Below are 115,343 nucleotides of genomic sequence, written 5' to 3'. Positions count from 1 at the left end.
AAAATAATTCTGTGCAAATGCTATTGGCTCCTTTCTTGGGTCCCCATTTTGAGCAATTAGATAACAAGCGTATCTTGTCAACATAATATCCTCAATCTCTCTTTCACTTCCTGAGCCAAGTTTGACCATTTTGTTGACGTCAACAAAATGGTCTGATATATTATTGTCCGTGGCTTCGCAAGAAGTTTTTGCTTTAACTATTACTTTTTGGAAATTACGCCATTCAGAATATCCCAATAAATGCTGAATGTCTCTTGCAAACCAAAACTCAATTCCGTTTTCAGTCGTCTGTGAATGGTCTTCAAAATTGTTTTATTGTGATTTTATTATGTCAGATTTCATGTCTTAAAATTACACTGTTTTACTGAATTTAATAATACCAATAACTTTTGCTCTAGTATTATTGGTGGATAAACATGTAATTTTCCAATAGCAATTAAAAACCAACCTGAAATAGAAAGGATTTGATTTGGAACAGTTTGAGTCGTATCCATTCCGTCCATTCGATATGTTACTTCTTCTACAAATCCTGGCATTAAAGAAATTACACAAGCAACTAACCCTAAAAATTCGATTAAAATTGGAACGTAGAAATGAATTCTCCACCAAGTATTTATTCGGTTGTTTAGTCTGATAGGAAGTCCGACAAGTCCGCATACAATTACTGTCAAAATTGAAAGCAGAATGGCTAAAATTGGTTGAAACAAGGTCAGTCCAACGAAATTTGCTAAGTGAACGAATCTTTCGGAAAGCCATGTCTTTCCTATGTTTTCTTAGCCATTGCTGGCAGTAGATTTATTGATTTAATCATTCTCCTTTGGATAAATTTCAATAACCGAGATTATTTTAGGTGTTGAATTCTCCAATTAAATATGGAACAAAATAGTTGACATCCATTCTTAAATTCTTCAGATATTTTAGTCTTCAAAAAAATCCTTGAAAGAAAAGTTCTCAGCTTTATTCTTTTTTGCTCCTATATTAAGTATACCAGTCTTTTTAGCTTCAGGGAACTTTTGTCGCATATGTTTAATCACATCGTGTGAGTTTGTAAAACTCTTAATAGCTCGATTGAATTCCGTAAGATAATTAATCATAAAGTTTAATGAACTTGGACTGTCTGGCTGATTTATGTCTTTATGTCCACTAACTACAACTTGAGGATTGAATGATTTTAGTTTCTCAAGTGAGTCAATCCATTGCTCACGCTCTTTATTATTAGTGTCTACTGTCCAAGGATGAATGTTGTTGAATACAACATCTCCAGCAATCATTGTTTGGACAGACGGAATAAAATATGCTGTGCTTGGAGCTATATCACCTGCTAGATTAGGAATGATTTGAATGTCATCTTCTTCTATACGAAAAGTCAAATCGTCATATGGCTCTGGAATAGGAATAGAATCTGGAATCAATTCTTGATATAGTTGCTTCATTCCGATAATTTGATGATCAGTTGTTTTTCTTGCATCAGCCACCACAGATGAATGTGCATAGATTTTTACATCTGGAAATGCTCTCAAAAAAGTTTCTAATCCAAAATAATGATCAGCATGTGCATGACTTATAAAAATTGTTTTTAATTGTCTATCTAAGTTCTTGATTATATCTACTACTTTTTGAGCTTCACTTTGTAGTAATTGAGCGTCAAATAGAATTGCATCTTTTTTACCATAGACAATTGTTGAATTAACAAAGAAGCCTAAATCAGAAGACGAAAAAACTTTAATATTGATATGAGACATGATATACTTTTTATCTGTTTGTGTAAAACTTAAAGTAATGTATACTATCAATTACTGCCAACAAATGTACTTGCGCCATTCATGGAGCATATTTTCTAAATATAAGACACTTTGTATCATGTTTTACCAGAATCAGGTATTTTACCCTATGTATTTGAGGGTTTTTACCTAACGTTTTGAGGTTTTCTGCTCATTGGTCTTTAGTTTTTTTCAATACTACTAAGAGTTAAAATAATAAAAATCATCTGTTTAGGTGCGGTGAGAGATGAGGTTCGCTTGCTATGCCTTATGGGTAGAATTGAGCCGGAATCTCTTTTTTATAATCCATTATATTGCGGGTCCCGCCAGCAGTAAGTCAGGCAAACCCGCAATGATAAATTATAATTGGGTGTCATTCCGTAACAAAGTGGAGGAATCTTAGCCTCACAGAAAGTTTATATACTATGTTACTGATAGGGATTTCTCTGCTATGCTACGAAATGACGATAAGGTAAATAGTATATTTTACTTCACCGGATACCTCAAAATAGTCTTCAAGTTCTCAGGAGCGGTTTTTCTCGGGTCTGAAATGTAAATTTCATGGTGCTTGCCATTTACTTCTAAACCTTGTTCAGCAGCAAAAGTGAAAAGCTTTTCCAATGTTGGGGCCTCTTCTTCATAACTGCCTATATGAAGTATTTGAATGGATTTACCTTCATTCAATGGCTTAAATTCTACTTCACTAATCTGCTTTGAACCTTTTTTTGCAATAGCATTTTGTACAGCTTCTTCCACATCTGCTTTTACCACGAATTCAGGCATAGGTATCACAATATTCCAATGCCACTCATTTCTTGGCGTTTGCTCGAAAGGCTGAGTGCCTTCCACCCACCATTGTGCTTCCATTTTAGGAACTACAAAATCTTTATTCTGCTCCTTCAGTGAAAACTTAACACCATATGCCACAGCATAAATGGCTTCTATCGCACTGTTAAAAATTGGATCTTCAGGTGCAGAAACGCCACTAATATTCAGGTAATTGTAGTTTTTAACATTCACTATTCGTGGTTCATTCTTAGCCAAATAGTACTCTTTGTCAGTTTTTGATAAGTCTAGTTTGTTCATCGTTTCGGAGTTAAATAGTTCAAAATGGTCCATAAATTTGATTTCTTCGAATGCTGCCATAAATGGAGCCAGCTCCATCATTTGCTCTACTTTTTGAGCTGCATCACGAGCCTCTTCCAATGAATTCCACTTTACTAAATCCATAAATAATAATTCGTCTTCCGAAGATTTGAATGTTTGATGCTCAATGATTCCTGGAAATTTCATGATATGTTCCCGTGCCTCATTGAGTACTTCATCGTAGGAGTCTTTGTATTCTGCTTTAATTCGATAAACTACCAATTCATAAGTGGTTGTCTCGGTTGCGGTTACTGCCAGTGTTGTCATAAGTGTTAAGATTAAAGTGATTAACTGTTTCATTTTTACTTGTTTTAAATTGATTTTAAGCAAGTAAACGGGGTGGGGTGACAACCCTATGTCAGCAGGAAAATAGAAAAATTAATTTTTTTTCAAATAATTTTTCAACCCTTCTTCTAAGAGCTCAATAACACGATTTTTGAGCTTTTCGGGTGAGTGAACAAATGCAGACTGCCCGAATGAGATTAACCAACGCGCAAATGATTCTAAATCTGAAGTCATAAACTTCATCTTCTCACTATTTTCAAGTTTTTCACTTTCTATATAGCCCATAAAGTAGCGTTGCTCAGAAATATATCTGGCGGCCTGGTTGTCAAAGCTTACTTCAACCTCTGTTAATGCAGCACCTTGAATGACACTTTCTACATAGCCTTTGTAGTCTTTATGCTTTTTAGGGTCAAAGGACGAATCCTTAATGAGAAGTTTCATTATTCTATCTGATCTGAAATCTCTAAGAGCATTTCTTAATCTGCAGAAACCTATTAAGTGCCAATGTCTTGAATAATAGCATAGGCTTAGTGGCTCTACATCCCGGTTGGTGAAAGTATCGTTGTAGCTGGAGTAGTAATCAAAATTGATAATACGCTTCTTTGAAAGCGCATTTTGTAAATCGGTAAGAAAGTGATCTGGAAATTTACTATTGTTTGTAGGAGTAGGCGAGTGCAGCACTTCGATATTGTTTTCAATACTTTCCAGATATTCTTTTTCCTCAATTTTTAGTGCTGCTCTGATTTTATACAAGGCGCTATTCAAATTGGATTTAATCGATCCGTCCGTTTGTTTATCCGCTAATTTAGAAGCCATGAGAATGGCACCCGCTTCTTCTTTATTGAATTTTACCGCAGGCAAGCTGTAGCCTTCCATAATGAAATAGCCCACACCGGCTTCTGCGCCTATGGGTACGCCCGCTTCTTCCAGCGCACGAATATCTCGGTAAACAGTTCGCAGGCTTATTCCGAATCTTTCAGATATTTCAGCAGCCTTTACAACGCGCTTACTCTGAAGCTGAATTAGAATAGCTGAAAGTCGGTCGATGCGGTTCATTGCTACTACTCAAAAAAGTGTTCCTCAAATGTGATCAAACTGGTATCTCCACTTTTTAGAATCAATTTATTGCTTTCAAGTTGATAGCTGCTGGTTTTATTTAGTGCTGCAAAAAACTCATTTTCAACAGAGTTCTGGCACATCATCTTAGTTGCCATAATTCCTGATATAGTTAATCTTCTGTTTACACCTAATTCAAATCTACCACTGTAGTTATTGCAGCCTCCATAACCTTGAACTTTATTAGCATCAGCATCAAATTTTATTGTTGGGATTTTTTCTGCAGAGATCTCAGCGCCACCGATCGATACTAATTCCCAGTTTCTATTGGTGATAGAATTATCTACTTTTTGGAGTCTATACTCCGATGCTAAATTTCCTGTAATGGGCTTGCCTTCCTTATCTAATTTAAACAAGGCATTCTCACCAACTTTGTACTGATCATCAACAACATCTAAGGTGATATTACTACCCGTCTGATCCCAAAAAACGGCACCATCATCTTCAATAATTTTGGAATCTTTGCCCAGATACTGTCTTTTTAAAATGTAAGTATTATCGATTTTAATGGTTAACTCTGTTTTTATACCGCTGCAATCGGCACAAGGTAAAATTCCCCTGTAGATTCCCGGCCAGTCTAAAGAAGTTCTACTATTATCAGCAAGTGGAACAACTTCCGAAGAAATTGATTTTTGCTGATAAACAGGCTTACAACAAAATAACAGAGTGCTAAAAAGCACCGGTGCCAAGTATAGTTTCATGTTAGTTGGTTTTGGTCTAAGTTACCTGATGTGCGCTTAATTATTTAAGATATGCGTCTCAAAACCATCTATGCTGGTCTGATTCTTTTCTTTCCAATATTCTGTTAGGCCGTCCTTTCCTCTTTTTATCACCCAGTCAGTAATAAGCGATCGATCTTCTTTGAATTCCATAATAGGTACTCCAAAACCGCAGGAATTCTGAACTAAATCAACATCCATAACTATGATTTGCCTCGATCCCGGTGTTTCATCGAACAAGGAAATATATTCTTCAAATTCTTTATCTCTTGGATGATATATTTTGGCCTGTCCGTAAAGTCGAAGAATGAGTGGTTTGCCTTCAAAAGCACAGAACATGATAGTCATCCGATTATTTAGAGAAAGGTGCGCTGCAGTTTCATTACCGCTGCCAGTGAGGTTCAGCCACACAACTTTATTGGAATCAATAACTCGAAAACTATCCACGCCTTTAGGTGATATATTCACTCGTCCACTTTCTGCGGCAGTACCGACAAAAAACATCTTTTGTTCAACTATGAATTTCTTATGCTCACTAGTTAGTTCGTTGAATTTCTTGCCCATAACTTTCTTGTTTAAACAGATTCTCCCGGTAGTGGAACGTACGTATTATCGTTAGGTACTTTTGGGAATTTCTTCTCACGCCATTGTTGCTTAGCTTTTTCTAATCGCTCTTTGGAGGATGAGACAAAATTCCAATAGATAAACCGTTCTTCTTCAAAGGGTTGGCCACCAAATAACAACAAATGAGTGCCTGCTTTCATTTTTACAGCGCACTGATTGTCAATTTTAGAAATTAACATATTACCGGCTTCCACGTGGTTATCGCAGGCTTGAATGCTACCTTCCACAATGCATATGCCTATTTCACCTTCCAGTTGGCCACTGATGTCAAGGTCATAATCTTCCTTGCAAATTACTTCTACCATGAACAAATCGGAGTGTACAGGTACAGGAGACTCTTTGCCATATCCCTTGCCGGCAACTAGTTTAAAATCTGCTCCTTTGTCGTTCCAATAAGGTAAGTCTTTTGCATCGAAGTGGTGAAACTGAGGATCCATTTCTTCCAGCTCTTTTGGCAGTGCCACCCAAATCTGATAGCCGTGTACTGTTCTTAAATCCGGTGTCCTGTTTTGTATTGGAGTCCGTTCTGTATGGGTTACGCCTCTGCCGGCCGTCATCCAATTTACTGAACCAGGCCTAATGAGTTGATCGCTTCCTATACTATCCTGATGCTGAATTTCACCCTCGAGCATATATGTAAGTGTAGAAAGCCCAATGTGAGGATGCTGATCCACATCCATATATTTACCATTACCTAACACAGCAGGCCCCATATGGTCGATAAAAATAAAAGGCCCTACCATGCGCTTTTTACGAAATGGTATCAATCGGCCAACCATAAAATCGCCTATATCTCGGCTGCGTTCTTCAATAATTAAATCAGTGTTTGACATAAAATTCGGTTGGGTTTAACATGGATGAAGTTAAACTTTGAATGGTGAAGAAGCAAAGGTTGAATGCGCATGCTTAGCCAAAATGACTTTGAAGTCATTGATTAGCGTATAAATTCTAAATTCGCGGTTATTCAACAGAGAATTTAATGAGCCTTTATCAGTTCGAGAATATCGTCTGAATCAGAGCTGAGATACTGATTAATTCTCATGATATTGTTCAGAAGAAGCTCAGAAATATTTTTGGTAGTGAGGTTGCCAGTATTAAGATATACAATTTTAGGAGGTGTTCCGTACATAGCATTAAGATCTACAAAGTCAGAATCAAAGGTAACGACAGCGTAGTTATTTTTCTTGGCAAATTGGAAAACTTCAATATCGGACGAGTTTTCAAGTCCAACAAACCGTACTTGTTCGCAATTTGAAAATTGTGGAGGTAGAATTTTTAATATTCTAGGTGATATGTTTTGATCGAATAAAAGGTTCACGAGAAAGTAATCAACCTTCGTTCTTTATCCGCTGCGTAGGCCAGACAAGCATCGATCATTTCATCGGTTAGTTCCTCAAAATCAGATTTTATATCATCACGGGTCATACCATTAGACAACCAGTTTAATACATCGTAAACTGAAATTCGGGTACCCTTAATACATGGTTTTCCAAATCGCTTATCAGCCCTGATTTCCAAAAATTTTCGATAATCCATGATTAAATATACGCAAAACTTATGATTAGAGATATGTTCATTAACAATCCACGAGTACGCACTCTTCATCTTCCATTTCAAATTCTAACGTAGCATGGTTAATATTAAATTTATGTAGATTATCATGAATTTCTTTTTTAATAGGAGAGAGGTCGTCCATGGAAGGTTTTCCCTCCATTACAACATGAGCAGTGAGCACATTGTAATCTCCATCCATGCTCCAAATGTGCAGGTCATGTACTTCCAAAACACCTTCTAGTGATAAGATGTATTTTTTGATTTCTTTGGTATTCGTGTCTTGTGGTACACCTTGCATGAGAATACCAAATACAGATTTCAGGCTCTTGAAAACATTAAACAATATGAAGAGTGAAATTCCTATCGACAGTAAAGGATCAATAATGGGCAACTCATAGAAATGCATGATAATAGCTCCTATTAAGACGGCTATCCAACCCAATACATCTTCGAGTAGGTGAAGGTAAACCACTTTTTCATTCATGGTATGGCCTTTTTTTAATCTAAAAACTGCTAGTCCATTTACGATAACACCTAAAATAGCAAGCCATATCATCCCTTCAGTATCAGGAGTTTGCGGATTGAATAGGCGAGGCACAGTTTCAGAAATTATAAAAACACTTCCTGTGAGGAGTATTAAAGCATTTACAATTGCTCCAATGAGTGAGAAACGTTTATAGCCGTAGGTATAGCTTTTATCACGTTTTTTATGAGAAAGATTATCGAAATACCATGCCGTACCCAATGAAACACTATCACCAAAATCGTGTAAGGCATCAGCTAAAATGGCCATACTATTAGTGAAGATACCACCAACAATTTCAATAATGGTGAACCCCAGGTTGAGAAAAAAAGCAAATTTTATATTACCGCTATGGTGATGGTGGTGATGGCTCATCTAACTCATAACGGAATTTGAATAATATCAGTTTCTACTACATTGCTAACATTCAAATCTCTATCTGCAATTGATATTCTTAATTTCAAATCTTTGCCTCCAAATAATGGTTTAAATCCGAAAGAAGTCATTCCATATTCAATAAAACCAGATGATCTTGATGTAATGACTATTTTAAATGAAAAATTATCGATTTGTATCGGGAATCGTTCTTTTTGATTAAATGAAGTTAAATTGGGAATACGGCCGTCAAAATTATGTCCACATTCAAAAGCTTCTCTCCAATCGAAAAACTCATATTCTCCACTATTATTTTTATACCAATAATCAACAAAAATATTATTATGGTACTTGTTAAATTGATAATACACTGTATCATTCAACTGAAAACCATCTGATAAAAATATTTCAGGGCTTAAATCCCAAAAGCAAGTGTTAAAGTCAGGATCGAATGGTGGGAGCGTATCAATCTCTTCAATATTTTTTATTGTAAGCAAATCATCAAGACTTTCATTTTCAAAATCAAAATACTGTCCAGTTTTATTGCTAAAGTAGTGTTTCTGATTATACGGATATATATATTCAATATCGTCTAAACCAACATTCATTTCTAAATCACTGAACTTGATACGTACGATAAGTGAGTCCGACATATCGACAGGGGTTTCTACAAACCTTATTTCTCTAAACTCAATCTTAGGTATTGATGTTACAGGTTCACTATTTGCAGTTTCATTCTCATCATCACAAGAGAATAAAAAAAGAGAGAAGTAGAAGAGTAAGGCAAAATGAAATTTCATTATGGATTAATTTATAACTGGCCGCAAAGGTGCCAATTACAATAAGTTTATCGTATAAGTAGTGCCATTTTTAACAATCTCAATATAATCCACTTGTATGCCAACATCATTTCTGCTGAAGAAATCTTTAAGAATAATATCCTTATCAGAGTCTGGGCTGCCTACATATAAAGTCCAATTCACATCAGAAATACCATCAAAATATGTGATTCTAACGATATAGGTTCCATTGCGGAAGAAGTTCTCAAGCCTCACTCGTTCAAAATCAGTGGTTTCTGAAAAAGCAACATCATCCGGTCCACTATACATGAATAAATCTAAATCTACATCAGCCGTAGACTGAACTGCCGAACCTCCAGTGCTCCATTCCAGATCTATATTGAGGCCAGTAGGGCTTTCAATCACATTATCCGGAATAGGTTCATTATCAACATCACATGAAATTGAGAAAGCTGAAATCGTTATTAAAACAAGTAAGTAGTTAAATCTGGCCATTGTCTTCTTATTTATTCGAATTTAAATCAATTGTAATGGAATTAACAATTACCATGCTAAAAACACTGCAGACCTATTTAGTCAACTTAATTGACTCAGAATTGATGCAGTAGCGCAAACCTGAGGGTTTCGGTCCGTCAGGGAATACGTGGCCAAGATGTCCATCGCATACATTGCACATCACTTCCACGCGAGTCATTCCAAAAGACCTATCCAATTCATATTTGATAGCATTTTCTTTAATCGGGTCGGTAAAACTAGGCCAGCCCGAGGAACTTTCGAACTTAATGCTGGAATCGAATAACGGTTCTCCACAGCAAATACATTCATATTTACCTTCGTCATACACATTGCATAACTCGCCCGTAAATGCCCTTTCCGTTCCTTTTAAGCGGGTAATTCGGTACTGCTCCGGGGTTAGCTGATCTTTCCATTCCTGCTCTGTTTTTTCTACTCTTCTATCCGGTGCCGGAGTGCCCTTTTGAGCATATTTCATTACATCATCCCAATTCATAATTTCTACAACTTTAATTTCAATCTCTCGCGCTAAACATAATGAAAGAATATCTTAAAATGGTAGTCATCCCGAGGAAACGAGGGATCTGACTAAGTTGAAAGTTTGTAATTAACATCTTAGTGAGATTCTTCCTTCGTCAGAATGACTTTATTATTACGCATCCTTTTTGAGACATTCTCAATTATACCATTACTAATCCATACCTTCTACCCAAGGGGCACCAGCCTTTTGAAGATCTTTTACAAGTGCGCTTAACTCAGCTTCTAACGATTTCAAATTACCTTCAACAGAATCGAGTTCTTCTGTGATAATGGACATCGTTTTTTTGTGAGTTTCTGTAGGCCCATAAGTCGAATTACTCAAGCCACGATAAAGTGCAAAGATGCGCTCACCCAAATTGGGTTTCGTTTTTTCACCAATCTGCAATTTAGCTTTGTTACCATTCACCTGAGTTTCTAAAGATTGTATTTTGGACCTTATTGTGTTATATCGTGTATCCAACACACCAGGTTTGGTATTAGAGTTTGCAATGGATTTTGCCACTGCATTGCTTCTGGAAGTCAGATTTTCCAAACGAATGTCTACTGCAGTTTTTCTACCATAAGCTGTTTCATAGTTGCGCATAAAGTCGGCAACCACTTCAGGGCTGGCACCTTTTAATGTACCTTCTCTCAATGGAACTACATCAAACTCAATAGGCTCTGCCAGTTGTGTTGTTTTTCCATCTACCACTTTTGAAAGCGAAACTTTGTACTTTCCGGGAGCTGCAAGCATTCCGGCAGGCTCATCTTCAGATGGATCTTGCCCTAATGCGATGGCCTCAGGTAGTGGGTGTCTTAAATCCCAGGCAATTCTGTGAAAACCTGAGGTTGTATTACCTTTTATTCTTCGGATTACTTTGCCACTACTATCTTCAACAGTTAACCAAATTTGAGGCTCCAGCTGATTTTCTTCGGCAAGCACATTTTCATATCCTGGGAAACTGATGTTGCTCTTAGTTTTCTCTGCTTGCTTTTCACTTTCCTGCCTTGCATCTTTTTTAGATTTTAGTTCTTCTTTTAAGTAGTAAGTAAATACTGCACCAAATTCCGGGTTTGGAGCTACATAATGTGCTGCTCCTAAAGAGCCTTTGGGCTCATCAAAGCTGATGTCTGATCTGGGAATATACCACCAGGCCTTTCTTGTTGAGTATAACGCAGCCTCTTGCTGTAATTTAGCCTCAGTTACATCGCGCAACACAGAATAATCGTCTAATACAAAGAAGCCTCTTCCAAAAGAAGCTCCAATTAAATCATTTTCTCTGCGTTGAATAGCAAGGTCTCTAAATGAAATGGTTGGTGCGCCTGCTACTTTTACCCAGTTCTTTCCACCATTAATGGTGAAATAGATACCATACTCTGTCCCTGCAAATAGCAACTGTGGATTCACATGGTCTTGAACCATTCTCCAAACCAATGTTTTGGAAGGTAAATTGCCAGTTATGGATGACCAGGTTCTTCCTTTGTCAGTACTTTTTAGCAGGTAAGGTTTGAAATCTCCATACTTGTGGTTATCGAGTGCTACGTACACAGTATTCTCATCAAACAAGTCGGCTTTAATGTCATTTACAAAAGCCGTTGAAGGAACACCTGGTAGGTTAGCCACTTCAATTTTGCGCCAGCTTTCGCCACCATTTTCCGTTACTTGAATTAGGCCATCATCTGTTCCGGCATAGATTACACCAGCTTTCTTAGGCGATTCAGCTAATGAAGTAATCGTGTTGTAATTTGACATTGCAAGGAAATCCCATGCATTATCCCAGCTTTGCTTTCTGCCCATGATAGGCAATTCGATTCTATTTTGGTTTTTAGTGAGATCACCTGAAATGGCGGTCCATTTATCACCCCTGTTTTCAGATTTCCAAACTCTGTAAGATGCAAAGTAGATAGTTGAAGGTGAATGCGGGCTCACGAGAATCGGTGCATCCCAATTGAAACGTTCGTGTGGTTCATCTTTATCTGGTTGAGGTTGGATATCAATTACTTCACCAGTTTTTAAATCAATACGAGATATATTTCCTTCCTGACGTTCGCCATACATGATGTTAGGGTTCCCTGGCTCTGTAGCCGGTTGATGGCCATCCCAATCCAAAACAATTTTCCAATCACCATTTTGTATACCTTGTACATTATCCGTTCTTGAAGGCCCGCCTTGGGTGCTATTATCTTGTGTCCCTCCATAAATATTATAGAATGGCTCGCTGTCGTCAACAGCTACTTTATAAAACTGAGTAACAGGAAGGTTCTTTATAAACCTCCAATTTTTGGTGTTATCAAATGATTCATAGATACCACCATCTGTACCTACCAATATATAGTTAGGGTCACTCTTCTTAAAAGCTATCGCGTGATTATCGCTGTGCTTGTGTTCATAGTTGATTAAGTGAAAATTCTTTCCACCATCTTCCGAAACCTGTAACCTAACATCCACTAAATACAACTTTTCAAACTCGTGTGGTGAGGCATACAGTTCCTGATAATAATGCGGTCCGGTAGCGCCTGAAACAGCATCTGATCGCTTCTCCCAGGTCATTCCTTTGTCTGAAGATCTGTAAACGCCTCCTGTTCTTCTGTCTAATTCTATAGCAGCATAAACGATATCTGGCTGCTGTGGTGATATGGCCAAACCTATTTTACCCATGTTTGAAGTAGGTAATCCATCAGTCAATTCTATCCATGTTTCTCCACCATCTGTACTTTTGTGAATGCCTGAGCCCGGGCCTCCACCCATGTATGCTGCAACTGTTCTATGTCTATCCCATGTAGCTGCATACAATACATCCGGGTTGCGCGGGTCAATCAAAATATCAGTTACACCAGTCCATTCGTTGTCACCTAATGTTTTCTTCCAGGTTTTGCCACCATCTGTTGTTTTGTAAAGACCTCTCTCGCCTCCGCTTTTCCATAGCGGGCCTTGAGCAGCCACCCATACAATGTTGGAGTTAGATGGGTGAACAATAATCTTAGAAATATGCTCAGAAGCCTTTAGTCCCATGTTTGACCAGTTTTCACCACCATCATCACTGCGATATACACCATCGCCAAACCCGACATGACGACCGCCAACATTTTCTCCTGTTCCAACCCAAATGGTATGTGGATTATTAGGATCAATGGTTACACAGCCAATAGAATAAGATGATTGATCATCAAAAATGGGTGTCCATGTGGTTCCGGCATTTTCAGTTTTCCAAACACCACCGGAGCCTACCGCCACGTACCAAACACTTTCGTTTTCCGGATGAATTGCTACATCAGCAATTCTGCCTGACATGAGTGCAGGTCCGATATTTCTTAGTTTAATTCCCGAGAAAACAGAATCTACCAATGCTGAAGCTGATGTGCTACTGGTATTGGAATTTCTCTTTCGTTGTGAAAAGCTTACTAATGTGGTTAACAGCAATGCTGTAATTAGTAAATAACTGATATTCTTTCTGATCATATTTTTCGATGTTTAAACAGGCATTGAAGATACTACTTGAAAAATGTAATAGAAAATAGTGTGGAATCTATTTTACAAACGGCAAAACAGATGCATTTTTTGGCAGTTAGTTTTTCTCGAACCAAAGGTGAATGTCCTCCCAAAGAGCGCTTTTATCCTTCTTAAAAAAGTTAAAGTGTCCAATCTCTTTCATGTTATATTCTTTTGGGTTGAGTAGCAGATATTCTTTTTCTGCGGAGCCATAAGAATGAAATAGTGTTTCTACGGCTTTTGGTGGCGCAAAGAGATGATCATCAGTCATGGCCGCAAATTTTGTTGGCGTGGTGATTTGGGCATAGCGCTCTTTACCATCTGGAATTGCACCAATAGCCCCATCAGGCGTTATTCCCCAAAGCCGCCAATCTTTGGCTACATTTTTTGGTAAAGATTTGTTGCCACCGTATGCGAAGCCCGGCAATGGGCCATTAATTTTTGTGAAAAAGGGGATAATGATGTGCCAAAATATACTCACTAAATATTTGTGATATCCCTCCCAGTTGCTATAGGATAAATTTTGTGAGGCAGCGAAATAAGCTCGTTTTACATGTGTATTATTTTTAGCTATTGGAAATACTTGCCCAGCAATACTGTGTCCAATAAGGTAGATATTACTGCTATAGTTATTTCTGACAAATTCAATCACAGTGTTTAAATCCAAATCTCCCCAATTATAAAGAGAGCAACTTTCAGGGTTCTTTATATTTCTTGAATCTCCAATGCCACGGTAATCGAAAGTAAGTAGTTGATAACCCAAGTTGGAAAAATAATGAGCAATGTGCTTGTAGTAACCTTGTGGTATTCCCACAGCCGGAGCAATGATGATTAGTTTATTTTCTGAACCAGAATAATATCTGGCGGCCAGTTCTTCTTGGTCGGGGGTGGTAATAGTTAAATGCTCAATGGTACTCATTGATTAAAAGTAGCAATACTATTTATTAATGAGTCGATAAAGCCTGTCTTTTGTGGTGATGCCGATAGGTCCTTCATAAATGCCACCATCGAGTCCGATGTCCTCTACCTGTACTTCAATTAGATTGGGTTCATTTTTATTCAAAATAGTGGATGGAAGATAGTAAATACGATATTCGCTGTATGATTTACTGTGTGGGAAATGACGATTATCTCTGGTTCTGCCGACAAGTTTTCCATTGACATATACTTCATCAAAATCATCGATCTTGCCGAGAATGAGTAAAAGCTGCTCGTTTTCCAAGTCTGGTGTAAAGTCAAAATACTTACGATACCAGGCATATCCATCGTATCTTCTAAAGCCTTCTTTTTCCCAGAAGCTGGGTACATTTATTTTATCCCAATGTGCATTATCTGCTGGTTTTGCCCCGCTTTCGCTAATGCTAAAGTCCCATATGCCCCGCAAGTCTAACAGAATTGGTGAACCAGCAGAAACCCGGTAGATGCCAATTTTTCCATCCATGATACCACCGCCTAATGTGGCATCGAAAACACGAACAGCTATCGTATTCTCTCCTGTATAATTTATCAGGTTTTGAGGGATAATGTACTTTCTTTCCGTATTATACGCGCTTTGATAGTTGGGCGGCATAGAGCCGGAAAAACCAATGAGCTGACCGTTAAGATATACTTCATCGGCATCATCAACATATCCCATATTGAGGAAAAGGTTTACGCCTTTAGGTAAACTGGATCCATCGAATTTTATCCGATACCATGCAAAGCCATCATAACCATGGAAACCCTGATTTTCCCAGGGTGAAGGTACGCGAATAGATTCCCATCCGGAGTCGTCAAAATCTTTGGAACTCCAGTTGCCTTGGTCGCCTAACGCAAACTTCCAACGACCGTTGAGATCTATCAACTGGCCATTGGATAGTTGCGGCAGCATAACCAAACAGCTTATGAAAATTGGCGCTAGCTTCTTCAATGGTTATAATTTCTTCCAAATTAACAATATTGTTAGTTCTCTGCTACTAGCTTGGACGAATCCGCGCTGTCATTTTTAGCTAATCGGGTGTTGTTATTGAGTTGATCGTTCCAATATTGGGTCCAAACAGGCAAGTTACCGTCTGTTGTAAAATTATAAGTTATTACAGTGCCATTGTTCTCAATCTCAAGGGTGTAATCTCCGTTTCTTAAATTTCTAATATCATATAACTTGATAAAGCCATTGTCTTTGTTGGAGGTATTTATCTTGTTTTTGGAGATGAGTGTATTTCCACTTTTGAATTTCACTACTACCGGTTCATTGTTATGATCGGTGATCAACAGTCTTACAAAGCCTTCTTCATTGTGAGGAAGTATGCGAGCTTTTGCAGTTGTGCTAGATTGAGCCATTACACTTACACTAGAGATTATGGCCAGGGCGATGGTTGCAAATTGAGTTTTCATAGTCGTTGTTGTTTTGTTATTGATGATTACACTACAAAAGACGCAATGTGGGCCATGCCAGATGTCACAGCTTGGTAAGAGAATGTAACAAAATGTAACAAGTTGGAAATAAGATGTAAAATGGGCGGTTTAGCGCAGCAGATCAGTCAAAAATTATAGGATTAACCGACTATAAAGCCAAACAGCCATAGATTAGTTCTAAAACTGATCAAAATGAAAAAATTTAATTTTCTAATTGTTGGGCTAATATTTATTACTTGCAGTCAATTAGTTGCACAGCCATTTTACAGCCAAGATGATGTTAAAAATCTACCTGAAGCCATTGATCAATATGGCAGGTTGGTAGGTGTATGGGATTGTAAAATGGAAAACCTTCAAAAAGATGTTTGGGTTAAAGATTCAGCCATGTGGGATTTCAGATATATCTTGGGCGGTGCAGCCATTCAAGATTTTTGGTACAACCCAAATGAAAAAACTGGTAAAAATTATTTAGGAACCAATATTAGAATCTATAATACCAAAACAGAAAAGTGGGAATGCGCATGGATTGAAAATCAGTCAACTTCCATTGCAGCCACCTGGGAATCGTATAAGAATGAAAGTGGTGATATGGTTTTACATGATGGGTCTGGCAAGTGGGAAATCCTCTTCTATAACATAAAAGAAAACTCATTCGATTGGAAATGGGATTTTAAACAGGAAGATGGCAGCATGAAAACCATGATGAAAATGAAGGCCTATAGAATGAAATAATCAAACGATCATTTTATAGCCTGATCCGTGTACGGTGAGGATCACTTCGGGGGAATTATGATCGACCTCTACTTTATGGCGTAACCGGGCAATGAAATTATCCACTGTGCGTGTGGTTGGCTGATCATCTTCATAGCCCCAAATGTTTTCCAGTAAATCGTACCGCGAAACCACTTTGCCCTTATTTTCGTGGAGGTATTTAAGTATTTCAAACTCTTTGTGCGAGAGCTTTACTTCTTCATTAGATTGGGTATATGCTTTGTAAGCATCAAACTGAATCTGCAAATTGCCAATTTTGATGGTATCTGAATTACTAGACTGAGATTTTGATGAGCGTCTTAAATTGGCTTTGATTCGTGCCAGCAGTTCCCTTACGCTAAAAGGCTTGGTCATGTAATCGTCCGCGCCTAACTCAAGTCCTAATACTTTATCAATTTCTTCGCCTCTCGCGGTTAGTAAAATAATGGGTGTATCATTTCCTTCCTTTCTTGCCTGCTTACAAACATCAAAACCTGAAAGACTCGGGAGCATGACATCTAAGACTACTAAATCATATTCGTTAGTTAGAATTTTATCGAGCCCGGTTTGCCCATCGCTGGCAACCTCTACTGAATAACCATCAAATTCAAGGTTATCCTTCAATCCTATTTGCATGGCGGGTTCGTCTTCAACAATTAGTATTCTAGCCATTGTTTACTTTTTCTAAAGGAAAAGATACGATAAAAGTAGAGCCTTTTCCAAGATCACTTTTTAATTCTATAGAAGCATTATGAGCATCAACAATTTGTTTTACCAGGGCTAACCCTAAGCCAGTGCCTTGTTTTTTAGCTAAGTCACCCGTAGACACCCTGAAAAACTTATCGAAAATATACTTCTGATCGGTTTTTGAAATACCTACACCGTAATCTTTAACGGCTAGCATTGCTTTGCCCTCCTTTTTGAGCAAGTTGATTTCAATACGTTTAGACTTATCAGAGTACTTGATGGCGTTGTCAATAAGGTTGATAAGGAGTTCGGTAAGTGCATCTTTATCTCCATTTATATTTGCCTCTGCTAGCTCTGTTTGAATTATAAACTGCTCTTTTTCTAAATGATATTCATACGTGGCGAGCACATTTTCTACTACTTGCTTTAAATTCACAGATTCAAATGATAATCGTTTCTTGCCCGCATCCATTTGGCTGAAGCTCAATATTTTATTTACAATGCCTGTGAGTCGCTGGGTTTCTTTATTGATGATGGAATAATATTCCTTTTTCTTTTCCTCAGTAGGCACCCTGCCAAGTTCTAGTGTTTCTGCGAACATGCTTATGAGCGCCAGAGGAGTACGTATTTCATGCGATACGTTGGAGATAAATTCTGATTTGTTTTGTGCTAGTTTCACCTCTTTTCTCACATTCCTGAAAACGAGCACAACACCTAAGATAAGGATCGCATCCAAGGCGAGAATCAAAACTAAATTTGTGTAGGTTCTTTCTTTAATAATTGACTGAATAGAGCCACCACGCGTAGAAATACCCAGTTTATAATCCGGCAACAACCATAAGTCTTTGCTTAATACAGGTTTGATAGACTCTACATTAGTGGAATCGAATGTTGAATAAATAGGGTAGGGTTCATTCACCTTAGTTGCCTGTAGTGCAAATCGGTTTTTGGCAATATATTGTAATCTTGGGCCCAGCACGTCTTCAATGAAAAGAACCGGGTCAATAACTATTCCATAGATTAATCCATCATCTGTATTAGTGCCCGGATGAAATAGAAAAACAATTAATTCTTTATTTATATTAAAACTGATAGGTTCAATTTTCTGGAAGCCACTCTTACTATATTTTATGAGCCTTTTGCCAATGTCTTTATTCTCAATTAATAATTTATTGATCTCACTCATGTACTGAACAACCGAAGTATCCCTAGGAATAATGGTAGCCGCTTCATCATCAATGTAATAAGTAATGAGCGAATTAATAGAAGGGTTTAGATCCATCAGTTTTTTCACCTCTTTAGAGGAGGTGTCAACTTCGGTAAGTTGCATTCCAACTTCAAGTTTAGCTATCCAGGTATTTAAAATGTCATCAGCGTACTGGTTGGCAGAAAAGAGGAAAGCCTCTAATTGTTGCTCGTAAATTTTGTTGATTTCTTCTTCGTCCTGGTTGAGTGACGCAATTTCATAAGCACTAAAAAATAATGCCGGCATCAAAAAGATGACGAATAGGATTATTGCTATTCTGTTGATGGGTTTCAAGCGAACTCACCTTTATGTTCTATGGCTTGCAATACATGCGCATAATGGTGTCTGCAATGCCATGAATACATGGCCACTGTAAAGTTCAGATCGAATGTTTTATTATGTTCAGGATGAATATACTGTCTACTAAAATCTTCTTCTGATAAGCGTTCTAACAAATACACCCATTTCTTGTGCAAGGCCGTCAGTAAATCTAAGGATACGTTGATGTCTTCCTCAATATCAGGCAACTGAGCCCATAAAGCTTCCTTATAAGGTTTGATTGTAGGCAATCCTTCAGTAAGAGCTAACTTAAAGCGTAATTGTGCATTGAGATGACTATCGGCACAATGATGTACCACTTGTCTTATTGTCCAACCTTCCGGTCGATAGTGCCATTGTAATTGCTCTTGGGTTAAGTCTTTCACAGCAGCCCGTAATTGATCAGGAAACTCAGCAATGTCTTGAATCCATCCATTTCTTTGATCGATAGTTGGTGAGCCGGCATAGCTTAACTTACCTATTGGGTAACGAAGTTTTTCTAAATCCATAGTTATTGAGCGAGTTTAATCAATGTTTCCAACGTATTTAAATTTCTGGCCGTTGCCCTAACTTTCAACTTATTTTCAAAGGCATTATTACTTAATTTGGCTTTGCCATAACCTTCTTTTGGATGATAGTAGACCACAGAATCAGTGATTGTAAATTCCTCATTGGGATATGAAAGTGCATTCATTTTTTTAATCTGTTCCTCTTCGGGTATAGAAAACAAAAAGACAAAATACTGCTTCTTAATATCTGAATCCGAATAAGGGTTGGCTGACTTTATAGCTTTTAATTCGTCTTGAGAGAGTGTTAAAACTGGCATATCAAATCCAAATGACTTCTTAATACATTGATGCACTTTTATACTTACTTCATTTTTATTCAATTCACTGTCCAAAATAATATTGCCACTTTGAATATAGGTTTGAATGTTGTTTAAATCTACTTCTGATTCCAGGGCTTCTCTTAGTTCAGCCATTTTAATTTTATTCGAGCCACTCACATTTACCCCTCTAAGCAAACAAACGTGCTTCATAAGTCGATCGTTCTTTTAATGAACATATTATTACTCATATACCCAGGTGCCCAAATAAAATCTTCAGGCAAAGGTGTGGTTAGCAAGGCGTTTGCAATAGACATTTTAGATTCGACCAGTGGTATTGTCATTGTTCCTGGCTTAGCTTTTATCTTTAATATACACCCACTTGATGGGGCGCCATAGTATTGTAATGTTCCAGCCATTTCGCCTTCTAATTCTCTTTCATTTATCTGAGTGAAATAGGCATCTTCAGGTAACGATATGTTAAAATAAGTAACTTCATGTCCGGGCATAATTTTAAGCGTTAGCTCTCGCATATCATTCACTATTGTATCGCTAACAATGGCAAAACGACCAGCCATGATATTCACGACAGGTGCTTCGTCCTTCCAGTACCAGGCTGAGGAGTTGGAATAAATTTCTTCAATGTGCCCTTGCTCATCTGATTTAATATAGTTTGAAATGAATTCATCTTTAAGCTTCTGTCTTGAAAACCAAATAGCTTCATTTGTATCCAAATTTAAACCATACGCTAAGGTGGTCTGCTGAGGGTAGTCATCAGAAGGTGAAGCCGTTAGTTGTCCGGCCAAAAGTCCATAAGCAATCATTAAAGCACCCAAACCGTATACTATATGATTGTTTATATTATTCCAATACTGCATAAGTGGCGCTAAGTAGGGCAGAAGAAGCAGTACAAAAATGGCTGATGCATAAGGCAGACTAAAACTGAATACTACGAACAGGAAGTATATAAATGGAAGCCACAATAGCACCGGTATTACTATTATTAAAAAAGGAGCAATCGAGTTTTCTATAGGCTGTTTTATCGATGCTATTATCATTAGTACTAAATTAATGATCATCGGAACATAAAGTATGAAAGCGCCTGTGGGTACGTAAATTTTAAGCACTAGAATCAAAATGGCTTGTATTATTAACGATCCCAGTAAGAAGTTGTATCCTGAAGATGACTTCACTAAATACTTAAGAATGACGCCAAGAACAACGGTACAGGCACCAATAAAACACCAGATGTAATAACCCGAATTATAGAAATCATTACCATAAAAGCTGCTAAAATGTGGATTTAACGAAAGTATAATTGAGTTGATAATCCATACCAAAGAAAAGCTGATAATCAGGAGCGCTAAGTACAGCCCAGCACCTTTAAAAACAGCCGGCATGTTTACCGATTGCTTACTTCTGAGAAAATAGATAGTAAAGCCAAGCAATACTATCGAAAGAACGATTAAAGGCCAATCTAAGCTGGCCGGATAAATAACTACCTGATTCAGGATTGAGAAAAAGATGGCATCTTCTGCTTTGGTTTCATTTAGATCAATAGTTCCGAAGTGGTTCACCATTTCCCACATTAAATCACCCTGATGTTGCAGTGTGCCCAGGTTCATGTTTCGCCACGTATCTTCCGGACTGTGGTAATAAGCATGCCCTTCAATAAATGCAGAATTAAGGCCGCTGATGTGGGTGTCTTTAAACTCAGTAAAATCGCTTCCATTAGGCATGAGTTTATAAATTTCATAAGCCAATGCATTGGCCAATGGTTGATCTACAGCCTTTGAAAACTCACGCATAATCCAGCCATTCTGAGAAGTTGTTTCGAACGTAAAATTCACGCCTGTATTTCCCCGAGCATCGAAGTTGAGAAGCATACCAATCTCATCAAGTTCCGGATAGGAATTGACAAAAGCCTCTGCACCAAGTAGACCCACTTCTTCCTGATCAGTCATTAAAAAGTAGATGTCATTCTTTAGTGGGCCTTGTTTTGCCAATAATTCCATTACTTCCAACATAGAGGCAATGGAAGAGCCATCGTCACCAGCTCCGGGAGTATTCGGCTGTGAATCGTAATGACCCATCACTAAAACGGCTTTGCTGTTATCAGTGCCTTCTAGCTTTGCTAAAATATTATAGGCTGTACCTGCTGTAACATTGGTACCACCTCGATACTGTATGCCTGTGTTGGTAAGAACTTTTATTTTGGCACCAAGCTTTTTACACTGATCATAAATGTAATTCCTTACTCGTTTGTGTGCTGGTGTACCTGTGCCGTGCGGTTCTTTAGCGACAATTTTTAAATGCTCAATAGCACGATAGGCTGAGTAACTATCCGGAGTATAACCGGGCAAGGCCGGCTCGGGTGGGGTGATTTGATTAAATGAAACAACGCATATGATAATCAGGAATACAAACGATACCCCTGGGAGGAGAAGTTTACTTTTCATGCTTTAATTTAATCATTCGGAAATAAAAAAGCCGTTCCAAATCTTAATTGGAACGGCTTTAGTTAAATATTTATTAAAATTTATTTCTCATTATAGATATGAACATCTCTCTGAGGGAATGGAATGCTGATTCCTTCTTTATCGAAAGTCAATTTCACTTTCTCCTGGAAATCCCAAAAAACGTTCCAGTAATCAGAAGTTTGAACCCAAGGGCGAACGTTGAAATTCACTGAACTATCGCCCAGACTGCTAACATCCACTCTGAATGCTGGTTCCTCAAGAACCCTTTCATCTTCCTGGCAAAGCCTCACTAAAATATCTTTGGCTTTTTTAATATCGTCACCATATCCAATACCAAATACCATGTCCACCCTTCTTTTATCTTCAGCACTGTAGTTCACAATTCCATCATTACTTAACTTACCATTAGGTATTACTATTTTTTTGTTATCTGGCGTTAGTAACAATGTCTGAAAAATTTGTATTGATTGTACAGTTCCCGAATACCCTGCACCGTCTATATAATCACCTACTTTAAAAGGTCTAAGTGTTAATAAAATAACTCCTCCTGCAAAATTTTGTAATGTACCCTGAAGGGAAAGTCCTATTGCTAAACCTGCCGCACCAATAATTGCTACAAATGAAGTCATCTGTACTCCTAATGTGCTTAATGCAGTGAGAATAAGCAGTATTAGTAATGAATTATAGAGTAAGCTAATTAAAAATGGACGAAGCGATTCATCGACATTACTCTTCGAGAGACTGTTTCTTACTCCTCTTCGAATGGCTTTTATAATCCAAATACCTATAACCAGAATGGCGATGGCCTTCAGTAAAGGGACGCCATATTCTATTGCATATTGTGACATGTAGTCAGTTCCTTTATCAAATATTTCCATAGTGTTCAAGATAATGGTTGATTCATAATTTTCCAACCAATGAACACACTTAAAATCTTATTGTTCAATTCGCTCGATCTGAGCACCTAATGCTTTCAATCGTGCATCAATGTTCTGATACCCTCTATCAATCTGCTCTACATTAGAAATAATGCTTTCACCTTCAGCTGATAATGCCGCAATTAGAAGTGAAACTCCGGCTCTGATATCAGGTGAACTCATTTTAATGCCTTTCAGAGGTTGCTTTCTGTCCATACCAATCACAGTAGCTCTGTGTGGATCGCAAAGAATAATCTGCGCACCCATGTCAATCAATTTATCAACAAAGAACAATCGACTTTCAAACATTTTCTGATGCACGAGCACTGTGCCTTTGGCCTGAATGGCTGTAACCAAAACGATACTCAATAGGTCAGGAGTGAAGCCGGGCCACGGAGCATCTGCAATGGTTAAAATGGAACCGTCTATAAAAGTATCTATTTCGTAACGCTCTTGGGCTGGCACATGAATATCATCACCTTTGATTTCGAGTTGAATGCCAAGCCTTCTAAAAATGTCAGGGATTAACCCTAAATGCTCAACACCTGCTCCTTTAATAGTTATTGCCGATTGGGTCATCGCAGCCATACCTATGAAACTGCCTACCTCAATCATATCAGGAAGCATAGTATGTTCAGTACCGCCTAACTTTTCTACTCCTTCAATTTGTAGCAGGTTTGATCCTATACCACTGATTTTAGCACCCATACGATTGAGCATCTTGCACAATTGCTGTATGTAAGGCTCACATGCTGCATTGTAAATGGTGGTAGTGCCTTTGGCTAATACTGAGGCCATTAATATATTGGCAGTTCCAGTCACAGAAGCCTCATCTAAATGCATGTAGCAACCTTGAAGGTTAGAGGCATCTATTTTATAAAAGGCATCTTTTTTTGAATAGTTGAACTTTGCGCCCAGTTTTTCAAAACCAATAAAGTGCGTATCTAGCCTTCTACGGCCTATTTTATCGCCACCCGGCCTAGGTATTTTAGCATAGCCATAACGAGCCAAAAGTGGCCCAAGAATCATTATTGATCCCCTTAAAGAGGCTGCTTTGGTCTTAAATTCATCTGTTTCAAGAAAGGCTACATCAAGGTCTTTGGCTGTAAAACGATAGCTCTCTTCACCCAGTTTTTCTACTTTGGCACCTAAATCACCAACAAGCTCGATAAGTTTGTTTACATCCCTGATATTTGGGATTTTATTTATTGTGATAGGTTCCGGGCTTAATAATACAGCCGCTATAATTTGTAGTGCTTCATTTTTGGCGCCTTGAGGAATAATCTCACCTTGGAGTTTGACGCCTCCTTGAATCTTGAGTGAACTCATTTAATTTCTTCTGCGTCTAGAACTACCACCTTTACGATTGTTTCTTCCTCTACCACCGCCACCACCACGGCTGTTACTTTCGCGCTCTCTGTCTTCGTACGACTTTCTCGTTTTAGCCTTATAAAGCTTTTCAAACAAATTATCCTCTCTCACTTTACTTAAGTCTATATCTAGTTTACCACCTGAAATAGTCTGAATGTTTTCAAGGATTACCGCATCATCAATTACTTCTTTGTTCCAGCTGCCATAGAAACTCTTCATGAGTTTACCGATGTAGATGATAGCCTCTTCTTTTTCCTGTGGATCTTCCTTCTTAATCGCCTCTTTAATCAATAACTCGATATTCTTACCGTAGTGCTTATAGCGGATATGATTTGTAGAATAACCCATTCTCTGTGGTTTCTTGTTAATCATCTCAGCCTCAGGCTTAGGGTAGGGGCCGTCAATTTCGATTTCCAGATCAGCCATGATGTACAAATCATCCCATAGTTTCTGGTTGGTTTCTGTTGTTTCTTTTACGGAAGGCGTTATCTGACGCATTAGATCAACCAATGCGTGAGCTTGCTCGGTTCTTTTTTCTTTGTCTTTTACCGTTTTTAAATACTCAACAAGCATTTGGACGTTTCTGCCGTATTCTTTAAGAACAATCGGCTCTAGGCTGGTATTATAATTCATGTGTATCGTTTATTTTTTATCTGTCACATGCAATTCGCAAGACTATTACTTCACTTACTAGAAAGGTATAATCTGCTTGTACTCATTTCATGAAGTAACCTTAATTGGTGTGAATTTTAAGTTTAGCAAAACTAAGTAATAATGTTTTTTCACCAAAGTCATCAAAATTTACTTTGGCTTTACGGTTTGCACCGCTTTCATCTATCTCAGAAACCATTCCATAGCCGAATTTCGGGTGTTCTACTTTCATTCCGCTTTGCAGATTGGAAGTATCACTCGGTTCAAAGTCGGGTGATGGTTTGTAATCTGATTTTCTTTTTATCGGTTGCGAGGCCGTTGTTTTTTTCATTCCTGAAATAAAACTTTTGGCATATCCTGCTCCGGTATTTACTGATTCTGTTGGGCGCGAGCGCTCATTCACTTTGATAAAGCTCGGGTCAATCTCATCTATAAATCGGCTTGGCTCGCAATTCTTTAAGCGCCCAAAACGATACCTGCTGAGTGCGTAAGAGAGAACCAGTTTGTGCTCGGCACGAGTTATAGCCACATAAAATAACCTTCTTTCTTCCTCTAAATCAGCTCGGCTGCTCAGCATCATTTGTGATGGAAATAAGTCTTCTTCCATACCTACGATGTACACATTTTTAAACTCCAACCCTTTGGCCATGTGAATGGTCATGAGAGTTACTTTGTCGTTGTCATCGTCCTTATCATTATCAACGCCAGTTAAAAGTGCTACCTCTTGCAAGAAGGCACCTAAGGATTTGTCTTCTTTTTCAGGATCATCAACAAATTCCTTTACGGCATTTAGTAATTCCTGTACGTTTTCGTAGCGATTTAGACCTTCAACAGTTTTATCTTCATATAAATCACGCAGTAAGCCCGAACGCTTGGCAATTTCAGTGGCTGCTTCAAAGGCATCTTTCTTGCCAATCTCTATCTGAAATCGCTTGATCATCGTTACAAAATCAGTAACAGCATTGGCCGCCCGGCCCGGCAGTATAGCGTTAATGTTCGTTAATACTTCCCATAACGGAATATTATTATCATTAGCAGCTACCACCATTTTATCTACAGAAGTATCTCCTATACCACGTTTTGGGTAATTGATAATTCTGCGAAACGACTGCTCATCATTGGTGTTGATGGCAAATCGCATGTAGGCCATAATATCTTTAATCTCTTTACGAGCGTAGAACGACAGACCACCTACAATTTTGTACTTAATATTCATTCTTCGCAAGGCCTCTTCCATGGCTCTCGACTGGCTATTGGTTCGGTAAAGAATAGCGATGTCACTGTTCTTTACCTGATGCTGCATTTTATCTTCAAATATGGCTGAAGCTACCAGCTTGCCTTCTTCGTTATCTGAATTGGCACGAAGTACCTCAATGAGTGAACCCTCGTCATTATCTGTCCAGACGTTCTTTTTTAGCTGGGCTTTATTTTTGAAGATTACAGAGTTAGCTGCGTTTACAATGGTTTTAGTAGAGCGGTAATTCTGTTCTAATTTGATTACTCGTAAATCAGGGTAGTCTTTTTCAAAATTCAAGATGTTTTGAATATCGGCTCCACGGAAAGCATAGATACTCTGCGCATCATCACCTACCACACAAATGTTTTGGCGTACCGCTGCCAGCCTTTTCGTTATCAGATACTGCGAAATATTGGTATCCTGAAACTCATCTACCATCACAAAATGAAAACGCTGTTGGTATTTGTTGAGCACATCCGTATGCTCTTTGAAAAGCACATTCGTGTTAAAAAGCAGATCATCAAAATCCATAGCGCCTGCTTTAAAACAACGCTCGGAATATATTTTATAGATCTTACCCAACTCAGGCTTCATGTTGCTTTCATCATCGGCCTGATAGATGGGGTTGCTCAAATATTCTCGCCATGAAATAAGGCGGTTTTTAGCTCCTGATATTCTATTGAAAACCACATTGGGTTTATAAACCTTGTCGTCCAGGTTAAGCTCTTTAACGATTGTTTTAACTAACGACTTAGAATCATCTGCATCATAAATAGTGAAGTTGCTCGGGTAGCCAAGCTTATCGGCTTCAGCTCTAAGTATTCTGGCAAAAACGGAGTGGAATGTACCCATCCACAGATTTCTGGCTTCAGTGCCAACTACACTTTCAATGCGATCACGCATTTCTTTGGCGGCCTTATTCGTAAAAGTAAGTGCCAAAATATTAAAGGGATCAACCCCTTTGTTTTGAATCAGATATGCGATTCTATACGTAAGAACTCTGGTCTTTCCTGACCCCGCACCCGCTATTAGCATGGTGGGCCCTTCTGTGTTAACTACTCCTTCTCGTTGTGGTTCGTTGAGGCTATCTAAATACTCCATTCGCGCGAACTATCCCCTGTAAAATTTGATGATGTGATAAGGAACAAATCTAAGGTATTTGATGTGTTTGTACTACGGAGACTTGAAGTTTTCTGTGATTAAAGTTACTGGTCACTAGTTACTGGTTGCTGGTTGCTGGTTGCTGGTTGCTGGTTATTGGTTGCTGGTTACTGGTTATTGGTCGCTGGTTACTGGTTATTGGTCTCTAGTTGCTAGTAACCAGACTCTAGCCACCAGCCACCAGCCACTAGCAGCTTGGAGTTAAATGCCGTAGCTTTGCTCATTGATCATTGCCCATTGTTAATTGAATTATGATAGAACACGGAAAAGTAATCCTGTCTGACGACATCAAAGAGAAGTTTTTTGTTTGCAACCTGGAGAAGTGTAAGGGGGCATGTTGTGTAGAGGGTGATTTGGGTGCGCCTTTGGAATTGGACGAACTTAAGAAACTGGAAGATGCGTATGAGGCAGTGAAACCATATTTAATGGAGGAGGGGATAGCAGCCATTGAAAAAGAAGGTAAATATGTGCTTGATGAAGATGGTGAATATTCAACGACCACTATTGGCGGAGCAGAATGCGCCTATGCCGTGTATGATGATAAAGGTATTTTAAAATGTGGTATTGAAGAAGCGTATAACGATGGCAAAACGGACTTTAAAAAACCAATAAGCTGCCACCTGTATCCAATACGCGCCAAAAAGTACGATGAATTTGAAGCCCTGAATTACGACCGTTGGCATATCTGCAACCCGGCCTGCGATTTCGGCAAGGAACTAGGCGTTGAAATCTACAAATTCTTAAAAGACCCGCTCATCCGCAAATATGGCGAGCAGTGGTACAATGAGTTGGTGGAGTTGATTGAGAAAGGCGAGGAGTGAGAAACTAATTTAAAAGGTCACCCTGAACTTCCTGCCCGACCGGTCAGGTGCGGACTCAGGGTCTCATTCAAAGGTTGAAAAATGAGATTGCTAATAGATTCCGCAATGATAACCTGAATAAATATAAACATAGTTGGAGCAAGTTTGTGACTTGTGACCTTTAATCGATCACAGACTTACTTTTTATTTCGTACATAAGTCTTAGACTTTCCCAAGAACACTATAATTAATTTAATCCTTCAACATATTTAAGAAATTCAATTCTACTTGTTGGACTAGGTATATTTTGATGGATCTTACCTTTTTTATCTATTAACAAGTAACTTGGAAAAGATCTTATATTATAAAATTCTTGTAGTTCATGGGATTGTCTAGCACTTAATAGATAGTGATCACCTAAGGGATTATATTTAATTAAAGTAGTATTCCAATTACGTTCACTCGAGTTGACACAAAGGTAAACAAACTTAATTTTTGATGCTTCCTCTTTCAATTGCCTCTGTGCTTCAAAATCAGTCAAGCAAGGTTTGCACCATGTTGCCCAAAAGTCAATAATAGTGACCAAACCTCTGTTATAATTGATTATGTGGCCAAACAGACTTTGGCCATCTCCATCAAATTTCATGGTCGAAAGCATTAAAGAATCAATTTGTTTTTTTTGGTTTTTTGTACTTTCATACCATTCCTTTATGTGTTCTATATAATCGGGATTTTCGATAATCGATGATGTTTTTTCGTAAGCCCATTCCATTCTCTCAAAGTCTTCCAACTCTATAATGTTTCGATAAAAAAATTGAGTTAAAAGTAAATCTCTAGTTTTAGAGTTTTTTGCTTCTAAAAAATGACTTAGAAAGCTCTCATAACTAGACTTATGCCGGTATTTTTGAAGATCATTAGCCAACTTATCTTCAATGCTCCACCATTTCTCTTTGTCTGATTGATTTAGGCTACTTATTACAATTCCATTATCTTTAAATCTTCTAAGGAAAGACTTTTCCTCTTCTGTTATTAATAATTCATTGGTTAAAATATATCTAATTTCTGATTGACGGTATTTTTTAAAATCTTCCTCGCTTCGATTTAAAAAGTGATTTGCCAAACCATTAATTAAAGCAAAATATGATGCAGATAATTCGTAAGCTTTAGAATTTTCGTTTATTGAATCAATAAATTGAATCTCAAACTCATTTCTTAAATCACCGGTTAATCGCTTGTCATTTCCAATACCGTAATTCATGCTCTCCCAGCTGAAATTAAGAAGTTTTGTGAAGTAGTTAATTTCAGTATTCGCAAAAAACCATTTTTTGAATAATTCTGAACAATTCGATTGATTACAATAGTCTTTTAGAAACTTTTCCTGTGTAGCCCTAAATGCTCTCCTAAAATCAACATATTGAATTGGTTCCAACTTTAGTGCCCTAGCTTGTTCTTTCGCAGATGGTATATAGGTTGATTGCATTTCATTCATATAGAAAATATCATAGTTTGCAGAAGAGTTGTTTCCAGCAAAATGAATATTTTCGATTTCCCCACTCATCGGCATATTTATGGTTAGTGTATCACCTGGCGATATTATTAATTGTCTTATATCATTAAAATACTCAGCGCCTAGATAAATATTCTGAGTTCCATTAATTTCAAGTACGATATGAAAATATCCGCTTGAATCTATATCTGTCGCATATTCATGTTGTGTCCCTAAGATAAAATCCATGGTGTAAAATGTTAAAGGTAACCCTGCTCTTGCGGAGTCAACTTGTTCAATATAACCTTGTATTACCGCAGTACCATTTTTGATAACTTGAGAAGATTTTTTTGGTAAGCGGCTATCTTTTTGAAAATTTTTTGTTAATAAAACACCATCAATGATTATTGAATTATTCGAATGAATGAATTCAATTACTCGCGTTGGAGTTTTGATTCTACAGGTTTGACTATACTTTTCAAACCTCAATATTGGTTCAATTTTATTCTTCCAAAAAATTAAATCCTCATCAATTTTTAATAGCCAATCCATCGTTGACTGTTCAAACCACAGACCTTTCATTTCTGAAGGAACGTCTATTCGCTCATAGTTTTTACACGAGCATAATATGACAGAGAGTAGGAATACTTGTATTAAGAATCTCAAATACTTCGAATACAGAAAATTGTTTTCTTTGAATGAATGTGGTGACATAATTAATACAATATAATACTTAGCTAGAATATTAAATAAAATATTTGAATTAATATAAATAGTACTTTTTGAAAATAATATTAATATAAAATTATTTTTTAGAGATGAAGTATTATACTAACGTGAAATTATAAATTGTCAATTTATCTAAATTGGATTGTTATACACTGATTATCTCTACGTCACGTTTATCTAAACTTGGGACAATCAGAATATGATATAGGTGAGGTTGATTGAAGTTGGCTAAGGATTAACCAACTAATTTGGAATGTCACCCTGAAATTGATTTTCGGTTACTTAGATGCTGAAACAAGCTAAGCATGCCAAATCGTTGAAAGGGTTACTTCCTAGTTCTTGGCCAACATTCACCCGCTGATGTTTCTGGCCGTCTTATATAGAGGAAAAGGAAGTGGCCTTGGTTAAATTTCGAAAAGAAATACTATTCAACAAACAATTTTTAAAGACTCTTATTGACAATTATTACAAGAATGAAAGATAATGAAAAAAAATTGCGAGAGTCTTCCTAATTCGCTTTTCTCAATTACGACAGAAAGGTTAGCTACCAACCTCCAAACAACGAAGTAAGAAAACCCCAACCTTTTTGCTTCTTTGGTATCACAACAGGGTAAGCTATTTTCTTCTTGCACATCTTAATCAAGTACTTCTTTGCCACAGTGAGTTCAGAATCTCTGATTTGCCGAAATAGCTTTTGAGCTTCGGTGAATCGCCCTAGACCGCGCAACACATCAGCTTTTTCAAATTTTAATAGATCAGAGCTGTCATCCAACATAGGAACAAACTGTTCTAAAATATTGAAATTATCCACTACCGGCCATTCGCACTTAGTAGAGTCTTCTTCATATTCATAAGTCACTCTGTAAGATGCACAGCACTCCAACCAGAATTCTTCTAAAAGAAGTTGAATTTTATTTCGATCGATATCATTATTTTGTATGACTTGTACATAATCAGGTGCATTTAACCATGTAGGGCGTTTGGTTGCGTTTAATGCCTGATAGGCTTCCTGTGAATTACCAAATACTTTCACCTCACTATTTTCATTGATTTCAGGCCAGATAAAGGCCGAGCAATTCGTGCACTTGGCAATAATAGGCAACAGGGCTTGCTCCTCTGTATTGGAATAGATTTCATAAGACCATTGCTCTATAGATTGGTCATCGGGGTCAATGCCCGTACCCTCATTGGTGTACTGATATTGCTCGTTGCATGAAGGGCAATTGATTCTTATAAACCGAAAATTCGCAACGTTGTAGCTAGTCATCTTGAATGGAATGAAATTCAAATATCGCCTTTAGCACCTCTTGTGGCGTTTCTATATGAGGATAGTGCCCTGAGTTTGGTATTCTTACCACATGAGCGTTTGGTATTACCTCTTCAAACCGACCTGCCATGTGAGCCCCTGAAATTGGGTCTTCCACACCATTAATCAATTGTATGGGTATGATTGCTTCTTGCAAAGGTTGAACCCAACGTTCCCGGTTTTTAACTCGTTCCGCCATATAGCGGATTAATCTTGGGATGGCCTTAATTCCATTTTGTTCTATAATCAGTTGCCAGGTACCTTCAATGAATTCATCACTCGGTGGATGCTCATTGCTAAAAACGGCAGTTATATTTTTTCGGAAAGCTTTTTTGGTAAACAGATTAGCAATAATTCCACCTATGGGCGAGATGAGCAGTTTTTGAATGAACAAAGGTTGGTGAGTTTCTGGAAAAATACCTCCATTCAAAAGAATACAAGAAAGCCAATTGATTTTTGTGCTCCCTTCCTTTTGTCTGGCTAGTAGCTCTTGCGCCACTGTATCGCCCAGATCGTGCGCCAAAATGTGCGCCTCAGTAAACTCTAGCTTTTCAAATAAACCCTCGATAATATCAGCCTGCAATGCAACCGTTAGTTTCATATTTGGTTTGGACGATCTGCCTAAACCAATGAGATCAAAAGAAAGTACATGAAAATGGTTAGTCAGTTCTTGCCAGATGGGGGCAAAGTCCCATGACGAAGAGGGGAAACCATGAATGCACAGTAAAGTAGGTCCTTCACCTTCCTGAATATGAAAGACACGCAGGTTATTGACATTGGAATAATTTCCTTTAGAATACCACTCTTCTAATCCTGCTATGTTGATAGAGTGGCTCATGACTAATCAGATTTTGCGGCTATTTGTAATGGGATTATCAGCGAAAATTTTGCCTGAAAAATATTGTCGTTGCCCGATGTTCCTAACTCTGAAATATTATCGAGGTAGTCGGTGGCTGTGTTTAACATACTCAGTGAAATCCCGAGCCCAACATTGCCCGATAGATAATAGATAGCTCCAACACTTGTTGGTAAAAAGGCTGATGTATTTCTGTAATCCTCACCATCATTCCGAGTGTTGGTGGCATTTACAAGGCTTTGACCGTTGGCATCTTTGGGCGTAAAACGAAGAAATCCTATGCCTTGAGATAGGTATATCCACCAGCGCTCATTTTTAATAAAGTGATAATTGAGTGCATAGTTCACTCCAAAGAAATTGGTTTTAAAATACTTATTAGGTGCAACAGTTCCGGCTTGAGTAGGTGGGGCTTGTTCCGGATCATCATCACTTACAGACCCTAATATCAGCTGAAAAGACCCATTTAGCTTGCGCTTTTTATTCAGTCGAATTCCCACATGAAAACCACCACCAGCCTGATCAAAAGAACCCATATCCCCTGAATAGCTAAACAACGATCCTCCGGTTTCAAGCAGCAATTTGTTTTGGCCGAAAGAAGGTACAGCAGAAATGGCTATGATTAATATAATAATGGATATCCTCAAGGCAGCTATTTGTAATTCACAACAATTGTTGAATTCTTATTCAAAGATAGGTTAAATAGAATAGCATTATCTGACATGCTGAAAACAGCTTCCTTACCATCAATCATAATATTGTCAGGCACTGGCACACCTATTAAACTGAACTTAATATTTCTATTTTCTGGAGAATTTACATACCCTGAGCCCTCTACATTTAAAGCAATAGATAATCCGGTTTGGTTTGGCTGAACATTAGTCTTAATCAAATGATATTCACCTTTTTTGTAGGCACCTTTTGTTTTACCATCATCAAAGTAAACGACATTTTCACTAGAATTTTCTGAGTAGTAATAAGTGAAATTGAGATTCTCAGAAGTAAACTCAGCAGTATTCTTCATGGCCGGTGCGGTAACAATTACACTACCACCTTTAACATATACAGGTATGTGATCGTTGGCCAACGTTTTTCCAACCCATTGATTACCCTTGCGTTGGCTGTTTAAGTGTAAATCGTACCAATCGCCTTCTGGTAAGTAGGTTTTATGAATAACTTCACCCGGCTGCAATACTGGACTTACCAATAAATTCTCACCCCACATATACTCACTAATTAACGTATCAGGGATAGATTCATATTCCATGAACATTGGTCTGGCCATTGGAATGCCCGAGGTCATGTTTTTCCAAGCGAGTGTGTAATTATAGGGCAACATTTTATAGCGTAATTCAATGGCTGGTTTTACATTCTCCTGCACTTCTTGAGGCCAGGTAACTGGTTCTGGAGGAACTACTTCATCGGCATGTGGCCTGAGTACAGGAGTGAATACAGCAAATTGCAACCATCTTGTATACAATTCAGGATCGGCTTTTTCTACAAAAGAAAAGCCACCGGCATCTGCGTGCATGTACCCGATACCACTCATTCCAATGCCCGTCATAATTGGGATTTGCGCACTTAACCCGGACCATGTTCGGCTCACATCCCCCGACCAAGGGATGAGAGAATATCGCTGTGTGCCCGCAAAGCCCGCTCTGCCCATATGAAAAAGTCGCTCATTTGGGTAATCCCTTGCATACCCTTCATAAAGCATTTTAGCCCATTCATGGCCATATGCTCCATGAACTTCTTTTCCCAACCCGTTAACATGTATTATATCGTCAGGGTGTACTTCAGGCTCACCCAAGTCTACCCACCAGCCGTCAATGCCGTATTCATCCATTCTTTTATACTGATTCCATATCCATTGTTGGGCATCATCATTGAAAATGTCTAATAAACCAGTTTTACCGAAGTAGAAATATGGTATTTGCATGGCATTTCCGGTACTGTCTTTTGCCAGCAATCCTTTTGACTCAAGTTCTTCAAATCTCCCTGACTTTAAAGTGAAAAACGGCTCTGAAACGGTGATGATTTTTACATTATTTTCTTCAAATTCAGCAATCATCTGTTTCGGATCAGGCCATTTTTCTGCATCCCAATCTAATTTGCCCATTTGTCCGTCTTGTAGCTCCGGGCCAAACCAGTAGATATCCAAAATCATGGCGTCTACAGGATAACCAGCTTCCAGCGATTTGTTCAGCATTGATGAGGCTTCCTTTTGATTTCGATAACCAAAACGAGACTGCAAATTTCCGAATGTCCAGACAGGGGGGAGCTGCTGGCGGCCTGTGAGTTCAGTATATTTGGTAATCATGTCATTGTAAGAACTTCCATTAATGAAGTAATAAGACATGTTGCCGCCTAACGTTGAGAAGTTTAATTCATCGTCAACGGTTTTACCAATATCCATCCAGCCTTTTGCAGGATTGTCAAACAGAAGCATATACTTTTCGGATGAAGTGATATGTGGAATGCAGTAGTTCAATAACTCACTTCCCATTTGATAGGCGTAATGCGCTTTGTTGAACATGTCAAGTTTATAACCTCTTCTATTTAAAGGTAAAGCCCTGGCGCCTGTTCCATAAATAGCTTCATTTTCTTTCAGTTTGAACTGAATGCTTGTGGTATCTCCATTTCTTCCATAAGGTGATATTAACTGTACTTTTTCTGTAGAGTTAGTATCGCGTATACTAATAGAGAATGGCTTGAGCTGAACAAAGAGCTCAACATTTTCAGTACTAAGGATTAAGTTTTCTTCTTGTTTTTCAACTTGTAAATTCACTGATGAAGTAAGAATAGGAGCATAGTCCCTGTCGCTATAAGTGAGGCTATCAGAATATCTGAAATTGATAATATCTTGCGTGATGGCGCTAATGGTTAACTGACCATTTTTATATGGAATTTCAACGCTACTGCCTTGAGCTATCTCATTTTCATAGTTTGAGCATGAAAATGTTAGGCTTAAGAGTAAAAAGATAATGTAAATGGAGTGCTGTAAACGTATTTCTTTTCTCATCTTCAATTAAAGTGAATAATGAAGATACATCAGTCCGAAATATTATGAAAGGGGACATTAGCAAAATAAAAAAGCCTCTCCATCAAGTGAAGAGGCTCCTACTTGTAGTTCAATTATTTATTGAATACCGCTCATATCAAAAGTATCCATAAAAGCAGTGGTGAAATCACCAGACTGGAACTTCTTATCGTCCATTAACTTTAAATGGAAAGGGATAGTTGTTTTAATTCCTTCAATAACGAATTCACTTAACGCTCTTTTCATTCTTGTAATTACTTCTTCTCTTGACTGGCCGCTTACAATAAGCTTAGCAATCATTGAGTCGTAATTTGGAGGAATAGTATATCCGGCATACACGTGGCTATCCACTCTTACACCGTGACCGCCTGGCAAATGCAGATTGGTAATCTTTCCTGGTGATGGTCTAAAACCATTAGCTGGATCTTCTGCATTAATTCTACATTCCATCGCAAAAAGGTTAGGAGTGTAGTTTTTGCCAGAAATAGTAATTCCTGCAGCTACTTTAATTTGCTCTTTAATCAAATCGTAATCAGTAACCTCTTCAGTAATAGGGTGTTCTACCTGAATACGGGTATTCATTTCCATGAAGTAGAAATCTCCGTTCTTGTCAACTAAAAACTCAACAGTTCCTGCACCTTCATATTTTATGGCCTCAGCAGCTTTAACGGCTGCGTCACCCATTTTATCTCTCAGCTTTTTGAATTTACTCATTACTGGAGATGGAGTTTCTTCTAATAATTTTTGGTGTCTTCTCTGAATAGAGCAATCTCTTTCAGATAAATGGCAAGCTTTACCTCTTTTATCACCTACAATTTGTATTTCTACGTGACGGGGCTCTTCGACAAATTTTTCTAGGTAAAGTCCATCGTTTCCAAAGGCTGCACCAGATTCTTGCTTTGCATCATTCCATGCTTTTTCAAAACCTGATTCATCTTTGACAATACGCATACCTCGGCCACCACCACCGGCAGTTGCTTTAAGTATTACAGGATACTTAATCTTCTGCGCAATTTTCTTACCCTCTTCTACAGATTTAAGCAAACCATCAGAACCAGGGATAGTTGGTACACCTGCTTTTTTCATCGTGGCTTTTGCCGTTGCCTTGTCACCCATTTTGTCAATCATGTCGGGTGAAGCTCCAATAAACTTGATGCCATATTCCTGACAAACAGCACTGAATTCAGCGTTTTCGGAAAGGAAACCATAACCAGGGTGTATGGCGTCTGCATTCGTAATTTCTGCGGCAGCAATCAGGTTAGGAATATTTAAATAGGAGTCTTTACTGGGTGCTTTTCCAATACATACGGCCTCATCTGCAAAGCGTACATGCAGGCTTTCTCTATCGGCAGTAGAATAAACGGCTACTGTTTTAATACCCATCTCTTTACACGTTCTTATCACGCGCAAAGCAATCTCTCCTCTGTTAGCTATTAATATTTTTTTAAACACAATCTTTCGAATTTAAGGTTATAAATAACTTATGATCCTCCGGAGATCGAAAAATTATGAAGGGTCTACTAAGAATAGTACCTGATCATATTCTACAGGAGAAGCGTTTTCTGCTACCACCTTTACGATAGTGCCAGAAACATCAGATTCAATTTCATTGAATAACTTCATCGCTTCTACAATACATAATGTCTGACCTTTTTCCACTTTGTCTCCAACATTTACGAATGCAGGCGAGTCAGGATTAGAAGATCTGTAGAATGTACCAATCATTGGTGATTTAACTTCTACATAATTGCCTTCTGATGATGCAGGGGCAGAGGCTGGCGCTGGTGCCGAAGCAGCAGCAGGTGCCGGAGCAGCACTAGGTGCTGGTGCAGCCGGAGCCGATGCTGAAACAACACTGCTTTCTACAACCTGTGTTTTAACATCAGGGTCTCTTTTGATAGATAATTTTAACTCCTCAGTTTCAATCTTCACCTCATTAAGACCAGACTGTGAAATGAAGTCAATTAGATCTCTTATTTCCTTTGTTTTCATTCTTAATCGTTTTATAGGCCTTAATTTTAATTAAGGCGATGGTTGAAATTTATGATTTTACTCTTTCGTAATATGAATTACTTGTTGTCTCTATTTTAATCTTATCGCCTTCGTTAATAAATAAAGGCACTTGTATTTCTGCACCAGTTTCTAAAGTTGCAGGTTTTGTTGCATTAGTAGCGGTATCACCTTTTAACCCCGGTTCAGTATATGTCACTTCTAGCTCCACAAATTGAGGAAGCTCGCATCCGATAACCTCTTCTTTTTCCGCATGATAAAGAACATCTACCTGCTGGCCTTCTTTCATTAGTTGCGCATTTTCTATGGCTCCTTCGCTAACAAAAGTCTGCTCAAAAGTTGAAGCATCCATTAGATGATATCCCATTTCGTCCTTATAAAGAAATTGATGCGGACGTCTTTCAATTCTCGCAGTTACTACTTTATGACCTGCTGAAAACGTATTTTCGATTACTTTACCAGATGTAAGGCTTTTGAGCTTTGTTCTAACAAAGGCTGGCCCTTTACCAGGCTTCACATGCTGGAACTCAACGATTGTATATAAGTCGTTGTTATATTCCAGACACAATCCATTTTTAAAATCGGCTGTAGTTGCCATTAGTTAAATTTTAAAAAATTAAAGTTACAAATCAGTTTTTTATAAGCAATGCATTAAGAATTATAAGCCCATTTTAAATAAATGGAGCCCCAGGTGAAACCTCCGCCAAAAGCAGCGAGTACAAGATTATCACCTTTCTTAAGCTTTTTCTCATAGTCCCAAAGTAACAATGGAATGGTTCCACTGGTAGTGTTACCATATTTTTCGATATTCATCATTACTTTATCATCAGTAACGCCCATTCTGTTAGCCGTAGCGTCAATGATTCTTTTATTGGCCTGGTGTGCCACTAACCAATCTACATCATCTGCACTTAGATTATTGCGCTCCATGATTTTGGCAGCATAATCGGCCATATTTGTTACTGCAAATTTAAAAACTGTAGCTCCGTCCTGACGAGCATAATGTTCTTTAGCCATTACGGTTTCAACTGTGGCCGGGTAGGCACTTCCACCAGCTTTCATCTTTAAAAATTCAGCTCCTTTGCCATCACTCTTGTGAATAGCATCGATAATACCGTTTTCATCTTCACTTGGCTCTAATAAAACGGCTCCGCCACCATCACCAAAAATGATGCAGGTTGTTCTGTCTTCATAGTCAATAATAGAAGACATTTTATCAGCACCAAGAACTAATACTTTTTTGTAGGTTCCGGCTTCAATAAATTGAGCACCTGTAGTCAAGGCATAGATAAACCCGGAGCATGCTGCACCCATGTCAAATCCAAACGCATTCACGGCACCAATTTCAGCGGCTACTAAATTAGCTGTTGCCGGGAAGACCATATCAGGTGTAATCGTGGCAAAAATAATCAGATCGATATCTTCCGGATTAGTATTAGTTTTCTCAAGCAAACCCTTGGCTGCTTCAGTGCCAATTACGGAAGTGCCTTTGCCTTCACCTTTAAGAATTCTACGTTCTTTAATTCCAGTTCTGGAGGTAATCCATTCGTCATTGGTGTCTACCATTGTCTCAAGCTCCTGATTTGTTAATACATAATCAGGAACGTACCCATGAACACCAGTTATAGCGGCTCGAATTTTAGCCATAGTTTAAATTTTATTCTCCAATCTTTTCTTTAATCTTCAAGTGAATATTAGCCTCTGCCATTTTTAATGATAGTAGCAACATATTCTTGATTGCTTCCGGGCTGGAAACACCGTGGCCTATCACCACATTTCCATTCACACCCAAAATAGGGCTTCCGCCTATTGCTTCGTAATTAAATCTATCGAAATAGGGGTCTTTTATATTTCGAGTCTGTAACATATCAAAGAAGGACTCAGCCATTTTTAAGATGACATTGCCCGTAAATCCATCGCAAACTATTACATCTGCTTTGTCATTGAATAAATCACGACCCTCAATATTACCAATAAAGTTTAGACTTTTGTCAAGTTTGAATAATTGATGAGCTGCTTGAGTAAGTAAGGTACCCTTTTGTTCTTCTTCACCCAGGTTCATCAATCCAACCTTAGGTTTTTCTATTTCAAAAACGTGTTTGGCATAAAGAGATGCTATTTGGCCAAACTGATGTAGTACGTCAGGTTTGCAATCTGCATTGGCACCTACATCCATGATCACACCAAAACCACCCGCTTCTTTCGGCATAAAGCCGGCTATCCCGGGCCTGATAATACCTTCAATGGTTTTGATGGTAAACATGGCACCTACATGCATAGCACCGGTATTACCAGCGCTGGCAAATGCATTTACCAAGCCTTTCTTTAATAGACCAAAGCCAACAGGAATGCTGGCTTCAGGTTTTTGTGAGAGCGCCTTTGTGGGGTGCTCTCCCATGTCAATAACATCTGAGGCATGAAATACCTCAATGTTGGATTCATTTATATTAAATTCTTCCAGCTTGCCATTGATAACATTTTCATCCCCGATAAGAACTAATGTTACTCCTTCGGGTAGTTCTTTGGCAGCCAGCCCTGCACCTTTGACAGTACTGTCCGGTGCAAAATCTCCGCCCATTGCATCTAATGCAATTTTCACGAGCAAAGAATTATGCTAGAACTTCTTTCTCCATGACAACTTTACCTTTGTAGTAAAGTTTGCCTTCTAACCAGAATGCTCTGTGTGGTAAATGAAACTCGCCAGTAGTTGGGCAAACAGCTAATTGTTTAGCTTCTGCTTTGTAATGCGTTCTTCTCTTGTCTCTTCTAGATTTCGAGATCTTTCTCTTAGGATGAGCCATCTTATTCTATTATTTAATTATTCAATTCTTACTTTAATTTCTTTAATGCTTCCCAACGCGGATCAGTTGTTTCACTGTCATCTTCATTATCCTTTACCTCGTCAGTATACACCATTTCATCTTCTTCACTTTCATTATCGAATCTAGGATGAAGTTTTTTCATTGGAATCTCTAATCCGATAAACTCGTAGATATATTGCGCTAAGTTTAAACGCTGAGTATCTCGGGTTATCATAACAATGTTGTCATCCAATTCTATTTCTTCTTCCCCGTATTTGAAGATAATTTCCTTATCTACATTTAGAGGAAAGTCAAAGAGATCTAAACTTCTATCACAGGTCAATTCAATTTTTCCAGTGATTTTAATCGTCATCTTTATGAACGATTCATTTTTCTCGAGCGTGATATGGATATTACCAGCACCTTTTTCTACAATGCTATTTTCAATCTCAGCAAAGAACTTATCATTGAATTCAAACTCATACGTGTGAGTTGAATTACTAAGTTTGAAAATATCAATATGGAATCTGTCTAGCGCATTCATACCACTCCCTTCCAAATTAAGGTTGCAAAGTTAATAAGATAATTCTTAATTATAAAAGATTCATTTATACCTTTTATCAGGTATATTCTTTCAAAAGCATCGATTTTAAAGAATCCTTAGGATGCTTATAGATTTCTTCCTTCAGGAAATCAACTACATCTTGCTTGAACCCAAGCTTTATTGCGATATCTCTGCAAAAAGTTATTTCACTGTCAAATATCTTTTGATCTACTAACATTAAATCTATGCAGGTATATAAGTACTCAAATTTTTGAGTTTCAGATAATGCGCCAAATGAGCCAATGGGCTCAGGATTAATAATTAAGTTCTTTACCTCAGATTCAGGGAAATTTCTCATTCTGGCAATCTCGTAAATTTTTTCTCTTTCTAAATTTGAGAAGTGCTTATCTGAGTTAGCCAGCTGTATAAGTATATTTAACTGTTTTCTGGTGATTATATCCATGATTTAGTTGGTCGCACTAGGCGCCTAAAGATAGTAGATTTGTAGAATATTAAACAACTATATTAATAACTAGTAGATTTTTACGATTTAGGCTGATGTTCCATTCTGTTTTTGTAGATATCATAGGCTGCAAAAATTGCTTCGCGCATCGAAGAAGCATCAGCCAGCCCTTTTCCGGCAATATCAAAAGCAGTGCCATGGTCGGGTGAGGTTCTAATAATCGGTAACCCTGCAGTGAAGTTTACACCTGTATTAAAAGCGAGAGTTTTAAATGGAATAAGTCCTTGGTCGTGATACATGGCCAGTATTCCATCGAACTTCGAATAATCACCTTTGCCAAAGAAACCATCAGCCGGAAAAGGCCCAAAAACTAGCTTGCCCCTGTTTTTGAATTCTGCTATTGCTGGTTGAATCACTTTTTCATCTTCATCGCCCAGTAACCCATTCTCACCTGCATGCGGATTAAGCCCCAATACAGCAATTCGTGGTTTACCCAACCCAAAATCTTTTCTTAGCGATTCTTCCATAACTGAAAGCTTGGACATAACTTTTTCCTTGGTAAGCTTTTGGCTCACTTCTTTAAGAGGAATATGACCAGTTACTACGCCAACTCTTAGTCCACCATTGGTTAAAAACATGAGGCTCTCTTTGGCATCAAAACTTGATGTGTAAAACTCTGTATGGCCGGGGAATTTGAACTCGTGTGATTGGATATTATTCTTACTTATTGGCGCAGTTACAACTGCATCAATATCTCCATTCTTAAGATATTCCACTGATTTTTTTAGGGCCTGAAGTGCAGCTGCTCCTGCTTCGGGTGTCTCCTGACCAGCATTTATCTCAATCATTTCTTCCCAGCAGTTAACCACGTTTACTTTGTTAGTGTGGTATTTGTCACCGCGATATTGTGAATAATTGAAGTCATTCACATCAAAGGCCTTTCTGTAATAAGACAACACCTTTGTAGAACCAAAAACAACGGGAATAAACTGATTTAAGATTCTGCTATCGTCTAATGCTTTAATAATCACCTCCGGCCCAATTCCATTAACATCGCCAATGGTTATTCCTATTCTCGGTTTGTTTTCTCCCTTGGGATTACTACTCATTATTTTAATATCTTTACTCGACTTGTAATTAGTGTGCAAGTTAAATTATTTTCTAATCATTGAAAATGAATGGTCAAAGCCAAAAAACATCTAGGACAACATTTTTTAAAAGATGAGAACATTGCTTCGCGCATAGTAGACTCCTTCTCAGATGTCTATGTTAAAGGAGATGTTTTAGAGATTGGTCCAGGCACCGGAGTACTTACAAAGTATCTTATCAAAAAATACCCAGAGCAGCTTCACCTTGTAGATCTTGACAAAGAATCGATAGATTATTTAGAATCAAACTTTCCTGATTTACATGGCCGTATTTATTTTGGCGATTTTCTAAAGCAAGGAATAGAATTTACATCCGCTTCTGATGTAAATATTATTGGTAATTTCCCTTACAATATCTCATCTCAAATTTTTTTTAAAATATTAGAGCATAAAGATAGAGTCAAATGCGTGGTAGGCATGCTTCAATATGAGGTAGCTAAAAGGTTGGCATCACCTCCCGGAAATAAGGATTATGGGATACTTAGCGTTTTGTTGCAGGCGTATTATAACATCAACTATTTATTCTCTGTAGAAGCTCATGTATTTGATCCACCTCCTAAAGTAAGGTCTGGTGTAATTAGTCTGGTAAGAAATAAAAATGAAAACTTAGACTGTGATGAAGTGTTATTTAAAAGTGTGGTAAAGCAGGGTTTTCAAAACAGACGTAAGACATTGCGCAACGCTTTAAAACCACTAAATTTACCACCGCAGGTTATTGAATTAGATATTCTAAACAGAAGGGCAGAAACACTGTCAGTGAACGAATTTGTAGATCTCACTAAACAAATAGAAAAGTGGAGCAGGTAATACAGTTTGAGCTATCGAATGAATACAGAGAGCGCTTTCAGGAGGCGGTTAATGGGAGGGATGTGGAGTTTATTCAACAGTCGCTTACAGGTATTAACCCGGCAGACATTTCCACTCTGCTATATGAGTTCAATGCAGAAGATTCAAAGTATGTTTTAGATCTACTGCCATCAGAAGTTAAGGCCGAGATTATTAATGATCTGGATGAAGATATAAGGGAGCGATTCTTAAAGTCATTCGAACCAGGTGAGATAACCGAAATTGTTAACCATCTTGATTCAGATGATGCCGTAGATATCCTGAATGAACTGTCGGTAAAGGAACGGGAAGAAGTAATTGCAGGAATTGACAATTCTGAAAAAGAGGCTAATATATTAGACCTTTTAAGATACGAAGAGGATGTGGCCGGTGGCTTGATGGCTAAGGAGCTTATTAAGGCTAACCTGAACTGGACAGTTGTTCAGTGTATTGAAGAGATTAGAAGGCAAGCCGAAAATGTTCAGAAAGTTTATTCTGTATATGTGGTTGATAATGAAGGGAAGTTGCTTGGTAGAGTGTCACTGAAAAGAATCATTCTTGCTGATGATAAAACCAAAATCTCCGATATCTATGAGTCAGATATTATTTCAGTAGAGACTTACATGTCTGAAGAAGAGGTAGCCCAGATAATGAGCAAATATGATTTGGATGCGGTACCTGTTGTAAATGTGCAAGGCAAGCTATTAGGGCGCATTACCATTGATGACGTGGTGGATGTAATTACAGAACTTGCAGAAGAAGAGCGTAATATCATGTCGGGTATTGCCGGAGATGTGGAGGAAGATGATAGCGTTTGGGATTTAACAAAAGCCAGGTTGCCTTGGCTTATTGTGGGTGTAATTGGAGGATTCATAAGTGCGAAATTCATAGGTGTTTTTGAGGAGGAATTAATGAGGATAACTGCTATCGCTTTTTTCATTCCTCTTATTCAGGCTACTGGTGGTAATGTGGGTATTCAATCCTCATCAATTGTTGTTCAAAGTTTGGCTAACCCATCTGTTTTTGGAGGTAGCATGTTTAAAAGGCTAGGCAAGGTGTTGTTAGTAGCCATAATAAATGGACTCGTTCTTTCATTGATGGTGTATGGCTTTAATTTGCTAACCGGTGGTGAAGGCAACCTATCAATTATAGTTTCAATGGCATTATTTTTTGTTGTTTTAATTGCTTCATTTTTGGGTACGGTAACGCCAATACTGTTAAACAAGGTCGGGTTTAATCCGGCACTTGCTTCAGGCCCTTTTATTACAACTACCAATGACCTGTTAGGTCTTGCTATTTATTTTTACATTGTTCATTTATTAATCTAGTAAACCAATGAAGTTTCTGATTATAGATGAAATGCATGATTCTATTGTACCCCTTCTGAAAAGCATTGGAATAGAGCCTCACTACGATCCAAAGATCACCAAAGAGGAGATTGTTCAAACGATAGGTAATTATCACGGATTGGTAGTTAGAAGTAAGCTATTCATAGACAAAGAGATACTAGAATCTGCTAATAACTTAAAATTTATATGCAGGGCGGGTGCCGGAATAGATAATTTGGATGTTAAGGAGATAGAAAAACGTGGAATAGAGATTATTAATGCACCTGAGGGTAACAGAAATGCCGTTGCAGAGCATTGTTTAGGGGCAGCATTCAGCCTGATCAATAATATTGTAAAATCAGATAACGAAGTTAGAAGTGGTAAATGGGATAGAGAAGGTAATCGAGGGCATGAGTTGAAAGATAAGAACCTGGGAATTATTGGTTATGGATATATGGGATCGGCCGTTGCTCATAAGTTCAAGCATCTTGTAAACAAGGTTTGCGTTTATGATAAGTATAAGACCGGATTCAGTCAAGAGAATATTGTTGAAGTAACATTAGATCAGCTCTTTGAGGAAACAGACATGTTAAGTATACACGTTCCTTTAACTGAAGAGACATCCTTTATGATTAATAAAGGCTTCATATCTAAGTTTAAGAAAGCTATTTGGTTACTGAATACTTCCAGAGGGGAAGTCCTTAAATTGAGTGATTTGATACAAGGGCTTCATTCAGGTAAGATACTGGGGGCTGCATTAGATGTGCTTGAGAATGAGAAAATTAACTTACTGAATAAAGATCAGCAGCAAGATTTTGATAAGCTCAGAGGGCTATCAAACGTGATACTTACACCGCATGTGGCGGGTTGGTCTTACGAGTCATACCGTCAAATTAATGAGGTTATTGTAAAGAAGCTAAAGGCTAAATTAGATGATCTTTAATTATCTGATATAGATTAAATTAGTTACCTTTTTATACAGTTGTGCTTTTAATTTGAAGATCATTTTAGTAATATAGACATTAGGTAAGTATTCCCACATTATATGATAGGTGAAAACCAACGGAAACGATTAGAAGAGTATGTAAATTCTATCATAGAAAAACCAATACTCACGTCCTCAATAGTACTTGTAATACTTGCGCTAGTTGTTATTGGTTTTAGTTTAAAATACTATTTCGCAGATTTCGACTCATTCTTTGCTCAGGTAATGGCAGAGGCTCATGGTATGCTTTTCGATATCGCGGTTATTGGTATTTTAATATTTTGGCTGAATAAGAATGGCGAGATGCGCCAGCGTATCCGTACTTACAAAGATGAAATTGACGATTTCCGTTTATGGGAATCTGAAGAAGCTGCATTCCGTACAGTTGGTAATATTAAAAGGTTGAATCGCCATAATATTCATGAGATAAACCTGGTAAACTGTCACCTATCAAGAACTAACTTAAACTACGTAAACCTGGCCAGTTCCAATCTCAATTCTGCAGATATGTCCAATGGGTTTTTAATTGAGACTAATCTTCAAAATACACGTTTGAATCAAACTAATCTGGAAAACTCCAATTTGAACCAGGCGGATTTAACGGGTGCTTATGCCAGTGGAGCCAATTTCAAAGATGCCTATTTGATTAAGGCCAAATTGAATAATGCTTTCCTAATCAAATCAAACTTCAAAAATGCTTTTCTGATGGAAGCCGATATGCGCGGCTGCTATCTAACAGGTGCAGATTTCGAAAATGCCAGTTTGTACAAGGCCGATCTTAGAGGGGCAAAGGGTTTAACCATCGAGCAATTAACAAAAGCGAAAACATTGTATTTAGCGCAATTTGATGAGGAAATTCTCAATCAGATAAAATCAAATGTTCCTGAGCTAGTTGGTAAATAAATCCTTTTGGATTCGTTAATAATACGTTAACTTTGTGTTTCTTAAATGTTTAACACAATAAAAACGGTTGCGCTGTGGCCGTTTATTTCTTTTTAATAGGTATTTATTTTTTATCACATGGGAAACGTTGCGTATTATACGAAAGAGGGTTTAGATAAATTAAAAAATGAACTAAACGAACTTAAGACTAAGGGCAGATCAGATATTGCCAAGCAAATAGCAGAGGCTAGAGATAAAGGAGATTTAAGTGAGAATGCGGAATATGATGCAGCGAAAGATGCTCAGGGACACTTGGAAGCTAAAATTGCTCAATTAGAAGAAGTAGTTGGTAATGCAAGAGTAATTGATGAAACCACCATCGATACTTCAAAAGTTTCGATTCTTTCTAAGGTGAAAATAAAAAATCCAAAAAACGGAGCAGTGTTTACTTATACACTTGTTTCTGAAGAAGAAGCTGATTTGAAAGCAAGCAAAATATCAGTACAATCGCCTATAGGTAAGGGGTTGTTAGGTAAGAAAGCTGGCCAAAAGGCTAAAATTCAGACTCCGGGTGGAGAAATAGATTTTGAAATACTTGAAATAGGCATTTGATGTCAACGATATTTTCTAAAATAATCAACAGAGAGATTCCTGGCCATATTGTGGCAGAGGACGATACTTACATTGCATTTCTTGATATTAATCCGCTTGTTCATGGGCATTGCCTTGTAATACCTAAAAGAGAGGTGGATTATATATTCGATTTGGAAGATGCCCAGCTTGAAGGCTTAATGATTTTTGCCAAAAAAGTAGCTAAAGCGGTTGAAAAGGCAATTCCTTGTAAGAGAGTAGGGGTAGCGGTTATTGGTTTGGAAGTACCGCATACTCACGTGCATCTTGTACCGCTTAATACTATGGATGATATTAACTTCACCAGACCTAAGCTGAATCCATCTAATGAGGAGCTAAGCAAAGTGGCTGAAAAAATAAGACAAGGGATTAAATAAAATCAATATCTACATTGTAAGGGTATCTCATGAGCATGTTTATAGCTCTTTCAACAGATAACCCTTCAAATAAAACTTCATGAAGGGCTTCCGTAATGGGAGCCCTAACTTTTTGGTGGTCTATTATTTTCTTTACAATCTTAATAGTATTCACACCTTCAGCCACCTCTTCCATCGACTGTAATATTTCATCTAAACTCATTCCCTGGGCAAGTTTATAACCCACGGTAAAGTTTCGACTGAGCGTACTATTGCATGTGGCTACTAAATCTCCGATTCCTGCCAGCCCTAGAAAAGCAGTAACATCACCTCCCATCGCTTTGCCCAGATAGATCATCTCAACCATACCTCGGCTAATTAATAGTCCTTTGGCATTTTCTCCATGTCCCATACCGCTTAACACTCCAGAGGCAATGGCAATAATATTTTTTAAAACACCTGCTAGTTCAATACCAATAAGGTCTTTATTGCTATACACCTGAAATAAGTCATTTCTGAGGAGTCGTTCACCTGCATCAATAACTTCATCAAAGTGGCTGGCAACGACAGTTGCTGCAGGCTGTCCTGCATATAATTCTTTGGCCAGATTGGGCCCTGCCAAACAACCAACACGAACTACAACACTTTCATCCATGATCACCTCACTCATAGTGCGAACATCTTCCCGGGCGAGGGATTTTACAGTATCAATCGTTTGACCTTTAGGGAGTGAAATGTCTAAGCCTTTGGTTCCATGAATTAATATATGATAGGGATGCAGGTAGGGAGATAATTGCTGCATCATTTCCCTGAATGCAGATGAAGGAACTATGGGAAACAAAACATTGCAGCTGCTAGCAATATAGCTTAAATCTCCAGTGGCAGTCACATTAGTATGCATTTTTTGCCCCCTGTGCTCCTTAGTGTTCGCAATTTTTTTAATTACTTCCGGGTCTCGTGCATAAAGTAGCACCTCAACATTTTGTGCTAATATATTGGCTATGGCAATACCAAAGCTACCTGCACCAATAACACCTACGGGTTTGTTAGATAACTTTTTCGAGGTCATAACCATGCATTCGATTGTGGTAGTAATACAGAGTAATCAGGTCTTTTGTAATTATTTGTTTCTTTTTGTTCATTAAAAGTGGCCTTCTATTGTGATACATCCCTACGTTATCAATGCCGCTTTTAATTAATACATCAGTAGTATTTTTCATGTGGCTGGCCACATTCAGTTTCTTTTTCTTTTTAAGCTTTAAAACAGCAGCTTTTGTTTTATTAAAGGCTTCTTCAAATTCTTCGTATTCAATAAACATATCTTCCTCTGGAAGCCTTAAAAAGTCATACAAATCAAGTTTTTCATATCTTTTGCGCCATATTCTGAAGGCTACGAATGCTACCAGATGGCTCGCAAATACCCTGTTGATTCTGTGAAATTCTTTAACAATTATCTCTGCAAGCCTTCGAGTATATTCCGATTCTCTTTGCTTGTCTTCAGTAATTACTCCATTGGTTGTAAAATAATCTCTGGTATCTATAAACCTTCCCTGCTTGTCAATGCTATTGCCCTTTTCATCTACATAGTTGCCTAATAAATCCATGCCTCTACCAATGGAAACTGAAATGTCGGAACCTTTAGTGAAGAACTTGAACATGAATTTGATCATATTGTAAGAAGAGGAATAAACATCACTTTCCACATAGAATTTTTCCTGGCCGGTGTGAGCCAGATAATCCTTGATCAAGCTAGGTGCTTCTAAAACGAAGTTGTAATTAATGGTTACGGGAACAATAAAAATCTTCTTGCCATCCCTATTTGGGTGATCAATAAATATGGAGCGCTGTGCTTCCATTGCCGTACCCAACAAACCCAATTTTAAGGATGATTCAATCTGACCTGATCTTGACCTTGTTCCTCCCGGGAAGAACAAGCTATGAGCTCCTTCCTTCAGGGCCATAGTAGAATAGGCCTTAAGCGTTTGAAGATAAATAGGGTTTTTCTTTCGCCTATCCACCTTATAAGCTCCTAGACTATTCATGAAATAAGCTAATATCTTGATATTAAAAAGGTTTAATCCTGCTCCGTAAATAAACGCAGGCAAACCCAATACATGAATAATCCATCCTATCAGAATAGAATCGAGGTTGCTAAAATGTGTAGGAACCATTACTACCGTACCAACTTTGGCCAATTTACGGAGCTGCTTGGCTTTCCCTACAATTTGAATTTTGTCATTCAAAGTATACTGGCTTCTGAAAAATGCTCCGAAACGTTTAACTCTTGTTGCATTTAATAATCGGGCAAACCCAAACTTTATAATTTCGCGAGCAAGCCTATAACGTGTTTTTTTGAAGTTACCGGCAATTTCATTCGCGTATCTTCTAATGATTGTTTTAAGAATCTCCTTCTCTTTTTCATTAGAATTGCTATCACCCGATAGCTCAACCAACTCGTTTTTTACGTTATTCCAAAAGGACTTATCATCGGCAGGATCAACCTTCCATGGGTTTTTTGTGATTCTAAGAAGCTCACGATGAAGGGTTGTCTGTAATTCTTCCCGAATTTCATTGTTTCCAGGGTTTGATTCAAGCATTCTTTCGAATGTCTCCTCAACCACACTTTCTATAAATTGCTTTCTATTATTGGCCAGCCTTACTACAGGCCACTCCTTTGTGCCTGAAAGTATCGGCTTGTAATTCTTCCTTTTCTTTTTACTCTTTGTATTCCCTTCGTTAAGCTTCATTTAGACACGGTTGAACGTCAAATATAATAGAAACAAATCAATCAGCCATTTCAATTTTCCGTAGTGATTCCATTTTTAATGTTCCAAAAATTACAGGACTTAATTGACCTCCATTATCTTTTTGATATCTGATCTCAAAAGTAGGCTCATCAAATAGTATCTGGAAAACAGCAGAATGACTTTTTCGTTTGGAAGTACTTAGCGGAAAGCCATTTTCTGGTAGTTGCAGCTCACTCTTCTCCTGTATTGTTTTCTCTTGCTCCTCAGTGAGTTCAATAAAATAGCTTGTTTCAATTCCTGATATTGTCGCAGTGATGTATGCCACAAAGGCTTTTAAATTATCTGAAACCTGCTTTAAAAAAAAGTCATACTCCTTAATAGGTGTAACAACTACAAGAGCAGTACCACCCTGAATTCCATAGTATACAACCAAAGTTGAAGCAAACAAGATGCTCAGCATAAGCCATGGGTTGAAATAGTATTGAAAAAGAGCTAATGCAGACAATGATGCTGATATTCCACCAAATACAATGGGAATTAAAAATATCTTTTCTTTAAAATAAACTTGCTTTACCCACTCAAGAGGGAAGGTGTTCTTTTTAGAATTCTTAATTACGGTTAGGCTTTCATTACTAATAAAACAGCTATTGTTTTCATCGCCCTCCTCACCCAAATAACATTTAGCACTTTTTAGGTTGCTCATAAAATATGTTCAGAATGTTTAGTAAACATTTTATTCATAGTTATGAATTGCTGTTGCAAATCCTTTAAAAATTCATCTGTTATTAATTTATCTAAATCATCTTCAGAAATAATATCGTATTCATCGATTTTATAGGTTTGCTCAATGTCGCCTTGCTCAAACTTTAATAAGTACTTACCGTTCCAACTAAAGATTGAAATCTTGATATCTGACTTAACCAATTCTTTAACAATTCTCATAGCGATTTAATCTTACTCAAAAATAGGTAAAGAATGAGCACGATATTTGCTATTATCAAAGTTTAATAGATGTTTGTAACTAATTCACTTAATTTAGTGTTCTCAAAACATCACACGAATCACATCAGACTAAAACATTTTACTATTAATACTAAAAAATTGATACGAAATATTTTTTTAAGCTTGGTGTTGTTGTTTGGCCTGTCACTATTTTCCAATGTTCATGCTACACACTTAAGAGCAGGAGAAATCATTGTAAAAAGAGTTGATTGTGAGGGTCGTACATTTGAAATAACCATAATAGTTTACACAGATAGTGGCCCTGTTGACCCTGTATTGTTTGGGATGGGTGAATTAAGATTCGGTGATGAGTCAGACCCTGACGATTATTTTTTATCTGAAAGAACACCTCCAGGTTTACCTGAAATACAAAATAATACCCACGTTTTTTGGAATGCAGATGGTAGTACAAGAGTAGAACCAATAAGTGAAGATTTAGGCGCTGATGTTAGTAAAGCTGCATTTACTATCAGGCATACATACGGTTCGAACGGTAAGTTTACAATCAGTTATGTCGAAGCCAATAGAAATGCAGGTGTTTTAAATATTGAAAACGGTAACTCAGTTAACACAAGATTTTACCTCGAAACAGAGATTAGGATTGATCCATTTTTTGGATGTAACAACACACCAGAGTTGCTAATACCGCCAATTGACAGAGCTTGTTCAGGTGTAGCTTTCTTTCACAATCCAGGTGCTTTCGATCCTGATGGCGATAGCATTTCCTTTGAATTAGTTACTCCTAAAAAAGATGTTGGAACAAACGTAGCTGCCTATGTTGATCCTGCTTCAAGTGTTTTTTATCAAAATTTTAATACCGGTAATGAGACTGGTGATGGTCCGCCTTTCTTTAGAATTGATCCTGTAACAGGTGAAATTGAGTGGAACGCGCCAGGGGCAATTGGTGAATATAATATTGCTTTTATTGTAAAAGAATACCGGTTCATTTCAGGGGCATGGCGTTTGTTGGGCTTTGTTACCAGAGACATGCAAATTATTGTTGAGGATTGTGATAATGAAAGACCAGAACTTACAATTCCTGAGGATATATGTGTGGAGGCTGGCGAATCTATTAATGAAATTATATTGGGGACAGACCCCGATGGGCATAATGTTAAGATTGAGGCATTCTCACAGGTTATTGAAGAACTGGGTGCAACGGTTTCTCCAGACCCATCAGTATTTGTGCCTTCAATACCTCCCGCTCAAATGCAATTTAATTGGGACACAGAATGTCTTGACATAAGAGACCAACCGTATTCTGTTGTATTTAAGATTACTGATAATCCACCTCAAGGTCCAAAACTGGTAAGCTTCGCTACTTGGAATATTACCGTTGTAGGGCCAAGTCCTGACTTGAATAATATTCAACAGGACGGACAAGGAATCAGACTCGATTGGTCACCTTATTTTTGTCAGAATGCTGAATTAATTCAGGTGTGGAGACGTGTAGATTCAAACCCATATGAACCTGATGAATGTGAGACAGGCATTAGAGAAAACGCGGGTTATTCTTTAATCGCGGAGACCAGTCCTACAACTACGACCTACAGAGATACTCAATTGGCTGCGGCAGCTAAATATTGTTACAGATTAGTGGCTAAATTTCCTGACGTGCCAGGTGGTGAAAGTATAGTATCTCAGGAATTATGCTTTGAATTTGTTCCTGCAGATACACCAATTATCACACACGTTACTGTAGAGGAAACTAGTGAAACCAATGGTGAGATTGTGCTTGCCTGGCGAGCTCCATTTGAATTGGGGACATTCCCGGCAGACCCTGTTTATAGAATTTACAGGGCGGAAGGCTTCGCTGGTGGTAATTATCAGCAAATAGCGGAAGTGAATGGTTTAGGATTAGATAGTTTAGGTTTTAGAGATACAAATCTGGATACAGATGGCAAGGTTTATAATTATCAGGTGGCTTTATTGGACCCTACTGCTTCAACAGGTACAGACGAAATTATGTCTGCCTCGGCTTCAGCTGTAAGGCTGGAAGTAACGCCTCAGTTTGGTAGAATACAACTCGATTGGGCTGCTGTGGTGCCATGGTCGAATACCATTATTTCACCTCCAGAAGATAGTGAGCATCTTATATTTAGAGGTTTAGAAGGGCAATCTCAGGATCAGTTTACTTTATTGGAAAACTTAGACGTTACGCAGTACGGATTTTCATTCACTGATTCAGTCAATTTATCAGACGAACAAGTTTACTGTTACCGAGTGCTCACAAAAGGTACGTATGGTAATCCTGCTATCAATAGCCCACAACTAAATTTCTCACAGATCATTTGTGCTCAGCCGAGTGACTCTATTGCGCCTTGCGCACCGGTGGTTTCGCTGGTAGGAAGAACTTGTGAAGACTTCATTGCAACGAGTAGTTGCGATTTTAATGATTTTGAAAATCAGATATCTTGGACAACGGAGTTTGTAGGTGAATGTGAAAATGATGTACGCGTTTATCAGGTGTATTATGCACCTACAACAGCTGCAAGCTTTGAGTTAATTGCTGAAGTAGCAGATACCACATATTTACACGAAAACCTACCTTCATTCAAGGGTTGTTATCAGGTAAGGGCAGTAGATCGATCGGGTAACCTGAGTGAATTCAGTAATACGTTCTGCGTGGATAATTGCCCGTATTACGAATTACCTAATGTTTTCACACCTGGCAATAATGATGGTTGTAACGATGTATTTAGCGCCTACAGCAGTGGTGGAGATATTATTGGTGAAGATGGCAGTGGAGGTTGCGGGGAAGTAGATGCTACTAAATGCGCCAGGTTTGTTCGAAGAGTTGAATTTTCGGTTTACAACCGTTGGGGTAATAATGTATACACCTACACCGGAACAGCTGGCACAGAGAATTCTATACTGATTAATTGGGACGGTAAATCGGATGATGGAACTGAACTTCCTTCTGGGGTTTATTACTATTCAGCGGACGTTACATTTGATTTAGTAGATCCAACAAAATCAACGAAGCAATATAAAGGATGGATACATCTCGTGAGGTAACCCTTCCAGACAAACCAATTATATTCTTTGATGGAGTTTGTAACTTATGCAATGGTGCTGTTGATTTTATCTTAAAACGGGATAAAGAAGCGTATTTTGTTTTCGAATCTTTGCAATCACCAAATGCCCAGAAATTGCTAGGTAAGGAGCATACTAAGTCTTTTGAGTACATCCTAGTACTCACCTCTGATCGTAAAATACTAAGTAAAAGCCAAGCAGTTTTTTATATTGCCAGAAGACTAAAAGGTTGGGTACGGTTCATTTCTTACTTTCGAGTGCTGCCACTTTTTTTTACTGATTTTGTTTATTCAGTGATAGCTAAGAACAGGTATAAACTATTCGGTAAACGAGATACATGCCGCATGCCAGATCCAAATCTAAAACTGAGATTTTTAGAAGGGTATCAAAATAATTAGTTTTGGCACCTAATTCAGACTAACCTTTAACTAATAAATATGAAAGCATATGTATTCCCGGGGCAGGGTGCCCAGTTTAGTGGAATGGGTAAAGAATTATACGAATCAAACCCGAAAGCCAAAGAACTATTTGACAAGGCTAACCAAATTCTTGGATTTAATATTACTGATATCATGTTTGAGGGCACAGCAGATGAACTCAAGCAAACTAAAGTAACTCAACCGGCTGTTTTTCTTCACTCAGTTATTCTGGCTCTTACAACAGAAGGCTTTAAGCCTGATATGGTTGCAGGGCATTCACTAGGTGAATTTTCAGCATTAGTATCTAACCAAACTCTAAATTTTGAAGACGGTTTGAAGCTGGTTTATCAGCGTGCCCTGGCTATGCAGAAAGCCTGTGAGATAAACCCATCAACGATGGCTGCTATTTTAGGATTGGATGATAAAGTTGTTGAGGATGTTTGTTCTTCTATTGATGAGGTAGTGGTGGCAGCTAATTATAATTGTCCGGGACAGCTAGTTATTTCAGGCTCTAACAAAGGAATCGAAATTGCTTGTGAGAAAATGAAGGAAGCTGGCGCGAAAAGAGCACTTCCACTTCCTGTAGGTGGTGCATTCCACTCTCCACTAATGGAGCCGGCCAGAACAGAGTTGGCTTCAGCCATTGAGAACACAGCTTTTAATAAGCCGATATGTCCTGTTTATCAGAATGTGAACGCGCAACCGTCTTCTGATGTCGATGAAATAAAGAAAAATCTGATTTCCCAATTGACTGCCCCTGTTAGATGGACACAATCTGTTCAGAATATGGTGAATGATGGTGCTACTGAATTTATTGAATCCGGACCAGGTAAAGTATTGCAAGGTCTTGTTAAAAAGATAGCTCCGGAAGTAGAAGTTAGAAGTATATAAATTCTCACTGCACGACCTTCTCAACTTTAGAAGTGTCGTGCAGTTTTTCTAACATTTCTTTGTTAGACAAACCTGTACTGGGGTTGATCAAATCAGCTGCCAACTCTACCAATGGCACTAATGTGAACTTTCTATCAGCTATTCCGGGATGTGGAATTTGTAACTCATCTTTATTAACTGTTAAGTCATCGTAGTATAAAATATCAATATCAATAACGCGCTCACCCCACTTTTCAAATCGTATTCTTCCAAGTTTTGTTTCTATTGCCAAAATTTGGCTGAGCAGTTCTTCGGCATTAAGGTTAGTTTCTATTTCTACTATTTGATTATAGAAAGAAGGCTGGTCAGTTTTACCCCATGCGGCCGTTTCGTATAATGCTGATTTTCGTTTTATAGTACATACTTTGGAAAGTGCTTGATGTGCATTATAAATATTCGCTTTTTTATCACCCAAATTTGTCCCTAACAACAGATATTTTCCGATCATCATTTAAATACTAAAAATATAATACTCAGTTATTAATAAAGCGTTACAGTAAGTAAATTTGAAGCTTAATTCTTATACATATGAACTTCTTAAAGAATATTTTATCTACTCTCATTGGCCTCTTTATATTTAGCTTCATAGCTATATTTTTAGTTGTAGGCATTGTATCTTCTCTTTCTGAGAGTGAAAAATACGTTTTGGAGGATAATTCAATCCTTCATCTAAAATTAAATAAACCTGTAACAGAACAGGAAATTGATAACCCATTGGAAGAAATTGGAGCGTTTGGTGAAAGCAGCTCTATGGGACTGAATAAGTTAAAAGAAGTTATTAAAAATGCTGCATCAGATAGTAAGATTAAGGGTATCTATCTTGAAGTAGAATATTTTATAGGTGGTATGGCTACTCTTTCGGAAGTTCGCCATGAACTCGTGGAATTTAAAAAGTCGGGTAAGTTTATATACTCTTATGCAGAATACTACACTGAAGGTGCCTATTACTTAGCTAGTGTGGCTGATAAAATTTATTTAAACCCTGCAGGACAATTGGAATTGAACGGGCTAAGTGCTAATGTAACTTTTTACAAGGGCATGTTTGATAAATTCGGGATTGAGCCTCAAGTTTTTAGAGTAGGGGAGTATAAGAGTGCCGTTGAACCTTTTATCAGAAAGGACTTAAGTCCAGAAAATGAGCTGCAACTTACAGAGTTGTTAGATGGACTAAATAATAAGATGCTGGCCGATATATCAGAGTCCAGGGGCATAGAGCTTCCACAGCTAAAGGAAATGTCCGCAAAGATGACAGTGCGGGAAGCTATCGATGCTGTTGAGCAAAAATTAATAGATGAAATCATTTATGAGGATGAACTCTTGGCTAATTTGAGTAGCGCAGCTGAAGTTGATGAACCAGAACTAGTTTCATACAAGAATTACAAAACCACATTTAGTAACTATAAAAACACCACGAATAAGATTGCAGTGATCGTAGCAGAGGGAGATATTGTAATGGGTAAAGGTGATGAGAATACTGTGGGGTCAGACAAATTTGCTAAGCTTATCCGTGAGGCAAGAAAGGATAAATCGGTAAAAGCCATTGTAATGCGAGTAAATTCACTTGGGGGTGCATTTTTAGCATCTGATGTTATGTGGCGTGAAATAGAACTGGCTAAGAAAGAAAAGCCTGTTATTGCTTCTATGGGAGATTATGCGACCTCAGGTGGTTATTATCTGGCGATGCCTTGTGACACCATTGTTGCGCAGCCCAATACTATTACGGGTTCGATAGGTATTTTTGGTATGCTTTTTAATTTTTCAGGATTGCTTGAAGATCGAATCGGCATCACGCATGATGAAGTAGCAACGGGTGAATACTCAGGGATTTTAACAGTGACGAGATCATTAACAGATGCAGAGAAGTCTATCTTTCAAAAAAGTTTGGAGCAAAATTATGATACTTTCGTTTCCAAGGCCGCGGAGGGAAGAGGCATGTCTGTAGAAGATATTAAAAAAGTTGCCTCAGGAAGGGTTTGGACAGGTGTACAAGCAAAAGAGAATGGTTTGATAGACTTGCTCGGAACGTATGACGATGCCATTCAAATTGCTGCTGAAAAGGCAGGTATTACAGATGATTATAAACTTAAATATTATCCGGAATCTAAGCCTTTCTTTGAAAAACTGATTCAAGATTTAGAAGGTCAGGCAAAAACCAGCATGGTAAAATCTGAAGTTGGAGAGCTGTATCCATACATTAAATCAATTGAAAAAATAAAGCATTTTGAAGGTGCTCAGGCAAGGTTTCCAATTGAGATGGAAATAAATTAAAACTTTCCTCCATCAATTGAATATAATCCTTTTATTTTGACCTTATGGAAATTAGAAACAACTGGACAAGAGAAGAAATTGAAGAGATATATAATTCTCCAATACTAGATTTAATATATAAAGCAGCAACTGTACACAGAGAAAATAATGATGCACAGGAAGTGCAGGTGTGTACCCTTTTATCAGTGAAAACTGGCGGCTGCCCAGAGGATTGCGCATATTGCCCACAGGCTGCAAGATATCATACCGATGTTAAGGTACATAAATTGCTACCTACCGAAGAGGTATTAGCTAAAGCGAAAGAAGCAAAGGATTCCGGCAGCACTCGTTTTTGTATGGGCGCAGCATGGAGAGAGGTGCGTGATAATAAAGACTTCGATAGAGTGTTGGATATGGTGAAAGGCGTTAACTCTATGGGTATGGAAGTTTGCTGTACTTTAGGAATGTTAACGGAGGAGCAGGCTTTAAAATTGAAAGATGCTGGGCTGTATGCTTATAATCATAATTTGGATACCAGCGAGGAGCACTATGAGGAAATAATATCTACTAGAACGTATGATGATCGTTTGGACACTTTGGAGAACGTTAGAAATGCAAAGATTTCTGTGTGTTCAGGCGGTATAATAGGTCTTGGAGAAAGTGAGGGCGATAGGATAGGAATGCTTCACACACTGGCAACATTACCGGAGCATCCAGAGTCAGTGCCTGTAAATGCTTTGGTGCCAGTAGAGGGCACGCCATTAGAAGAACAACCAAGAGTATCTGTTTGGGAGATGATCAGAATGATTGCCACGGCAAGAATTATTATGCCTAAGGCAATGGTTCGCTTGTCAGCGGGTAGAGTAAGAATGAATATGGAAGAACAGGCTTTATGCTTTATGGCAGGAGCCAATTCAATATTTGCGGGCGACAAGTTGCTTACGACACCAAATCCGGATACCGTTGTGGATAAGGAGATGTTCCAAACACTTAACTTGAAGCCAAGAAAGGCCTTTAAAGGAGAGGCTTCAGTGAAGTTTGAACAAATACCAGGTGTATAGTCCTTAATTAAGATATCATAAAAAAAAAGCCCCATTTGGGGCTTTTTTTATGCGTTAGCTTCTTTATTACTGTGTCTCTTTCGTTCGTTTTCGTCAAGATAAATCTTACGCATACGAATTGATTTTGGCGTTATTTCCAGGTATTCATCCTTCTGGATGTATTCCATAGCTTCTTCTAATGAGAATTTCTTTGCAGGGGCAATTTTAGCATTGTTATCAGACCCTGATGCTCTCATATTTGTTAGCTTCTTTCCTTTCTGAATATTTACAACCAGATCATTATCTCTAGAATGTTCTCCAATTACTTGTCCTGTGTATAAATCTTCTCCCGGATCAACAAAGAATACACCTCTGTCTTGAAGTTTGTCAATTGAGTATGCTGTGCCCGGTCCAGATTCCATAGAAATCAAGGATCCATTAATTCTACCAGGTATGTTGCCTTTATATGGTGCGTACTCTTTAAAACGGTGCGTCATAATTGCTTCGCCACCAGAAGCTGTTAATACGTTGTTTCTCAAACCAATCAATCCTCTTGCTGGAATGTCAAACTCCAAATGTTGTAAATCACCTTTAGGCTCCATGATAGTCATTTCGCCTTTTTTGGCACTCACTAACTCAATTACTTTACCGGCAAATTCTTCAGGAACATCAACAACAAGATGTTCTATGGGCTCATGACGAACACCATCAATTTCTTTGAATAATACTTGTGGCTGGCCAACTTGTAACTCATAGCCCTCTCTTCTCATTGTTTCGATTAAAACAGACAAGTGAAGAATTCCTCTACCAAATACATTGAATTTATCTTCAGAACCAGTCGTTTGTACTCTTAGAGCCAGGTTTTTCTCAGTCTCTTTGAACAACCTGTCTCTTAAGTGTCTTGAAGTTACAAACTTGCCTTCCTTACCAAAGAATGGTGAGTTGTTGATAGTAAAAAGCATACTCATAGTAGGCTCATCAATAGCAATTCTTGGCAATGGTTCAGGTTTTTCATAGTCAGTAACGGTATCTCCAAGCTCAAAGTCTTCAATTCCTACTAACGCACATATATCGCCTGATCCAACTTCAGTAACTCTCTTTTTACCTAAACCTTCAAAAACGTGTACTTCCTTAATTTTTATCTTTTTTACAGAACCATCTTTTTTACAGATACCAAGGTTAGCACCCTCTTTTATAGTTCCCTGAGCCACTCTACCAATAGCTATTCTACCAACGAAGGATGAAAAGTCGAGAGAAGTAATTCGCATTTGAGGAACACCTTCTTTAGAAGGAGCCGGAGGTATATGCTCTATAATACCATCCAATAGTTCAAAGATATTATCCGTTGGTTTTTTCCAGTCAGAGCTCATCCAACCATGTTTTGAAGAACCGTAGAAGGTTGGGAAGTCAAGCTGATCTTCTGTAGCATCCAGGTTAAACATCAAATCAAAAACCTGCTCATGTACTTCATCAGGTCTGCAGTTTTCTTTGTCAACTTTGTTAACAACTACTATTGGTTTTAAGCCTAGTGCTAGTGCTTTGCTCAGCACAAAACGTGTTTGTGGCATTGGTCCCTCAAATGCATCTACCAATAGTAATACACCATCGGCCATTTTAAGAACCCTTTCCACTTCACCACCAAAATCGGAGTGACCAGGGGTGTCAATAATATTTATTTTCACATCCTTATATCTTACAGATACGTTTTTGGATGTAATTGTAATACCTCTTTCTTTTTCAAGATCACCATCATCAAGAATCAAATCATCAGTTTCCTGATTTTCTCTAAGAATTTTAGAGGCGTGGATGATTTTGTCAACTAGTGTAGTTTTGCCATGATCTACGTGGGCAATTATAGCTACATTTCGAATATTTTGCATGCTTTGAAATTAAGCTGCAAAGCTAGATAAATTACATAAGACAAGAACTGGGTTCACGTAATATATTTTTAATCACGCAAACCCAGTTTGAATGTAAGGTTTTATCCGAAAAGTGCAATTTTTGTTGCACTTTTTTTATAATTGGAGCAAAAAGAACCTGTTCTGCATGTGCGGGGAACAACAGAAAAAAGTGGAGAAAGTAATATTTGCTTAGAAAGAAGCGTCTTCTTTCACAATTCCACTCAAAGGTTCATTGGTAGATTGAACACTTTGTTCTTTTTTCTCAAATTGAGTTTTTTCGATAGTGATAAAAGCAAACGATCCTAAGATTGCAACAATCACTGCGGTAATTAATATTTTAGATTTCATAGTGGTAAAATTTATATTTTAAAATGTGCCGTCATCTTTTGTTACACCTTCTGTTTTTTTGCTGTTAAGGTCATCGGAAGGGTTAATTTCCTCTTCTGAGCAAGAATAAAGGGTACCAGTCAACATTAACACGGCAAGTAATTTCAGTAATGATTTTTTCATGATTTTTAGTCTTTAATTTTAGTTGGTTTATAGTTCATTTTAGTTAATTGAGAATTTCACTCAATATGGATTTAATGAATACATTAATTATATTCACGTTCCCTCCACCTCAACAAGTGGGCCTTAGGAATAATAAATGATAATATGAATCATCACATCCTTGTAATAGTTGGTTAGTCAAATTTGGAATATTAAAAGATACAATGCTGGTTAATTATGGCTAGAAGCTTACAGGTGTTTGATATTATTTCTAAAAGATTATTCTTAGTTCTGTTATTATTTGTGCCTACATGCCTTTTTTCTAATAATAAAGCCGATTCATTATTAAATAAATTGAATACCGTACCGGTGAATGAGCAGCCGTCTATTTTGATGGACTTGTTTGTATCTAAGCTGGACAATTTAGATAGCGCACTATTAATAGCCAATAGAGCTAGTGATCTCGCCAAAAAATTAGGTGATAGTTTAAATTACGTAAGGGCAGAATATGCCATCGCATATGTAAATAAAAATGCCGGAAATTTTCAAGAGGCACTTATTCATTATCAAGCTGCCCTTAAATCTGCGCGGATAAATGGTATTAGGGATAGAGAAAAAGCTTCATTGAATGGTTTGGCACTAACTTATTATTCAATTTCTAAATTTGATTTAGCTCTGCGATATCATTTTGAATCTTTGAAACTACGTGAAGAGGAAGGAGATAAGGAAGCTATTGCGATCGCTTGTAATAATATAGGTCTGGTCTACTATCAGCTCAATGACTATAATAAGGCTTTGATTTATTTTGAAAGATCTAAACAAATAGAAGAAGAGGAGGAATTTAGTAGTGTGTATGGTACTTACACTAATATGGGTTTAACCTATATAGGCTTAGGTAGATACCAGGATGCACTTTCCTATTTCAATAGAACCATAGAGAATTGCAGCGAACAATGTTCGGAGTTGATTTTAGTGGAAGCCTACTTGGGAAAGGGTATTTGTCTACAGTATTTCAAAGACATCGAAAAAGCAAAGACTAGCTATCTAACGGCCCTTCAAATAGCAAGAAAAAATGACTTTAGAATAAAGAGGGCTTCTATATACAATAATTTAGCTACCATTTATATTGATATGGAAGAATTCTCAAAGGCTACCGACTACTTGGATTCAAGCCATAATATTGCTGTTGAGGCTAGAACACCCAGAATGGTTCAGAATAATTATAGAGAATACGCTAAAATATCTTTTGCGCAAAAAAAATATAAAGAAGCCTATCAATACCAAGTCCTGTATGATTCAGTAAGCAATGAAATTCTCAATGAAGTAATAGCTAAGAACCTTTTGCAAATTCAGGTGGATTTTGAAGAGCGTGAAAATCTTGAAATTATAGAGCTTCAAAATAAAGAGATCAACAGACGTACAACATTATTGTTTTTGGCAGTGGTTATTTCTGTTCTTACTGCCTTGGTTGTAATACTTCTTTACAGGAATAACAATGTACGTAAAAGGGTAAATAGAAGATTAAGAAAGGCTAATGACACTATCGAGGAGCAGAATAGAAAACTGGTTGACCTTAATTCTGAACTTGAAGAACGTGTAAAAGAACGAACGGAAGAATTGCGCGCATCAAATGCTGCCCTAATCAAGTCTAACCACGAGCTAGACAACTTCATATACAAAACATCGCATGACATTCGGGGACCATTAGCCACGCTACAAGGTATATGCAATATTGCCTTAATGGATATTAAGGATACCATGTCTGTTGACTATTTTCAGAAGCTGAGTAAAACGGCTTCAAAACTCAATAGAATATTGTCTAAATTATTGATTGTCAATCAGATAAATAACTCACTACCCACAAAGGAAGACTTTGATTTCAGTCAGTTAGTTATTGATATTGTAGATGAGAACAAGATTGGCTACATCAAGAAAGAAATAAATGTATTAATAAAGGGCGAAGAGCATTTACATGTTACCAGTGATCCTGAGTTACTGAAAATTATTGTTTCGAATATCATTAACAATGCATTTAAATTCCATGATCCTTCAGAAAAGGTGTCGAGTTTTATTGAAATATCATTCATAAAAAATGATAATCAATTGGTTTTTGAGGTGGTTGATAATGGTCTGGGAATTAACGATTCTATATCGGACCAGATTTTCGATATTTTTTCAAAAACATCTGAAATACAAGACTCAGCTGGCATGGGACTCTACCTAGTAAAGCTAGCTGTTGATAAACTGGAAGGTGAGATTGAAGTTACAAAAACCGAACAAAGTCATACAAAATTTAGAATGACCATTTCACTTATATAATTGAGGTTGGTATTATAAGGGTTTTTTGATATCTTTCTACAATATGTCAAGCTCTTTCAATGAGAAAATTAGGCTTATTTCTCTTCATTGTATTTACTTTTTCCATTCATTCTAATGGGCAAAACGAGCAGTTAAAACAAAAAATTGATTCACTAAATCAGCGTACAATTAACTTATGGCTTAATTACCCAGATAGTGCAATAAACTATGCCTACGAAGCTTATAGGTTATCTAAACTTACAGACGATCAAGAGTTAATATGTATTTCATTAAGACTTATTGGAGGTGCCTACTATTATTTAGGTGATTATGATTCTGTTATAGTTTATAATGACAAAGCACTCAAAATAGCTAAGGAAATTGAGAATCAGGAATTGGTGAATAATGCCTTAAACAACTTAGGGTTAGCCAATTATAGCTTGGGATCCTATCAGAATGCGTTAGAATATCTATTAAGGTCTTTGAGTTTGAAACGGGCTATTGGACAAGAATATGGCTTAGGTACTACTTTAAATAATATTGGCCTTGTCTACGAGCGGTTGAAGGATTACAAAAAGGCTCGTGCGTATTTTTTGGAAGCACTTGAGGTAGCGGAAAGTCAAAATGACAAAGATCTAATCTTGTATTCCCAAAACAACACTGCAAATACTTACCTGCGTGAAAATAATCTACCCAGAGCTGAGCACTATTTTCAATTGTCGCTGGCTGTTGATGTTGATAATAAGTACTGGAAATCCGTTACGTATGCCGGGCTGGGCCAGATATATCAGCGGAAATCAGATTATGAGAAGGCAAATGGCTATTTAAGTAAATCAGCTGAATTGCGTAGCACGATAGGTGACAAAAGAGGAATTTCAGAAATACTTTATTTACAGAGTAAACAGGCATTATATAAGCACAATTACGATAGTGCTATTGAGCTATTGAATCAAAGTCAGAGTATCGCTATTGAAATTGGAGCTAAAGACAGAATGTTCGATAATCTGGAACAGTATGTAGAAATCTATTCTGAGATCAATGATAAATCAAAGGCATTTGAATATCAGACTAAACTATTACAGTTGCGTGATACATTGTTTAATGAAAACTTGGCCAGGAATCTTGCTTCTATTCAATTAGAAATTCAAGATGAAGAAAATCAACAACTATTGGCAAAAAAGGACAAGCAATTAACCGCTAACAAACGGTTTGTTATGGTGCTCATAGCAGTTATTATTCTTATTGTTTTGCTGGTTGTTGTAGTCTATAATCAGCTTAGAATTAATAGAAAGAAAAATGCAACTCTGAAGATTAGAAACATAGAAATTTCAGTGCAGAATGAAGAAATTGAAGCCCAGAAAGAATCTCTTGAAGAAAAAAATAGTGCGTTGGAAAGGGCGCAGGCATTGATTAAAGCCCAGAATGAAAAATTGGAAGAATACAACAAACGGCTAAAGTCATCTGTGGAAGAAAAGTCAGATCTCTTGAAGGAAAAGAATGATCAGCTGATGCTGGCAAATATTGAGTTGGATAATTTTATTTATAAATCATCTCACGACATTAAGGGGCCTTTAGCCACGCTATTAGGAATGTGCCATGTGGCACTTCTCGACATAAAGGAGAAAAAGGCTTCTGAGTATTTTCAGAAATTGTACAGTTCGGCTTTAGACCTAAATGCAATACTAACCCGACTCAAAACGATTAGTGAAATATCTAACTTGGAATTGAATCTAGATGAGATACACATCAAGAAAATTATTTCAGAGTGCATTAAACAGAATAAAAAGATAGAAGGCGATGAAAGCATTAATGTGAAGCTGGATATTAAGCTGGATAAACCAATGGTGTCTGACAGTGCTTTGATGGATTTAATCTTTTTTAATCTCATTCAAAGCATTCTAAAAATGAGGGGTGATACTAACCTGGAGAAGGCCATTGATATATTAATTGATAGTGATGATAGTAATATCATCATTGACGTTGTTGATGAAGGCAGTGCTAGCGTTAAGAGTGAATTAGGTGATGTTTTTGAGCTTTTCAAAAAATCTGCGCTGCAACACAGAACACTTGGTTTAGGCTTATATATTGTAAAACAATCGATATTAAAACTGGGTGGTAATATTGCTCTCCTTGATGATAAAAACCATACCCATTTTAAAATAACCTTACCATTAACATAACCTGTTCAATTACCTTCAATCTTCTATCTTTGTGCCCTGAAAGATAGAGCTAAATGAAGAATAAAGATTTCAAAAGATATACTGTAACAGCGGCACTTCCATACGCTAATGGTCCCGTTCATATTGGTCACTTGGCGGGCGTTTATGTACCATCAGATATTTATGTCAGGTATCTACGAAGCAAGGGAGAAGATGTGGCATTTGTTTGTGGTTCGGATGAACACGGTGTAGCCATAACTTTAAGGGCTAAAAAAGATGGAATTACACCACAGCAAGTAGTTGACAAGTATCATCACATGATTAAAGAGTCTTTTGAAAAATTTGGTATTGACTTCGATATCTATTCAAGAACTTCATCTAAAACACATCATGAAACATCATCGGCTATCTTTAAAAAGATGTTCGACAATGGGGTATTCGAAGAGCAAACCTCCTCGCAATATTATGATGAAGAAAATCAACAGTTTTTAGCTGACAGATATATTATTGGTACTTGCCCTAATTGTAAAAATGAGAACGCTTATGGCGATCAGTGCGAGAAATGCGGATCTTCTTTAAGTCCATCAGAATTAATTAACCCGCGCTCTGCTTTAAGTGGGGCTGCACCTGTTAAGAAGGATACAAAGCATTGGTACTTGCCAATGAATAAATACGAAAGCTGGCTTAAAGAATGGATTCTCGAAGATCACAAAGAGTGGAAATCAAACGTATATGGTCAATGTAAATCTTGGTTAGACAATGGATTGATGCCAAGAGCTATGACGCGCGATTTGGATTGGGGCGTGAAGGTTCCTGTGGAAGGAGCAGAAGGTAAGGTCTTATATGTATGGTTTGATGCGCCAATAGGATATATATCAGCAACTAAAGAGTGGGCGAAAGCAAAAGGCAAAGATTGGGAGCCATACTGGAAGAGTAATGATACCAAATTGGTACACTTTATTGGTAAGGATAATATTGTATTTCACTGCATTATCTTCCCCACAATTTTGAAGGCTGATGGAGACTTTATTCTACCTGATAATGTTCCGGCCAATGAATTTTTGAATTTGGAGGGTAATAAAATAAGCACCTCAAAAAATTGGGCTGTTTGGCTGCACGAATATTTAGAAGAATTTCCGGGTAAAGAAGATGTGCTGCGCTATGCATTATGCTCAAATGCTCCTGAAACTAAGGATAATGACTTTACATGGAAGGATTTTCAGGCAAGAAATAATAATGAACTAGTTGCGATACTCGGTAACTTCATTAATAGGGCTCTGGTTCTTACTCATAAATACTATAACGGTAAAATTCCTGAATGTGGAAAGCTGTTTGATATAGATGAAAATGTATTACAAGTATTAAAAGAAGCTCCTCAAAAGATTGAAAAGTCGATTAAAAATTTCCGATTCAGAGAAGCTATGGCTGAATTTATTGATGTAGCCAGAACGGGCAATAAATATTTGGCTGATACTGAACCTTGGAAACTGATAAAAGAAGATGAAGAGCGGGTAAAAACAATTATGAATATTGCGCTTCAGGTTGTAGCCAACCTTACCATAATTGGAGAGCCTTTTCTACCAAAATCCATGTTGAAACTTGGCAATATGCTAAACTTGGAGACACTTAAGTGGAATGAGGCTGGGAAAGCTGATATTTTAAAAAATGGTCATGAAATAAATAAGGCAGAGTTATTATTTGAAAAGATTGAGGACCAAGTGGTAGAGCAGCAAATACAAAAATTAGAAAACACTAAAAAACAAAACGAGATGGAAAATGCTCCGGCAAATCCTGCTAAAGAAGAAATAGTATTCGATGATTTTATGAAAATGGATCTGCGAGTAGGTACAATACTTGAAGCGGAATCTGTACCAAAATCTAAGAAACTATTAAAACTCAAAGTAGATACGGGCTTGGATAAACGAACAGTATTGAGCGGTATAGCGCAGCATTTTAGTCCTGAAGAGGTGGTTGGCAAGCAAGTGACAATTCTAATTAACCTTGCGCCACGCAAGATCATGGGAGAGGAGTCTCAGGGAATGATTCTGATGGCAGAAGATAAAGATGGTAAATTACAGTTTATGGAGCCATCAGGAAAAGTTGCGCCCGGCTCTCAGATTAGTTAGTCGTTAAACTGTGTCATTGTGCGCGCTAAACCAGCTGTACTGAAAGAGAGAATCATATCATTAGCCTTGTCGATATATTGTGGCAAGGCTTTAAACTCTTCATTTTTAAAGTTGCTTAGCACATAATCCACCTGATGACCTTTATGGAAATTATTGCCGATGCCAAACTTCAGGCGGGCGTAATCTTGTCCACCAGTTAAATCTTCAATATTCTTTAAGCCGTTATGTCCTGCAGAGCTGCCTTTACCTCGCATTCTCAGACTGCCAAAAGGTAGTGCAATATCATCTACAATCACCAAAATATTTTCTTTCGAAATCTTTAGCTCATTCATCCAATAGTTAACGGCTTTGCCACTTAGGTTCATGTAGGTTGTTGGCTTAATCAAGTGCAGCTGCCGTCCTTTATGCTTTATTAAACACGTGCTGGCGTAGCGTTCTGTTTTAAACGATTCATCATGGTCATCAGCCAACTTATCGAGTACTAAAAAGCCAATATTATGCCTTGTTAGCTCATACTCTGCACCAATATTTCCCAGTCCGACAATTAAATATTTCATAGTAGTAAAATAAAAAAATCCTGCCTTGAATTATCAAGGCAGGATTCTAAATTTTCTAAAAAGTAAGGATTATGATTCGCTTCCCTCTTCTGCTGGAGCTTCTCCTCCTTCAGCTGCAGGAGCCTCAGCACCTTCTGCACCTTCTTCAACTCCTTCTTCTTCCTCTTCATCGTCAGTCTTACCTCTAAGAGCTCTAGGTATTTCAACCACAGCTACAGAGGCAATTTTTGAATCTAAGATTTCGAAGTTGTTTTCTTCGATCTCACCTACTTTAAGTGCTCTACCAAAATCAAGTTTAGATAGATCAACTGTAATAAATTCAGGTAAGTCTTTTGGAAGTGCTTTAACTGCCAAATGTCTTCTTTTCTTAATTAACGTACCACCTTTTGCTACTCCTGGAGAGTTACCTTCGAAGTGAACAGGGATGTTCATTTTGATAGTTTTTCCAGCAAACATTTGCAAGAAGTCAACGTGTAAAAGAATTTCACTTACTGGGTGAAATTGTGCGTCTTGAAGGATAGCTTCAAACTCTCTTCCTTCAATGTTCAAATGAACAAAGTGTGCTTGATCTGTGTAAATCAATTCTCTAAAAAGAATTGCAGGCGCATAAAAATGAACTTGCTCTTCTCCACCATAAATTACACATGGTACGTAGCCTTCAGCTCTAAGCCTCTTGGCTTCAGATTTGCCGAGATTTGCTCTGTTATACCCTATAATCTCAACTGTTTTCATAATAGTATATTTAGTTAATAATTACGCTTGAATAAATAATGAGCTGATTGATTCGTGATCATGAATCTTTCTTATTGCTTTTGCAAAAAGATCAGCTATAGTTAATACTTTAATTTTTGATGATTGACCTCTCAATGGAAGTGAATCCGTTATCACCAATTCTTCTAATACAGAATTTTCAATGTTTTCATACGCTTTTCCGGAAAGTACACCATGAGTAACAACGGCTCTCACGGAGGCAGCTCCTTTTTCTTTCAATAGCGCGGCAGCCTTACACATAGTACCACCTGTATCAATCAGGTCGTCTACCATAATAACATCTTTACCTTCAACATCTCCTATCAATCTCATAGATGCTACTTCGTTCGCTCTTTTTCTGTGCTTATCGCACACTACCATCTCCGCATCAAAGAACTTAGCAAATGCTCTGGTTCTTTTTACACCTCCTACGTCAGGAGAAGCAAACATGATATTATCAAGGTTCAGAGATCTTAGGTAAGGTATGAATATCGATGTTCCGTCAAGGTGATCTAGCGGAATATCAAAAAATCCTTGAATTTGGTCAGCATGAAGGTCGCATGTCATAATTCTGTCTGCACCTGCGGCTGTTAAAAGATTTGCCATCAACTTAGCAGCAATGGCAACCCTAGGCTTATCTTTTCTATCTTGTCTGGCATAACCAAAATATGGAACTACCACAGTTACATATTTGGCACTTGCTCTTTTGGCCCCATCAATTAATAGCAACAACTCCATGAAGTTGTCAGCAGGTGGGAAAGTAGATTGAATAATAAATACGTCACAGCCTCTTACAGACTCGGAAAAATAGGGGCACATCTCACCATCACTAAACGTTTGATGAGTCACTTCACCAAGTGGTTTACCGTAAGATTGTGCAATCTTTTCAGCTAAATACTTAGTTGCGTGGCCTGAAAATATTTTTACCGATGACATATCGTATTTTTTATTAAATAAAAAGCGATCCCGAGAACTTTCGGGATCGCCCTTTTAAGTTGCCCGACTAGGGCTCGAACCTAGACTCTTCTGGACCAAAACCAGACGTGTTGCCAGTTACACCATCGGGCATTCTTGCTTCCCCTTTAATTTGGGATTGCAAATGTATACTGAAAAAATTAAAAAGTAAATCCTTGTATAAATATTTTCATTACTAATTAACAATTTTTCTCTACCCATTTTCGGGCATTTACAAAGGCTTCAATCCAAGGCGATACTTCATCTTGTCTATCAGAAGGATAATCAGGCCAATTGTAAGGATATATTGATCTTTCTAAATGAGGCATAATAGCTAAATGTCTGCCATCTTTTGAACAAACTGCAGCGGCTGCGTAATCACTATCATTGGGGTTGCCTGGGTAGCTCTTATAAGAATATGTTGATACTATATTGTATGCATCTTCATTTTGAGGTAATATAAATCTGCCTTCACCATGAGCTAGCCAAACACCGAGTTTGCTATTTGAAAGTGTTTCGAGCATTACAGAGTTGTTTTTAGGAATATCTACATTTATAAAGGCAGACTCGAACTTGCCAGAGCCATTATGATGCATTTTCGGGTGATTGCTTAGTTCAGGGTAGAGTAGACCCAATTCCATCATTAACTGGCAGCCGTTGCACACTCCTAAACTTAATGTGTCTTTTCTGGCATAAAATTTCTCTAAGGCTATTTTAGCTTTTTCATTGTATAAAAAGGCACCGGCCCAACCTTTGGCAGAACCAAGAACATCTGAGTTGGAGAATCCTCCAACAAAAGCAATCATATTTACATCAGATAAATCTTCTCTACCTGAAATGAGATCAGTCATATGAATGTCTTTTACATCGAAACCAGCCAAATGCATTGCCCAGGCCATTTCTCTATCGCCATTTACTCCTTTTTCGCGGATGATGGCACCTTTTATTCCTGAATTTCCTTTTCTGTTGATATCAATACCAAAATTATTTAAAGTTCCTTTAAAGTTGTTTGGAAACTGGTACGAAAGCGGCTGCACCTTGTAATTTTCAAAGCGTTGATCTGCATGCTTCACACCACTTTGTTTTCTATCGAGCAGATGTGAGGTTTTGTACCATACATCGCGAAGTTCATTAATATCAAAATTCAATTGATCAGCATTTTTTGTAATCTCAAGCTGCCTATTTTCAGTAGTTGAGCCAATTAAATGATACTTAATTCCATCTTTTTTGAGTATATCAATAGCTGCTGATCCTTTTTCAATTTCGATAAGCAAACCTGGTTGTTCGCTAAATAAAATCTTAACTAAATCGCTTTCTTCAATTTCATTTAAATTGATATCTAGACCGCCTTTTACATTTGCAAAAGTCATTTCAAGTAATGCAGTCAGCATTCCTCCTGCAGAAATATCATGACCTGACAGAATCTGGCCTTGTGTAATTAATGTTTGAATCGATTGAAAACACTTAGAAAAATAGTCTGCACTTTCAATTCTCGGTGATTTTGAGCCTAACTTGTTTCTTGTTTGCGCGAAAGAACTTCCACCTAATTCAAATGAGCTCCCAGAAAGATCAATATAAAGCAATTCTGATCCCGCTGTTTTTTTAAGGTTGGGGCTGATGGTTTTGGTTATATCACTTACCTCTGCTACTGTGCTGATAATAACCGTGCCTGGTGAATATATAGTTTTACCATCAGGGTATTTTTGCGTCATTGAAAGTGAATCCTTACCTGTAGGAATATTAATTCCTAATGCTATCGCAAATTCACTAACACTTTTCACGGCTTCATAAAGTCGTGCATTTTCACCTTCATTTTTTGCTGGCCACATCCAGTTGGCGCTTAGCGAGACACCTTTTAACCCATGAGATAGGGGAGCCCAAACCAGGTTGGTTAAAGACTCAGCGATAGAAAGCTGTGAGCCCGCTTTTGGGTCTACCAAAGCAGAAATTGGTGCGTGCCCCATGGAGGTGGCTACACCTTTTCTTCCTTTGTAATCAATGGCCATTACAGCCACATTATTTAGTGGCAATTGAATGGCACCCGTAGTTTGTTGCGTGGCTACTTTTCCTGTTACAGAGCGGTCTACTTTGTTAGTTAACCAATCTTTACATGCCACAGCTTCAAGCTGAAGTACTTCTTTAATGTATGTTGGAATGTCACTTATGCTGTATTCAACGTCACTAAATCCTGAATTCTGAGATTTATCTTCAAGAATAGTTTTAGGTGAAGAGCCAAACATATGCGACAACTCCCAATCAATGGCATTTTTGCCGGTTTCTTTATTTTCAAACTTAAAGTGATGATCGCCAGTAACTTCACCTACATCATACATGGGTGAGCGTTCTCTGTCGGCCACTTCTCTTAAAGTGGCTATATCTTTTTTCTTCATCACAAGGCCCATACGCTCTTGTGATTCATTACCTGCAATTTCCTTGTCGGATAAAGTAGGATCACCTACTGGTAATTTTTTAATGTCTATCGAACCACCTGTTTCTTCAACAAGCTCAGAAAGGCAATTTAAGTGGCCACCTGCACCATGATCGTGGATGGAAACAATCGGATTCACATCACTTTCCTGCATAGCCCTAATTGCGTTCATGGCTCTTTTTTGCATTTCAGGATTAGATCTCTGGATGGCATTTAACTCGATACTATTGCCAAACTCGCCAGTTGCCACTGATGACACAGCACCACCGCCCATTCCAATGCGATAATTATCTCCACCAAGTATTACTATTCTATCGCCTTTTTCAGGGGTATCTTTTTTAGCATCTTTTTCTTTTCCAAAGCCTATACCACCAGCCTGCATAATTACCTTATCATAGCCATACTCTTTGCCATTCTCAGAATGCTCAAACGTTAATACACTACCACAGATTAATGGCTGACCGAATTTATTTCCAAAATCAGAAGCTCCATCAGAAGCTTTGATAAGAATATCCATCGGAGTTTGATACAACCACTTTCTTTCTGGCATACCTTTCTCCCAATTTCTTCCTTCTTCTAATCTGGAATACGAAGTCATATAAACTGCAGTGCCTGCTAAAGGCAAACTACCCTTGCCACCCGCTAGTCTATCTCTTATTTCCCCACCCGACCCAGTGGCAGCACCATTAAATGGCTCAACAGTAGTAGGGAAGTTATGTGTTTCAGCTTTTAAGCTGATGACAGTGTCAATTTCTTTGGTTTCGAAAAAATCGGCTTTGTTTTGAGTTTTAGGAGCGAATTGCTCAGCTTTTGGTCCTTTTACAAAAGCAACATTATCCTTATAGGCCGATACTATATAATTCGGATGTGTTTCGGACGTTTTCTTGATCCATTTAAATAGAGATAAAGGTTGTTCCTTACCATCAATAATAAATGTGCCGTTGAATATTTTATGTCTGCAATGCTCGGAATTTACCTGAGAGAATCCGAATACTTCAGAGTCTGTTAATTTTCTGCCTAATTGTTCAGCTACTCCATTCAGGTATGTAATCTCCTCTTCGCTCAGTGCCAAACCTTCTTTAAGATTGAATGCAGCTATGTCGTCAATTTCTAAAACAGGTTCTGGTGCTTTGTCTATTGTGAAAATGTTCTGATCCAACTGCTTGTATAATACTTGTAGCATAGGATCGAACTCATCTTCTGAATTGTAAGGGATAAACTCTTCAATTCGTTGGATACCTGAAATACCCATATTCTGGGTAATCTCAACAGCATTAGTACTCCAGGGAGTAACCATCTCCTTTCGGGGACCTACGAACTGGTTATTTAGTGTAGTCTCTTTTAGTGGCTCTGCTTCACCAAAAAGCCAAACTAGCTTACTTAAATCTTCTGCTGAAAAGTCGTTTTTGATTCCTACCGCGTAAACTGTGTGATTGCGATTGCGGAAAAATTTAATCATGAAATTGCGGGTTTCGATAGCTGAATTTTTACACCCGCAAAAGTAGTTTTTTTCTAGCTAAAAATACTTCTTATAATTTTCTTCATTTTGCCAAAATTCATGACACTTGGCAATTTGTTCATCCCTGAAGTCTTCATCCTTTTTTAAATCTTTCCATTCTCCCATCTCAAGGCGCTCGCAAAGTTTAAAAAATCTATCGCCCTGGCCATTTCTTTTGTCCTGAACCATCGCACTTAATAGGGGGCGACCCGCTTCGTGCTCATCTTCAGATATTTCATCTAAAATCTCTCCGAGAAGCTGTTTTTCATGTTTAATATCCATGTTCAGCCCAAGCTCAGTTTGGTTTATTAGTCTTCTGTAAGGTATTGGTGAATCACCTTTTTTTGCTAAAAAAATTAAATGATTTCTTACTCTGCTATTCACGTTTAAAAAGTGTTAATGGATTAAGGTGGAAAACTAACGATTTTGATCTAAAAATGCAGCCGTATGGTCAATAAGGTTATTATGGCCGCAATCTAACACTTTTGTTTCCTGTGTTTTTAGTTTGGAGGTTAATTTCTTCATACCCTCTTTTGTTATGATCTTATCATACGCGCCTAAGTACATGGTAAAACCAATATTATTTTCATTTATGAGTTGAGCGATCTTTTTGAGATCGAATGTTAAATCCTTAAACACTACCCAGGAGTAATATACTCTGCGCCTTTTTTTTATCGAATTCATTTGGCTGGCGGCAAATTTGGATATTCCTTTATCTAACAAACCCATTTTTTTTATTAAATCGAGAATGTTAAAAAACCGATTTGGTTTTACAATCATACTCTTGAAATAGGTTTGGAAGGCAACAGGGTAGGTAGCCAAATTATACCAAATCTGTGTTTGAATGCCATCAGGAGCCAGCATCATCATTTCATTTACTCGTTTAGGAAACTGTTCAAGTGTGGCAAGAGCAAATTTACCACCAAGGCTAAAAGCAAGTATTGAGAAGTTATCAATATCTAACTCTTTTAAAAAAGTAGCTAAAAGTTTATTCCAATACTTCTTGGTAAGCTTTCTATCAGGTGTGCCCCAATGGCTTTTGCCGTGGTAAAAAAGGTCAAAGCTAATTATTGTGTATTCTTTTTTTAAAACCTCACAAATTGGCTTGAAGCATTCACCCGTTAAGCCAAAACCATGAAATGCCAACATATATTTAGCGCCATTGCCATAACGGTAATAATGTAAAACATGATTGTCAATCTTAAATATATGCCCAGCCATAGTATGCTAATATAGCTTTAATGAACTGTGAAATAAATTTTTTTAGAATATCAGTAACCTTCAAAAATTTTATTCGTAGAAACTCAGGAAACTTTGGGGATAATTATAGTTTCCATAGTTTTGCAGGCGTGAGGAGAAAACAATGAATATAGAAGAAAAAATTATTGCAGGGGCAGCAGAGTTATTCCATAAATATGGAATTAGGAGTGTATCAATGGATGACATTGCCAGACACTTATCAATTTCAAAGAAAACGATCTATCAATATTATAAAGATAAGAATGAGATTGTATCACTTTCTTTGAAACTGCATATGGATATGAATAAGCAGGAGTATGACGAGGTTTTTAAGGAAAGTGAAAATGCTCTGGAGGAATTATCAAAAGTTTCTAAGTGCATGCGAAAGGACTTTAAAGATATGAATCCTTCCCTGCTGTTTGATTTACAGAAGTATCATCCAAAGGCATGGGAGATGTGGACAAAATTTAAAAATGAGTACATAAAAAATCAGGTTCAGACTAATTTGGAGCGCGGTGTAAAGGAAGGGTATTACAGAAAAGAGATTAATCCAGAGGCACTGGCCAGATTGAGAGTTGAGGAAGTCCAATTAGCTTTTGATGAGACCGTTTACCCAAAAGATCAGTTCAACTTCAAAGAATTACAGTTACTATTTTTTGATCACTTTGTTCATGGAATTGTAACGCCCAAGGGAAAAGAACTCTACGATAAATATTTACAACAAGCACTAAAAGCAGAAAATTAATAATGAGACAGTTACTATTAATAGTATTTCTTTTTGTTTCTGTAGCTCAAGGACGGGCTCAGGATAATGGGTATACCTTGCAGGAATGCATTGATTATGCTCTAACGAATAATCAAAATGCCAAGAACGCAGAGTTTGAGAAGGATATAGCCGATGCGCAAGTTAGAGAAACTGTGGCGCGTGGTTTACCACAAGTGAATATTAACTCTGGATTGAATTATAACTACGAATTACAGAAGTCATTATTACCGGCAACAATATTTGACCCTAATGCTAATGAGGGCGATGAGGTTCAGTTTGCCTTTGGTCAGGCTTATGATGGTAATATTGCTTTAAGCGCACGCCAATTACTTTTTGATGGTTCATTTTTCGTGGGTCTGCAGGCTGCTAAAACTTATAAAGAGCTTTCAACAAAGGATCATATAAAGACCCAAATAGATGTTATTGAAGCTGTATCAAAAGCCTACTATAATGTGCTTGTGAATGAGGAGCGCTATGAATTACTTGAAGTTAACCTTGGAAGACTTGATACACTATTAACAGAAACACAAGCCATGTACGAAAGTGGCTTTGCTGAAAAGATTGATGTGAGCAGAATAAAAGTTCAGCATAACAACCTTAAAGTACAGATTGACAATACAAAACAACTTCTTGATCTAAGCAGAGATTTATTGAAGTTTCAGATGGGTATGAAATTGACTGAACAAATAACCTTGTCTGATAAGCTTGAAGAGGTTGAATTCACAGTGATTGATAAAACTGAATTTGATTATAATAATCGAATTGAATACTCACAATTACAAACCAATTTAGCCCTGGTTAACCTGGATATGAAGAATAACCGTGTTCAATATCTACCAGCACTTTACGCAAATTTCTCTTATGGCTATAATACGCAAACAGGTGAGTCAAACGAATTATTTGATGGCGACAGGTGGCTTAATTTTGGAACACTGGGTGTGACTTTAAGTATGCCAATATTTGATGGGTTTTTGAAAAGTAATAGAATCCAAAAAAATAGAATTCAGGCCAAACAAATTGAACAGTCATTTGATATGCTGGAAAACTCGATTGATCTGGAGATTCGTCAGGCTAAAATCAAACTTGAAACAGCCATTGATAACATGGTTGCTCAGAAAGAAAATACTGAATTAGCAGAAGAGATTTATGATGTAGCTAAAATAAAGTATCAGGAAGGTGTAGGTTCTAATATAGAAGTTACCAATGCTGATGCGGACTATAAAGAAGCTCAAACCAATTATTACGATGCCTTGTATTCTGCTTTGGTAGCCAAAGTGGAATTAGAAAAGGCTTACGGACAACTTAACAAATGAAAAACTACCCTAGACATACAACAACTATGAAATTTCAATTACCAATTTTAATATTATTTGCTGCGCTATTTGCTGCATGTGGTGGTGGCGATGAATCTGTTCAGGCTATTGTAGCATCAGGAAATATAGAAGATGTAAGAGCTAAAAAGAAGGCTCTTTCTGAACAACAAAAAGAGATAGAAAAGCAAATTGCTGAATTAGATGCTTTTATTGTAGCTAACGATACCAATAAAAAGCTGCCTTTAGTAACTACATTCGAAACTAAACTTGAAGACTTTAATCACTTTATTCAATTACAGGGTGATGTAACTACCAAGCAGAATGTTTTGATATATCCTGAAATGGCAGGAACACTTTTGGCTGTTTATGTTACAGAAGGTGATAAAGTGTCTAAAGGTCAATTATTAGCCAGAATAGATGATGGTGGAATGAGCAGCCAATTGGCACAATTAAAAACTCAACTTTCTTTGGCCAAAACAACCTTTGAAAGGCAAAAAAGACTGTGGGAGCAGAAAATAGGTACGGAGATACAATACCTTCAGGCCAAAGCAAATTACGAGGCACAGCAAAACACTGTTAATCAATTTGAAAGCCAATTGAGCAAGTTTAACATTAGAGCTCCATTTAATGGTGTGATAGACAATGTTATTAAAGATCAGGGTACTGTTGTTGCTCCTGGGCCAGGTTCTGAGATTTTTAGAATTGTAAATCTATCTGATATGTATGTGGAAATATCTGTTCCAGAAACATACATCTCTAGTATTGTTCCCGGTAAAAAGGCCAAAGTTCATTTTCCCGTATTAGGTAAAACCATTGAATCTAAAGTAAGGCAAACCAGTAATTACATAAATCCAAATAACAGATCATTTGTTATCGAGGTACCTGTGCCAGCTATGAACGGATTGGTTAAACCTAACTTAACTGCCAAAGTAGAAATTAACGACTATAATAATCCAAAAGCGATTTTAATACCACAAAGTGTAATATCTGAAAATTCAGATGGAGAGCAATATGCCTATGTTGCTTCGAAACTTAATGGTGAAAGTATCGCCACGGCAAATAAGGTAATTATTCAAACTGGTAAAACTCAGGGAGATATGGTAGAAGTTACTACCGGACTCAATTCAGGAGATAATATCATTAAAGAAGGAGCGAGAAGCGTGAAGGACGGACAGGAGGTTAAAGTAATTAGAAAGTAATTTCATGGAAGACAAAAAAGTAAATAAGGAATTCAAATTATCGTCATGGGCAATTGATAATGCCTCTGTGATATATGTGATGATTGCCATCTTCCTTTTTGTGGGTGTATCGTCCTATTTTGATATGCCAAGGGAAGATTTTCCTGAAGTAAAGGAAACTAAAATTTACATTAGCACGCCATTTCCGGGTAACACTGCTGAAGATATAGAACGTCTAATCACTGATCCTTTAGAGGATAAAGTGAAAAACATCAGTAACGTGGTCGAAATTCTTTCAACATCGCAGGAAGACTATTCTATCATTACTGTGGAGTTCGATGAGGAGATTACTGTTGAAGAGGCCAAACAGAAAGTGAAAGATGAAGTAGACAGTGAGAAGGCTAGTGAAGATTGGCCGCTTTTCAATGGCGCAAAAGTAGAACCCAATGTTTTTGACTTAAGGCTTTCGGAAGAAATGCCTATTATGAACATCAATATTTCTGGTGATTATCCTGTTCAGAAGCTCAAGGAATTTGCGGAATATCTTCAGGAAGAAATAGAGGACTTACCTCAAATTAAAGCTGCAGATATTCGTGGAGCTCAGGAAAAGGAAATAGAAGTAGCGGTTGATATCTATAAAATGATGGCAGCCCAAGTAAGTTTCGATAATATCCTACAAGCAATTAATAATGGTAATATGACCATGTCTGCAGGCAATATTAAGAGTAGCGGACAAAGAAGAACCATTCGAGTTTTAGGTGAAATTGAATCGCCTGAGGAACTTGAGAATTTTGTGGTCAAGCACCAAAATAATAGCCCCGTTTACATCAAAGATATTGCGGATGTTTCATTTACAGAGGAGGACAAAACCACGTTTGCCAGAGAGTACGGTGAGAGTGTTGTGATGCTGGATGTGAAGAAAAGATCTGGTAAGAACATGATTATTGCTGCGGATGCTATTCGTGAAATAATTAAAGATGCTCAGGCAGATGTTTTTCCTCAGGATCTTACAATTACCATTTCTAATGACTCTTCGTCTAAAACATTGAACCAGGTACAGGATCTGGTAAATAATATCATATTCGGTATTATCCTGGTGGTAACTGTTTTAATGTTTTTCTTAGGATTTAGAAATGCCTTGTTCGTTGGGTTTGCCATTCCTATGTCTATGTTCATGTCGTTCACCATTTTATCAGCTTTAGGGTACACGTTAAATACCATGATACTTTTCGGTCTGATTATGGGGCTTGGAATGCTAGTAGATAACGGTATTGTGGTAGTGGAGAATGTATACCGATTAATGGAAGAAGAGGGGCTATCGAGGGTTCAGGCTGCAAAGAAAGGAATTGGTGAAATTGCTTTTCCAATTATCATATCTACTGCTACAACGGTTGCTGCGTTTGTTCCATTAGGAATGTGGCCAGGTATGATGGGAGAGTTTATGATTTTCTTCCCGATTACACTATCAGTAGTACTGGGTTCATCTTTATTCGTAGCAATTTTCATGAACTCAATGTTGGTATCTCAATTTATGGAAGTAGGTAAAAAGGTACTAAGTAAAAAGCAGTTGTGGCGATTGACAGCCATTCTAGGAAGTATCGGTACTCTTATTTTAATATTCGGAGGAGATATGAAGGGACTGGGCACATTAATGCTCTTCAATGTTTTCCTTTTCTGGGTTTATAAATATGTGATCAAAAAATCCGCAGATAGATTCCAACGTAAAACGTTAGTGAAATTTGAAAACTGGTATGAAAGACGCCTTGCCCATGCTGTAAGAGGAAATAATGTGTATTGGTATTCCAGCTTAACGTTCTTATTACTAATTGTGGTATTCATGTTGTTTGGAGCATCGTTAGCAAGCCAAAGAACCAAGGTGGAGTTTTTCCCAGATAATACTCCGAAGCAGATTATTGTTTACATCGAATACCCTCAAGGTACAGCCATCGAAAAAACAAATGAAATAACAAAAGCCATTGAGGATAGAGTGTATTCCATTATCGATGATCCTGAATACAAAGACGATGGCTATAATTTCTTAGTGGAATCTTCAGTTTCTCAGGTGGGTGAAGGTGCTGGTAATCCAATGACTGATGGAGGTTCATCTGCGGAAATGCCACATAGAGCTAAGATCACTACCTCGATGAGAGAATTTAAATTCAGGAGAGGAAAGGATTCTGAAAAGCTCAGACAGAAAATTCAGGAAGGGTTAAAAGGAATTTACCCGGGAGTTTCTATATCAGTAGAGAAAGATCCTGTTGGTCCGCCAGCTGGCTATCCAATTAACATTGAATTAGAGGGTGATGATTATGATGAACTCATCAATACCGCAGAGCGAATGAGAAACTTTATTAACGCAAAGAACATAGCGGGAATAGAAGAACTTAAGATAGATGTGAACAAAGGCAAACCATCGATGCAAGTGGTAGTAGATAGAAAGAAAGCAGGTGAGTTAGGAGTTGCTGTAGGACAAGTGGGGAGCCAATTAAGAAGATCACTTTTTGGTGAGAAGGCAGGTATCTATAAGTTAGATGGTGAAGATTATGATATTAACGTTCGCTTCAACGAAGAAAACAGGTACGATAAAAGCGCCTTGTTTGATCAAAAGATCATTTTCAGAGATCAGGCTAATGGTCAGATCATGGAGGTTCCTGTATCGGCAGTAGCTGAACAAAAGAATACCTCTGCCTTTAGCGCCATCAAACACAGAGATACAAAAAGAGTGGTAACTGTGTATTCAGGTCTTCAACCAGGTTACACCGATGCCGGTGCTATTGTTTCTGATATCCAGAAAGAGATGGAAAGCTTCAAAGATTTGCCAAAAGGAGTAAAGATTGATTATACAGGACAGATCGAAGAGCAGAACAAACAAATGGCCTTTTTAATGGGCGCCTTCTTTAGCGGTTTAGGTTTAATAATGCTCATTCTTGTATTCCAATTTGGTGGTATCTCTAAGCCAATCATCATTATGCTGGCTATATTCTTAAGCTTTATAGGTGTGTTTGGTGGTTTAATGATTACCGGTTGGTCATTCGTTATTATGATGACCATGATGGGAATTATCTCATTGGCAGGTATTGTGGTAAACAATGGGGTGGTATTGCTAGACTACACACAATTACTCATTGATAGAAAAAAGCATGATTTGAAAATTGACGAAGATGAAATGCTTGAAAAAGATACAGTGAAAGAAATTGTAATTAGAGGTGGTAAGGCAAGGCTTAGACCTGTAATACTTACAGCCATCACCACTGTCCTTGGTTTAATACCATTGGCCATTGGTTTAAATATCGACTTCTTCTCGCTTTTCAGTGAGTTTGATCCGCAGATTTACTTTGGTGGAGATAACGTGATATTCTGGGGACCTTTAGCCTGGACAGTAATCTTTGGTTTGATTGTAGCCACTTTCTTAACCCTAATTATTGTTCCTGTTCTCTTTACCATTGTATACAGATTGAAATTCTGGATATATCAAAGAGCGAAGGACAGAGCAGCCAAGAAGTTAAGTGCTACTGTATAAATAACAATTTACAGAAGGTGAGGTTAATAGCTTCACCTTCTTACGATACCCAATTTTGAATAAACTCATCGTTATATCGATTTTACTGGCAATACTCTTTGCTATAGACTACTACGTCTATCAAGGAGCAATGCTAGCTGCCAGAAATTTAAGCCAGCCCATTAGAAATGGCATTAAATACACATTTTGGGGATTAACTGGATTAACTTTTTTTGTTATCCTATTTTACAATTTCGGAAACCCGTATTTCCTGAAAGGTCAGACTCGCAGTCTGATTTTTACAGGTATTTTCATTAACTATTTTTCTAAGCTGTTCGCTGCTCTATTTTTATTGAGTGGAGATATTGTTCGTTTGGGTAAATGGATAGCTACGCAATTTCAAAACCCTAGTCCTTCTGGTGAAGGAAATAGTATTCCAAGGTCGGAGTTTTTGGCTAAGACTGCGATGGTTGCAGGTACGCTTCCTTTAGTTGCCATGAGCTGGGGTATTATCTCAGGAGCACATGATTACAGAATACGGAGAAAAACAATTTACCTTCCTAATTTGCCAAAACCATTTGATGGGATAACCATCGGACAAGTATCAGATATCCACTCGGGTAGTTTTTTTAATAAAACAGCTGTTAAAGGAGGGGTGGAAATGATGATGCGTGAAAAGCCTGATCTGATGTTTTTTACTGGTGATTTAGTGAATAACGAATCAGATGAAGTAAAGGACTATATTAATATTTTTGATAAACTCAAGGCACCATTAGGGGTTTATTCGGTTACCGGTAATCATGATTATGGTGACTATACCAACTGGGATTCGGCAAAGGCAAAGGCTCAGAATTTCGAAGACTTAAAAGAAGCCCACCGATTGATGAACTATGATTTGTTGATGAATGAAAACAGAATCATTGAACTAGGTGGGGAGAAAATTGCAATTCTGGGTAATGAAAATTGGGGTGCCGGGCGTTTTGCCAAATATGGCGATTTAGATAAAGCCTATGCTGGCTCTGAAGAGGCAGCGGTTAAATTATTGCTTTCTCATGATCCGAGCCATTGGGATGCCCAGGTGAGACAAAAATACCCTGATATAGATGTGATGTTTGCCGGCCATACCCATGGCTTTCAGTTTGGCGTTGAAATAGGCGACTTTAAATGGAGTCCTTCCCAATATGCCTACAAACAATGGGCAGATTTATACACAGAAGGCAATCAACACCTTTATGTGAACAGAGGTTTTGGCTATATTGGCTACCCGGGTAGAGTAGGCATGCCACCTGAATTGACGGTGATTACTTTGAAGCGTAAAGCTTAATTAAAAGTTATTGTACCTTCATTTTTATGTACAAGCTCATATCCGTTAATTACTAAATGCACATCATAAACACCAGATTCTGGTACAGTAACTCCCTTGAACAAAAGGCCCTGTAGATTATTAATCGTTCTAGTGCCAGTCCTTTCTAATTCAATAATTTCAAGGGTTTCTTGATTTTTTAAATAGAATTCTTCACTTCTGTATTGTAAATAATCGTGTTCTAAAGCGAAAACTAACTCGGGTATGTAAGTGCCGCTATTAACTACTTTAGGAGAGTGATCATAAACACCCTCGTTGATAAGGATTGTACTATATTCTTGACTGAATGGTTGGTCTTCAAAGTTGTCATTTGAAATGAGATTAATTGTGTAATTTCGAAATGGCAATAAATTTGGAGGTAAATGAAAATGATATTCATTACCCCAATTAGCGTATGAATTAACTTCATAGTCACCTACTTTCAGCCTAGGAGCTTGAGTTGATGCGCCACCAAATTTACCAACAATTATTCTTCCACCTGGAGTAAATGGCAAACCATAATGATTATGAAATTTAAAATAAGCCAACAAGACAACATCTTCTGCTACAGAATAGCTTGCTAAGCTGCTGGTGAGGGCTATTGTAGAATTTTCATAATATCTATTTGTGAGATTTGGAACAGCTGTTATAGAGTCAGAGGTAATACTTAAAATATTAAAGGCCCCTACAATTTTTCCATTGGACTGGAAGTTTAAATTATACTTTTCTGAATTTAAATTTAAATAATTACCATATAGTGTAACTGTGTCTTTTGGAGTTAGATGTGAAGGTATATTTGATGATAGATATTTGAAATCAAAAACTGTGAATGTTCTTGAGTATTCCAATTCCAAAGTATCTGTTTTAACTTTTATTGAACTTTGTTTCCCATCGTTAAAAATTGGAACCTCTATTTTAATTATACTATCTCTGACAGAAATTATATTGGTGATTTTATCATCTATTAATACACTTTCGATTTTAGAACCATTATAGTTCTCTAAATGAACTTCAATTGTGTCTCCATTAAATCCATAGTCTGGAATAACAGTAGCTATCGAAGGTAAAACTTCTTTTTCAATTGGAGGGATAACTTCACTTTCATCGTCACTACAGGATATCAGTAAAAGTGATACAAATATGGTGATTATACAGGGTATTAGTGATCTTGTATACATTTATAGCATTTTTTAAAATAGCGGCAATACTATAAATAATGATTGTTATATCAATAGTAAATTTTCAATATATTTCAATAAGCCCTATCAATCTCACCGCTACCATACACCTTTTTAGTAACTGACTTGGTAGAACCTTTGTGTTTGATACTTCCACTACCGTAGACTTTGGCTTCTAGTTCTTCAGTCACTGTTATTTCGCATATACCAGATCCACTTTGTTCCACTTCTGCATATTGTAAATCGCACTCAAAGGCATGAATAGAGCCACTACCGCTCATGGTAATGTTATTGGAGGTGGCATAGCCCTTCAGTTTAATATCTCCACTACCTGATAACTGGGTGGTAATTTCTTTACCTTTCACATCCAGATTCATGCTGCCTGAGCCCGCAATGGCTAAATCTAAAGTGTTTGATGCAAGCGAATTTTCAGAAATTACCTTTCCGCTACCATTTACTCTTATTGTGCTAATATCCCTCACACTGATATACACATTCATGGTAGGAGCTATTTTAATATCATCAATTTTTGCCCAAATACTTGCATCAGGGTCTTTTGGTTTTCTTTCTATGTTAATGTGGAGAATGCCATTTTCTACCTCAAACTTGGTCAAGTCAAAAATCTCAGAAAGGGCTTCTACTCTCACTTCTTGTTTATTGGATTGCTTTAAATAAACAGTATATCCTGAATTGACATAAATAGCCGAAAATTCAGCTAATTCAATTGTTTCATGAGTTACATCAGGCCCAAAGCCGAATGAGAAGTGGCTTATTGTTAATAATAAAGCAGTATATATTATTGATTTCATAATTGAATAATTAATGATTTCAATAAATATAATTGCCTACACGACTAAGTGAAAGTTCAATTCTATGAAGAGCAAATAAGGTAGATTAATTCTTTGTCCAATCGTCTGATGACGAAACGCCTAACTGGCCAGATTTATATTCCATGATGAAATCAAGCAACACTTCTTTCTGACAGCCTTGAAATTTAGTTTCACCGGTACTTTTAAATAAGATAGGGTAGGACATTCCATATTCTCTGGTAAACTGGACTACTTTATCATTTTCATCAATCAGAAAACCCCATTCTATTTGAATTGGTTGCTTTTTACATGAAGCAGGAGCAAAGCCAAAAACATCGTAGTGATAAATACCGGTTCCATCTTGTTTTAGCTCTAAATAACCGGACTTTCTTCCTTTGTAGGTACCGTAAAACTTTGAATCAACGTCAAAGGTAGTTCTCACTTCAGAACCATTGTATTCCATGATTCTAAAATCATTAGCAGCAATGAAAAGAAGCGCAACTATAAAAAAGGCCTTCATTGATTAAAAAGGTAAGTCATCTTCGTTCTCAGAAATCCATCCTGGCTCTTCTAAAGATGGTTCTGCTGAAGGTGGAGGCGTTGCACCAGTGCCACCAGATGAAGCACCTTCTATTTTCCAAGCTTGTAATGAGTTAAAGTATTTAACACCGCCTTTTGGATCATTCCACTTTCTGCCTTTCAAATTAAAGTAAACATCCACTTCATCGCCCACTTTATAAGAGTCAAGCAAGTTGCACTTATCCTGTATGGCCTCAAATTTCACAAATTCAGGGTATTGAGGATTTTCAGCATATTCAACAACGAATTCACGTTTTTGAAATGTGTTAGTTACTTGTTGGGTGTCTGAGATTTCAAGAAGTTTTCCTTTAATGTTCATGGGTGATCTGTAAAATTTTGAATTAAAAGCAAAGGTAGTATTCGATTTATATAATCGTAACCATTCACTTGTTTTTTCTAAAAATAGCCTTGAATACAAGTATGAAAATGATGCCACCTATGGCTATAGCTAATAGTGTTTGTGAGTCGATAAGATCTACTGCATGCATGGTTAAAAGTTTATTCGTGCTTGAATTCGTATATCTGTTTTAATATTACCATCTATCTGTTTGTTACCCGAACTTATAACATCCCGATCGCGATAATGAGTTCGGGCATATTTGGCCCAAAAGGTAAGCTTTCTTGTTGGTTTGTACTGCACAACTACATATTGTCTGGTGCCAATACCATTATATGCCGGTACTGAAAATGCATACAATACATCTCGTTCATAAGCATACTGAGCATTGTTGAAGTCATCAGTTTCAAAAAGAGCGATTCGGCCACTTATTTTAAACTTTCCAAAATCCAGATTGGCATCTTGCCAAATAGCGAAACCTTCAGTTTGTCTGGAATTAAAATCATAAGAGCTCCATTGTACTCTACTCTTAAATGAGAGAATGTCATTGGCTGGGAAATCAACACTCACAAGGTAGTTTCTTTTAACTGCTTCTAATGGGAATCGAATTAACTCATCACTTTCTGTGCTGGGTAAGTTGTTAGCTTTTGATTCTTCACGGAATTGGCCAGTTAGAATAATGGAACGTGTTGGTTTGTAGGTAATTCTTGAGAGATATTCATATCCGCTCGATGGTGCGTTGATATTGGAACGAAGCCATGGGAAACTAAAAGAATCAAAATAGGCTGTGGCAATTAACTTCCGGCTGAACGTATATTTTAGCCCCCAATACCAGCCACTTTCATTGATATTTCTGGTTGACTCACCAAAGGCATTACCATAGAAGGTATGAAAGTCTTTTTCATAATTTCTTATTACAACAGATGTTTCAAGTTTTGATGTGATACTACCAATCATACCCGCAACTAATCCAAATCCACCACTTTTTGATGTTGCTACCTCACCAAAAACATTAAAGTTTTGCCAGCTATAATCACCAAAAATACTTCCTGTGTAATTAGATGTGCCCTTAAATTCAAAGGCATTATAAAGTCTATCTGCTCGCTGAAGATTTTGGCTTAATTCGGTGACTAAAATATTGGCTCCTAAGCTGTATTTAGCTGCTCTATCTGAATAAAGTAATGCGCCACCATAATTTACTTCCTCAACTGTATTTCTGTTACGAATTTCTGATTCCGTTCTATGAAAGCCAGATTGTTGTATGGAGGTGATAAAATCTTCTCGCTCTACAGTATCCGCTTGTATGTTAGCATCCTGATTTAAGGAAGAGAAAAAACCAGTTACTTCCAGTTTATCGGTAATGGCATAAGTTGCTGCACCTCCTCGAAAGAAGTTAGTTTCAATTACCGAGGTGTAAGGACGAATACCCAGATTAGATCTTCTTACCGTTGTGATTGTCTCTGCGCCTTTACCTACATTAAATCCAGAGCCAAAAACTAAACTCTGACCAAACTGCATCTGATAGTCACCAAGAATAATATTCTTGAACTTACCCTGGTTCATTAACTGTATATGGCCACTATAAAAGTCAGCACCGTATTGTTTATTGGAGGGGTCCCAGGCTAATTCTTCCCCTGCATCTTTCTCGGCTGTAAAGCCAATACTAAAGTCATTAATATGGCTTGTGCGGAAACGAGTATATATTTTACCAGGTCCACCTACGTAGTTGGAGTTGCCCAAACTATCTGTAGGTTTAAAACCTCGCTTTTCCTCTAACGTTGTCTCATAGCGAATGAGAAGGTAGTTATTATCCTCTTCAGCAATTCTTCTCCACAAGCTGCGGCTATCAGCATTAAGGCCAGATTCTCTGACAATAACAAAAGGCAGTAATTTATTTATTGTGATGAGATCAAAGTCAGGTATAGCCTGGAGTTCGTAAATGCTTAAGAGCTTACCATTTTTAGCAGTATAGTTAAAAAATGATTGAATCTGACTTTCATTCAGAATAAATAAGGACCTTAATTCCTCTTCACTTGTATTATTTAGGTTAATAGGATCGGAATAAAATAATAGCAAAGTTTCAAATAATTCTTCTGAAGAAACATCTCCATTTTGCACTGCGAATATTTCTTCGATAAAGCGTTCGAGGTCGATATCTGGTCGGTTAAATTCTTGTGCAGAGATTATGTTACACAGAAGAAAAACCAATGCTAGTGTGACCCAACCTCTCATTCTTTAATGGTATATGAAAGTGCCGCCTGATGGCTGAAGCCCAATGTGTTGTCCCAGGTTAACGCATAGTCAATGGCTAACTTTTGACTTATAAATCCAAGACCAAAATAGTTGGTGAATTCATTCGTGCTAACTCCGGTTCTTGCAAAAAACTTTTCTAGAAATTTATACTCTAATCCGGCTTTAAAGCGAGCGTCAAAGTCAATATCTTTCTCAACTTCGGTTGTCAGGTTTAATCTTTCATTGGCCTGATAGCCTAGGCCTGCATACAATATGGTTGGGGCTCGCTCATCGTTGATAGTTGATATTTGAGCTTGGTTAATGTTTCTTATATAAGCACCAAATCTAATTTGTTCTGTAAGGGTGGCGGTACCTCCAAAGTCTAAAGTAACAATACCTTGCGTGCCTAAACCCTCAATATTATATTGTAAATAGTTAGCGCGAAAACCCAGAGAGGCAATTCCAAAGCTATTGGCATAAGCAAGGCTGGCTATTTGTTCGCTGTACAAATCATCCCCAAACTTAAATGCAGAAATGCCTAATGTGCCGATGGGTAAGTTGGTAATGAATCCTGCTCCTAAACTATTCAATCCACTTATTCCATACCTGTTAGTAAAGGCACTAAAAGCAACTGTTTTTTTATTTCTACCTAAACCGCCAGGGTTATAAAATAATCCCCATTGATCGTTAATGGTGCTGTAGGCATTGCCCATGGCTACAGGCCGTGCCCCTAATTCATTGATACCATTTTGTCCGTAAGTAAGTAGTGGTAGACAAGCGAGAAAAAAAATAATAGGGAGTAATTTCACACAGACATATTTTAGAGTGTAAAATTGAAATATTCTACTTCTAAATCAATAACTCAATACTAAAATTCTTTTTTAAAGTGCAGAAAAAATCCGGACTCTTGTTCGCGGTTAAATGAATATTCTAACCTAATCACTGAATCATAGTAAGATACAAAGTCGATACCAAATCCTGTACCAAATAAGTACCTATCAGAAAGGGTAGTATTGAGTTCATAGTTTTCAAAATTCTCTACATAGCCCATATCGTAATATGTTTTAATGTAGATGTCCAAAGGCATTTTTCTGAATTGCTCAATGGGCAGTGGCCTCAGGTTAAATACTTTTGAAAAAATACGTTTTTTGAAAGTAGATCGGTTCAAACCAAAGCTCTTTCCCTCAATCAGATAGAGTTCATAGCCACGTACAAAATCTCTTCTTCTACCCAGGCCTTCATAAATATTATAAGGTTGATTATCCAGGAAACTGGCAAATGCCGATGTGTAGTTTGAGAAGTAAAAATTGTTGCCTAAATCCACATACTTAAAGTAGCCGGCTTGGATAGTAAATCTGTTCACATCATCAAAGAACCCAAGGCCTTCCTTAATCACTTGCAGCTCCATCTTTGTGCCTTTTAAAGGATAAGAAGCGAAGTCACGTTTATCATAGGTGAAGAAATAAGATAATTCAGCATATTTCTGGGTTGTGGCGTCCTGAGCGTAGTACTCCGGGTTAATTATTGAAACAGTATCTGTTACTTCATTTTCGTAGTAAGTAAAATTCAGATTATGAACGCTATAGAATGATCTGCGATACATGTAACCAGCAGTATATTCCTTGGTAATCCGCAATGTTTCATCTGAGTCCAGAAACAGTTGTTTGTGATTTTCGGTGCGCACTGCAATGTTTTTATTCTCTGCATAATCATAATTTAAAAACATTCCATGGCGTTTGTTTTTATCCAGATAGGGTACTTTGTATGTTAAGCCAAATTTTTGTGTGTAACCCAGCTGCAATAACAATCTGAGGGTTTCATTTCTACCTCGAAAGTTGTTCTTGTAGATATTAACTCCATAATTGGTTCTGCTTAAATCCCGGTCTTGGTTTTGCCACCAGTCATTAAAATTTCGGTCAACCAGGTCGAAAATTGGTACGGGGAATGTATACCACCGCTCCGTTACGGTTACCACAATGTCAACTGTGAAATCATCAAGGTATAGGATAGATAGGTTAACAGTATTAAATAGGCGTGTATTAAGTAGTTTGCTTTTATCAAGCTCAAGAACAGCCTCTAAATCACTTTTGTAGATGGTTTGACCTTTCTCTACATTGAGTTCCCGAAAGATAATTTCTTCTTTCGTTTTTTTATTACCGATGATGAAAACAGCATCAATATAAAGGGGAATGTCTTTTTCCTGAATGGTCGTATCTTGGCTATTCTGCACAGAATCTTGCAGTGGATTTAATATGCCTAAAAAGAGTGATAATAATAATGCCGACATCTACAGCCTTCTCCAACCATTGTTAAAACGCAGGATAATATAAAAATTATAATTATCCAGTCTGCGAATTTAAAGAAAAGCCAACTAAATGTATAATGCCGAAGTTTATTCAATAGTTTCAGGGCCATTTTTTAAGGCTCTGACCAGAATAAAAATGCCAGCTAAAATAAGTGGTATACTTAGTATCTGACCCATATTTAAGGCCATTCCATCCTCAAAAGCTACCTGATTTTCTTTAAATAATTCGTGAACAAATCGTAAACCAAATAGGATGATTAAGAATAGTCCAAGTAAAAGACCGGCCGGGGTTTTGGCTTTGTATCTTGTCCAGATAAAAAAGAGCAGGAAGCAGAGCATCAATGTTGTGAAGGATTCATAAAACTGTGTTGGGTGCCTGACTATGCCTAGTGCGGCAACATCAGCACTGAATGTACCATCAGGGTTTTGATTCAATTGATATTCAATTGTATCCTCATCGCCCAAAGTGATATGCTCATTCACATAACTATAATTGGTAACAATTTCTGTGAATCGGCCATCAATATATCTTTTTAAGCTTTCTTCATTTAGTATTTCGGGCTGATCTTTAAACTCAAGGTGTACAGTTACAGGCGCATAACCTTCTTCGCTTAATGGCTCATCCGCCTTTTTAGTAATACTTAATTCTTCAATGGGACTGGAATCGGAAATAAATACCTGTTCTACATTTTTGGCAAAAAGTACCCCAAAGTTTGACTTAGTTGGTAATCCATAAATTTCAGAATTCATGAAATTACCCATTCTTATCAGGCAACCGGTTAATGCAACGACTATTACTATTCGATCAACAACCTGAAGGTAGCTTTGTCCTGGGCGTGTTACTTTCTTAGCACTTATAGAAGTTGGTATTCCTATTAATCCTTTGATGATCCAGAAGAACTTAATCTTAATGTCGTATTTAGTATAAAGCCAGAGAGCAAATAAAATCCCAAAAGCTGCCCCATGGCTTGCTAAGCCACCTTCCCATACTTTCAATATGTCAATTGGGTTAGCCAGGTATTTATCCGGCTCATAAAAAAGCACATGACCTAATCTTGCACCAATAACAGTGGCAATGATCATATAGATAGTCAATGTTTCTACATCTTTTTCAGGCTTACCCTCTTTACGATACAGGTAAAACATAATTTGCTGACTTACTAAAAAGCCTAGTGCAAACAGTAATCCGTACCATCTTACGGGCCTATCAATAATTGGAATGGTGAAAAATTCTGGATCTACATTCCAGATTAGGTAGCTTAAAATTGACATGGCGCAAATGTAGTGAGTTCTAAGTTTTATGCTTCATTTGAAGCGATTAAATGCTCGTTAAATTTAATTAGCTGACTTTATTCAGCTCTTCCAACTCCTCTTCAAAGCCTTTAGATAGAATAGGAAAGCGGCACCAGGTACGTGGGTCAACATTAAAATCATCCAGATGGAAGGATGGCGCAATTCGCTCACGTTTCCATTGATTTCTGCTCCACAATCTGTAAAATTTCGCAATATGAGCCTTTAGTAAATCTGCTGACTCTAATTCTTTCGCTTTTAATTTAGTATAGACTTCAATAGGTGAATTATGTTCTCTAATGGCTAATCGCTCAATTTCCACAATAATATGGTAAGGCATGAGGTCAGCCTCATCGGTTTGAGTTTGTTCTAACGGTCGAAGTTCGGCTGAGGGAGCCAATGAATTTACGTGCCTCAGTGAAGAATAACCCAATTCTTTTTCTGCCCACTTTAGCCAGTGGATGATAAAGTATTTATCAACAGCGGCAATAGGAGAGATGCTGCCGCTGGTATCACCATCCATTGTTGCATAGCCTACATCCCCTTCGCTTCTGTTAGATGTAGTAAGAAGTAAATTATTTTTGATATTGGCCATCATCCAAATGATAGGTGAGCGTGATCTGGCCTGTATATTTTGTAAAGCGATATCATCGGTTTCCCAACTTAATTTTCTGCCAAGGGCCTTTTCAATTTTTGATGTATATGAACCTACTTCTTCGTCAATTGTCCAATGGTAGAACTTTGCTCCAATTTCATCTGCCAATTCTTTGGCCGAATTAAGTGTGTCGGTACTCGAATTTTTTGTACCCTGATAGGCGCAACTTAACAGTTGACTACATATTTCTTTAGAACTAGTGTCTATCGATTTGCTCGAGGTCTGTAATTCTAATCCGGACTTCTTTTTAAATTCTTCTAACCCCAACTCTTGAATTCCGCGCCTCACCATTTCAGAAACTAGAATAGCAATTGTGGAGGAATCTGCACCGCCACTCAAAGAAAGGGTAAAGCCTTTACTTCTACTTTTCCTCAAATAATCGAAAAGAGCGAGTGATGCGGCTTGAGCAAACTCTTCATTTTTATTTGATTTAGCGATATCATTTCTCGTATGTAAGATCTTGTCTGGTTCAACATCAGCATACAGAAAATTGGTATTTTTAAATGATAGTAATGAATTACGCTGAATATGTCTCCCGTTTTGTGCGATCATCATTTCGCCATCATAGATCATTCTGCCAGCCTCATTCCCTAATAAATTGGAGTATACATAAGTGCATTTAAAGTCTATAGAGCTGTTTATTATAAGCTTTTGACGATCTTCAGTTTTGCCAAAAGCAAAATGGCTGGCACTCGGGTTTAATATCAGGTTTACTCCTCGCTCTACTAATCTACACGCAGGCCGGTCCTGTCGCCAGGCATCTTCGCAGATTTCAAAGCCTATTTTCCAATTCTTGTAGTCGTAAGTGATATCACCAATTTCATAGTCAGAACCATTAATTTTGAGTTGAGATATTCTGCCTGATTGCCATGGAATAAACCACCTGGGTTCGTAGTGCACACCGTCTAACGCCATATTTTGCTTGGCATAGAAGCCTACAATTTCTGCATTGTTTATGAGGCATGCACAGTTATAGTTTTGTTTTTGAAACTTAATTGGTAACCCAATAGCCACCAATAAACCCTTACACTCTGGGATTATTTTTAACAGCTCTTCAAGTGCTCTTTCGTATAACCAGTTGCTGAGAAATAAATCTTCGCAGCCATAGCCTGTAATACATAGTTCAGGCAGGCAGAGTAACTCAACGTTGTTCTGTTTGGCCTCTCTAATGGCCTCAATTATATTGTGGGTGTTCCCCTTCCAATCAAGCGGGGTTTGATTTACTGTTGCGGTGCCTATTCTCATTCCTTCTCTATTAAACCCAGAAGCTGCAGTGTCTTTTTTGCTGCATCTTGCTCTGCTTTCTTTTTGCTAAAACCATAACCCTGTCCCTTCTTTTCTTCACTCACAGTTACTTCAGCTGTAAATTCCTTATGTCTTCCTTCGGTTTTAATATGTATAATCTCAAATTCTATTGAATGGTTTTCTTTTTGTGCCCATTCAATCAATTTACTTTTAAAATTAACATCCGATTCTACAATATTCTGTATGTCGAAATACGGAATTATCAGTTTCTCAATGATGAACGATTTGCAAAAACTGAAGCCACGATCTAAATATACAGCACCCACCAGGGCCTCTAATGTATCACCATAAAGCGATTTATGAGAAAGTTTACTCGAATGGTTTTTATCATATTGGATTATGCTATCTAATCCAATTCTTTTGCCTAGTGTGTTGAGAGATTCTCTATTTACAATTCGGGACCTAATTTCAGTAAGAAAGCCTTCATCCTTAAATGGATACTTTTTAAATAGATAATCAGCAATTGCAGCACCTAAAATGGCATCTCCCAAGTATTCCAGTCTTTCATTAGACTCTTTATAACCACGATTGTCAACGTTGGCTACAGAAGAGTGAAGTGTAGCTAAACGATAGAGATATAAATTTAAAGGCTTACTACCTACAATTGTTTCAATTGCGGTAATAAGCCTTTTATCTGTATTAGATTTTCTTTTAAATGTGTTTAAAAAGCGCTTCGCAGCACGATACACTAGTCTTCCAGTTTACGGAAAATAATAGATGTGTTATGTCCACCGAAACCAAATGTGTTACTTAATGCCACCTTAATCTCTCTTTCTTGAGCTTTATTGAAGGTCAAGTTTAATTTATTATCAAGGTTTTCATCATCAGTAAAATGATTGATTGTTGGAGGGACTAAACTGTTTTCCATGGCTTTGATACAAGCTACAGCCTCAATGGCACCGGCAGCACCTAATAGGTGACCTGTCATAGATTTAGTAGAGCTTATATTCAAATTATATGCGTGATCACCAAAGATTTTTTTGATAGCCAACGTTTCGCTTACATCTCCTAATGGAGTTGAAGTACCATGAACATTAATGTAATCAACTTCTTCTGGTTTGATGTTAGCATCAGCCAGAGCGTTTTTCATTACGTTAGTTGCACCTAACCCTTCTGGATGTGGCGCTGTAATATGATAAGCATCAGCTGACATTCCACCACCGATAAGTTCTGCATAGATTTTAGCTCCTCTTGCTTTGGCGTGTTCATACTCTTCTAAAATAAGAGCTGCAGCGCCTTCTCCTAATACGAAGCCGTCTCTATCTTTATCGAATGGTCTGGAAGCTGTTTCCGGAGAATCATTTCTTTCAGAAAGAGCTTTCATTGCATTGAAACCACCTATACCTGCTTCAGTTACTGCAGCTTCACTACCACCAGATATCGCTATATCCATATGTCCTAAGCGGATATAATTCATAGCATCAATCAATGCATTGGTAGCGGAAGCACACGCAGAAACAGTGACAAAGTTAGGTCCTCTAAATGCGTATTTGATAGAAATATAACCGGCACTTATATCGGCAATCATCTTTGGTATAAAGAATGGATTAAACCTTGGAGTGTTATCGTTATTCGCATAACTCTTAACTTCCTCCTGGAATGTCATTAACCCTCCGATACCTGATCCCCAGATTACACCAGCTCTATCATTATCTATAGATTCTAAATCTAGCTTAGAATCTTGCATAGCCTCTTCTGCAACCACAAGAGCATATTGAGTGAAAGGATCCATTTTACGGGCTTCCTTTCTGTCGAAGTGGTCTTCAGCGTTGAAGTTTTTTACCTCGCAGGCAAACTTCGTTCTAAATTTTTCGGCATCAAATCTCGTGATAGGAGCAGCACCACTTACCCCATTTTTTAAACCATTCCAATAATCATTGGCATTGCTTCCAATGGGCGTAAGTGCACCAATTCCTGTAACTACTACTCTTCTCATAGAATAAGTTGAGTGAGGCTTATAAATTAAATTATTTTACGTTTTCTTCTAAGTAAGAGATTGCTTGTCCTACAGTGGCAATATTCTCAGCCTGATCATCAGGGATAGAAATGTTAAATTCCTTTTCAAACTCCATGATAAGTTCTACTGTATCTAATGAATCAGCTCCTAAGTCGTTTGTGAAGCTTGCTTCTGGAGTAACCTCAGATTCTTCTACTCCTAACTTATCGATGATGATTGATTTAACTTTTTGTGCTATTTCAGACATGTGTTTAATGATTTAGTTAAAATATCTGCAAAGAAATACATTAATGGTTTAATGTCAAACAATTTTTTGAAAGTTATTGCCTGCTATTATTTAGCCAAGAATAGTTAAAAAAACTTAAAACTTCACTCTAATTTTGGGATAATTGAAAGTATGAAGAAGACGAAGCTAATTGTAGATTTTGAATATGACTTTGAGTTGTTGGGAATTACATCGTCAGCCAAGTTTCATAAGCTGTGTTGGTCTATTAACCAGGGCTTGCATACACACCTCAAAAAAATTGAGGATCATGTAGCTCATGATAAGACAGGGAGAGACATGCTAATAATGAATGCCAAACACGAAGATGAGAGTTGTGAAATTTACCTTTATAAGAATAAATCTCCGGACAATGAGAGTCAGTTGATATTACCGGAATTACCTCACTTTGATTATGTACTGAAAATTATTGGCCGTTTTCAAACGTTTGCGTCAGAAGAAGTACTAAAACAATTACGCGAAGTGAAATACATTGAATATATTGCCGAGATTTCAATAGATAAACTTAAATCTAAAGACAACTTTTTGCATTAATTATGAGAGAGGAAATACTTTTCAACAAGACAAAAGTTATAGCAACAGTAGGGCCGGCATCCAATACGAAAGATAAGTTGCGCAAGTTGATTGAAGCCGGGGTGGATATATTCAGACTTAATTTTTCCCACGGAACTCATGAAGATCATGCAAAAGTGATAAAATATGTTCGTGAGCTGAATGAAGAATTAGATACATGTATTTGTTTACTTCAAGATTTACAAGGGCCCAAAATTAGAGTAGGAGAGGTTGAAAAAGGAACGAAAATTAAAAAGGGACAAAAGCTTACCATCACGAATAAAGAAATGGTAGGCAATGCCTCCAAGGTTAGCACAGTTTATCAGAATTTGGTTAGTGATGTGAGCATAGGCGATATGATCCTGATTGATGACGGTAAAATAGAGTTAAAAGTTGTAGAAAAGTCAGGTGAAGATGTTGTAACTGAGGTTGTATTTGGGGGTAAATTAAAGTCAAGAAAAGGCATTAACTTACCTTTTACAAAGGTGTCTGCTCCTTCATTAACAGAAAAAGACCTAAAAGATTTAGAGTTTGGTATTGCTAATGACCTTGATTGGATTGCCCTCTCTTTTGTACGTTCAGAAAAAGACATTATAGACCTTAGGAAACGCATTAAAAAGGCTGGTAAAAACTGTAGAATCATTGCCAAAATTGAGAAGCCTGAGGCCATTAAAAATATTGAGTCAATTATAGAGGCTACGGATGGAATTATGGTGGCTCGTGGCGATTTAGGTGTTGAGATTTACATGGAAGAGGTACCCATGGCGCAAAAGCGTATAGTTCAAATGTGTAATCGTGCTGCCAAACCTGTGATTATCGCTACCCAGATGATGGAAAGTATGATCGAAAACCCTCGACCTACAAGAGCAGAAACCAATGACGTGGCCAATGCAGTGATGGATGGTGCTGACGCACTAATGCTTTCAGCTGAAACAGCTGCAGGTTTATATCCAGTGGAGGTAATTAAAAGTATGGTTAAAACCATTACAAGCGTTGAGGCTCAGGCTGATCTTTATTTCAAGCACGAGTTACCTGATAGGGATGACGAGCTTTTCTTAAATAACACATTAGTATTAGCATCTGCTCGATTGGCAAAAGCTTCTCGTGCAAAAGCAATAGTAGGTATGACTGCTTCAGGTTATACTGCCTTTAAATTAGCTTCTCATAGACCAAAGGCAAATATTTTTATTTTCACTAGCAATCGACCATTATTAAATACCATGAATTTAATTTGGGGTGTTAGGGGCTACTATTACGATAAGGAAGTATCTACTGATGATACATTCGCTGATATTGAAGAGATACTTAAGGAGAAGGGCCATATTGCTAAAGGCGATGTGTTCATTACCACTGCCAGTATGCCTATTCATGCAAGAGGGAGAACTAACACGGTTAAATTGAATGTGGTAGAATAACTACCACTTCATGGGTTCAACCAAAAGGACTTCTAATTCTTTATCGACAACAACTGCTCCGGGAGGATCACCTTTTCGTTTTCGTACGAATTTTCGGGGAGTAACGATTACAGGGCAAAGCGTATCGGTTTTTCGTTTAGAAAAATAGCCTGCAAGCTGTGCAGCCTTCTCTTTAACTTCCGAAGGGATTACTTTGCCAGCTTGATGCTTGATTAATACGTGAGAACCAGAGACATCCTTCGCATGAAGCCACAGATCATCTTTAAAGCCCAACTGAATTAGTTTATCGTTCGACTGTGCATTCTTTCCAACCCAAATTTTAAATCCATTCCAATCAAACTCATTATAGGGTAAATTCAAACTAGGTTCTTTAACAGGTTTATTAGTTGAGATGAAATTCTTCAAATCTTTGAAATCAGTAGTTGCTTCTATTTCTCTAATTTCATTTTCTAAAACGAGAACCTGTTTTTCCTTTAGCGCGATATTTTTTTGTAGTGTTTTAATTTCTACATCTTGGTTCTTGGCCTTTCGGTAATATAATTCAGCGTTTTTTTGGGGTGATAGTGTTCTTTTTAACTTGATCTTAACAGGCTGATTTGTATAAAAATCAGTTAACTCAACTTCAGTCATTCCTTCTTTAAGAGTATGTAAGTTGGCCATTAGTAAATCACCAAAAACTCTGTAGCTGGCGTTATTTTGTATTTCTTTTAGCTTACCCTCTGTTTTTTTTATATAGGACCGTGACTTTTTTAATAACGTCTGGCGTTTAGCTATTTCTGCACTCTTAGATTTATTGAAATGATGCGATGATATGTATGTATTAAAGAAATAATTTAGCGCATCAACTGGGCTATTGAATACTTTTCCGTTCTCGATCGGAACCATTGAAAGCTCTAAATGGGTTACATAGAATGTAGGCTCTTCCAGTTCATTTAAAAGTTCTTGAAGTTTAACCCACCGATCTTCTATTTCAGAAAGACCATTGATCGATTTCTCATAGTAAAGTTGAAGAGTCTTGTTAAACGTTGGGAAGAGCAATTTATAATTGCCGTTTAATTCAATAAATCGCTCAAAGCTTTGATCAATTTCTCTGTGAAGTTCATCGGGTATAATATTGAAGTCGTTCTCTAACCTGTTAATGAAGAGTTTTTCAACGTTGTTATTCTTTGCCAAAAGAATGTTCGACCTGTTACCATGTAGTTTGAAAATGAGGGAATAACCAGAAGCTAATGTTAGATTAAAGGCCCTTTCATTTTTATACAACTCAACCTTAGTTATTGTATCGTTTTCAATTTCACTAAATAGATTAACACTGTTTTTACGCGCCCTATGGAATTCAATAGGAAATGATAAGCAACAAAATGATGGTGAGAAATGAGCTTTAATATAAAGCGGATTGTTGCCTTTTACTACCTCAATTATTAATTCATCTTTATTCTGAGAAAACAGCTCTTTAATTACACCACCAACCAGTTTATTGGCAAGCTCATTGGTTAGATGTTTTAGAAAGTAATAATTGTTTTGCACTAAATGTTGATAGTTAATCCATCATGTGCAATGATAACATTTTCAGGGAGTTCATTTTCAACTTCGCCATGTAGTCCTAGCTTATGACTTATATGCGTGAAATACGTTGTTTCAGCTCCGAGCTCCTCAGCAATTTGAATGGCTTCTTCTAGGTTAAAATGTGAAATGTGTTTGTCTTTTTGGAGTGCATTTATCACCACCACTTTAGATCCTATTATTTTAAGCCGTTCTTCGTCAGAAATATAATTCGCATCAGTTATATAGGTAAAATCCTTAACTCTGAAGCCCAGTACTGGCAACTTGTAATGCATTACTTCTATTGGAATAAATTCTACTCCTTCAATAATAAAATTCTTTTCTTTAGAAATTGAGTTTGTTCCTATCTGAGGCACGCCAGGGTATTTTTTATTATTAAATACATAGCTAAACTCCATTTTTAGCTGGTCCAACACTCTTTCATGAGCGTAAATAGGCATTTCTTTATTTTGAAGAAAATTAAATGACCTAACATCATCCATGCCTGCGGTATGATCTTTATGCTCGTGTGTGAAAATGACTGCATCTAACCTTTTCACTTTTTCTCTCAACATCTGCTGGCGGAAGTCAGGCCCGGTATCAATTACGAAACTCTTTTCATCAACTTCTATGTGAACTGATGTTCTAAGTCTCTTATTCCTAAAATCCAGCGACTGGCATACCTCACACTCACAGCCAATGACAGGAACCCCCTGAGAAGTGCCGGTGCCGAGAAATGTTACTTTCAAAGCTCTAATTTGGTTTGAGCGAGTTCATAATACAGTTTTTGGTTCTTCTCGCTAAGAGAAGACTTATCAATATCAATGGTTTTGAGGATATCTAAAAGACAATTGATTTTTCCGTCTGTGGCAAAAAACTTATTAACGATAATTATTTTGGTGTCTTTCAGAATGCACCATCCTGAATTGAAATTTCCTCTTTCATAACGTAAGATGTAATCTGTTTCTGCGAGGAGATCTTCAAGTTTATTTAGAAAATGCTTAGAGTATTTTACACTCATTTATGCATATTTTTTTACCGCCTTTACCAAAGCATCGTAGTCCAGAGGTTTAATCAGATAATCATTGATACCCACCTCGTCAAAATCAGTTTTAGAATAGTTTTTATAATTACCTGAAATGGCAATAATAGGAGTAGAGGCCTTTTTCTTATCAGAAAGTTGTCTGATCTTTTTTGCTAAATCCATACCGCTTACTTCTGGTAAAATGATGTCCAGAACAATAACGTCAAAATCGTTATTTTCTATTTCACCCATAACTTTAGCACCGGTTTTTACACCCACTAAATCGTAGCCCTGTCCGTTAAAAATTTTCTTTGATAAAGTTTGAATTACCGGACTATCATCTGCTAATAAAATCTTCTTTGCCATTACAAAATAATAATTAGAACTGTTTGATTGCGATTTTAAATTCGGAATATAGATTTTGCAATTCCTCTAAGTTACTTTCAAAAATATGATAATTTTTCTTTTTAACTTCTTCCTCCATGTATTCCGCCCAAAAGGCTATTTTTTGCACTCCTAGCGTTCCTGCATTGCCTTTTAATGTATGCAATATAACCAAAATATCTTCAAAATTGTTGCGCGAAAATTCCTCCTTTAAACTAGCTACTTGCGATTTGCATTCGTTATTAAATTCATTCAGTGTCTCTACAACCATTTCTTTGCCACCGAATTTCATTAAATTCTCTAGTGTGTTAAAATCCAAGGTGTTCAGTGATGACTTTAAATGCTTCTTTTTCGATTTTTTTGCAGTTGGATGTTCATCATCTGTCCACTTTTTAACGGTGTACACTAAAGACTCTGGCAGTATGGGTTTGGAAATGTAATCGTCCATTCCGGAAGAAAGGTACTTTTCACGGTCGCCAGCCATGGAGTAGGCTGTCATGGCAATAATTGGAGTGTTTTTATTTAGGTCAATTTTTCTAATTCTTTTAGACGTTTCAACGCCATCTAAATCTGGCATTTGTATGTCCATAAAAATTAGATCGAACTTTTCTTTGCTTGCTGATTTCACAGCTTTTTTACCGTTATTGATGGATGTAACTCTGCAACCGGATTTTCTAAGAATTTCGGAGGCGATTTGCAGATTAACACTGTTATCATCCACCACTAGCACATTCGATTGGGTAGACAATGAAACTTCTTCATTTAACTCGCTAACATCGGCAGAGGCCGATATTTCTATTGAATCGAATGTGAACCAAAATTTAGAGCCTTTGGGGTTATTGTTCTCAACTTCTATGTCACCACCCATCAGTTCAACAAGCTTTTTGGAAATATAAAGGCCAAGCCCGGTACCTTTGTATGATTTACTTGTGGAACTATCCAGTTGAGAAAAGCTTTTGAAAAGGTGCTTCCGGCTTGATTCTTCAATTCCAATACCTGTATCAAGCACCTGACCTTTTAACTTCAATCCGCCTTTCTTTTTCTCTTTTTCTACAGTTAAACTAACTCTAATTGACCCCTCTTCAGCAGTGAATTTGATGGCATTAGAAATTAGGTTTGAAAACACTTGCATTAACTTGATTTCATCTGCCAATATATTTTCTGGGATCTTATTGCCAATTTCAAAGCTCAGACTAATGTTATTTCGCTCAGCTTCGTATTGATAGAGCGTTTTTAATTTTTCGAAAAACTTTTGTGTGTTTACAACGGAGTTTTTTAACTCCATTTTACCCGCCTCAATTTTAGATAAATCCAAAAGATCATTGAGTACACCCATTAGGATGTCAGCCGAGCTTTTTAAGGATATGAATCGTTCCAGATTTTCTCGGTTCAGGTCTTTCTCATCAATGAGGTTGATCATTCCTATTATTCCATTCAAAGGGGTTTTAATTTCATGACTCATGTTGGCCAGAAATCGTTCTTTTACTTTTAACGATTTTTCGGCTACCTCCTTGGAGAACTGAAGCTCTTCATTCGTCTTTTTTAATTCTGTAATATCCCTGGCAACACCTTCAATATATTGAGGTTTACCTTTGTGTGAAATAATTCTAATGTTACATATACAAGGTATCACCTTGCCTGATTTATGGATGATGCCTGTTTCAAAGTTCCTTACGCTACCATTAGATATAAGGTCTCTTAATAATGATTTTATTTTAATATTGTAGATGTAATAATTGGTGGCATTTTTGCCAATCATCTTCTTTTCATCATAGCCTAAAATATCTTTCACAGATGGGCTGAGCATCGTAATATTCCCTTTGAAATTCGTTCTGAAGTATAGGTCTTGAAAAGATTCAAATATGTTTCTGAATTTCTCCTCGCTACTTTTTAGCTTTTTTCTGGATTCAGTTTTTTCAGTGATATCGTATGCAACACCAGATATTGCAATAATCTCAATGTCGTTATCATAAACAGGGTTCAGAAATACTTCTTTCCATTCATTTCCACTCTCAGTTTTTATTTGAACTTCGAGATTAACACGTTCTCCTTTTAAAATTTTTCTGTACTTATTTTGCCAGAAAGTCTCAGCTTTAGATGATCTTAATTTGCCATCTTTTTCGTAGTAAATTTTGCTGGACGTACTGGTTGGAAGGAAATAGTGGAAGTAATTTTGATTAAAAGAAACTAGTTGGCCATCAATATCCACAGTCCATACAATTAAGTTACCACTTTCAAGTATGGCAGTAGAATAAGCGGTGCGCTGTTTTTCATCCTTCAAAGCTTCTTCAAGCTTTCTTATCTCTTGTTTTAGTTCCTCTTCAGTATGATTCATCCAACTAATATCTTCTCAAATCTAAATTATGCCTTTGACATTATCGAAATTTAAATTCTTATTTGCTCATGCCCACTGATTTAAGGTATTTAATTTGTGTTTTTGGCCCCACGGCCATCGGAAAGACAGCACTGTCCATAGATCTGGCAAAGTGGTTGAATACAGAAATAATTTCCTGTGACTCCAGACAATTTTTTAAAGAAATGTCGATTGGAACAGCCAAACCTGCAAAAGAAGAACTTGCAGAAGTAAAACATCATTTTATTAATAGTCACTCAATTGAAGAAGAGTTTTCGGCAGGAGACTTTGAAAAAAGTATTTTAGACCTTACTGAGAGATTATTTCAAAACAGCCAATGTATAATCATGACTGGTGGGTCGGGATTATACCTCAGAGCCGTAACCGATGGTTTACCCGATATGCCTGAAATAAATTCAGGAATAAGGGAAGAATTAAAAGATAAGCTTAATCATGAGGGTTTAGAATCACTTTTAAGTGAGCTGAAGAGTGTTGATCCTGAATATTTTGAGGAGGTTGATAAAGACAATCCGCAAAGAGTGGTTAGGGGGTTAGAAGTTTATCGTGCAACGGGAAAACCATTTACTACCTTCAGGAGACAAAGCGTGGAAGAAAGACCATTTGAAATTCTGAAAATTGGTTTAGATATGGATAGGGATAAATTGTATGAGCGCATCAATATACGTGTTGATAAAATGATAGAAGATGGACTGCTCGATGAAGTGAAAAATCTTCAGCCTTATCGCAACAAACAGGCATTACAAACTGTGGGGTATAAGGAGGTTTTTTCATATTTGGATGGTGAGCATGACTTAGAAACAGCTATTGAACTTATAAAACGTAATACAAGAAGATATGCTAAACGCCAACTTACATGGTTTAGAAAGGAGGAGGATGTTCAATGGTTTCATCCAGGAGATTTAGCTGGTATTAAAGAGTTTATTGAATCCAGAATAAACAACTAAGAAATTATTTTTTCGTCTTATTGGTTATAGGTTAGTTATCTTTGAATAATCATGAATAAGAAATTATTAGTAGGCGCACTTGTTTTTGTAGGGTTGAGCTTAACATCGTTTAAAGCGGATGAAACTGTGGATGTTAATTGGCTCACCTTTGAAGAAGCTGTTGAGAAACTAAAAACTGAGAAGAAAAAAGTTTTTATCGATGTATATACTGACTGGTGTGGTTGGTGTAAAGTAATGGATAAGAATACCTTCAGTCAGCCTATCATAGCTCAATACTTGAACGAAAATTTCTATCCGGTAAAACTAGACGCTGAGCAAAAAGAAGATATCACCTTTAATGGAGTGACATATAAATTTGTTCCTAGTGGCAGAAATGGTTACCACCAACTGGCAGCGGCTTTATTGCAGAACAAATTAAGCTATCCGCAATTCGTGATTTTGAACGAAAAAATGGAGATCATTAACATTACTGCTGGGTATCAAAAGCCTGAGCCTTTTCACAAGATAATTTCTTTTTATAACGAAGATAGCTACGTTTCAAAAGAAGAGGCTGCCAAGTTTGAAAAAGAATATAAATCACCATTTTCGGAATAATCAGCGAATTTTAGGTATTGATAGATTGTACTTAATCGCAATCACTCTTATAGAGAATATCAAAGAAGTGGTGAGGATGTAGTTTAAATCAGTATTTAATCCCATTTTAGAAAGAACAAAGAAAAATAAAGCTCCGATGAGGCAAGCGGTAGCATAAATTTCCTTTCTAAAAATGAGTGGAATTTCATTGCATAGAATATCTCTAATAACTCCACCAATAACAGCAGAAACTACACCCATAGAAATAGCCATGGAAGGACTCAGCCCATAGCTGAATGCTTTTTCCATACCACTAATGGTAAATAGAGCTATTCCAATACTATCAAAAATGAATATGGTACGCTTTAACTCCACAATGTATTTTCTGAAGATGATTGTTACAGGTACTGCAAGAATAATTGCCACTCCATAATGCACATTCGTAATCCAAGCCACTGGTGTGGCGCCTATGAGCAGGTCTCTTACCGTACCCCCTCCAACGGCAGTTACACATGCTATAACTGAAGCTCCGAAGAGGTCCATTTCTTTTTTAGCTGCCAACCGCAGCCCGCTAATGGCAAAAACAAAGGTTCCTATTAAATCTAATGCGTATAATAAATTCACTCAGCTAATTAATGCTGAATTCGGAGAATAAAAAATAAAAGAACATGATATTTCTCCATTCTTCATCTTGCTGGAACTCGAACCGCTTATCGTCATGCGCCTTTTCAATGCTTATTCTTTTATTGTTGATATACTCCAAAATGGTCATACCATCGTGCGGGTCTTTAAATTCTAAATATAGTGACAGGCGATTGTTTGGCCCTACAATGTTTGCAAATTCCCGAAAGTTACTTTGCACCACCTGGCGCAGAATACCCCCCTTTTCGAACTTTTCTGTTTGGCTGCAGTAACATTGTTCTGCATACTTTTTGTGCCACTCTAATGACTTAGCCGCTTGATCTTCTGCTTGAAACTCTGTGCCTGCGGCTTGAATAATTAAAAGCTCAAGTTTAGATGGTGCCAATTGATCTGACGGTGGTGGGTTTCGTGCTGCATCGCAGAGTGAAGCCACAAATTGATCGGTTAAGTTGTTTTCGGGTGTGTATATAGTTACTTCTTGCGCATAAGTTGCTGAAACAACAATGCTAAAGAGTAATATGATTAGCAGCTTCTGAATCATTACCAAATAATAATAACAAGAGGAAGATGATAATAATTACAATGTATACGAGTTTCTTTTTCTCATAAACAAACATGTAGCGTATTCCGGAAGTGCTATAGTACTTTCTATAGTTATCCATTAAGCTATTAAAATCTCTGTAGCTGTGTATTACATCTAATGATGGAATATCGGGGTCTATTTTTACTTTAATACGTGACATTATTGTTCGTATTTAATGTTTTCTGACAATTTCTTTAATTTCTTTAAAATGCGGTACGTTTTTACTTTAGCATTCACCTCACTAGTACTTAACAGGTATCCTATTTCTTTAAAAGAACGATTCTCAAAGAATCTTAATTCTATAAACTGAATTTCATCTTCATTCAATTGTTCGAGTAAAACGGGTATTAGAACATGTGGGTCTATTAATGGTTCTGAATAATCTATTTCACTCACTAGCTGATCTAAATGACCGCTTTGGATACTTACTGATCGGGTAAATCTTGCTTCGTTTCTAAAAAATAAATTCACCTCGTTGATAGTAATTTTGTATAACCAGGCTGAAAATGGAACACCCATGAATTTGAATTTCCCAATATTTTTTAAGCACTTCAGAAATATGCGTGAAGTCAGTTCTGCGGTTACATCAAGATTATCAACACGCTTATTTACGAACAAGAAAATCTGATCATAGTACTTGATATATATTTTAGCGAAGTGCTCAGGGTTTTTCTGACATTTTTTTATGACTTCCAGCTCTTCAGTAATTTCTTCTTTTGTTAAGTGATAATCAGAATTTATTAAAGACTCGGCAAATAATACAGATTTAGCAAGATAAGTATTTGCAACAGAATACAAATGGCAGACATAGCAGTAAAGTATGTAGGCCTTTGAGTATGTGTATTTGCTACTAACTATCATTTAATCTAATTTAAAAATATCCGGCCAACGGCTGTCCATTTCCGAGGCCGGATATCACCGCCTTTACAATGTCTCACGAACATTGTTTAGAAATGAAGTACCCTTATAATGCAGGAGTTAGAAAAAGGTACACATTTTATAGCTAATTTTTTTTTGGGTCATTAATGGCTACCTTTGCAGCCCTTGAAAAACAAGGGATTATAATAGAACAAAAAGTAAAAAATTATGTCTGAAGCAAAAAAAGGGGACAAAGTTAAAGTACATTACACAGGTAAATTAAACGATGGATCAGTATTTGATTCTTCTGTTGAAAGAGAGCCCCTTGAATTTGAATTAGGAGCAGGAATGATGATAGCAGGGTTTGATAAAGCTGTGCATGGAATGAAAATTGGCGATAAAAAAACAGCGGAAATACCTTCTAAAGAAGCATATGGTGAGAGAAATGATGATATGATTGTTTCGGTACCTAAAGCACAATTACCGCCTGATTTAAGCCCATCGGTGGGTCAGCAGCTAAGTATGCAACAGCCGTCAGGACAAGCGATTCCTGTTGTTGTTACATCAATTGACGAAGAAAACATTGAAATAGACGCAAATCATCCACTAGCTGGAAAAGATTTGACATTTGAAATTGAGCTAGTTGAAATAGTTTAATTAAAATTAAGCCCATAAAAAAAGCCTCTGCATTGTAGAGGCTTTTTTGTTGCTTGTGATTTATAGTTACGCTAATTGTGCATCAAGTTTTTGAGCTAACACTCCTTTAGGAACTGCTCCAACTTGTTTGTCAACAATTTCACCGCCTTTGAAAACCAATAGGGTAGGGATGCTTCTGATTCCAAATTTTACAGGAATATTTGGGTTTTCATCCACATTCATTTTACCAATAACGGCTTTTCCGTCATATTCACCAGCTAACTCTTCAACAACGGGTCCGATCATTTTACATGGTCCGCACCATTCAGCCCAAAAATCAACTAGTACTGGTTTATCGCTATTGACGATTTCGTCAAAATTTGAATCTGTAATTTCAATTGCTTTGCTCATTATATTTTATTTATAAATTGAAAATCCTTTTTGCAGTCAAAACGCAAATGTATACAATTTTGGTTCTCTCATACCAGTAGATTATACATAATTAATATCAATTGTCTCATAGAGGATAGTTATGCTTATCAGTTAGTTAGCTATTTAAGCATTTTAGTTGACTGATGTCTTGCTCGTTATTTTGTAAACTGATTCAGACGATTTTGTAGATGGAAAAGATTATTTTATCTACAAAATTGAATTTAATGAAACCTTATTATCTACATTTACGAATAATATGTAAATCTAAGTTTAAATGAAAGGAACAAATTTAGGAGAGTTTGAAGAGTTGGTAATGCTGGCGATAGGAGTGCTTCATCCAAAGGCTTATGGAGTATCCATTAAAGATGAGATAACAGATAGGTCCGGTAGGAGTGTAACACTTAGTGCTGTACATGCTTCACTACACAGGTTAGAAGAAAAGGGTTTTTTAGAAAGTGAATTTGGCGAGGCATCGAATAAAAGAGGTGGGAAAAGGAAAAAGTATTTCTTCATCACTGCGTATGGTGCTAAGGCTCTGGAAGAAGTGAAAGAACTAAGAGAGCAACTTTGGGCAGACATGAATAAAGTGGCATTAAACAATAGCTAATGTCTGGTCTGAAACATATTAACCCACCCTCATTGCCGCAGCGCTTTCTGCAATGGTTCTGCAAACCAGAGCTCTTGGAAATGATTGAAGGTGACCTGGAAGAGGAGTTTTACAATAAAGCCGAACAGAGCTCTATAAAAGCAAAATGGTATTATACAATTGAAGTTATTCGCTTCTTCAAGCCATTTGCAATCAAGAAAATTTTCAAAAATAAATCAGGAATTATGGGAATGAATGCAAACTACCTGAAGGTAGCTATTAGAGGATTTAAAAATGACAAAACCAATATGGTTTTGAGTTTGGTGGGTTTGATTGTGGCGCTTACATGCGCAATGGTTATTTATACTATTGTTAATTACCAACTCAGCTACGATGGATTTCACGAAAAGTCAGATCGCATTTTTCGCATAAACTATGATGAAACTAAAAACCCAAGAAGCGATAGAATTCTACCTACTGTTGGCCCACCGCTAGGCCCGGCCATTAAAGAGTTTTTCCCTGAAGTTGAGGCTTCAGTAAGGTTCAGATATACACCAAATCAAATAGTTACTTATCGTGATAATCAGTTTTATGAAGAAAAGATATTTTATGTTGACCCTTCGGTATTAACAGTATTTTCTTATCCATTAGCAAAGGGAAATCCGGAAAACGCACTGGATAAAAAGAATAGCATTATTCTCACAGCGCCAATGGCTAAAAAATATTTTGGTAATGATAACCCAATCGGAAAAATATTGGACGTTGGAGAAATTCCTTTAGAAGTTACCGGTGTGTTTGAAGAAATACCATCGAATACTCACTTTCCTTTTGATTTTATCCGGCCATTCGATGCGTTTGAAGTTCCGTACGGCTACCCGGTAACATTAGACGATTGGGGTTGGATATCATTTCATACCTATGTTTTGCTGAAAGAAGGGGCGGATTATAAGGCATTAGAAGCCAAACTTCCTGAGTTTGCTAAAACACATTTTGAAGAAGAGCGGCTGAACGCTTTTGATTACAAGCTACAGCCTTTAAATGAGATTTACTTTAGTGGTATTCACACTGAAGTTCATAAAGTTGGTAATTACTCTTATGTCTATGTGCTTTCTTGTGTAGGTATTTTATTGCTGGTTTTAGCTGCATTTAACTTTACCAACATTTCTACTGCCAAATCATTAACCAGAGCATTAGAAACAGGTGTTCGTAAGGCAATGGGATCATCAAAGAATGCTTTATGGTGGAGATATTTATTGGAACCGCTAGTTCTTACTCTATTATCTGTTGTAGTTGGCTTATTACTATTACCATTCTTACTGGAACAAGCACAAGCCAGTTTAGGTGTGGAATATTTACTCACCAATGAATTGTACATAGAAGTGGCCTTACTTTTCGTTCCTCTGGCATTATTTATTGGGTTTGTGTCTGGTATATACCCAGCGTTTATAATGTCTTCTTTCAATCCATCTACTGTTTTAAAAGGATCGATGAAAACAGGGCAAAAGGGTTCTGTTCTAAGAACCACTTTAGTAACTGTTCAATTTGCCATTACATCCGCCTTGCTGATTGGTAGTTTTATAATTTCAAGCCAGATTAACTTTATGCTAAATAAAGATCTGGGATTTGATAAAGAAGAACTGGCAGTATTACAGATGCCCGGTGAAGTTTTACAAAGGTATTTTGAGCCTCTGAAAACAAAACTGATGCAAAACCCGAATGTGTCAGGAGTAACGATGGCGGGCGGACGACTTGATGGTGACACTGGGAGTGGCCCAATTGCTATGGAAGGTGTAGATGAACCGGTTCCTATGGCAATTAATGCTATTGGCGATGATTTTTTTAAGATTATTGGAGTTAAGGTATTGGCAGGAAAAGAGTTCTCCAACACCAATGAATACGACAGTGCTCATGGAGTAATAATAAATGAAAGCGTTGCTAAAGTTTTTAACCTTACTCCTGAAGAAGCCATTGGAAAGCAAATTAGAGTAAGTGGTCAGCGAGAAGGCACAGTCATGGGAGTGGTCGAGAATTTTCATTTCACATCACTACACGACCAGATTCAGCCTTTAGTCCTAATTTATCCGCACACCAGACTCAGAAATATATACATGCGGGTGGAGGCTGGAAACCTACACGATGTAATTGTATCCATTGAAAATGATTGGAAGGAAGTTGTGCCGGAAGTACCTTTTGATTTAGTCATGCTAAATGATCATTTGCAATCACTTTACAAAAACGATATGCAGTTTGCAGGTATGGTTAAATTCTTCTCATGGGTAACCATCATTATAGCTATTGTTGGCTTATATGGTTTGATTACACTCATCTGCAAATACCGAATGAAAGAGGTGGGCATTAGAAAAGTGTTGGGTGCTTCAGTCGGATCTTTGATAGTTACTCTTTCCAAATCATTCACACTGTTTATACTGATAGCCAATATTATTACATGGCCCATTGTGTACTATTTTGCTGACAACTGGATTGATTCATTCGCTTATAAAATATCATTGAGTCCATTGTATTTTGTTTTAGGCTTAGTTATAACACTTTTCATTGCGGGCGTAACCTTGGTAATTCAGTCAGGTAAAGCTGCATTAGTAAATCCTGTAAAAACGCTACGTCAGGAATAATTGGTTTTCTGGCGCATGTATTTAACTGTTTAGTCATCAGATTACATGATTAATGTTTAAACATCTAGTTTTACACTTAATCGAACATTATCCGACTTAAATAGTTAAACTAACATATGAGGAAATCGATCATCCTGGCAATAGTATATTTTTTATGTTTCAATGCAGCAGCCCAGTCTTCAACTACATACGAGCTTTCTGGTAGAGTAATTGATGGCACTACAAATAGTGGACTCGAGTTCTCTACAGTGAGTTTATTAAACATATCCGATAGTTCACTCATTGATGGGGTTATTACTGATTCTGAAGGTAGATTTCAATTAAAAACCAAGAAAGGAAATTACATACTTAAAGTTCAGTTTATCTCTTACAACAGTCAATTTTTATCGGTGACAATTGGCGATGCGGATCGTCAAGTTAATCTGGGAAATATAGTTTTGAATCCTGATACGGAAACCCTTGATGAAGTGGTGGTCACTGGTGCCAAAGATCAGATGCAATTGGAGCTTGATAAAAGGGTTTTTAATGTAGCCGAGAATATTGCCAATATAGGAGCAAATGCTTCAGAAATTTTGGATCAAATACCTTCTGTTGCAGTAGATGTTGAAGGTAATGTGAGCCTGCGCGGGAGTAACAATGTGCGGATTCTCGTCAATGGAAAACCCTCAGGATTAGTGGGTATCAATAATCAAGATGGGTTGCGGCAGTTACAAGGCGGGTTGATAGAAAGAATTGAAGTTGTTACCAATCCATCGGCCAGATATGATGCTGAAGGTTCTGCTGGTATCATTAATATTATCTTAAAAAAGGAAAAACAAGGAGGCTTTAACGGAGCGTTTACTGCCAATATAGGCTACCCTTACAACTATGGATTTTCTGGTAATGCCAATTACAGAACAGGTAAATTCAATTTATTCGCGAGCTATGGAATCAATTACCGCGAAAATCCTGGTGGGGGTTATACAGATAGGACATCCTTCGGGACGGACACCTTGTTCACCTACATTAATAATGATAGAGTAAGGAGCGGACTTGCGCACAACGTTAGAATAGGTACAGATTTTTATTTTAATGAGAAAAATATTCTAACCGCTTCAGGATTAGTGAGAATATCGGACGAAGAAAATATCTCAGAACTTAGCTATCTAGATAGAAACTCACAACGCCAATTAATTGGAAATACTCTTAGAAAAGATACCGAAATTGAAGATGATAATAATTTCGAATATCAATTAAATTATCAACGACAATTTGAGGGTAAAGGGCACGAGTTAAACACGCAAGTTCAATATCGTAATAATGATGAAACTGAAGATTCTTCTATAGGCCAGGCTGATCTGCAAATGGGCGAGTCTTTAGCGGAATATCAGAGATCATTGAATGTTCAAGGCGACAAGAGCATCTTAATGCAGGTGGATTATGTTTACCCATTTTCAGACGGTAAAAAGTTTGAAACCGGGTATCGAGGAACAATCAGGGAGATAACCAGTGATTATGAGGTGAAAGAACGTGATTCCACTGGTCAGTTTGTGCCTATTGAGGAAGTTTTTGAAGGATTGAATTTGAGTAACAGGTTTGAATATGATGAAGATGTCCATGCTGCCTATGCTATTTTTGAAAATAAAATGGATAAGTGGGGGTATCAGTTAGGAGTTCGTTTCGAGCAGACTTACATTACTACCTATCAGCGGGAAGGGGATGTTAAAGTAGATAAAGAGTATCTGAATGCCTTCCCAAGTGCATTTATTAGCTACAATTTAAGCAAGGCCAGAACGTTGCAAGCTAGTTACAGCAGAAGAATATCAAGACCAAGATTTTGGCTCTTAAATCCGTTTTATTCATTCACTGATCCAAGGAATATACGCAGGGGAAATACTAATGTAGATCCTGCTTATACAGATTCTTATGAGTTCGGAGTCTTGAATAATTTGGATAATGCCTCCATTTATTTTGGGGCATACTATAGATATACTACCGGTGTAATTGAAAGAATTGATGTAGCCGGAACATTTGCCGGACAACCGGCCACTATTTCCACACCCTACAACATTGGGGTAGAAGATGCTTTCGGTTTAGAAGCTAATTTTAGTTACGATCCTGTAAAATGGTTGAACGTAAATGGTAATGCCAATTTTTATCGTGCTATGACCAATGGTTCTTATGAGGGGCAGGTGTTGGATCGTGACGCTTTAACCGCCAACTTCAGACTGAATTCAAGAATTAAATTAGGTACCGTTGATATTCAGGTTAGTGGAAATTATAGAGCACCGGAAAATACTGTGCAGGGAACACGTAAAAGCTTTTATTCCATGGATTTAGGTGCAAACACTGATGTTTTTGATGATAAAGGCACCATTACATTAAGTGTTAGAGATGTATTTAATTCCAGAAAATGGCGAGGCACGCTAGACACACCTACTTTGGTGGAGGAGAGCGAATTTCAATGGAGGGCAAGACAAATCACGTTATCATTTACATACAGAGTGAACCAGAAAAAACCTAGAAGAAGCAGGCGAGAAGGTGGTGACTTTGATGGAAGCGATGATTTTTAACATTTGAGTTTTATTTGACTTTGCGAAAGGCTAATTTCATTGCTCAATGAAGGAGCCAGAAATACCTACACATCATCAGGAAGCGATTATAGCTTCAAAAAATAGCTTGATGAGCAATATGGTCTTGGCTGTAATAAAAGGCGTTGCTGGCTTTTTCGGAAATTCATATGCCCTTATTGCCGATGCCATTGAATCTACCACTGACGTTTTTGCCTCATTACTTGTTCTTCTTGGTATTAAATATGCTAATAAACCTGCTGATTCAAACCACCCATATGGGCATGGTAAAATTGAACCACTGATAACATTCCTTGTCGTTGGGTTTCTGATAACAGCAGCCTTAAGTATAGCTTATCACAGCGTACTGCACATTATAACACCTCATAAAACTCCGAAGCCTTGGACACTCATTGTGTTAGGGTTGATCATTATTTGGAAAGAACTCTCTTTCAGGTATATGATGCGCAAAAGTGTTGACACGAGCAGCTCCGCTTTAAAGGCCGAAGCCTGGCATCATCGCAGTGATGCAATCACCTCTGTGGCTGCGTTTATAGGTATTTCTGTAGCAGTTATTTTTGGCGAAGGTTATGAAACGGCCGATGATTGGGCAGCTCTTTTTGCTTCCGGTTTTATCATTTATAATAGTTATCTGATATTCAGACCTGCGCTTGGCGAAATAATGGATGAACACTTTTATGACGATATGATTGAGGAGATTCGTGAAGTTTCATTGAAAGTGGAAGGTGTGATGGATACTGAAAAATGTTTCATAAGAAAATCAGGGATGAAATACCATGTAGATTTACATGCCATTGTGGATGGCACCATATCTGTAAAAGCAGGTCATGATATTGCCCATCAGTTAAAGGATAGACTCGAAAAGGAATTACCTGTTATTGACAGTGTATTAGTCCATATCGAGCCTTTCCTTGAAAATAAGAAGATTACCTAATCTCAAAAACCGCTCTAATCTCTGAGCTGATCGTAATGTTTTTGTATTCTAAATCAGATTGATAGCCACCGTCCATTTTAGCTTCCATCATCATAGTATTTCGGGCGTACATGGGTGCATCATACTGGCCTACCTCCTGAATTTCAAGTGCTCCACCAATTTCTTCGT

The 115,343-nt window shown here is 37.4% G+C and carries 108 protein-coding genes and 1 tRNA gene (2 of these 109 running past the window's edge); 30 read left to right on the top strand and 79 right to left on the bottom strand.

The window, feature by feature from the left end; all coding sequences use genetic code 11:
- From dinD to JR347_RS15640, 18 genes are all read right to left on the bottom strand, one after another.
- Positions 1-249, bottom strand: partial view of a DNA damage-inducible protein D gene (gene dinD, locus JR347_RS15725; RefSeq protein WP_235689807.1) — the start only. It extends 495 nt beyond the left edge of the window; 249 of the gene's 744 nt are visible here — the first part of the coding sequence; its start codon is at positions 247-249; its stop codon lies beyond the left edge, outside the window.
- An 89-nt stretch (positions 250-338) separates the two neighbouring features.
- Positions 339-671 carry a hypothetical protein gene (locus tag JR347_RS15720; RefSeq protein ID WP_205721539.1) on the bottom strand — a complete coding sequence of 111 codons (333 nt, stop codon included), beginning with the start codon at positions 669-671 and terminating at the stop codon, positions 339-341.
- Positions 672-917: 246 nt separating this feature from the next.
- Positions 918-1,742, bottom strand: a complete 825-nt coding sequence (locus JR347_RS15715) for an MBL fold metallo-hydrolase (protein WP_205721538.1) — start codon at positions 1,740-1,742, stop codon at positions 918-920.
- A 504-nt stretch (positions 1,743-2,246) separates the two neighbouring features.
- Positions 2,247-3,206, bottom strand: coding sequence for a GyrI-like domain-containing protein (locus JR347_RS15710; RefSeq protein ID WP_205721537.1), 960 nt, complete (start codon positions 3,204-3,206; stop codon positions 2,247-2,249).
- 78 nt (positions 3,207-3,284) lie between these two features.
- Positions 3,285-4,247 carry a helix-turn-helix transcriptional regulator gene (locus JR347_RS15705; RefSeq protein WP_205721536.1) on the bottom strand — a complete coding sequence of 321 codons (963 nt, stop codon included), beginning with the start codon at positions 4,245-4,247 and terminating at the stop codon, positions 3,285-3,287.
- Positions 4,248-4,252: 5 nt separating this feature from the next.
- Positions 4,253-5,008 carry an META domain-containing protein gene (locus tag JR347_RS15700; protein ID WP_205721535.1) on the bottom strand — a complete coding sequence of 252 codons (756 nt, stop codon included), beginning with the start codon at positions 5,006-5,008 and terminating at the stop codon, positions 4,253-4,255.
- A 36-nt stretch (positions 5,009-5,044) separates the two neighbouring features.
- Positions 5,045-5,590, bottom strand: coding sequence for a pyridoxamine 5'-phosphate oxidase family protein (locus JR347_RS15695; protein WP_205721534.1), 546 nt, complete (start codon positions 5,588-5,590; stop codon positions 5,045-5,047).
- Positions 5,591-5,601: 11 nt separating this feature from the next.
- The gene (locus JR347_RS15690) at positions 5,602-6,483 is read right to left on the bottom strand and encodes a pirin family protein (RefSeq protein WP_205721533.1); all 882 of its coding nucleotides are present in this window, start codon (positions 6,481-6,483) and stop codon (positions 5,602-5,604) included.
- A gap of 143 nt (positions 6,484-6,626) precedes the next feature.
- Positions 6,627-6,968 (bottom strand): DUF5615 family PIN-like protein, encoded by a 342-nt coding sequence (locus tag JR347_RS15685; protein ID WP_205721532.1) that lies wholly within the window; start codon positions 6,966-6,968, stop codon positions 6,627-6,629.
- Positions 6,965-7,186: a DUF433 domain-containing protein gene (locus JR347_RS15680; RefSeq protein WP_205721531.1), complete on the bottom strand. Its 222-nt coding sequence runs from the start codon at positions 7,184-7,186 to the stop codon at positions 6,965-6,967. The genes JR347_RS15685 and JR347_RS15680 overlap by 4 nt, the downstream gene beginning before the upstream one ends.
- A gap of 40 nt (positions 7,187-7,226) precedes the next feature.
- On the bottom strand, positions 7,227-8,102 hold the full coding sequence (locus JR347_RS15675; protein WP_205721530.1) for a cation diffusion facilitator family transporter: 876 nt from the start codon (positions 8,100-8,102) through the stop codon (positions 7,227-7,229).
- 5 nt (positions 8,103-8,107) lie between these two features.
- Positions 8,108-8,902 carry a hypothetical protein gene (locus tag JR347_RS15670; protein ID WP_205721529.1) on the bottom strand — a complete coding sequence of 265 codons (795 nt, stop codon included), beginning with the start codon at positions 8,900-8,902 and terminating at the stop codon, positions 8,108-8,110.
- Positions 8,903-8,938: 36 nt separating this feature from the next.
- Entirely contained in the window at positions 8,939-9,397 is a 459-nt protein-coding gene (locus tag JR347_RS15665; RefSeq protein WP_205721528.1) for a hypothetical protein, read from the bottom strand.
- A 73-nt stretch (positions 9,398-9,470) separates the two neighbouring features.
- A complete protein-coding gene (msrB, locus tag JR347_RS15660) occupies positions 9,471-9,911 on the bottom strand; it encodes a peptide-methionine (R)-S-oxide reductase MsrB (protein WP_205721527.1) in 441 nt (146 codons plus the stop codon).
- Positions 9,912-10,106: 195 nt separating this feature from the next.
- Complete coding sequence (locus tag JR347_RS15655) at positions 10,107-13,394, bottom strand: VPS10 domain-containing protein (protein ID WP_205721526.1); 3,288 nt, start codon at positions 13,392-13,394, stop codon at positions 10,107-10,109.
- 106 nt (positions 13,395-13,500) lie between these two features.
- The gene (locus JR347_RS15650; RefSeq protein WP_205721525.1) at positions 13,501-14,343 is read right to left on the bottom strand and encodes an alpha/beta hydrolase family protein; all 843 of its coding nucleotides are present in this window, start codon (positions 14,341-14,343) and stop codon (positions 13,501-13,503) included.
- 18 nt (positions 14,344-14,361) lie between these two features.
- Entirely contained in the window at positions 14,362-15,294 is a 933-nt protein-coding gene (locus JR347_RS15645; protein ID WP_205721524.1) for a beta galactosidase jelly roll domain-containing protein, read from the bottom strand.
- Positions 15,295-15,365: 71 nt separating this feature from the next.
- Positions 15,366-15,797 carry a sialidase domain-containing protein gene (locus JR347_RS15640; RefSeq protein WP_205721523.1) on the bottom strand — a complete coding sequence of 144 codons (432 nt, stop codon included), beginning with the start codon at positions 15,795-15,797 and terminating at the stop codon, positions 15,366-15,368.
- Positions 15,798-16,010: 213 nt separating this feature from the next.
- Between JR347_RS15640 and JR347_RS15635 the strand changes: the two genes are divergently transcribed.
- Entirely contained in the window at positions 16,011-16,550 is a 540-nt protein-coding gene (locus JR347_RS15635) for a hypothetical protein (protein WP_205721522.1), read from the top strand.
- Here the strand turns inward: JR347_RS15635 and JR347_RS15630 are convergent, their stop codons facing one another.
- From JR347_RS15630 to JR347_RS15590, 9 genes are all read right to left on the bottom strand, one after another.
- The gene (locus tag JR347_RS15630) at positions 16,551-17,240 is read right to left on the bottom strand and encodes a response regulator transcription factor (RefSeq protein ID WP_205721521.1); all 690 of its coding nucleotides are present in this window, start codon (positions 17,238-17,240) and stop codon (positions 16,551-16,553) included. It lies immediately after the preceding gene.
- Positions 17,233-18,747 (bottom strand): sensor histidine kinase, encoded by a 1,515-nt coding sequence (locus JR347_RS15625; protein WP_205721520.1) that lies wholly within the window; start codon positions 18,745-18,747, stop codon positions 17,233-17,235. The genes JR347_RS15630 and JR347_RS15625 overlap by 8 nt, the downstream gene beginning before the upstream one ends.
- A gap of 44 nt (positions 18,748-18,791) precedes the next feature.
- Positions 18,792-19,328, bottom strand: coding sequence for a YfiT family bacillithiol transferase (locus JR347_RS15620; RefSeq protein ID WP_205721519.1), 537 nt, complete (start codon positions 19,326-19,328; stop codon positions 18,792-18,794).
- A 2-nt stretch (positions 19,329-19,330) separates the two neighbouring features.
- Entirely contained in the window at positions 19,331-19,801 is a 471-nt protein-coding gene (locus tag JR347_RS15615) for a DUF1697 domain-containing protein (RefSeq protein WP_235689694.1), read from the bottom strand.
- 53 nt (positions 19,802-19,854) lie between these two features.
- Entirely contained in the window at positions 19,855-22,104 is a 2,250-nt protein-coding gene (locus tag JR347_RS15610) for a M28 family peptidase (protein ID WP_205721517.1), read from the bottom strand.
- 80 nt (positions 22,105-22,184) lie between these two features.
- Positions 22,185-23,003: a mechanosensitive ion channel family protein gene (locus JR347_RS15605; RefSeq protein WP_205721516.1), complete on the bottom strand. Its 819-nt coding sequence runs from the start codon at positions 23,001-23,003 to the stop codon at positions 22,185-22,187.
- A gap of 57 nt (positions 23,004-23,060) precedes the next feature.
- Positions 23,061-24,371, bottom strand: coding sequence for a UDP-N-acetylglucosamine 1-carboxyvinyltransferase (gene murA, locus JR347_RS15600; protein WP_205721515.1), 1,311 nt, complete (start codon positions 24,369-24,371; stop codon positions 23,061-23,063).
- A complete protein-coding gene (locus JR347_RS15595; protein ID WP_205721514.1) occupies positions 24,372-25,046 on the bottom strand; it encodes a DUF4290 domain-containing protein in 675 nt (224 codons plus the stop codon).
- A gap of 100 nt (positions 25,047-25,146) precedes the next feature.
- A complete protein-coding gene (locus tag JR347_RS15590; protein WP_205721513.1) occupies positions 25,147-27,402 on the bottom strand; it encodes an ATP-dependent helicase in 2,256 nt (751 codons plus the stop codon).
- 311 nt (positions 27,403-27,713) lie between these two features.
- Between JR347_RS15590 and JR347_RS15585 the strand changes: the two genes are divergently transcribed.
- Positions 27,714-28,283 carry a DUF3109 family protein gene (locus JR347_RS15585; RefSeq protein WP_205721512.1) on the top strand — a complete coding sequence of 190 codons (570 nt, stop codon included), beginning with the start codon at positions 27,714-27,716 and terminating at the stop codon, positions 28,281-28,283.
- 226 nt (positions 28,284-28,509) lie between these two features.
- Here the strand turns inward: JR347_RS15585 and JR347_RS15580 are convergent, their stop codons facing one another.
- From JR347_RS15580 to pdxA, 14 genes are all read right to left on the bottom strand, one after another.
- Positions 28,510-30,300 carry a TlpA family protein disulfide reductase gene (locus JR347_RS15580; protein ID WP_205721511.1) on the bottom strand — a complete coding sequence of 597 codons (1,791 nt, stop codon included), beginning with the start codon at positions 30,298-30,300 and terminating at the stop codon, positions 28,510-28,512.
- A 721-nt stretch (positions 30,301-31,021) separates the two neighbouring features.
- Entirely contained in the window at positions 31,022-31,744 is a 723-nt protein-coding gene (locus JR347_RS15575) for a hypothetical protein (RefSeq protein WP_205721510.1), read from the bottom strand.
- Positions 31,737-32,621 carry an alpha/beta fold hydrolase gene (locus JR347_RS15570; protein WP_205721509.1) on the bottom strand — a complete coding sequence of 295 codons (885 nt, stop codon included), beginning with the start codon at positions 32,619-32,621 and terminating at the stop codon, positions 31,737-31,739. The genes JR347_RS15575 and JR347_RS15570 overlap by 8 nt, the downstream gene beginning before the upstream one ends.
- A gap of 2 nt (positions 32,622-32,623) precedes the next feature.
- Complete coding sequence (locus tag JR347_RS15565) at positions 32,624-33,283, bottom strand: outer membrane beta-barrel protein (protein ID WP_205721508.1); 660 nt, start codon at positions 33,281-33,283, stop codon at positions 32,624-32,626.
- A 5-nt stretch (positions 33,284-33,288) separates the two neighbouring features.
- Positions 33,289-35,658: a glycoside hydrolase family 31 protein gene (locus tag JR347_RS15560; protein WP_205721507.1), complete on the bottom strand. Its 2,370-nt coding sequence runs from the start codon at positions 35,656-35,658 to the stop codon at positions 33,289-33,291.
- A gap of 117 nt (positions 35,659-35,775) precedes the next feature.
- The gene (gene accC, locus JR347_RS15555) at positions 35,776-37,128 is read right to left on the bottom strand and encodes an acetyl-CoA carboxylase biotin carboxylase subunit (RefSeq protein ID WP_205721506.1); all 1,353 of its coding nucleotides are present in this window, start codon (positions 37,126-37,128) and stop codon (positions 35,776-35,778) included.
- Between the two features lie 54 nt (positions 37,129-37,182).
- Positions 37,183-37,668 carry an acetyl-CoA carboxylase biotin carboxyl carrier protein gene (accB, locus tag JR347_RS15550; protein WP_205721505.1) on the bottom strand — a complete coding sequence of 162 codons (486 nt, stop codon included), beginning with the start codon at positions 37,666-37,668 and terminating at the stop codon, positions 37,183-37,185.
- 49 nt (positions 37,669-37,717) lie between these two features.
- A complete protein-coding gene (efp, locus tag JR347_RS15545) occupies positions 37,718-38,284 on the bottom strand; it encodes an elongation factor P (protein WP_205721504.1) in 567 nt (188 codons plus the stop codon).
- 53 nt (positions 38,285-38,337) lie between these two features.
- Positions 38,338-39,333 carry a beta-ketoacyl-ACP synthase III gene (locus JR347_RS15540; RefSeq protein ID WP_205721503.1) on the bottom strand — a complete coding sequence of 332 codons (996 nt, stop codon included), beginning with the start codon at positions 39,331-39,333 and terminating at the stop codon, positions 38,338-38,340.
- 10 nt (positions 39,334-39,343) lie between these two features.
- On the bottom strand, positions 39,344-40,285 hold the full coding sequence (plsX, locus tag JR347_RS15535) for a phosphate acyltransferase PlsX (protein ID WP_205721502.1): 942 nt from the start codon (positions 40,283-40,285) through the stop codon (positions 39,344-39,346).
- Positions 40,286-40,295: 10 nt separating this feature from the next.
- Positions 40,296-40,487, bottom strand: a complete 192-nt coding sequence (rpmF, locus tag JR347_RS15530) for a 50S ribosomal protein L32 (RefSeq protein ID WP_205721501.1) — start codon at positions 40,485-40,487, stop codon at positions 40,296-40,298.
- A 28-nt stretch (positions 40,488-40,515) separates the two neighbouring features.
- Complete coding sequence (locus tag JR347_RS15525) at positions 40,516-41,031, bottom strand: YceD family protein (protein ID WP_205721500.1); 516 nt, start codon at positions 41,029-41,031, stop codon at positions 40,516-40,518.
- Positions 41,032-41,107: 76 nt separating this feature from the next.
- A complete protein-coding gene (locus tag JR347_RS15520; RefSeq protein ID WP_205721499.1) occupies positions 41,108-41,494 on the bottom strand; it encodes a TerB family tellurite resistance protein in 387 nt (128 codons plus the stop codon).
- A gap of 80 nt (positions 41,495-41,574) precedes the next feature.
- Positions 41,575-42,603 (bottom strand): 4-hydroxythreonine-4-phosphate dehydrogenase PdxA, encoded by a 1,029-nt coding sequence (gene pdxA, locus JR347_RS15515; protein ID WP_205721498.1) that lies wholly within the window; start codon positions 42,601-42,603, stop codon positions 41,575-41,577.
- Positions 42,604-42,672: 69 nt separating this feature from the next.
- Between pdxA and rsmA the strand changes: the two genes are divergently transcribed.
- The 6 genes from rsmA to JR347_RS15485 all read left to right on the top strand — a co-directional run bounded on the left by rsmA (position 42,673) and on the right by JR347_RS15485 (position 47,669).
- The gene (gene rsmA / locus JR347_RS15510; protein ID WP_205721497.1) at positions 42,673-43,449 is read left to right on the top strand and encodes a 16S rRNA (adenine(1518)-N(6)/adenine(1519)-N(6))-dimethyltransferase RsmA; all 777 of its coding nucleotides are present in this window, start codon (positions 42,673-42,675) and stop codon (positions 43,447-43,449) included.
- Positions 43,437-44,795, top strand: coding sequence for a magnesium transporter (gene mgtE / locus JR347_RS15505; protein ID WP_235689693.1), 1,359 nt, complete (start codon positions 43,437-43,439; stop codon positions 44,793-44,795). Before rsmA ends, mgtE begins: the two co-directional genes overlap by 13 nt.
- A 7-nt stretch (positions 44,796-44,802) precedes the next feature.
- Positions 44,803-45,738, top strand: coding sequence for an NAD(P)-dependent oxidoreductase (locus tag JR347_RS15500; RefSeq protein ID WP_205721496.1), 936 nt, complete (start codon positions 44,803-44,805; stop codon positions 45,736-45,738).
- Between the two features lie 102 nt (positions 45,739-45,840).
- The gene (locus JR347_RS15495) at positions 45,841-46,683 is read left to right on the top strand and encodes a pentapeptide repeat-containing protein (RefSeq protein ID WP_205721495.1); all 843 of its coding nucleotides are present in this window, start codon (positions 45,841-45,843) and stop codon (positions 46,681-46,683) included.
- Between the two features lie 117 nt (positions 46,684-46,800).
- Entirely contained in the window at positions 46,801-47,274 is a 474-nt protein-coding gene (gene greA, locus JR347_RS15490) for a transcription elongation factor GreA (protein ID WP_205721494.1), read from the top strand.
- Complete coding sequence (locus JR347_RS15485; RefSeq protein ID WP_205721493.1) at positions 47,274-47,669, top strand: HIT family protein; 396 nt, start codon at positions 47,274-47,276, stop codon at positions 47,667-47,669. Before greA ends, JR347_RS15485 begins: the two co-directional genes overlap by 1 nt.
- Here JR347_RS15485 and JR347_RS15480 read toward each other — a convergent pair.
- Genes JR347_RS15480 through JR347_RS15465 form a run of 4 tightly spaced genes read right to left on the bottom strand, consistent with a single transcriptional unit; the run spans position 47,662 to position 51,337 of the window.
- On the bottom strand, positions 47,662-48,717 hold the full coding sequence (locus tag JR347_RS15480; protein WP_205721492.1) for an NAD(P)H-dependent glycerol-3-phosphate dehydrogenase: 1,056 nt from the start codon (positions 48,715-48,717) through the stop codon (positions 47,662-47,664). The two genes, JR347_RS15485 and JR347_RS15480, sit on opposite strands and share 8 nt — an antisense overlap.
- Complete coding sequence (locus JR347_RS15475; protein WP_205721491.1) at positions 48,695-50,395, bottom strand: 1-acyl-sn-glycerol-3-phosphate acyltransferase; 1,701 nt, start codon at positions 50,393-50,395, stop codon at positions 48,695-48,697. The genes JR347_RS15480 and JR347_RS15475 overlap by 23 nt, the downstream gene beginning before the upstream one ends.
- A gap of 37 nt (positions 50,396-50,432) precedes the next feature.
- Positions 50,433-51,098, bottom strand: a complete 666-nt coding sequence (locus JR347_RS15470) for a hypothetical protein (RefSeq protein WP_205721490.1) — start codon at positions 51,096-51,098, stop codon at positions 50,433-50,435.
- Positions 51,095-51,337 (bottom strand): hypothetical protein, encoded by a 243-nt coding sequence (locus tag JR347_RS15465; RefSeq protein ID WP_205721489.1) that lies wholly within the window; start codon positions 51,335-51,337, stop codon positions 51,095-51,097. The genes JR347_RS15470 and JR347_RS15465 overlap by 4 nt, the downstream gene beginning before the upstream one ends.
- Before the next feature lie 159 nt (positions 51,338-51,496).
- Between JR347_RS15465 and JR347_RS15460 the strand changes: the two genes are divergently transcribed.
- From JR347_RS15460 to fabD, 3 genes are read left to right on the top strand one after another with little or no spacing between them, the layout of a single operon-like run.
- Positions 51,497-54,415: a T9SS type B sorting domain-containing protein gene (locus JR347_RS15460; protein ID WP_205721488.1), complete on the top strand. Its 2,919-nt coding sequence runs from the start codon at positions 51,497-51,499 to the stop codon at positions 54,413-54,415.
- The gene (locus JR347_RS15455) at positions 54,394-54,831 is read left to right on the top strand and encodes a thiol-disulfide oxidoreductase DCC family protein (RefSeq protein ID WP_205721487.1); all 438 of its coding nucleotides are present in this window, start codon (positions 54,394-54,396) and stop codon (positions 54,829-54,831) included. Before JR347_RS15460 ends, JR347_RS15455 begins: the two co-directional genes overlap by 22 nt.
- 39 nt (positions 54,832-54,870) lie before the next feature.
- Positions 54,871-55,743 (top strand): ACP S-malonyltransferase, encoded by an 873-nt coding sequence (gene fabD, locus JR347_RS15450; RefSeq protein ID WP_205721486.1) that lies wholly within the window; start codon positions 54,871-54,873, stop codon positions 55,741-55,743.
- Positions 55,744-55,747: 4 nt separating this feature from the next.
- Here the strand turns inward: fabD and folK are convergent, their stop codons facing one another.
- Positions 55,748-56,233, bottom strand: coding sequence for a 2-amino-4-hydroxy-6-hydroxymethyldihydropteridine diphosphokinase (gene folK / locus JR347_RS15445; protein ID WP_235689692.1), 486 nt, complete (start codon positions 56,231-56,233; stop codon positions 55,748-55,750).
- 77 nt (positions 56,234-56,310) lie between these two features.
- Between folK and sppA the strand changes: the two genes are divergently transcribed.
- Together sppA and bioB are read left to right on the top strand one after the other, a co-directional pair.
- Complete coding sequence (gene sppA, locus JR347_RS15440) at positions 56,311-58,050, top strand: signal peptide peptidase SppA (RefSeq protein ID WP_205721485.1); 1,740 nt, start codon at positions 56,311-56,313, stop codon at positions 58,048-58,050.
- Between the two features lie 44 nt (positions 58,051-58,094).
- Positions 58,095-59,090, top strand: coding sequence for a biotin synthase BioB (gene bioB, locus JR347_RS15435; RefSeq protein ID WP_205721484.1), 996 nt, complete (start codon positions 58,095-58,097; stop codon positions 59,088-59,090).
- A 47-nt stretch (positions 59,091-59,137) separates the two neighbouring features.
- Here bioB and typA read toward each other — a convergent pair whose 3' ends face one another.
- The 3 genes from typA to JR347_RS15420 all read right to left on the bottom strand — a co-directional run bounded on the left by typA (position 59,138) and on the right by JR347_RS15420 (position 61,480).
- Complete coding sequence (gene typA / locus JR347_RS15430) at positions 59,138-60,949, bottom strand: translational GTPase TypA (RefSeq protein ID WP_205721483.1); 1,812 nt, start codon at positions 60,947-60,949, stop codon at positions 59,138-59,140.
- A 210-nt stretch (positions 60,950-61,159) separates the two neighbouring features.
- Positions 61,160-61,318 carry a hypothetical protein gene (locus JR347_RS15425; RefSeq protein ID WP_205721482.1) on the bottom strand — a complete coding sequence of 53 codons (159 nt, stop codon included), beginning with the start codon at positions 61,316-61,318 and terminating at the stop codon, positions 61,160-61,162.
- 18 nt (positions 61,319-61,336) lie between these two features.
- Entirely contained in the window at positions 61,337-61,480 is a 144-nt protein-coding gene (locus tag JR347_RS15420) for a hypothetical protein (protein WP_205721481.1), read from the bottom strand.
- A 216-nt stretch (positions 61,481-61,696) separates the two neighbouring features.
- On the opposite strand from JR347_RS15420, the gene JR347_RS15415 reads away from it, so the two are divergent.
- From JR347_RS15415 to metG, 3 genes are read left to right on the top strand one after another with little or no spacing between them, the layout of a single operon-like run.
- Positions 61,697-63,778, top strand: a complete 2,082-nt coding sequence (locus tag JR347_RS15415) for a tetratricopeptide repeat-containing sensor histidine kinase (RefSeq protein WP_205721480.1) — start codon at positions 61,697-61,699, stop codon at positions 63,776-63,778.
- 59 nt (positions 63,779-63,837) lie between these two features.
- Positions 63,838-65,937, top strand: a complete 2,100-nt coding sequence (locus tag JR347_RS15410; protein ID WP_205721479.1) for a tetratricopeptide repeat protein — start codon at positions 63,838-63,840, stop codon at positions 65,935-65,937.
- Positions 65,938-65,990: 53 nt separating this feature from the next.
- Complete coding sequence (gene metG, locus JR347_RS15405) at positions 65,991-68,042, top strand: methionine--tRNA ligase (RefSeq protein WP_205721478.1); 2,052 nt, start codon at positions 65,991-65,993, stop codon at positions 68,040-68,042.
- Here the strand turns inward: metG and pth are convergent.
- From pth to JR347_RS15370, 7 genes are all read right to left on the bottom strand, one after another.
- Positions 68,039-68,599, bottom strand: a complete 561-nt coding sequence (gene pth / locus JR347_RS15400; protein WP_205721477.1) for an aminoacyl-tRNA hydrolase — start codon at positions 68,597-68,599, stop codon at positions 68,039-68,041. The two genes, metG and pth, sit on opposite strands and share 4 nt — an antisense overlap.
- 69 nt (positions 68,600-68,668) lie before the next feature.
- Positions 68,669-69,331 carry a 50S ribosomal protein L25/general stress protein Ctc gene (locus JR347_RS15395; RefSeq protein WP_205721476.1) on the bottom strand — a complete coding sequence of 221 codons (663 nt, stop codon included), beginning with the start codon at positions 69,329-69,331 and terminating at the stop codon, positions 68,669-68,671.
- A 21-nt stretch (positions 69,332-69,352) separates the two neighbouring features.
- The gene (locus tag JR347_RS15390; protein WP_205721475.1) at positions 69,353-70,285 is read right to left on the bottom strand and encodes a ribose-phosphate pyrophosphokinase; all 933 of its coding nucleotides are present in this window, start codon (positions 70,283-70,285) and stop codon (positions 69,353-69,355) included.
- A gap of 59 nt (positions 70,286-70,344) precedes the next feature.
- Positions 70,345-70,417 (bottom strand) — tRNA-Gln (locus JR347_RS15385).
- Positions 70,418-70,503: 86 nt separating this feature from the next.
- Positions 70,504-74,190 carry a phosphoribosylformylglycinamidine synthase gene (gene purL / locus JR347_RS15380; protein ID WP_205721474.1) on the bottom strand — a complete coding sequence of 1,229 codons (3,687 nt, stop codon included), beginning with the start codon at positions 74,188-74,190 and terminating at the stop codon, positions 70,504-70,506.
- 57 nt (positions 74,191-74,247) lie between these two features.
- Positions 74,248-74,613: a hypothetical protein gene (locus JR347_RS15375; protein ID WP_235689691.1), complete on the bottom strand. Its 366-nt coding sequence runs from the start codon at positions 74,611-74,613 to the stop codon at positions 74,248-74,250.
- A gap of 33 nt (positions 74,614-74,646) precedes the next feature.
- Entirely contained in the window at positions 74,647-75,450 is an 804-nt protein-coding gene (locus JR347_RS15370) for an alpha/beta hydrolase (protein WP_235689690.1), read from the bottom strand.
- Between the two features lie 142 nt (positions 75,451-75,592).
- Here JR347_RS15370 and JR347_RS15365 point away from each other — a divergent pair, with 142 nt between their 5' ends.
- Genes JR347_RS15365 through JR347_RS15345 form a run of 5 tightly spaced genes read left to right on the top strand, consistent with a single transcriptional unit; the run spans position 75,593 to position 83,548 of the window.
- The gene (locus tag JR347_RS15365; RefSeq protein ID WP_205721473.1) at positions 75,593-76,213 is read left to right on the top strand and encodes a TetR/AcrR family transcriptional regulator; all 621 of its coding nucleotides are present in this window, start codon (positions 75,593-75,595) and stop codon (positions 76,211-76,213) included.
- A gap of 2 nt (positions 76,214-76,215) precedes the next feature.
- Positions 76,216-77,547, top strand: coding sequence for a TolC family protein (locus JR347_RS15360; protein WP_205721472.1), 1,332 nt, complete (start codon positions 76,216-76,218; stop codon positions 77,545-77,547).
- A gap of 26 nt (positions 77,548-77,573) precedes the next feature.
- Entirely contained in the window at positions 77,574-78,746 is a 1,173-nt protein-coding gene (locus tag JR347_RS15355) for an efflux RND transporter periplasmic adaptor subunit (protein ID WP_205721471.1), read from the top strand.
- 4 nt (positions 78,747-78,750) lie between these two features.
- On the top strand, positions 78,751-82,245 hold the full coding sequence (locus tag JR347_RS15350; RefSeq protein ID WP_205721470.1) for an efflux RND transporter permease subunit: 3,495 nt from the start codon (positions 78,751-78,753) through the stop codon (positions 82,243-82,245).
- A gap of 55 nt (positions 82,246-82,300) precedes the next feature.
- Complete coding sequence (locus JR347_RS15345; RefSeq protein WP_205721469.1) at positions 82,301-83,548, top strand: metallophosphoesterase; 1,248 nt, start codon at positions 82,301-82,303, stop codon at positions 83,546-83,548.
- Here the strand turns inward: JR347_RS15345 and JR347_RS15340 are convergent.
- From JR347_RS15340 to JR347_RS15285, 12 genes are all read right to left on the bottom strand, one after another.
- The gene (locus tag JR347_RS15340) at positions 83,545-84,744 is read right to left on the bottom strand and encodes a hypothetical protein (protein ID WP_205721468.1); all 1,200 of its coding nucleotides are present in this window, start codon (positions 84,742-84,744) and stop codon (positions 83,545-83,547) included. The two genes, JR347_RS15345 and JR347_RS15340, sit on opposite strands and share 4 nt — an antisense overlap.
- Before the next feature lie 74 nt (positions 84,745-84,818).
- Entirely contained in the window at positions 84,819-85,553 is a 735-nt protein-coding gene (locus JR347_RS15335) for a head GIN domain-containing protein (protein ID WP_205721467.1), read from the bottom strand.
- Between the two features lie 85 nt (positions 85,554-85,638).
- Complete coding sequence (locus tag JR347_RS15330; RefSeq protein WP_205721466.1) at positions 85,639-86,073, bottom strand: hypothetical protein; 435 nt, start codon at positions 86,071-86,073, stop codon at positions 85,639-85,641.
- 3 nt (positions 86,074-86,076) lie between these two features.
- Positions 86,077-86,451: a DUF3127 domain-containing protein gene (locus tag JR347_RS15325; protein ID WP_205721465.1), complete on the bottom strand. Its 375-nt coding sequence runs from the start codon at positions 86,449-86,451 to the stop codon at positions 86,077-86,079.
- Between the two features lie 171 nt (positions 86,452-86,622).
- Positions 86,623-88,701: a ComEA family DNA-binding protein gene (locus JR347_RS15320; RefSeq protein WP_205721464.1), complete on the bottom strand. Its 2,079-nt coding sequence runs from the start codon at positions 88,699-88,701 to the stop codon at positions 86,623-86,625.
- Positions 88,698-89,510 carry a PorV/PorQ family protein gene (locus tag JR347_RS15315; protein WP_205721463.1) on the bottom strand — a complete coding sequence of 271 codons (813 nt, stop codon included), beginning with the start codon at positions 89,508-89,510 and terminating at the stop codon, positions 88,698-88,700. The genes JR347_RS15320 and JR347_RS15315 overlap by 4 nt, the downstream gene beginning before the upstream one ends.
- A 59-nt stretch (positions 89,511-89,569) precedes the next feature.
- On the bottom strand, positions 89,570-90,988 hold the full coding sequence (locus JR347_RS15310) for a POTRA domain-containing protein (RefSeq protein ID WP_205721462.1): 1,419 nt from the start codon (positions 90,986-90,988) through the stop codon (positions 89,570-89,572).
- A gap of 105 nt (positions 90,989-91,093) precedes the next feature.
- Positions 91,094-92,278 carry a prolipoprotein diacylglyceryl transferase gene (locus JR347_RS15305; protein ID WP_205721461.1) on the bottom strand — a complete coding sequence of 395 codons (1,185 nt, stop codon included), beginning with the start codon at positions 92,276-92,278 and terminating at the stop codon, positions 91,094-91,096.
- A 67-nt stretch (positions 92,279-92,345) separates the two neighbouring features.
- Entirely contained in the window at positions 92,346-94,196 is a 1,851-nt protein-coding gene (nadE, locus tag JR347_RS15300; RefSeq protein ID WP_205721460.1) for an NAD(+) synthase, read from the bottom strand.
- Positions 94,193-94,945 carry a ribonuclease III gene (gene rnc, locus JR347_RS15295; protein WP_205721459.1) on the bottom strand — a complete coding sequence of 251 codons (753 nt, stop codon included), beginning with the start codon at positions 94,943-94,945 and terminating at the stop codon, positions 94,193-94,195. The genes nadE and rnc overlap by 4 nt, the downstream gene beginning before the upstream one ends.
- A complete protein-coding gene (gene fabF / locus JR347_RS15290) occupies positions 94,945-96,192 on the bottom strand; it encodes a beta-ketoacyl-ACP synthase II (RefSeq protein WP_205721458.1) in 1,248 nt (415 codons plus the stop codon). The genes rnc and fabF overlap by 1 nt, the downstream gene beginning before the upstream one ends.
- 31 nt (positions 96,193-96,223) lie before the next feature.
- Positions 96,224-96,460 (bottom strand): acyl carrier protein, encoded by a 237-nt coding sequence (locus JR347_RS15285; protein WP_143396709.1) that lies wholly within the window; start codon positions 96,458-96,460, stop codon positions 96,224-96,226.
- Positions 96,461-96,610: 150 nt separating this feature from the next.
- Here JR347_RS15285 and JR347_RS15280 point away from each other — a divergent pair, with 150 nt between their 5' ends.
- Positions 96,611-97,030 carry an IPExxxVDY family protein gene (locus tag JR347_RS15280; RefSeq protein ID WP_205721457.1) on the top strand — a complete coding sequence of 140 codons (420 nt, stop codon included), beginning with the start codon at positions 96,611-96,613 and terminating at the stop codon, positions 97,028-97,030.
- 2 nt (positions 97,031-97,032) lie between these two features.
- Positions 97,033-98,463: a pyruvate kinase gene (gene pyk / locus JR347_RS15275; RefSeq protein WP_205721456.1), complete on the top strand. Its 1,431-nt coding sequence runs from the start codon at positions 97,033-97,035 to the stop codon at positions 98,461-98,463.
- Here pyk and JR347_RS15270 read toward each other — a convergent pair whose 3' ends face one another.
- From JR347_RS15270 to JR347_RS15250, 5 genes are read right to left on the bottom strand one after another with little or no spacing between them, the layout of a single operon-like run.
- On the bottom strand, positions 98,464-99,990 hold the full coding sequence (locus tag JR347_RS15270; RefSeq protein WP_205721455.1) for an NFACT RNA binding domain-containing protein: 1,527 nt from the start codon (positions 99,988-99,990) through the stop codon (positions 98,464-98,466).
- Positions 99,990-100,754 (bottom strand): MBL fold metallo-hydrolase, encoded by a 765-nt coding sequence (locus JR347_RS15265; RefSeq protein WP_205721454.1) that lies wholly within the window; start codon positions 100,752-100,754, stop codon positions 99,990-99,992. Before JR347_RS15265 ends, JR347_RS15270 begins: the two co-directional genes overlap by 1 nt.
- Positions 100,751-101,026, bottom strand: a complete 276-nt coding sequence (locus JR347_RS15260; RefSeq protein ID WP_205721453.1) for a hypothetical protein — start codon at positions 101,024-101,026, stop codon at positions 100,751-100,753. The genes JR347_RS15265 and JR347_RS15260 overlap by 4 nt, the downstream gene beginning before the upstream one ends.
- On the bottom strand, positions 101,027-101,395 hold the full coding sequence (locus JR347_RS15255) for a response regulator (RefSeq protein ID WP_205721452.1): 369 nt from the start codon (positions 101,393-101,395) through the stop codon (positions 101,027-101,029).
- Between the two features lie 13 nt (positions 101,396-101,408).
- Positions 101,409-103,748, bottom strand: a complete 2,340-nt coding sequence (locus JR347_RS15250) for a response regulator (RefSeq protein ID WP_205721451.1) — start codon at positions 103,746-103,748, stop codon at positions 101,409-101,411.
- Positions 103,749-103,816: 68 nt separating this feature from the next.
- Between JR347_RS15250 and miaA the strand changes: the two genes are divergently transcribed.
- Both miaA and JR347_RS15240 read left to right on the top strand, forming a co-directional pair.
- The gene (gene miaA / locus JR347_RS15245; RefSeq protein ID WP_205721450.1) at positions 103,817-104,731 is read left to right on the top strand and encodes a tRNA (adenosine(37)-N6)-dimethylallyltransferase MiaA; all 915 of its coding nucleotides are present in this window, start codon (positions 103,817-103,819) and stop codon (positions 104,729-104,731) included.
- Between the two features lie 51 nt (positions 104,732-104,782).
- On the top strand, positions 104,783-105,325 hold the full coding sequence (locus JR347_RS15240; protein WP_205721449.1) for a thioredoxin family protein: 543 nt from the start codon (positions 104,783-104,785) through the stop codon (positions 105,323-105,325).
- Here the strand turns inward: JR347_RS15240 and JR347_RS15235 are convergent, their stop codons facing one another.
- Genes JR347_RS15235 through JR347_RS15220 form a run of 4 tightly spaced genes read right to left on the bottom strand, consistent with a single transcriptional unit; the run spans position 105,326 to position 107,390 of the window.
- Complete coding sequence (locus JR347_RS15235; protein WP_205721448.1) at positions 105,326-105,928, bottom strand: trimeric intracellular cation channel family protein; 603 nt, start codon at positions 105,926-105,928, stop codon at positions 105,326-105,328.
- A gap of 4 nt (positions 105,929-105,932) precedes the next feature.
- Positions 105,933-106,487 carry a hypothetical protein gene (locus JR347_RS15230; RefSeq protein WP_205721447.1) on the bottom strand — a complete coding sequence of 185 codons (555 nt, stop codon included), beginning with the start codon at positions 106,485-106,487 and terminating at the stop codon, positions 105,933-105,935.
- A complete protein-coding gene (locus tag JR347_RS15225) occupies positions 106,453-106,689 on the bottom strand; it encodes a hypothetical protein (protein WP_205721446.1) in 237 nt (78 codons plus the stop codon). Before JR347_RS15225 ends, JR347_RS15230 begins: the two co-directional genes overlap by 35 nt.
- The gene (locus JR347_RS15220; protein ID WP_205721445.1) at positions 106,689-107,390 is read right to left on the bottom strand and encodes an RNA polymerase sigma factor; all 702 of its coding nucleotides are present in this window, start codon (positions 107,388-107,390) and stop codon (positions 106,689-106,691) included. The genes JR347_RS15225 and JR347_RS15220 overlap by 1 nt, the downstream gene beginning before the upstream one ends.
- Positions 107,391-107,615: 225 nt before the next feature.
- Between JR347_RS15220 and JR347_RS15215 the strand changes: the two genes are divergently transcribed.
- Positions 107,616-108,044 (top strand): FKBP-type peptidyl-prolyl cis-trans isomerase, encoded by a 429-nt coding sequence (locus tag JR347_RS15215; protein WP_205721444.1) that lies wholly within the window; start codon positions 107,616-107,618, stop codon positions 108,042-108,044.
- A 66-nt stretch (positions 108,045-108,110) separates the two neighbouring features.
- On the opposite strand, the gene trxA is transcribed toward JR347_RS15215, so the two are convergent.
- Positions 108,111-108,434 carry a thioredoxin gene (gene trxA / locus JR347_RS15210; RefSeq protein WP_205721443.1) on the bottom strand — a complete coding sequence of 108 codons (324 nt, stop codon included), beginning with the start codon at positions 108,432-108,434 and terminating at the stop codon, positions 108,111-108,113.
- Between the two features lie 295 nt (positions 108,435-108,729).
- Between trxA and JR347_RS15205 the strand changes: the two genes are divergently transcribed.
- The 4 genes from JR347_RS15205 to JR347_RS15190 all read left to right on the top strand — a co-directional run bounded on the left by JR347_RS15205 (position 108,730) and on the right by JR347_RS15190 (position 115,175).
- A complete protein-coding gene (locus JR347_RS15205) occupies positions 108,730-109,062 on the top strand; it encodes a PadR family transcriptional regulator (RefSeq protein WP_205721442.1) in 333 nt (110 codons plus the stop codon).
- The gene (locus JR347_RS15200; RefSeq protein WP_205721441.1) at positions 109,062-111,671 is read left to right on the top strand and encodes an ABC transporter permease; all 2,610 of its coding nucleotides are present in this window, start codon (positions 109,062-109,064) and stop codon (positions 111,669-111,671) included. The genes JR347_RS15205 and JR347_RS15200 overlap by 1 nt, the downstream gene beginning before the upstream one ends.
- A 116-nt stretch (positions 111,672-111,787) precedes the next feature.
- Positions 111,788-114,223 carry a TonB-dependent receptor domain-containing protein gene (locus JR347_RS15195; RefSeq protein ID WP_205721440.1) on the top strand — a complete coding sequence of 812 codons (2,436 nt, stop codon included), beginning with the start codon at positions 111,788-111,790 and terminating at the stop codon, positions 114,221-114,223.
- Positions 114,224-114,269: 46 nt separating this feature from the next.
- A complete protein-coding gene (locus tag JR347_RS15190; protein WP_205721439.1) occupies positions 114,270-115,175 on the top strand; it encodes a cation diffusion facilitator family transporter in 906 nt (301 codons plus the stop codon).
- Here JR347_RS15190 and JR347_RS15185 read toward each other — a convergent pair.
- On the bottom strand, positions 115,168-115,343 hold the 3' end of the coding sequence (locus JR347_RS15185; protein ID WP_205721438.1) for an SIMPL domain-containing protein. Its footprint extends 508 nt past the window's final position; the window shows 176 of its 684 coding nt (coding positions 509-684); its start codon lies off the right edge, out of view; the stop codon is at positions 115,168-115,170. The genes JR347_RS15190 and JR347_RS15185 overlap by 8 nt on opposite strands.

It is taken from the genome of Fulvivirga lutea (assembly GCF_017068455.1).
Lineage (GTDB): Bacteria > Bacteroidota > Bacteroidia > Cytophagales > Cyclobacteriaceae > Fulvivirga > Fulvivirga lutea.
This window is presented reverse-complemented; position numbering and strand designations above follow the sequence as displayed.

Bases quoted from the DNA above. Each gene is read 5' to 3' on its own strand.
- JR347_RS15715 (WP_205721538.1), bottom strand. From the start codon at position 1,742: ATGTCTCATATCAATATTAAAGTTTTTTCGTCTTCTGATTTAGGCTTC.
- JR347_RS15710 (WP_205721537.1), bottom strand. From the start codon at position 3,206: ATGAAACAGTTAATCACTTTAATCTTAACACTTATGACAACACTGGCA.
- JR347_RS15705 (WP_205721536.1), bottom strand. From the start codon at position 4,247: ATGAACCGCATCGACCGACTTTCAGCTATTCTAATTCAGCTTCAGAGT.
- JR347_RS15700 (WP_205721535.1), bottom strand. From the start codon at position 5,008: ATGAAACTATACTTGGCACCGGTGCTTTTTAGCACTCTGTTATTTTGT.
- JR347_RS15695 (WP_205721534.1), bottom strand. From the start codon at position 5,590: ATGGGCAAGAAATTCAACGAACTAACTAGTGAGCATAAGAAATTCATA.
- JR347_RS15690 (WP_205721533.1), bottom strand. From the start codon at position 6,483: ATGTCAAACACTGATTTAATTATTGAAGAACGCAGCCGAGATATAGGC.
- JR347_RS15680 (WP_205721531.1), bottom strand. From the start codon at position 7,186: ATGGATTATCGAAAATTTTTGGAAATCAGGGCTGATAAGCGATTTGGA.
- JR347_RS15675 (WP_205721530.1), bottom strand. From the start codon at position 8,102: ATGAGCCATCACCACCATCACCATAGCGGTAATATAAAATTTGCTTTT.
- JR347_RS15670 (WP_205721529.1), bottom strand. From the start codon at position 8,902: ATGAAATTTCATTTTGCCTTACTCTTCTACTTCTCTCTTTTTTTATTC.
- JR347_RS15665 (WP_205721528.1), bottom strand. From the start codon at position 9,397: ATGGCCAGATTTAACTACTTACTTGTTTTAATAACGATTTCAGCTTTC.
- msrB (WP_205721527.1), bottom strand. From the start codon at position 9,911: ATGAATTGGGATGATGTAATGAAATATGCTCAAAAGGGCACTCCGGCA.
- JR347_RS15655 (WP_205721526.1), bottom strand. From the start codon at position 13,394: ATGATCAGAAAGAATATCAGTTATTTACTAATTACAGCATTGCTGTTA.
- JR347_RS15650 (WP_205721525.1), bottom strand. From the start codon at position 14,343: ATGAGTACCATTGAGCATTTAACTATTACCACCCCCGACCAAGAAGAA.
- JR347_RS15645 (WP_205721524.1), bottom strand. From the start codon at position 15,294: ATGCTGCCGCAACTATCCAATGGCCAGTTGATAGATCTCAACGGTCGT.
- JR347_RS15640 (WP_205721523.1), bottom strand. From the start codon at position 15,797: ATGAAAACTCAATTTGCAACCATCGCCCTGGCCATAATCTCTAGTGTA.
- JR347_RS15635 (WP_205721522.1), top strand. From the start codon at position 16,011: ATGAAAAAATTTAATTTTCTAATTGTTGGGCTAATATTTATTACTTGC.
- JR347_RS15630 (WP_205721521.1), bottom strand. From the start codon at position 17,240: ATGGCTAGAATACTAATTGTTGAAGACGAACCCGCCATGCAAATAGGA.
- JR347_RS15625 (WP_205721520.1), bottom strand. From the start codon at position 18,747: ATGCCGGCATTATTTTTTAGTGCTTATGAAATTGCGTCACTCAACCAG.
- JR347_RS15620 (WP_205721519.1), bottom strand. From the start codon at position 19,328: ATGGATTTAGAAAAACTTCGTTACCCAATAGGTAAGTTAAGCTATGCC.
- JR347_RS15615 (WP_235689694.1), bottom strand. From the start codon at position 19,801: ATGGCTGAACTAAGAGAAGCCCTGGAATCAGAAGTAGATTTAAACAAC.
- JR347_RS15610 (WP_205721517.1), bottom strand. From the start codon at position 22,104: ATGAAAAGTAAACTTCTCCTCCCAGGGGTATCGTTTGTATTCCTGATT.
- JR347_RS15605 (WP_205721516.1), bottom strand. From the start codon at position 23,003: ATGGAAATATTTGATAAAGGAACTGACTACATGTCACAATATGCAATA.
- murA (WP_205721515.1), bottom strand. From the start codon at position 24,371: ATGAGTTCACTCAAGATTCAAGGAGGCGTCAAACTCCAAGGTGAGATT.
- JR347_RS15595 (WP_205721514.1), bottom strand. From the start codon at position 25,046: ATGAATTATAATACCAGCCTAGAGCCGATTGTTCTTAAAGAATACGGC.
- JR347_RS15590 (WP_205721513.1), bottom strand. From the start codon at position 27,402: ATGGAGTATTTAGATAGCCTCAACGAACCACAACGAGAAGGAGTAGTT.
- JR347_RS15585 (WP_205721512.1), top strand. From the start codon at position 27,714: ATGATAGAACACGGAAAAGTAATCCTGTCTGACGACATCAAAGAGAAG.
- JR347_RS15580 (WP_205721511.1), bottom strand. From the start codon at position 30,300: ATGGATTGGCTATTAAAAATTGATGAGGATTTAATTTTTTGGAAGAAT.
- JR347_RS15575 (WP_205721510.1), bottom strand. From the start codon at position 31,744: ATGACTAGCTACAACGTTGCGAATTTTCGGTTTATAAGAATCAATTGC.
- JR347_RS15570 (WP_205721509.1), bottom strand. From the start codon at position 32,621: ATGAGCCACTCTATCAACATAGCAGGATTAGAAGAGTGGTATTCTAAA.
- JR347_RS15560 (WP_205721507.1), bottom strand. From the start codon at position 35,658: ATGAGAAAAGAAATACGTTTACAGCACTCCATTTACATTATCTTTTTA.
- accB (WP_205721505.1), bottom strand. From the start codon at position 37,668: ATGAAAACAAAGGAAATAAGAGATCTAATTGACTTCATTTCACAGTCT.
- efp (WP_205721504.1), bottom strand. From the start codon at position 38,284: ATGGCAACTACAGCCGATTTTAAAAATGGATTGTGTCTGGAATATAAC.
- JR347_RS15540 (WP_205721503.1), bottom strand. From the start codon at position 39,333: ATGGCTAAAATTCGAGCCGCTATAACTGGTGTTCATGGGTACGTTCCT.
- rpmF (WP_205721501.1), bottom strand. From the start codon at position 40,487: ATGGCTCATCCTAAGAGAAAGATCTCGAAATCTAGAAGAGACAAGAGA.
- JR347_RS15525 (WP_205721500.1), bottom strand. From the start codon at position 41,031: ATGAATGCGCTAGACAGATTCCATATTGATATTTTCAAACTTAGTAAT.
- JR347_RS15520 (WP_205721499.1), bottom strand. From the start codon at position 41,494: ATGGATATAATCACCAGAAAACAGTTAAATATACTTATACAGCTGGCT.
- pdxA (WP_205721498.1), bottom strand. From the start codon at position 42,603: ATGAGTAGTAATCCCAAGGGAGAAAACAAACCGAGAATAGGAATAACC.
- rsmA (WP_205721497.1), top strand. From the start codon at position 42,673: ATGGTCAAAGCCAAAAAACATCTAGGACAACATTTTTTAAAAGATGAG.
- JR347_RS15500 (WP_205721496.1), top strand. From the start codon at position 44,803: ATGAAGTTTCTGATTATAGATGAAATGCATGATTCTATTGTACCCCTT.
- JR347_RS15495 (WP_205721495.1), top strand. From the start codon at position 45,841: ATGATAGGTGAAAACCAACGGAAACGATTAGAAGAGTATGTAAATTCT.
- greA (WP_205721494.1), top strand. From the start codon at position 46,801: ATGGGAAACGTTGCGTATTATACGAAAGAGGGTTTAGATAAATTAAAA.
- JR347_RS15485 (WP_205721493.1), top strand. From the start codon at position 47,274: ATGTCAACGATATTTTCTAAAATAATCAACAGAGAGATTCCTGGCCAT.
- JR347_RS15480 (WP_205721492.1), bottom strand. From the start codon at position 48,717: ATGACCTCGAAAAAGTTATCTAACAAACCCGTAGGTGTTATTGGTGCA.
- JR347_RS15475 (WP_205721491.1), bottom strand. From the start codon at position 50,395: ATGAAGCTTAACGAAGGGAATACAAAGAGTAAAAAGAAAAGGAAGAAT.
- JR347_RS15470 (WP_205721490.1), bottom strand. From the start codon at position 51,098: ATGAGCAACCTAAAAAGTGCTAAATGTTATTTGGGTGAGGAGGGCGAT.
- JR347_RS15465 (WP_205721489.1), bottom strand. From the start codon at position 51,337: ATGAGAATTGTTAAAGAATTGGTTAAGTCAGATATCAAGATTTCAATC.
- JR347_RS15455 (WP_205721487.1), top strand. From the start codon at position 54,394: ATGGATACATCTCGTGAGGTAACCCTTCCAGACAAACCAATTATATTC.
- fabD (WP_205721486.1), top strand. From the start codon at position 54,871: ATGAAAGCATATGTATTCCCGGGGCAGGGTGCCCAGTTTAGTGGAATG.
- folK (WP_235689692.1), bottom strand. From the start codon at position 56,233: ATGATGATCGGAAAATATCTGTTGTTAGGGACAAATTTGGGTGATAAA.
- sppA (WP_205721485.1), top strand. From the start codon at position 56,311: ATGAACTTCTTAAAGAATATTTTATCTACTCTCATTGGCCTCTTTATA.
- bioB (WP_205721484.1), top strand. From the start codon at position 58,095: ATGGAAATTAGAAACAACTGGACAAGAGAAGAAATTGAAGAGATATAT.
- typA (WP_205721483.1), bottom strand. From the start codon at position 60,949: ATGCAAAATATTCGAAATGTAGCTATAATTGCCCACGTAGATCATGGC.
- JR347_RS15425 (WP_205721482.1), bottom strand. From the start codon at position 61,318: ATGAAATCTAAAATATTAATTACCGCAGTGATTGTTGCAATCTTAGGA.
- JR347_RS15420 (WP_205721481.1), bottom strand. From the start codon at position 61,480: ATGAAAAAATCATTACTGAAATTACTTGCCGTGTTAATGTTGACTGGT.
- JR347_RS15415 (WP_205721480.1), top strand. From the start codon at position 61,697: ATGGCTAGAAGCTTACAGGTGTTTGATATTATTTCTAAAAGATTATTC.
- JR347_RS15410 (WP_205721479.1), top strand. From the start codon at position 63,838: ATGAGAAAATTAGGCTTATTTCTCTTCATTGTATTTACTTTTTCCATT.
- metG (WP_205721478.1), top strand. From the start codon at position 65,991: ATGAAGAATAAAGATTTCAAAAGATATACTGTAACAGCGGCACTTCCA.
- pth (WP_205721477.1), bottom strand. From the start codon at position 68,599: ATGAAATATTTAATTGTCGGACTGGGAAATATTGGTGCAGAGTATGAG.
- JR347_RS15395 (WP_205721476.1), bottom strand. From the start codon at position 69,331: ATGAAAACAGTTGAGATTATAGGGTATAACAGAGCAAATCTCGGCAAA.
- JR347_RS15390 (WP_205721475.1), bottom strand. From the start codon at position 70,285: ATGTCATCGGTAAAAATATTTTCAGGCCACGCAACTAAGTATTTAGCT.
- purL (WP_205721474.1), bottom strand. From the start codon at position 74,190: ATGATTAAATTTTTCCGCAATCGCAATCACACAGTTTACGCGGTAGGA.
- JR347_RS15370 (WP_235689690.1), bottom strand. From the start codon at position 75,450: ATGGCTGGGCATATATTTAAGATTGACAATCATGTTTTACATTATTAC.
- JR347_RS15365 (WP_205721473.1), top strand. From the start codon at position 75,593: ATGAATATAGAAGAAAAAATTATTGCAGGGGCAGCAGAGTTATTCCAT.
- JR347_RS15360 (WP_205721472.1), top strand. From the start codon at position 76,216: ATGAGACAGTTACTATTAATAGTATTTCTTTTTGTTTCTGTAGCTCAA.
- JR347_RS15355 (WP_205721471.1), top strand. From the start codon at position 77,574: ATGAAATTTCAATTACCAATTTTAATATTATTTGCTGCGCTATTTGCT.
- JR347_RS15350 (WP_205721470.1), top strand. From the start codon at position 78,751: ATGGAAGACAAAAAAGTAAATAAGGAATTCAAATTATCGTCATGGGCA.
- JR347_RS15340 (WP_205721468.1), bottom strand. From the start codon at position 84,744: ATGTATACAAGATCACTAATACCCTGTATAATCACCATATTTGTATCA.
- JR347_RS15335 (WP_205721467.1), bottom strand. From the start codon at position 85,553: ATGAAATCAATAATATATACTGCTTTATTATTAACAATAAGCCACTTC.
- JR347_RS15330 (WP_205721466.1), bottom strand. From the start codon at position 86,073: ATGAAGGCCTTTTTTATAGTTGCGCTTCTTTTCATTGCTGCTAATGAT.
- JR347_RS15325 (WP_205721465.1), bottom strand. From the start codon at position 86,451: ATGAACATTAAAGGAAAACTTCTTGAAATCTCAGACACCCAACAAGTA.
- JR347_RS15320 (WP_205721464.1), bottom strand. From the start codon at position 88,701: ATGAGAGGTTGGGTCACACTAGCATTGGTTTTTCTTCTGTGTAACATA.
- JR347_RS15310 (WP_205721462.1), bottom strand. From the start codon at position 90,988: ATGTCGGCATTATTATTATCACTCTTTTTAGGCATATTAAATCCACTG.
- JR347_RS15305 (WP_205721461.1), bottom strand. From the start codon at position 92,278: ATGTCAATTTTAAGCTACCTAATCTGGAATGTAGATCCAGAATTTTTC.
- nadE (WP_205721460.1), bottom strand. From the start codon at position 94,196: ATGAGAATAGGCACCGCAACAGTAAATCAAACCCCGCTTGATTGGAAG.
- fabF (WP_205721458.1), bottom strand. From the start codon at position 96,192: ATGAGAAGAGTAGTAGTTACAGGAATTGGTGCACTTACGCCCATTGGA.
- JR347_RS15285 (WP_143396709.1), bottom strand. From the start codon at position 96,460: ATGTCTGAAATAGCACAAAAAGTTAAATCAATCATCATCGATAAGTTA.
- JR347_RS15280 (WP_205721457.1), top strand. From the start codon at position 96,611: ATGAAGAAGACGAAGCTAATTGTAGATTTTGAATATGACTTTGAGTTG.
- pyk (WP_205721456.1), top strand. From the start codon at position 97,033: ATGAGAGAGGAAATACTTTTCAACAAGACAAAAGTTATAGCAACAGTA.
- JR347_RS15260 (WP_205721453.1), bottom strand. From the start codon at position 101,026: ATGAGTGTAAAATACTCTAAGCATTTTCTAAATAAACTTGAAGATCTC.
- JR347_RS15255 (WP_205721452.1), bottom strand. From the start codon at position 101,395: ATGGCAAAGAAGATTTTATTAGCAGATGATAGTCCGGTAATTCAAACT.
- JR347_RS15250 (WP_205721451.1), bottom strand. From the start codon at position 103,748: ATGAATCATACTGAAGAGGAACTAAAACAAGAGATAAGAAAGCTTGAA.
- miaA (WP_205721450.1), top strand. From the start codon at position 103,817: ATGCCCACTGATTTAAGGTATTTAATTTGTGTTTTTGGCCCCACGGCC.
- JR347_RS15240 (WP_205721449.1), top strand. From the start codon at position 104,783: ATGAATAAGAAATTATTAGTAGGCGCACTTGTTTTTGTAGGGTTGAGC.
- JR347_RS15230 (WP_205721447.1), bottom strand. From the start codon at position 106,487: ATGATTCAGAAGCTGCTAATCATATTACTCTTTAGCATTGTTGTTTCA.
- JR347_RS15225 (WP_205721446.1), bottom strand. From the start codon at position 106,689: ATGTCACGTATTAAAGTAAAAATAGACCCCGATATTCCATCATTAGAT.
- JR347_RS15220 (WP_205721445.1), bottom strand. From the start codon at position 107,390: ATGATAGTTAGTAGCAAATACACATACTCAAAGGCCTACATACTTTAC.
- JR347_RS15215 (WP_205721444.1), top strand. From the start codon at position 107,616: ATGTCTGAAGCAAAAAAAGGGGACAAAGTTAAAGTACATTACACAGGT.
- trxA (WP_205721443.1), bottom strand. From the start codon at position 108,434: ATGAGCAAAGCAATTGAAATTACAGATTCAAATTTTGACGAAATCGTC.
- JR347_RS15205 (WP_205721442.1), top strand. From the start codon at position 108,730: ATGAAAGGAACAAATTTAGGAGAGTTTGAAGAGTTGGTAATGCTGGCG.
- JR347_RS15200 (WP_205721441.1), top strand. From the start codon at position 109,062: ATGTCTGGTCTGAAACATATTAACCCACCCTCATTGCCGCAGCGCTTT.
- JR347_RS15195 (WP_205721440.1), top strand. From the start codon at position 111,788: ATGAGGAAATCGATCATCCTGGCAATAGTATATTTTTTATGTTTCAAT.
- JR347_RS15190 (WP_205721439.1), top strand. From the start codon at position 114,270: ATGAAGGAGCCAGAAATACCTACACATCATCAGGAAGCGATTATAGCT.